General features: G+C 69.3%; 103 protein-coding genes and 1 pseudogene (2 of these 104 cut by a window edge). 55 read left to right on the top strand and 49 right to left on the bottom strand.

Annotated elements, in window-relative coordinates; translation table 11 throughout:
- From IT779_RS01045 to IT779_RS01035, 3 genes are all read left to right on the top strand, one after another.
- A protein-coding gene (locus IT779_RS01045; protein ID WP_196147219.1) for an MFS transporter crosses the window boundary here: on the top strand, positions 1 to 1,137 show its 3' portion. Its footprint begins 486 nt before the window's first position; 1,137 of the gene's 1,623 nt are visible here — the last part of the coding sequence; its start codon lies beyond the left edge, outside the window; the stop codon is at positions 1,135 to 1,137.
- Positions 1,138 to 1,207: 70 nt separating this feature from the next.
- Complete coding sequence (gene secG, locus IT779_RS01040) at positions 1,208 to 1,441, top strand: preprotein translocase subunit SecG (protein WP_196147218.1); 234 nt, start codon at positions 1,208 to 1,210, stop codon at positions 1,439 to 1,441.
- 105 nt (positions 1,442 to 1,546) lie between these two features.
- Positions 1,547 to 2,614, top strand: a complete 1,068-nt coding sequence (locus IT779_RS01035) for a LysR family transcriptional regulator (protein WP_232541342.1) — start codon at positions 1,547 to 1,549, stop codon at positions 2,612 to 2,614.
- Between the two features lie 13 nt (positions 2,615 to 2,627).
- Here the strand turns inward: IT779_RS01035 and IT779_RS01030 are convergent, their stop codons facing one another.
- Genes IT779_RS01030 through IT779_RS01010 form a run of 5 tightly spaced genes read right to left on the bottom strand, consistent with a single transcriptional unit; the run spans position 2,628 to position 7,843 of the window.
- On the bottom strand, positions 2,628 to 3,461 hold the full coding sequence (locus IT779_RS01030; protein ID WP_196147217.1) for a carbohydrate ABC transporter permease: 834 nt from the start codon (positions 3,459 to 3,461) through the stop codon (positions 2,628 to 2,630).
- Entirely contained in the window at positions 3,451 to 4,419 is a 969-nt protein-coding gene (locus tag IT779_RS01025; protein ID WP_196147216.1) for a carbohydrate ABC transporter permease, read from the bottom strand. The genes IT779_RS01030 and IT779_RS01025 overlap by 11 nt, the downstream gene beginning before the upstream one ends.
- A 5-nt stretch (positions 4,420 to 4,424) precedes the next feature.
- Positions 4,425 to 5,312, bottom strand: a complete 888-nt coding sequence (locus IT779_RS01020; RefSeq protein ID WP_232541341.1) for a metallophosphoesterase — start codon at positions 5,310 to 5,312, stop codon at positions 4,425 to 4,427.
- A complete protein-coding gene (locus tag IT779_RS01015) occupies positions 5,309 to 6,682 on the bottom strand; it encodes an ABC transporter substrate-binding protein (RefSeq protein ID WP_196147215.1) in 1,374 nt (457 codons plus the stop codon). Before IT779_RS01015 ends, IT779_RS01020 begins: the two co-directional genes overlap by 4 nt.
- A 39-nt stretch (positions 6,683 to 6,721) precedes the next feature.
- On the bottom strand, positions 6,722 to 7,843 hold the full coding sequence (locus IT779_RS01010; protein ID WP_196147214.1) for an ABC transporter ATP-binding protein: 1,122 nt from the start codon (positions 7,841 to 7,843) through the stop codon (positions 6,722 to 6,724).
- Positions 7,844 to 8,046: 203 nt separating this feature from the next.
- Here IT779_RS01010 and IT779_RS01005 point away from each other — a divergent pair, with 203 nt between their 5' ends.
- Together IT779_RS01005 and IT779_RS01000 are read left to right on the top strand one after the other, a co-directional pair.
- On the top strand, positions 8,047 to 8,748 hold the full coding sequence (locus tag IT779_RS01005; RefSeq protein ID WP_196147213.1) for a hypothetical protein: 702 nt from the start codon (positions 8,047 to 8,049) through the stop codon (positions 8,746 to 8,748).
- A gap of 540 nt (positions 8,749 to 9,288) precedes the next feature.
- A complete protein-coding gene (locus IT779_RS01000; protein WP_196147212.1) occupies positions 9,289 to 9,567 on the top strand; it encodes a YggT family protein in 279 nt (92 codons plus the stop codon).
- A gap of 22 nt (positions 9,568 to 9,589) precedes the next feature.
- On the opposite strand, the gene IT779_RS00995 is transcribed toward IT779_RS01000, so the two are convergent.
- Together IT779_RS00995 and IT779_RS00990 are read right to left on the bottom strand one after the other, a co-directional pair.
- Positions 9,590 to 9,898, bottom strand: a complete 309-nt coding sequence (locus IT779_RS00995; protein ID WP_196147211.1) for a putative quinol monooxygenase — start codon at positions 9,896 to 9,898, stop codon at positions 9,590 to 9,592.
- A 171-nt stretch (positions 9,899 to 10,069) separates the two neighbouring features.
- Complete coding sequence (locus IT779_RS00990; protein ID WP_196147210.1) at positions 10,070 to 10,918, bottom strand: SDR family NAD(P)-dependent oxidoreductase; 849 nt, start codon at positions 10,916 to 10,918, stop codon at positions 10,070 to 10,072.
- Positions 10,919 to 10,973: 55 nt separating this feature from the next.
- Here IT779_RS00990 and IT779_RS00985 point away from each other — a divergent pair, with 55 nt between their 5' ends.
- Entirely contained in the window at positions 10,974 to 11,981 is a 1,008-nt protein-coding gene (locus tag IT779_RS00985) for an alpha/beta hydrolase (RefSeq protein WP_332838598.1), read from the top strand.
- Here IT779_RS00985 and IT779_RS00980 read toward each other — a convergent pair.
- The 7 genes from IT779_RS00980 to tkt form a co-directional block, all read right to left on the bottom strand.
- A complete protein-coding gene (locus tag IT779_RS00980) occupies positions 11,951 to 12,430 on the bottom strand; it encodes an SRPBCC family protein (RefSeq protein WP_196147209.1) in 480 nt (159 codons plus the stop codon). The two genes, IT779_RS00985 and IT779_RS00980, sit on opposite strands and share 31 nt — an antisense overlap.
- 129 nt (positions 12,431 to 12,559) lie before the next feature.
- Positions 12,560 to 15,565: a thiamine pyrophosphate-dependent enzyme gene (locus IT779_RS37355; RefSeq protein WP_232541340.1), complete on the bottom strand. Its 3,006-nt coding sequence runs from the start codon at positions 15,563 to 15,565 to the stop codon at positions 12,560 to 12,562.
- A gap of 146 nt (positions 15,566 to 15,711) precedes the next feature.
- Entirely contained in the window at positions 15,712 to 16,464 is a 753-nt protein-coding gene (gene pgl, locus IT779_RS00965) for a 6-phosphogluconolactonase (protein ID WP_196147208.1), read from the bottom strand.
- Entirely contained in the window at positions 16,457 to 17,365 is a 909-nt protein-coding gene (gene opcA, locus IT779_RS00960) for a glucose-6-phosphate dehydrogenase assembly protein OpcA (RefSeq protein ID WP_196147732.1), read from the bottom strand. The genes pgl and opcA overlap by 8 nt, the downstream gene beginning before the upstream one ends.
- Positions 17,362 to 18,918, bottom strand: coding sequence for a glucose-6-phosphate dehydrogenase (zwf, locus tag IT779_RS00955; protein WP_196147207.1), 1,557 nt, complete (start codon positions 18,916 to 18,918; stop codon positions 17,362 to 17,364). Before zwf ends, opcA begins: the two co-directional genes overlap by 4 nt.
- 3 nt (positions 18,919 to 18,921) lie before the next feature.
- On the bottom strand, positions 18,922 to 20,058 hold the full coding sequence (gene tal / locus IT779_RS00950; protein WP_196147206.1) for a transaldolase: 1,137 nt from the start codon (positions 20,056 to 20,058) through the stop codon (positions 18,922 to 18,924).
- Positions 20,059 to 20,063: 5 nt separating this feature from the next.
- Entirely contained in the window at positions 20,064 to 22,205 is a 2,142-nt protein-coding gene (gene tkt, locus IT779_RS00945) for a transketolase (RefSeq protein WP_196147205.1), read from the bottom strand.
- 480 nt (positions 22,206 to 22,685) lie between these two features.
- Here tkt and IT779_RS00940 point away from each other — a divergent pair, with 480 nt between their 5' ends.
- A complete protein-coding gene (locus IT779_RS00940) occupies positions 22,686 to 23,579 on the top strand; it encodes a heme o synthase (RefSeq protein WP_232541394.1) in 894 nt (297 codons plus the stop codon).
- 96 nt (positions 23,580 to 23,675) lie between these two features.
- On the opposite strand, the gene IT779_RS00935 is transcribed toward IT779_RS00940, so the two are convergent.
- Positions 23,676 to 25,103, bottom strand: coding sequence for an FAD-dependent monooxygenase (locus IT779_RS00935; protein ID WP_196147203.1), 1,428 nt, complete (start codon positions 25,101 to 25,103; stop codon positions 23,676 to 23,678).
- 104 nt (positions 25,104 to 25,207) lie between these two features.
- On the opposite strand from IT779_RS00935, the gene IT779_RS00930 reads away from it, so the two are divergent.
- Positions 25,208 to 25,810: a TetR/AcrR family transcriptional regulator gene (locus tag IT779_RS00930; RefSeq protein WP_198428027.1), complete on the top strand. Its 603-nt coding sequence runs from the start codon at positions 25,208 to 25,210 to the stop codon at positions 25,808 to 25,810.
- Between the two features lie 153 nt (positions 25,811 to 25,963).
- Here the strand turns inward: IT779_RS00930 and IT779_RS00925 are convergent, their stop codons facing one another.
- The gene (locus tag IT779_RS00925) at positions 25,964 to 26,929 is read right to left on the bottom strand and encodes a quinone oxidoreductase family protein (protein ID WP_196147202.1); all 966 of its coding nucleotides are present in this window, start codon (positions 26,927 to 26,929) and stop codon (positions 25,964 to 25,966) included.
- 60 nt (positions 26,930 to 26,989) lie between these two features.
- On the opposite strand from IT779_RS00925, the gene IT779_RS00920 reads away from it, so the two are divergent.
- On the top strand, positions 26,990 to 27,343 hold the full coding sequence (locus IT779_RS00920; RefSeq protein ID WP_196147201.1) for a hypothetical protein: 354 nt from the start codon (positions 26,990 to 26,992) through the stop codon (positions 27,341 to 27,343).
- Positions 27,344 to 27,371: 28 nt separating this feature from the next.
- On the opposite strand, the gene IT779_RS00915 is transcribed toward IT779_RS00920, so the two are convergent.
- Entirely contained in the window at positions 27,372 to 27,602 is a 231-nt protein-coding gene (locus IT779_RS00915; protein ID WP_196147200.1) for a hypothetical protein, read from the bottom strand.
- 200 nt (positions 27,603 to 27,802) lie between these two features.
- On the opposite strand from IT779_RS00915, the gene IT779_RS00910 reads away from it, so the two are divergent.
- From IT779_RS00910 to IT779_RS00900, 3 genes are all read left to right on the top strand, one after another.
- Positions 27,803 to 28,297 (top strand): MarR family winged helix-turn-helix transcriptional regulator, encoded by a 495-nt coding sequence (locus tag IT779_RS00910; protein WP_196147199.1) that lies wholly within the window; start codon positions 27,803 to 27,805, stop codon positions 28,295 to 28,297.
- A complete protein-coding gene (locus IT779_RS00905) occupies positions 28,290 to 29,921 on the top strand; it encodes an MDR family MFS transporter (protein WP_408637708.1) in 1,632 nt (543 codons plus the stop codon). Before IT779_RS00910 ends, IT779_RS00905 begins: the two co-directional genes overlap by 8 nt.
- Before the next feature lie 211 nt (positions 29,922 to 30,132).
- Positions 30,133 to 30,843, top strand: a complete 711-nt coding sequence (locus IT779_RS00900) for a dienelactone hydrolase family protein (protein ID WP_196147198.1) — start codon at positions 30,133 to 30,135, stop codon at positions 30,841 to 30,843.
- Between the two features lie 45 nt (positions 30,844 to 30,888).
- Here the strand turns inward: IT779_RS00900 and IT779_RS00895 are convergent, their stop codons facing one another.
- From IT779_RS00895 to mptB, 4 genes and pseudogenes are all read right to left on the bottom strand, one after another.
- On the bottom strand, positions 30,889 to 31,863 hold the full coding sequence (locus tag IT779_RS00895; protein ID WP_196147197.1) for a COX15/CtaA family protein: 975 nt from the start codon (positions 31,861 to 31,863) through the stop codon (positions 30,889 to 30,891).
- A gap of 74 nt (positions 31,864 to 31,937) precedes the next feature.
- Complete coding sequence (locus IT779_RS00890; RefSeq protein ID WP_196147196.1) at positions 31,938 to 32,729, bottom strand: ABC transporter permease; 792 nt, start codon at positions 32,727 to 32,729, stop codon at positions 31,938 to 31,940.
- On the bottom strand, positions 32,726 to 33,658 hold the full coding sequence (locus IT779_RS00885; protein ID WP_196147195.1) for an ABC transporter ATP-binding protein: 933 nt from the start codon (positions 33,656 to 33,658) through the stop codon (positions 32,726 to 32,728). The genes IT779_RS00890 and IT779_RS00885 overlap by 4 nt, the downstream gene beginning before the upstream one ends.
- Before the next feature lie 345 nt (positions 33,659 to 34,003).
- A pseudogene (gene mptB, locus IT779_RS00880) lies at positions 34,004 to 35,800 on the bottom strand (polyprenol phosphomannose-dependent alpha 1,6 mannosyltransferase MptB); the annotation flags it as partial.
- Positions 35,801 to 36,085: 285 nt separating this feature from the next.
- Between mptB and IT779_RS00875 the strand changes: the two are divergent.
- The 9 genes from IT779_RS00875 (at position 36,086) to IT779_RS00835 (ending at position 44,005) form a co-directional block, all read left to right on the top strand.
- On the top strand, positions 36,086 to 36,949 hold the full coding sequence (locus IT779_RS00875; RefSeq protein ID WP_196147194.1) for a helix-turn-helix transcriptional regulator: 864 nt from the start codon (positions 36,086 to 36,088) through the stop codon (positions 36,947 to 36,949).
- On the top strand, positions 36,946 to 38,391 hold the full coding sequence (sufB, locus tag IT779_RS00870; protein WP_196147193.1) for a Fe-S cluster assembly protein SufB: 1,446 nt from the start codon (positions 36,946 to 36,948) through the stop codon (positions 38,389 to 38,391). Before IT779_RS00875 ends, sufB begins: the two co-directional genes overlap by 4 nt.
- Positions 38,391 to 39,599: a Fe-S cluster assembly protein SufD gene (gene sufD, locus IT779_RS00865; protein WP_408637707.1), complete on the top strand. Its 1,209-nt coding sequence runs from the start codon at positions 38,391 to 38,393 to the stop codon at positions 39,597 to 39,599. The genes sufB and sufD overlap by 1 nt, the downstream gene beginning before the upstream one ends.
- Before the next feature lie 38 nt (positions 39,600 to 39,637).
- Positions 39,638 to 40,414, top strand: a complete 777-nt coding sequence (gene sufC, locus IT779_RS00860; protein WP_196147192.1) for a Fe-S cluster assembly ATPase SufC — start codon at positions 39,638 to 39,640, stop codon at positions 40,412 to 40,414.
- 1 nt (position 40,415) lies between these two features.
- Positions 40,416 to 41,678 (top strand): cysteine desulfurase, encoded by a 1,263-nt coding sequence (locus tag IT779_RS00855; RefSeq protein ID WP_196147191.1) that lies wholly within the window; start codon positions 40,416 to 40,418, stop codon positions 41,676 to 41,678.
- Between the two features lie 3 nt (positions 41,679 to 41,681).
- The gene (gene sufU / locus IT779_RS00850) at positions 41,682 to 42,179 is read left to right on the top strand and encodes a Fe-S cluster assembly sulfur transfer protein SufU (RefSeq protein ID WP_196147190.1); all 498 of its coding nucleotides are present in this window, start codon (positions 41,682 to 41,684) and stop codon (positions 42,177 to 42,179) included.
- Positions 42,176 to 42,595 carry a metal-sulfur cluster assembly factor gene (locus tag IT779_RS00845; RefSeq protein ID WP_198428026.1) on the top strand — a complete coding sequence of 140 codons (420 nt, stop codon included), beginning with the start codon at positions 42,176 to 42,178 and terminating at the stop codon, positions 42,593 to 42,595. Before sufU ends, IT779_RS00845 begins: the two co-directional genes overlap by 4 nt.
- A gap of 67 nt (positions 42,596 to 42,662) precedes the next feature.
- Positions 42,663 to 43,085, top strand: a complete 423-nt coding sequence (locus IT779_RS00840) for a DUF4189 domain-containing protein (RefSeq protein WP_332838597.1) — start codon at positions 42,663 to 42,665, stop codon at positions 43,083 to 43,085.
- 413 nt (positions 43,086 to 43,498) lie between these two features.
- Positions 43,499 to 44,005 (top strand): GNAT family N-acetyltransferase, encoded by a 507-nt coding sequence (locus tag IT779_RS00835; protein WP_198428025.1) that lies wholly within the window; start codon positions 43,499 to 43,501, stop codon positions 44,003 to 44,005.
- 101 nt (positions 44,006 to 44,106) lie between these two features.
- Here IT779_RS00835 and ku read toward each other — a convergent pair whose 3' ends face one another.
- The 3 genes from ku to IT779_RS00820 all read right to left on the bottom strand — a co-directional run bounded on the left by ku (position 44,107) and on the right by IT779_RS00820 (position 47,269).
- Entirely contained in the window at positions 44,107 to 45,111 is a 1,005-nt protein-coding gene (gene ku / locus IT779_RS00830; RefSeq protein WP_196147189.1) for a non-homologous end joining protein Ku, read from the bottom strand.
- A 96-nt stretch (positions 45,112 to 45,207) separates the two neighbouring features.
- A complete protein-coding gene (locus tag IT779_RS00825) occupies positions 45,208 to 46,287 on the bottom strand; it encodes a lycopene cyclase family protein (protein ID WP_332838596.1) in 1,080 nt (359 codons plus the stop codon).
- Between the two features lie 217 nt (positions 46,288 to 46,504).
- Positions 46,505 to 47,269, bottom strand: a complete 765-nt coding sequence (locus tag IT779_RS00820; RefSeq protein WP_196147188.1) for an SDR family oxidoreductase — start codon at positions 47,267 to 47,269, stop codon at positions 46,505 to 46,507.
- A 224-nt stretch (positions 47,270 to 47,493) separates the two neighbouring features.
- Here IT779_RS00820 and IT779_RS00815 point away from each other — a divergent pair, with 224 nt between their 5' ends.
- Both IT779_RS00815 and IT779_RS37350 read left to right on the top strand, forming a co-directional pair.
- Entirely contained in the window at positions 47,494 to 49,125 is a 1,632-nt protein-coding gene (locus tag IT779_RS00815; protein ID WP_196147187.1) for an ABC-F family ATP-binding cassette domain-containing protein, read from the top strand.
- An 83-nt stretch (positions 49,126 to 49,208) separates the two neighbouring features.
- On the top strand, positions 49,209 to 49,442 hold the full coding sequence (locus IT779_RS37350) for a helix-turn-helix domain-containing protein (RefSeq protein ID WP_232541338.1): 234 nt from the start codon (positions 49,209 to 49,211) through the stop codon (positions 49,440 to 49,442).
- Positions 49,443 to 49,470: 28 nt separating this feature from the next.
- Here the strand turns inward: IT779_RS37350 and IT779_RS00810 are convergent, their stop codons facing one another.
- The 3 genes from IT779_RS00810 to IT779_RS00800 form a co-directional block, all read right to left on the bottom strand.
- Positions 49,471 to 50,574, bottom strand: coding sequence for an ATP-grasp domain-containing protein (locus IT779_RS00810; protein WP_196147186.1), 1,104 nt, complete (start codon positions 50,572 to 50,574; stop codon positions 49,471 to 49,473).
- Complete coding sequence (locus IT779_RS00805) at positions 50,544 to 50,696, bottom strand: hypothetical protein (protein WP_196147185.1); 153 nt, start codon at positions 50,694 to 50,696, stop codon at positions 50,544 to 50,546. Before IT779_RS00805 ends, IT779_RS00810 begins: the two co-directional genes overlap by 31 nt.
- 188 nt (positions 50,697 to 50,884) lie before the next feature.
- A complete protein-coding gene (locus IT779_RS00800) occupies positions 50,885 to 51,067 on the bottom strand; it encodes a hypothetical protein (protein ID WP_196147184.1) in 183 nt (60 codons plus the stop codon).
- Positions 51,068 to 51,772: 705 nt separating this feature from the next.
- Here IT779_RS00800 and IT779_RS00795 point away from each other — a divergent pair.
- Positions 51,773 to 52,567, top strand: coding sequence for a hypothetical protein (locus IT779_RS00795; protein WP_196147183.1), 795 nt, complete (start codon positions 51,773 to 51,775; stop codon positions 52,565 to 52,567).
- A gap of 54 nt (positions 52,568 to 52,621) precedes the next feature.
- On the opposite strand, the gene IT779_RS00790 is transcribed toward IT779_RS00795, so the two are convergent.
- Both IT779_RS00790 and IT779_RS00785 read right to left on the bottom strand, forming a co-directional pair.
- A complete protein-coding gene (locus tag IT779_RS00790; RefSeq protein WP_196147182.1) occupies positions 52,622 to 53,194 on the bottom strand; it encodes a TetR/AcrR family transcriptional regulator in 573 nt (190 codons plus the stop codon).
- Between the two features lie 107 nt (positions 53,195 to 53,301).
- On the bottom strand, positions 53,302 to 56,118 hold the full coding sequence (locus tag IT779_RS00785) for an aconitate hydratase (RefSeq protein WP_196147181.1): 2,817 nt from the start codon (positions 56,116 to 56,118) through the stop codon (positions 53,302 to 53,304).
- Between the two features lie 385 nt (positions 56,119 to 56,503).
- Here IT779_RS00785 and IT779_RS00780 point away from each other — a divergent pair, with 385 nt between their 5' ends.
- The 8 genes from IT779_RS00780 to IT779_RS00745 all read left to right on the top strand — a co-directional run bounded on the left by IT779_RS00780 (position 56,504) and on the right by IT779_RS00745 (position 65,088).
- A complete protein-coding gene (locus IT779_RS00780) occupies positions 56,504 to 57,070 on the top strand; it encodes an Rv1476 family membrane protein (protein WP_196147180.1) in 567 nt (188 codons plus the stop codon).
- 277 nt (positions 57,071 to 57,347) lie between these two features.
- Positions 57,348 to 58,763 (top strand): NlpC/P60 family protein, encoded by a 1,416-nt coding sequence (locus IT779_RS00775; RefSeq protein ID WP_196147179.1) that lies wholly within the window; start codon positions 57,348 to 57,350, stop codon positions 58,761 to 58,763.
- Between the two features lie 429 nt (positions 58,764 to 59,192).
- Positions 59,193 to 60,356, top strand: coding sequence for a chaperone MoxR1 (gene moxR1, locus IT779_RS00770; RefSeq protein WP_232541337.1), 1,164 nt, complete (start codon positions 59,193 to 59,195; stop codon positions 60,354 to 60,356).
- 32 nt (positions 60,357 to 60,388) lie between these two features.
- Positions 60,389 to 61,339, top strand: coding sequence for a DUF58 domain-containing protein (locus tag IT779_RS00765; protein WP_196147178.1), 951 nt, complete (start codon positions 60,389 to 60,391; stop codon positions 61,337 to 61,339).
- Positions 61,336 to 62,337, top strand: coding sequence for a VWA domain-containing protein (locus IT779_RS00760; RefSeq protein ID WP_196147177.1), 1,002 nt, complete (start codon positions 61,336 to 61,338; stop codon positions 62,335 to 62,337). Before IT779_RS00765 ends, IT779_RS00760 begins: the two co-directional genes overlap by 4 nt.
- 84 nt (positions 62,338 to 62,421) lie before the next feature.
- Positions 62,422 to 63,144: a 3-oxoacyl-ACP reductase FabG1 gene (gene fabG1 / locus IT779_RS00755; RefSeq protein ID WP_196147176.1), complete on the top strand. Its 723-nt coding sequence runs from the start codon at positions 62,422 to 62,424 to the stop codon at positions 63,142 to 63,144.
- Positions 63,145 to 63,181: 37 nt separating this feature from the next.
- Positions 63,182 to 64,015 (top strand): NADH-dependent enoyl-ACP reductase InhA, encoded by an 834-nt coding sequence (inhA, locus tag IT779_RS00750; protein WP_196147175.1) that lies wholly within the window; start codon positions 63,182 to 63,184, stop codon positions 64,013 to 64,015.
- Between the two features lie 14 nt (positions 64,016 to 64,029).
- Positions 64,030 to 65,088, top strand: coding sequence for a ferrochelatase (locus IT779_RS00745; RefSeq protein ID WP_408637713.1), 1,059 nt, complete (start codon positions 64,030 to 64,032; stop codon positions 65,086 to 65,088).
- Positions 65,089 to 65,513: 425 nt separating this feature from the next.
- On the opposite strand, the gene IT779_RS00740 is transcribed toward IT779_RS00745, so the two are convergent.
- On the bottom strand, positions 65,514 to 66,887 hold the full coding sequence (locus IT779_RS00740; RefSeq protein WP_196147721.1) for an SPFH domain-containing protein: 1,374 nt from the start codon (positions 66,885 to 66,887) through the stop codon (positions 65,514 to 65,516).
- Positions 66,887 to 67,318 (bottom strand): NfeD family protein, encoded by a 432-nt coding sequence (locus tag IT779_RS00735; protein ID WP_196147174.1) that lies wholly within the window; start codon positions 67,316 to 67,318, stop codon positions 66,887 to 66,889. Before IT779_RS00735 ends, IT779_RS00740 begins: the two co-directional genes overlap by 1 nt.
- A gap of 234 nt (positions 67,319 to 67,552) precedes the next feature.
- On the opposite strand from IT779_RS00735, the gene IT779_RS00730 reads away from it, so the two are divergent.
- From IT779_RS00730 to IT779_RS00695, 8 genes are all read left to right on the top strand, one after another.
- A complete protein-coding gene (locus tag IT779_RS00730; protein ID WP_196147173.1) occupies positions 67,553 to 68,764 on the top strand; it encodes a DUF7373 family lipoprotein in 1,212 nt (403 codons plus the stop codon).
- A 57-nt stretch (positions 68,765 to 68,821) separates the two neighbouring features.
- Positions 68,822 to 69,652, top strand: coding sequence for a DUF3097 domain-containing protein (locus IT779_RS00725; RefSeq protein WP_196147172.1), 831 nt, complete (start codon positions 68,822 to 68,824; stop codon positions 69,650 to 69,652).
- Between the two features lie 138 nt (positions 69,653 to 69,790).
- On the top strand, positions 69,791 to 70,606 hold the full coding sequence (locus tag IT779_RS00720; RefSeq protein WP_196147171.1) for a hypothetical protein: 816 nt from the start codon (positions 69,791 to 69,793) through the stop codon (positions 70,604 to 70,606).
- Positions 70,607 to 70,823: 217 nt separating this feature from the next.
- Positions 70,824 to 72,110, top strand: a complete 1,287-nt coding sequence (locus tag IT779_RS00715) for an ABC transporter substrate-binding protein (RefSeq protein ID WP_196147170.1) — start codon at positions 70,824 to 70,826, stop codon at positions 72,108 to 72,110.
- The gene (locus IT779_RS00710; RefSeq protein ID WP_196147169.1) at positions 72,107 to 74,200 is read left to right on the top strand and encodes a carbohydrate ABC transporter permease; all 2,094 of its coding nucleotides are present in this window, start codon (positions 72,107 to 72,109) and stop codon (positions 74,198 to 74,200) included. The genes IT779_RS00715 and IT779_RS00710 overlap by 4 nt, the downstream gene beginning before the upstream one ends.
- The gene (locus IT779_RS00705; protein ID WP_196147168.1) at positions 74,197 to 76,092 is read left to right on the top strand and encodes a hypothetical protein; all 1,896 of its coding nucleotides are present in this window, start codon (positions 74,197 to 74,199) and stop codon (positions 76,090 to 76,092) included. The genes IT779_RS00710 and IT779_RS00705 overlap by 4 nt, the downstream gene beginning before the upstream one ends.
- A 231-nt stretch (positions 76,093 to 76,323) precedes the next feature.
- Entirely contained in the window at positions 76,324 to 77,244 is a 921-nt protein-coding gene (locus tag IT779_RS00700) for a CorA family divalent cation transporter (protein ID WP_196147167.1), read from the top strand.
- 113 nt (positions 77,245 to 77,357) lie between these two features.
- Positions 77,358 to 78,314 (top strand): S1C family serine protease, encoded by a 957-nt coding sequence (locus IT779_RS00695; protein WP_332838594.1) that lies wholly within the window; start codon positions 77,358 to 77,360, stop codon positions 78,312 to 78,314.
- A gap of 31 nt (positions 78,315 to 78,345) precedes the next feature.
- Here the strand turns inward: IT779_RS00695 and IT779_RS00690 are convergent, their stop codons facing one another.
- Together IT779_RS00690 and IT779_RS00685 are read right to left on the bottom strand one after the other, a co-directional pair.
- Positions 78,346 to 78,492 (bottom strand): DUF1059 domain-containing protein, encoded by a 147-nt coding sequence (locus tag IT779_RS00690; RefSeq protein WP_196147166.1) that lies wholly within the window; start codon positions 78,490 to 78,492, stop codon positions 78,346 to 78,348.
- 186 nt (positions 78,493 to 78,678) lie between these two features.
- Complete coding sequence (locus IT779_RS00685) at positions 78,679 to 79,230, bottom strand: hypothetical protein (protein WP_196147165.1); 552 nt, start codon at positions 79,228 to 79,230, stop codon at positions 78,679 to 78,681.
- Positions 79,231 to 79,840: 610 nt separating this feature from the next.
- Here IT779_RS00685 and IT779_RS00680 point away from each other — a divergent pair.
- On the top strand, positions 79,841 to 80,362 hold the full coding sequence (locus IT779_RS00680; protein ID WP_196147164.1) for a hypothetical protein: 522 nt from the start codon (positions 79,841 to 79,843) through the stop codon (positions 80,360 to 80,362).
- A gap of 27 nt (positions 80,363 to 80,389) precedes the next feature.
- Here the strand turns inward: IT779_RS00680 and IT779_RS00675 are convergent, their stop codons facing one another.
- Both IT779_RS00675 and IT779_RS00670 read right to left on the bottom strand, forming a co-directional pair.
- Positions 80,390 to 82,393, bottom strand: coding sequence for a TerD family protein (locus IT779_RS00675; RefSeq protein WP_198428082.1), 2,004 nt, complete (start codon positions 82,391 to 82,393; stop codon positions 80,390 to 80,392).
- 415 nt (positions 82,394 to 82,808) lie between these two features.
- A complete protein-coding gene (locus IT779_RS00670; protein WP_196147162.1) occupies positions 82,809 to 83,525 on the bottom strand; it encodes a TVP38/TMEM64 family protein in 717 nt (238 codons plus the stop codon).
- A 181-nt stretch (positions 83,526 to 83,706) separates the two neighbouring features.
- Between IT779_RS00670 and IT779_RS00665 the strand changes: the two genes are divergently transcribed.
- The 3 genes from IT779_RS00665 to meaB are packed head-to-tail and all read left to right on the top strand — an operon-like array spanning position 83,707 to position 88,867.
- Complete coding sequence (locus IT779_RS00665) at positions 83,707 to 85,563, top strand: methylmalonyl-CoA mutase family protein (RefSeq protein WP_196147161.1); 1,857 nt, start codon at positions 83,707 to 83,709, stop codon at positions 85,561 to 85,563.
- Entirely contained in the window at positions 85,563 to 87,827 is a 2,265-nt protein-coding gene (gene scpA, locus IT779_RS00660; protein ID WP_196147160.1) for a methylmalonyl-CoA mutase, read from the top strand. The genes IT779_RS00665 and scpA overlap by 1 nt, the downstream gene beginning before the upstream one ends.
- A complete protein-coding gene (gene meaB / locus IT779_RS00655; RefSeq protein WP_196147159.1) occupies positions 87,824 to 88,867 on the top strand; it encodes a methylmalonyl Co-A mutase-associated GTPase MeaB in 1,044 nt (347 codons plus the stop codon). Before scpA ends, meaB begins: the two co-directional genes overlap by 4 nt.
- A gap of 6 nt (positions 88,868 to 88,873) precedes the next feature.
- Here the strand turns inward: meaB and IT779_RS00650 are convergent, their stop codons facing one another.
- Positions 88,874 to 89,422 (bottom strand): TetR/AcrR family transcriptional regulator, encoded by a 549-nt coding sequence (locus IT779_RS00650; RefSeq protein ID WP_196147158.1) that lies wholly within the window; start codon positions 89,420 to 89,422, stop codon positions 88,874 to 88,876.
- Between the two features lie 80 nt (positions 89,423 to 89,502).
- Between IT779_RS00650 and IT779_RS00645 the strand changes: the two genes are divergently transcribed.
- Positions 89,503 to 90,723 carry a cytochrome P450 gene (locus tag IT779_RS00645; protein WP_196147157.1) on the top strand — a complete coding sequence of 407 codons (1,221 nt, stop codon included), beginning with the start codon at positions 89,503 to 89,505 and terminating at the stop codon, positions 90,721 to 90,723.
- Positions 90,724 to 90,876: 153 nt separating this feature from the next.
- On the opposite strand, the gene IT779_RS00640 is transcribed toward IT779_RS00645, so the two are convergent.
- From IT779_RS00640 to IT779_RS00595, 10 genes are all read right to left on the bottom strand, one after another.
- A complete protein-coding gene (locus IT779_RS00640) occupies positions 90,877 to 91,467 on the bottom strand; it encodes a DUF3558 domain-containing protein (RefSeq protein WP_232541336.1) in 591 nt (196 codons plus the stop codon).
- Complete coding sequence (locus tag IT779_RS00635) at positions 91,464 to 91,853, bottom strand: hypothetical protein (RefSeq protein ID WP_196147156.1); 390 nt, start codon at positions 91,851 to 91,853, stop codon at positions 91,464 to 91,466. The genes IT779_RS00640 and IT779_RS00635 overlap by 4 nt, the downstream gene beginning before the upstream one ends.
- Before the next feature lie 109 nt (positions 91,854 to 91,962).
- Positions 91,963 to 94,083: an MMPL family transporter gene (locus IT779_RS00630; RefSeq protein WP_332838593.1), complete on the bottom strand. Its 2,121-nt coding sequence runs from the start codon at positions 94,081 to 94,083 to the stop codon at positions 91,963 to 91,965.
- Positions 94,080 to 95,300 (bottom strand): peptide synthetase, encoded by a 1,221-nt coding sequence (locus tag IT779_RS00625; protein ID WP_196147155.1) that lies wholly within the window; start codon positions 95,298 to 95,300, stop codon positions 94,080 to 94,082. The genes IT779_RS00630 and IT779_RS00625 overlap by 4 nt, the downstream gene beginning before the upstream one ends.
- A 12-nt stretch (positions 95,301 to 95,312) precedes the next feature.
- Positions 95,313 to 96,356, bottom strand: coding sequence for an NAD-dependent epimerase/dehydratase family protein (locus IT779_RS00620; RefSeq protein WP_196147154.1), 1,044 nt, complete (start codon positions 96,354 to 96,356; stop codon positions 95,313 to 95,315).
- Positions 96,353 to 96,631 (bottom strand): hypothetical protein, encoded by a 279-nt coding sequence (locus IT779_RS00615; RefSeq protein WP_196147153.1) that lies wholly within the window; start codon positions 96,629 to 96,631, stop codon positions 96,353 to 96,355. Before IT779_RS00615 ends, IT779_RS00620 begins: the two co-directional genes overlap by 4 nt.
- Positions 96,628 to 98,397: a fatty acid CoA ligase family protein gene (locus IT779_RS00610; RefSeq protein ID WP_196147152.1), complete on the bottom strand. Its 1,770-nt coding sequence runs from the start codon at positions 98,395 to 98,397 to the stop codon at positions 96,628 to 96,630. Before IT779_RS00610 ends, IT779_RS00615 begins: the two co-directional genes overlap by 4 nt.
- Entirely contained in the window at positions 98,394 to 99,293 is a 900-nt protein-coding gene (locus IT779_RS00605; protein ID WP_196147151.1) for a hypothetical protein, read from the bottom strand. The genes IT779_RS00610 and IT779_RS00605 overlap by 4 nt, the downstream gene beginning before the upstream one ends.
- Before the next feature lie 11 nt (positions 99,294 to 99,304).
- A complete protein-coding gene (locus IT779_RS00600; protein ID WP_196147150.1) occupies positions 99,305 to 100,354 on the bottom strand; it encodes a 3-oxoacyl-ACP synthase III family protein in 1,050 nt (349 codons plus the stop codon).
- A 482-nt stretch (positions 100,355 to 100,836) separates the two neighbouring features.
- On the bottom strand, positions 100,837 to 101,505 hold the full coding sequence (locus tag IT779_RS00595) for a TetR/AcrR family transcriptional regulator (RefSeq protein WP_196147149.1): 669 nt from the start codon (positions 101,503 to 101,505) through the stop codon (positions 100,837 to 100,839).
- 111 nt (positions 101,506 to 101,616) lie between these two features.
- On the opposite strand from IT779_RS00595, the gene IT779_RS00590 reads away from it, so the two are divergent.
- From IT779_RS00590 to IT779_RS00575, 4 genes are read left to right on the top strand one after another with little or no spacing between them, the layout of a single operon-like run.
- The gene (locus tag IT779_RS00590; protein WP_196147148.1) at positions 101,617 to 102,492 is read left to right on the top strand and encodes a metal-dependent hydrolase; all 876 of its coding nucleotides are present in this window, start codon (positions 101,617 to 101,619) and stop codon (positions 102,490 to 102,492) included.
- A complete protein-coding gene (locus tag IT779_RS00585; protein ID WP_196147147.1) occupies positions 102,489 to 103,547 on the top strand; it encodes a PDR/VanB family oxidoreductase in 1,059 nt (352 codons plus the stop codon). Before IT779_RS00590 ends, IT779_RS00585 begins: the two co-directional genes overlap by 4 nt.
- 34 nt (positions 103,548 to 103,581) lie before the next feature.
- Positions 103,582 to 105,066 carry a flavin-containing monooxygenase gene (locus IT779_RS00580; protein WP_196147146.1) on the top strand — a complete coding sequence of 495 codons (1,485 nt, stop codon included), beginning with the start codon at positions 103,582 to 103,584 and terminating at the stop codon, positions 105,064 to 105,066.
- Entirely contained in the window at positions 105,063 to 106,022 is a 960-nt protein-coding gene (locus tag IT779_RS00575; RefSeq protein ID WP_196147145.1) for a short-chain dehydrogenase/reductase, read from the top strand. Before IT779_RS00580 ends, IT779_RS00575 begins: the two co-directional genes overlap by 4 nt.
- A gap of 275 nt (positions 106,023 to 106,297) precedes the next feature.
- Here IT779_RS00575 and IT779_RS00570 read toward each other — a convergent pair whose 3' ends face one another.
- Together IT779_RS00570 and IT779_RS00565 are read right to left on the bottom strand one after the other, a co-directional pair.
- Positions 106,298 to 107,470 carry a TetR/AcrR family transcriptional regulator gene (locus IT779_RS00570; protein WP_196147144.1) on the bottom strand — a complete coding sequence of 391 codons (1,173 nt, stop codon included), beginning with the start codon at positions 107,468 to 107,470 and terminating at the stop codon, positions 106,298 to 106,300.
- Positions 107,471 to 107,553: 83 nt separating this feature from the next.
- A complete protein-coding gene (locus IT779_RS00565) occupies positions 107,554 to 108,477 on the bottom strand; it encodes a TIGR03564 family F420-dependent LLM class oxidoreductase (RefSeq protein ID WP_196147143.1) in 924 nt (307 codons plus the stop codon).
- A gap of 197 nt (positions 108,478 to 108,674) precedes the next feature.
- Between IT779_RS00565 and IT779_RS00560 the strand changes: the two genes are divergently transcribed.
- A complete protein-coding gene (locus IT779_RS00560; protein ID WP_196147142.1) occupies positions 108,675 to 109,139 on the top strand; it encodes an SRPBCC family protein in 465 nt (154 codons plus the stop codon).
- A 102-nt stretch (positions 109,140 to 109,241) separates the two neighbouring features.
- Positions 109,242 to 110,024, top strand: a complete 783-nt coding sequence (locus IT779_RS00555) for a shikimate dehydrogenase family protein (RefSeq protein WP_196147141.1) — start codon at positions 109,242 to 109,244, stop codon at positions 110,022 to 110,024.
- A 127-nt stretch (positions 110,025 to 110,151) separates the two neighbouring features.
- Here IT779_RS00555 and IT779_RS00550 read toward each other — a convergent pair whose 3' ends face one another.
- The gene (locus IT779_RS00550) at positions 110,152 to 110,841 is read right to left on the bottom strand and encodes a TetR/AcrR family transcriptional regulator (RefSeq protein WP_196147140.1); all 690 of its coding nucleotides are present in this window, start codon (positions 110,839 to 110,841) and stop codon (positions 110,152 to 110,154) included.
- A gap of 150 nt (positions 110,842 to 110,991) precedes the next feature.
- Between IT779_RS00550 and IT779_RS00545 the strand changes: the two genes are divergently transcribed.
- The 4 genes from IT779_RS00545 to IT779_RS00530 form a co-directional block, all read left to right on the top strand.
- Positions 110,992 to 112,566, top strand: a complete 1,575-nt coding sequence (locus tag IT779_RS00545) for a succinic semialdehyde dehydrogenase (protein WP_196147139.1) — start codon at positions 110,992 to 110,994, stop codon at positions 112,564 to 112,566.
- A gap of 28 nt (positions 112,567 to 112,594) precedes the next feature.
- Positions 112,595 to 113,416 carry an SDR family NAD(P)-dependent oxidoreductase gene (locus IT779_RS00540; protein ID WP_196147138.1) on the top strand — a complete coding sequence of 274 codons (822 nt, stop codon included), beginning with the start codon at positions 112,595 to 112,597 and terminating at the stop codon, positions 113,414 to 113,416.
- 318 nt (positions 113,417 to 113,734) lie between these two features.
- Positions 113,735 to 114,046 carry a hypothetical protein gene (locus IT779_RS00535; RefSeq protein ID WP_196147137.1) on the top strand — a complete coding sequence of 104 codons (312 nt, stop codon included), beginning with the start codon at positions 113,735 to 113,737 and terminating at the stop codon, positions 114,044 to 114,046.
- 173 nt (positions 114,047 to 114,219) lie between these two features.
- Positions 114,220 to 115,343 carry the 5' end (the start) of a tetratricopeptide repeat protein gene (locus IT779_RS00530; RefSeq protein ID WP_198428023.1) on the top strand. Its footprint extends 2,605 nt past the window's final position, so only the first 1,124 of its 3,729 coding nucleotides appear in the window; it begins with the start codon at positions 114,220 to 114,222; its stop codon lies beyond the right edge, outside the window.

Here is a 115,343-nt window from a genome sequence, read left to right as displayed (position 1 = left end):
GTGGGGCCCGCGATCGCGGGGGTGCTGGTTTCGCTGTCGGGTCCGACGCTGGTGTTCGCGTTGAACGCGGTGTCTTTCGGCGGCATTGTCGCGGTCCTGATGTTCTGGCGTCGGCCTGCGACCGATCGCAATCTGCCTACCGAACGGCCGTTGGCCGCGTTGCAGGCGGGTACTCGGTTCATCCGTGCGGCGCCTGCGATCCGGCGGGTGTTGCTGCGCTCGATCCTGTTCATCGCGCCCGCGAGCGCGCTGTGGGCGCTGCTGCCGGTGATCGCGCGCGACGGGATCGGTCTGTCCGCCTCCGGGTACGGGGTGATGCTCGGCGCCCTCGGCCTCGGCGCGGTACTGGGCGCGGTGGCGCTGGCCAGGATCAGGGCCGCGTTGACGCCGACCCAGCGGCTGACCGTCGCCGCGCTGCTGTTCGGGCTCGCGACGGCGGGCTCGGCATTGCTGCACTCGCTGCCGCTGGTGTTGATCCTGCTGGTCGGCGCGGGTCTGGCGTGGTTGCTGGCGATGTCGACGATGAACGCGACCATGCAATTGCTGCTGCCCGCGTGGGTGCGTGCTCGCGGTCTTTCGGTCTACTTGCTGGTGTTCATGGGCGGGCAGGCGATCGGTTCGCTGGTGTGGGGCGTGGTCGCGGGTGCCGTCGGCACCGTGCACGCGCTGCTGACGGCGGCGGTGTTGCTGGCGTGCGGTGCGCTGAGCAGCGTTTGGCTGCCGATCCGCCACAATGCCGAGGAACTGGATCTGACGCCGTCGGCGTTCTGGCCGGAACCGCAGGTGGTGTTCGAACCCGATCCCGAGGACGGGCCGATCATGGTGTTGCGCGACTACGACGTGCCCGCCGAGAACACCGAGGAGTTCCTCGCGGCCATGGCCTTCGTGGGGCGGTCGAGGCAGCGTACCGGGGCCATGGAGTGGCGGATCTACCGCGATCTCGGTGTCGTCGACCGCTTCGTCGAGGCGTTCGTGGTGCGGTCGTGGGCCGAGCACATGCATCAACACCAGGTCCGGCTGACCGCACAGGATCAGGTGCGGGAGCGGGAAGTGGCGCGTTTCACCGTCGGCGCGGACCGGGTGACCCATCTGGTCGCCGTCGCGCCGAATCGCCCGTCCGGTCGTGGGCCGCGGTGATATCGGGGGAGGTGAGCGGGGGCGGGGGCCGTTTGGGTGATCGCGGGCCGTACCCCATAGACTGGGCGGCATGCGGATGTTCCTGGATATCCTCCTGATCATCACCAGCCTGCTGCTGGTGCTGTTGGTGCTGTTGCACCGCGCCAAGGGCGGAGGTCTGTCCAGCCTTTTCGGTGGCGGTGTGCAATCGAGTTTGTCGGGCTCCACCGTCGTGGAGAAGAATCTCGATCGCATCACGGTGTTCACCGGCGTGGTTTGGCTCATCGCCATTCTGGGTATCGGGCTCGAGATCAAATTCTCCTGATTTCCGGCAACCGCTCGGCCACCCAATCGGTCTCGCTCGTTACCGCTTGATTCATTCCCGGTTACGCGGCCGCATTACCGTGGCGAGTACCGGGAAGGAGTCGGTATGGAGCTCCGGCATTTGATTTCGTTCCTCGCGCTCGCGGAGGAACTACATTTCGGTCGCGCCGCACAGCGACTACATCTCACCCAGCCCAGTCTGAGCGCCCAACTCCAGAAACTCGAGCGGTCGCTCGATGTGCAACTGGTGGCGCGCAATTCGCACGAGGTGCGATTGACGGCGGCGGGGCGGGAATTCGAGAATCAGGCCAGAATGATCGTTGCCCAGATGGATCGGGCCGCCGAGGTCGCCAAGGCCGCGGCCGCGGGCCGGTCCGGGTCGCTCGACATCGGATACAACCTGCCCGCCAGCCGACATGTCCTGCCCGACGTGCTGGCCAGGATGGCCGCCGAGCATCCCGACGTCGTGGTCTCGCTGTGGGAGAAACGCACCGGTCCGCAGCTCGCGGCGCTGCGCGATGGCGCCCTCGACATCGGACTCGTGTACGGGCATCCCACCACCGCCGAATTCCGGTATCGCAAACTCCTCGAACGCGTTCCGCTGGTGGCGGTGGTCGGGCGCGGGCACCACTGGGCGGGCCGGTCAGGCGTTCGCTTCGCCGAACTCGCCGATCAGCGCTGTGTGCTGTTCGCCCGTGAGCAGTGTCCGGCCATGTACGACTCCATCTTCCGCGCCGCCGCCGACAACCGGATCAGCCTGGACGTGGCGCAGACCGCCGACGATCCGGGCGCGACCATGCACATGGTCTCCGTGCGCCCGTTCGTCGGCTTCGCCTCGCTGCCGCGCGCCAAGTCCATGCAGTTGGGCGGACCCGACAGCGCGGCGGTCGCGGTGAAACTCCTCGATCCGGTGCCGACGCTGGATCTGTTCGCGGTGTGGCGGACCGAGGAGACCAATCCCGCTGTCGAACTCTTCCTCGATTGCGTCGAGACGATGGACGGCGCACCGGCTACCGGTGCCGCGGTCGAACCGCGCATGGGCACCGCGGTCGAACCGCGCATGGGCACCGCGGTCGAACCGCGCATGGGCACCGCGGTCGAACCGCGCATGGGCACCGCGGTCGAACCGCGCATGAACACCGCGGTCGAACCGCGCATGAACACCGCGGTCTGAACGGTTCGACCGCTCACTTCAGTCCCGAGCGTACGAACGCGTTCACGATGTGCCGTTGCAGCAGCAGGTACATCACCAGCACCGGCAGGCAGGCCAGACCCGCCACCGCCATCATGGGACCCCACTGCTCGCCTTCGGCGCCCATGAAACTGCGCAGCCCGAGTTGCAGTACGCCGTTGGAGCGGCGCATCACCACGGCGGGCCAGAAGTATTCGTTCCACGAGTTGATGAACAGCAGGATGCCGAGGGCGGCCAGCGCGGGCCGCAGATTCGGCACGACCACCGTCCACAGGATCGACCACGAGGACCGGCCGTCGATCTTGGCGGCCGCGACGAGTTCCTTCGGGAAGGCCGACATGTGCTGGCGCAGCAGCAGCACCGCCAGCGCCGAGCACAGGGTCGGCAGTACGACGCCGATGAGCGTGTCGATGAGGCCGAGCTGATTGAGCAGCACGTAGTTCGGCAGCATGGTGACCTGGAACGGCACCAGCCAGATGCCGACGAACGCCAGGTAGAGCAGCCGCTGCAGCGGGAAGGTGTACATCGCGAAGGCGTAGGAGGCCAGCAGCGCGATGAGCAACTGCGCCGAGGCCGACAGGATCGCGACCAGGAAGGTGTTCAGGATCAGCTGGACCACGTCGACCTTGTGCGCGGCGTCGACGTAGTTGTCCACCGAGAGCGGCCACGGAATCGGCGAGAGCGACATCACGTCCGACGGCCTGCGCAGCGAGGTCGCGAAGAGCCAGTAGATCGGGAAGACGCACAGCAGCGCCGTGCCCGCGAGCAGCAGGTGACTGGAGAATCCGCGCAGCCGGTCGGCCGTCGCGCGCCATCGCTCAATCGTCATGGAAGGACAGCCTTTCCGACAGCCACACCAGGGCGCCCGCGATCACGCCGAAGCCGACGAACAGCAGCACGCCCGCGGCGGCGCTGAGTCCGGCGTCGAAGCTGTGGAACGCGTAGTCCCAGAGCAGGTAGTAGATGTTCGTCGTGGCCTGCGCCGGACCGCCCTGGGTCATCGAGTCGATGATGGGGAAGGTCAGGGTCGGGGTGAGCAGGACCGTGGTGAGCACCAGGAACAGCAGGGTGGGGGAGAGCATCGGCAGGGTGATCCAGCGCCGGATCTGCCCCGGCGACGCGCCGTCGACGCGGGCCGCCTCGTCGTAGTCGGGGCTGATGCCCGCCAGGCCCGCCCACACCACGAGCACCGCGAAGCCGAGCAGCTGCCAGCCGGTGATGACGATGATGACGCCCTGGGCGGTGTCCACGTCGTAGACCCAGTTGCGGTCCGAGCCGAGCACCTGCCCGACGACACCGCCGCCGGGATGCAGCAGCCAGCGCCAGACCGCGCCCGCGGCCACCGGCGCGACCAGGAACGGCGCGAAGATGAAGGCCTGGTAGACGGTGCGGGCGCGCGGATGCACCCGGCGTCCGGCGAGCGCGAGCGCCACCGGCAGCGCCACCGTGAACGGCAGCAGGCCGCCGATGAGCACGCCGGTGCGCCCGAGGGAGTCCCAGAACGACGGAAGATCCAGCAGCCGTTCGTAATTGGCCGTGCCGACCGGTTTCATCGGCATACTCGGCAGCAGATTCCACGAGTATGTGGACAGTTCGAAGGCTTGGAACAGCGGGCGATAGGTCCAGATGATCACCATCGCCAGCGCGGGGGACAGATAGAGGTAGGGCGCGAGCCCGCGCAGGACGCGCCGCAGCACGACGCGTCCGCGCGCGGTGGCCGCGGGCAGATCCGGCGCCGCGCCGACGCCGAGGACGGCGTCGGCGGGCGGGTGTTCGACGACGAACATCGCCACTACCGCCGCTCGGCCAGCGCGGCGAGCTGGTCGAGGACGTCCCGCAGGGCTCGGTTGTAGACGGGTGCTGCGGGCGTGAGGTCGACCGCGGCGGCGATCATGCCCTCGTCGAGCACCTCGATCCGGGAGAAACCGAATCCGGCGAAACCGCGGTGGCGGTCCGAGGGCGGGAAGGTGTCGGTGCGGAACGACATCGGCGTGCCGAGCCACACCGGGACACCCGCGAGGGCGGAGGCTCCGGTGAGGTGGTTGTGCCCGCACAGGATCATCCCGACATCCGAACCCGCGAGCACCTCGGCCAATCGCCGCGGCTGCTCGAGCCGCAGCATGTTCGAACTCGGCATGGGGGAGCGGACCGGCGGATGGTGCAGCGCGAGCAGCGTGCCGCGCGGTGCGGGGACACGCAACTGCTCGGCCAGCCACTCCAGTTGATCCGGTGCGAGGCGACCGTGGTGGTGGTGCGGAATCGTGGAGTCGAGCGCGATGATCCGCAGTCCGGCGACCTCGACGACACTGTCGAGCGGGGCCGCCGGATCCACGTCGCGATCGAGCAGTTCGGCCCCGAAGGCGACCCGCTCGTCGTGATTGCCCATGACGTAGACGACTTCGGCACCCAGCGTCGCGGCAACGGGCTCGACCGCCGCCCGCAGTCTTCGATAAGCCTCGGGGGCGCCGTTGTCGGCGAGGTCGCCGGTCAGCACCATGGCGTCGACGCCTCGCCCGGAGTCGGCGATATGGTCGAGCGCCTCGAGTAGATGCGCGTGCGTGTCGACCACGCCGTGCACCAGCTCGCCTTCGGACCTGAGGTGGGTGTCGGTCAGCTGGATGACCGTGAGCCCGTCTGCGGGGTCGTGTTCGGTCATCGCGCCGTTGCCGCGGGCGCTCATGCGGCCGGGAGGAGTTTGCGGCCCTGATCCTGCGCGGCGGTCAGGGTGGACTTGGGGTCCTTGCCCTGGAAGACGACCGCTTCGACGGCGTCCATCATGCCGTCACGGATCTGCAGGTAATTGGTGCCGGGCATGGAGATCCACGGCTCCATGTTGCCCAGCTGCGCGACGTTCGGCTCGAACAGCGGGTTCTTCTTCGCCCAGTCCTGCAGTCCGCTGGGATCGGAGAGCAGACCGGTGCGCAGCGGCAGGTAGCCGATGCCCTGGGAGATCTTCATGTAGGCCTCCTCGCTGGTGAGGTACTTGATCAGTTCCCACGACGCGCGCTGCTTGGCGGGATCGTTGGACAGGATGTAGAGCGAAGCGCCGGAGTTGGTCGGCACGGTCGGCTTGCTGCCGTAGCTCGGCATCGGAGCCGAACGCAGGTCCCATTTGCCTTCGGCGCCCTTGACGAAGTTGCCCTGGATGGCGCTGGTCTCGAGGATCATGCCGATCTCACCGCGGCCGAACGCCTCGTAGCCCTGCTTCTGCTGCAGCACCGGCATGCCGCCGGTACGCACCAGGTCCTGCGCCTGCCTGGCCACCTCGACCGCGGGGTCCTCGGCGTAGGTGAGCTTGGTACGGTCCTCGGAGATCACCCGGCCGCCGTTGGAGCGGACCATCGACTGGAAGCACCAGTCCTTGGCGGTCTTGGTCAGGCAGTCGACGTAGATGCCGCCCTTGCCGGTCTTGCCGTTGATCGCCGCGGCCGCCTCGGCGACCTGCTGCCAGGTCTTGGGCGGGTTGGCCGGGTCGAGTCCGGCCTCGGTGAACAGGGTCGCGTTGAAGTACAGCACCGGGGTCGAGAACACGAACGGCACGCCGTAGGTCTGGCCGTTCCAGTCGGCCAGGGTGCGGGCGCGCGGGGCGAAGGCGTGCTTGGCCCCGTCGAAGTTCTTCTGCACCGCGTCCTTGCCGACCAGCCCGTCCAGCGACTTGGCCTGCAGCGAGTTGATGGTGAAGTCCAGATCGCTGAAGCCGAGCTGGGCGACGTCCGGCGGGGCGCCCGCGACCATCTGGTTCTGGATGCTCGAGATGGTGTCGGTGGCCGGGTTCGGGCTGTTGCCCTGCGGCTTCTGGGCGGTCACCTTGATATTCGGGTGCTTGGTCTGGAAGTCGGTGATGAGCGCGTTGAAGGTGTCTGTCCACGCGCCCGCGAGACCGTAGTTGTAGGACTCGAACACGATCGAGACCTGTTGGTCCTTGCCGAGTTCGGGGATGGTCGCGGTGGGCGCCGCTGATTCGTTCGCGGTACTGCCCAATCCGCCACAGGCGCTGACCGCGAGTGCGGTGCTCAGCGCGAGGCATACGGCGGCCAATGTGCGTTTCACGGGTCTGGCTCCTGAGGTGATGTGATACCTGGGTTGGCTTCAGGCGACCGGGAGTTCGGTGCGCGCTGTCATCGGGTCCGGCACGTCGGCCTGCCACGTCAGGCGTTGCCCGGATTCAGGATGGAACAGGTGCAGGTCGGCGGGGCCGACGCTCAGCGCGAGCTGTCCGCCCGCGACGACGCCCGCGGGTCGCGGGACGCGCGCCGAGACCTGCCGGTCGCCGACGGTGAGGTGGACGACCTCCTCGCTGCCGAGGTTCTCGACCATGGTCACCTGTCCGCGCACCGCGCCGACGCCGGTGGTCGGGCGCAGCCGCTCGGGGCGGAAGCCCACCGTCACCGGGGTGTCGTCGCAGGTGTCGGCGATGCCGAGCGGGGCGTCGAGTCCGTCGGCGAGCACGCGCAGTTCGCCGCCGCGCGCGACCACCGTCGCGGGCAGCAGATTCATCGGCGGTGCGCCGAGGAAGGCCGCGACGAACGTGGTGCGCGGGGTGTCGTACAGCTCGGTCGGCGCGCCGACCTGCTCGATCTGCCCGTCGTTGAGCAGGGCGATGCGGGTCGCCATGGTCATGGCCTCGACTTGGTCGTGGGTGACGTAGAGGAAAGTCGAGCCGAGCCTGCGGTGCAGTGCGATCAGTTCCGCGCGGGTCGCGCTGCGCAGTCTGGCGTCCAGATTCGACAGCGGCTCGTCCATGAGGAAGGCGCCGGGATCGCGAACCATGGCCCGCGCCAACGCGACTCGCTGCCGCTGGCCGCCGGACAGGGCCGAGGGCCGCCGGTCGAGCAGCGGGGTCAGCGCGAGCGTCGCGGCGACCTCGGCGACGCGTTCGGCGATCTTCGCGCGCGGCACCCGCCGCGACTTGAGCGGGAAGCCGATATTGCGCGCCACCGTGAGATGTGGGTACAGCGCGTAACTTTGGAAGACCATCGCCAGATCTCGTTGCTGCGGAGCGACATCGGTGATGTCGCGTCCGTCGAGCAGCAGCCGACCCGAGGTCGGCGCCTCCAGTCCCGCGATCATCCGCAGCAGCGTGGATTTGCCGCAGCCGCTCGGTCCGAGCAACACCATGAATTCGCCGTCGGCGATGTCGAGATTCACCTCGCGCACCGCGTCGGTGGCGCCGAATCGTTTGGAAACCGCCTCGATTTGCAGCCGGGCCACCCCGGATCTCCTTCGCTCGGTCCGCCGTATTGACATCGGTCAGTCTCGGCCTGGCCGGACATCGCGCGTGCGTTCGATAGGCAACACCGATCGCGCGAATCGAGAGGTTCGACAACGACGGCGGACGGTGTCGCGATCGATGACGGTGTTGTCGCGACAAGCACCCGGGTAGCGCCCGGTTTTCAGAGATGAGGACAAACCAGATGAAGGTCAAGCTGACCGCAACCGCCGCGTTACTGATCGCGGCACTCGGCATCGCGACCGGTAGCGCGGCCGCGGCCCCGGAGCCCGAGGCCGTCGGGTTCTCCGCCACGGCAGGCGATCGGTCGACCGTGATCACCACCGACGCGGGCTCGATGGCCGTCGAGGACGGCGTCTTCAAGATCAAGTCCGGCGACACCATCGTCGCGGGCACCGAATTGGCTTTCCGGCTCGATGAATTCGTCTTCCCGATCGCCGCGGACATCGACGGCCGCACCGCGACCCTCACCCCGCAGCTCGCGCTCGACAAGGCCGTTTACAAGCCGGTCGCGCTGCCCTACGAGGACCAGGCCCCGTGGAAGACCGAATACGAGCGTGAGCAGGCTGCCTGGAGCCGTCTGACCAGCACCATCGCCGCGGGCGCCACCATCGGCACCCTGATCGGCGGCATCGCGGGCGCGGGTCTCGGCTGTGTCCTCGGCGGTATCGTCGGCGCGACTGTCGCCTCGGCGACGCTGGTCGGCCTGTTCGGACCGTTCATTCCCGCCGCCGCGCTCGGCTGCGTGGGCGGCATGGCCGCAGTCGGCTTCCTCGGCACGATCATCGGCCAGATCTTCGTGACCGGTCCGGTCGCCATCGCCGCCGCGATTCAGTATTTCTCCACCATCAACCAGCCGGCTCCGAAGCCCGCGCCCGCGAAGTAATTTCGCACGCACCGCGGGGTAGCGCGTCGGGGGTGGTTCGTCGCGAGACGGACCACCCCCGGTCGGGTTCCGAACATCGCCGACGCGAGTCGGTGCGAGCGGGACCGATGGCAGGCGCAGCGGTCCATCGGAAGGGACGCCGTGAGCTCGTCGAGGTGAGCACCGGACCGCTGCGCCCTGTTCCGTTGTCGTGGACGCGCTGCCCGAGTTCGCCGTGGTGGCCGCGGCTGAACGCACCGGGGGTGAGGTTGTTCAGAGTGCTCGGGAAAGCTCCTCGTCCCGGTGACGTTCCAGCGCGTCGGCGGCGACGTAGATGTGTCGTGTCCGACGGGGGTTCCGATTCGGATGGAACCTGGTCGAGTGTACGAAACCGGTCGGTCGGTGTGGTGTGGTTTGCGGAAAAAGGGGATAGGCGCTCGGGTGCCGGATTTGTCCGATCCTTAGAGTCGACTGAGAACCCTACCGCGTGGACACTCGCGTGCGCCGGGCGACGTTGGTATTCGTAGAACGGCCGGTCGGCCGACATCGAAGGAGTTGGTCATGAGCCTCATCGGGACGGTGCTCGGCTACGCCCTGACGCTGTTCATCGTGATAATGATCGCCCGCATGATCCTGGACTGGGTGGTGCTGCTCGGCAGGACCACGACGCCGTGGGTGCTGCGGGCCCGTGACCTCGCCACACGGGCCACCGAACCGGTGATCGCGCCGGTGCGCAAGGTGCTGCCGCCGGTGCGGGCGGGCGGATTGGCGATCGACCTCGCGTTCACGATCGTTTTCATCGTGGCGCTGGTGCTGCGCGGGATCGCGTTCAGTCTCTGACGCGCCGGGGTGTGCGCGACGATCAGGCGAGCACACCCTTGGCCGCCAGCGGTTCGCCGACGATGAGTTCGGCGCCCGCGATGAGATCGCCGAGCACCGGGGTGGCCGCTGCCATGGCCGCGCTGTCGCGGTGCGCGGTGAACGCGGCGTCGTCGGCGTAGATCTCCGAGATCCAGAACAGTTCGGGATCGTCCTTGGAACGGTTCAGGACGTACAGCAGCGTGCCCGGCTCCCTGGCGACCTGCTCGAATACCGGGCCGAAGGCGGCGACGAGTTCGTCGGCTCGACCTTGTTTCGCTTTGACCCGAGAGACCAAGGCTACCTGCGGCATTCACGCGCTCCTTCGAAAGGTGCGAATGGGATATCGGACGCGCGATGCCGTTCGCTGCGACATCGCGCGGTCAGACTAGCACCGGGGCACGAATACCTCGCTCTGCCCCGTGGATCCGATGAACGCCGTGGATTGTTCCGTGGTGCACGGAGTTTCGGTGCGGCCGCCGGGTCAGTCGTTGCGCGGCACCCGACCGTCGACATCGGTGAACCCGTAAGCGTCGGCGAGATCCGCTACGCGCCAAGAATTTCCGGTGCGCTCCCGGCGCGCGGGATCGGTGGCGAGGGCGACCACGGCCCGGCCCGGGAAGTGCGGACTCTCGGCCGCGTCGAGGTCGAAGCTGCCCTCGCCGGGCAGCGTGACCATCCGGCGGCCGTCCGCGTCTGCCGGAACCATCTGGAGCAGTTCGGTGTTCACGATCCCCGGCCACAGCGAGACCACGGTGACATCGCTGTCGGTGAGGTCGCGCGCCAGATCGGCGGTGAGCCGGTCCAGCGCGCACTTGGCGACCCCGTACACCGCGTTGTGCATATAGCGTTCGGCGCCGGGGGAGGAGATGTTGACGATCAGTCCGCCCGATTCGATCAGCAGCGGCGCCGCGAACACCGCGGCGGCGTAGTGCGAGCGGACGCCGACGTCGAAGGTCTCGTCCCAGGCGGTCGGCGGCACCGCCCAGAACGGTTTGCCCAGCCAGCGCGCGGCGGCGGGCGCGTTGTAGACATTGTTGACCAGGACGTCGAGGCGGCCGTATTCGTCGCGCACCCGCTGGAACAGTCGCGCGACGGCGTCGTCGTCGCGGTGATCGCAGACGAAGGGCACGCCGACGCCGCCGAGTTCATCGATCCGCGCGGCGGTCGCGTGCACGGTTCCCGGCAGCCTGCCGGTGGTGGCCGAGCGGCCCGTCACGAAGACGGTGGCGCCCGCCGCGCCCAATTCCAGTGCGATGCCCTTTCCGATTCCGCGGCTCGCGCCCGTCACGACGGCCACGCTGCCGCCAAGTTCTCGAGGTATTCCGCTCACGACTCGGGGACATTACCGTGAAACAGGAACATGTTCTAAAGAATGGGAGGCCTCGGTGGAAACGCGGCATCGTTTCGTGGCGACCAACGGTATTCGGATGCACATCACCGAACGCGGCGCGGGCTATCCCGTGATCTTCTGCCACGGCTTTCCACACACCGGCTACATCTGGCACCGCCAACTGGCCGCCGTCGCGGCCGCCGGCTACCACGCCATCGCGCCCGACCTGCGCGGATACGGTCGCACCGGACCCAAGGACGGACCCGACGCCTACACCAATCTCGCCGTACTCGCGGACCTGCTCGGCCTGCTCGACGATATCGGCGCCGAACAGGCGGTATTCGTCGGCCTCGATTTCGGGGCCGCGCTGGTCTGGGAAGCGAGCCTGCGCGCACCCGAACGTGTCGCGGGCGTGATCGTGCTCAACAATCCGTACGCGCCTCGGCCGCCGCGCGCGCCGACTCAACTGTGGGCCGAGGCGGCCCGACGGCACTTCCTGCACATGGACTATTTCCAGAAGACCGGACCCGCCGATGCCGAACTCGGCGCGAACCCGCGCGAATTCCTGGCCCGGGTGTACTACGCGCTCAGCGGTGACTATCACTATCTCGACACGTGGCGGTACCCGGCCGAAGGCACCGGATACCTCGATGTGCTGCCCGACGCGCCCGCGCTGCCGTGGAGTTGGCTCAGCGTCGAAGAACTCGATGTGCTGGCGCGGGAATTCGACCGCACCGGGTTCAGTGGCGGGCTCGGCTGGTATCGGGCGTTGGATCGCAACTGGGAGCTCACCGCCGAATACGCGGACGCGAAAGTGGGTGTGCCCGCCTACTTCGTCTACGGCGAACGCGACACCGATATGGAAGGGTTCAGCGGGCGTGATCCGCTGGGTGTGCTGCGGGCCAACTCCACCGACCTGCGTGCGGTGACCGAGATCGCGGGTGCGGGACATCTCTTGCAGTTGGAGCGCACCGAACAGGTCGACGGGCTGATCGTGGAGTATCTGCGTGATCTCGTGCCCGGCGGTGCGGGTCAGCGGTATTCGGCTGCCAGTTCCGGGTAGTCGGACCAGCGGGGCAGATCTCGGTAATCGAGGTAGGCGTCGAGGCGGTCGAGCAGGTATTGCCAGCGAGGGCCGATCGTGGTCGCCTTGGCGGGGGTGAGGTGTCTGCGTACCAGTTCGATGGTGGTGACTACGCCGATCCGGCTCAATCGCATCTCCAGTAGCGAGCCGTCGATGTGGAGGACCAGTTCTTGTGGCGCCGCGCAGTGGTCGACACGGATCGCGATCGGGGCTGTCGTCGGGCCGTCCAGCAGGTCTATCGACAGGTTGCCGTGTGCGCCGGTGATTTTGCCGAGCCAGCGGGTCAGTTGGGTACGGTCGGTGCAGGCCGACCAGACGTCGAGGATCGGTTGGCGGTAGGAGCGTTGGTAGTGCAGGCTCACGTGGGTCGGGGTGGGCTGGTTGTCGTGTTCGGGGCGGACTTCGCCCAGCGTCGAGGTTGTTGTCACGGTTGCCTTTCGCTGTGGTGGGCGGGAGTCGCTTCTGCGGCTGGTGAGCCAGTGGTGCGTGGGGACGGGAGGTGTGGATCGCAGGCATGCTTCTTCGCAATGGATTTGCGTTGATGAGCCCCGGTGGGGTCAGGAGCCGTTCTCTACTGTATTTCCGCGGCGGCGGCGGCCGAATCCGAATCGCCGGGGGCGCTGGGTGGGGGATTCGGAGGTGGCCTCGACGGGGTGGGGGCGTGGGGAGGTTTTCAGGAGGGTGCGGGCCGCGGTTTCGATCATGGGCTCGGTCAGTAGTACGGATTCGGCGGCCGGGCCGAGGGGGACGAAGCTGTCCGTGCTGGTGACGCGGGCTGTCGCGCCGTTGAATCCGGCGTCCGTCAGTGCCGCGAGTATGGAATCGGAGACCGCGCCTCCGTGTCTGGTCTCGTCGGCTATCAGGACGCGGCCGGTGGCTCGGGCGTGGTCGAGCAGGTCTTCGACCGGGAGTGGCGCCAGCCATCGGAGGTCGAGGACGCGCACACCGACACCATCGCGGCCGAGGCGGTCGGCTACGCGCAGGCTCATCGGGACGCTGTTGGCGAAGCAGACCAATGTGAGGTCCTCGCCGTCGCCGTATGCCCGTGCGCGGCCTATCTCGACGTGCGCGGATGGGTCCGGCGGGGCCGCCCATGCGCCGTCGCCGTGGGTCAGGTCGCGGGTGTGGTAGAGGGCGATCGGTTCCAGGAAGATGCACACCCGGCCGTCCACGCGGGCGGCGGATACGCAGGTGCGCAGCATGGCGGCGGCGTCGTCGGCGCGGGAAGGGGCTGCGAGGATCACGCCGGGGATGTCGCGTAGGGCCGCTACGGAGTTGTCGTTGTGGAAGTGGCCGCCGAAACCCTTCTGGTAGGCCAAGCCCGCGACCCGCACCACCATCGGGTTGCGGTAGCGGCCCTGCGAGAAGTACTGGAGGGTTGCCGCTTCGCCACGGATCTGGTCGATCGCGTTGTGTATGTATGCCAGGTACTGGATTTCCGGAATCGGGACGAATCCGGCCAAGCCCGCGCCCAGCGCCGTGCCGAGGATGCTCTGCTCGTCCAGCAGGGTGTCGAACACGCGCCGTGATCCGAAGCGCTTGCGCAATCCCTTGGTGACGCCGTAGACGCCGCCTTTGCGGCCGACGTCCTCGCCGAAGACCAGGATGTCGCGATCACGGGCGAGCAGTTCGCCCAGCGTGTGATTGATCGCCTGCGCCATGGTCATGGCCTCGGGGCGGGCCGGATCCCCGGTCGTGCCCTCCGGGGTGTCGCTTTTCGCAGCGGCGGAATGGTTCGCCGAGGTGGCCTCGATCTCGGCCACGCCTCCGTTCGCTCCCGTTCCCTCCGTGTGTGGCGTGGTGTGCGTCTGCCCGGTACCGATCTCTGCCGCGAGGCTGTCCGCGGGAGTCGAGCTGTCGACCGGCGTCGCGCCGCCTCCCGGCGCGGTCCTGCCCGCGGGGGCGGCTTTGTGCTCGGCGTCGGTGCCGTTCGGGGGAACGGACGTGGAGGCGCTCTTGGCGGTACGGTCCGTGGGAGCGAGGTTGTCGACCGGTGTGGCGCTGCTCGTCGAACCGGTTCCGTTCGCTGGGGTGCCTCGGTGCTCGGCTCCGATGTCGTTCGTCGGAACCGAGTTGCTCGGGGGTACGCCTGCGTCTGCCGGAACCGAGCTCTCCTCCGGCCCGGCATCGTCCCGACGGCTAGCGCCCTGCTTCGGGAGCGTGGTGTCTTCCGGACGGCTCACTGTGTCCCGGCTCGCGCCGTTCGTGGACACCGTCGAGCCGGGTTTCTCGGAAGGCTCTGTCTGGCGATCGGATTCGGCACCCGGGCGCGGGATCCGAGGTGCGGCCGACGGTCCTTCGGTCGAGTCCTCGGCGTCGCGTGCGGTATGCGCGGCGGATGTCGTCGCGGCCGCCGCGTCGGATTCGGAATTCGCGCCGGACTTTTCCGCCTCGGGGAGTGTTTCGGTCGGCGAAAGTGGGCCTGTGCGAAGCGCATCCGCGCGTACGCGGTCGGGGTGGGATGGTGCGAGCGGGGCGGTGACCGCCGCGGCGGAGTCGAGGGTGGGTTCCTCGAGTACCGCCAAGGTTGTTTCGTTGACCGCGCGGGCGATTTCGTCGTAGCGGTCGGTGACCGCTTCCACCGTGCGCACCCCGGAGGTGATCAGGAGGCGGGCCGTCGCCAGCACGGGATCGCGGGTCAGGTCGGCGGCGATCCGGGCGGGTGTGCGGTACGCCGATTCGACGTCGGAGCCCGCGTGTCCGAACAGTCGGACCGTGCGCAGCCGGAGGAAGGCGGGGCGGCGGTGGGTGCGGACCCAGTCGGCGGCGGCGGCCGCGGTGGACATGGCGTCGAGCGCGTCGCAGCCGTCGGCCTCGAAATAGCGCAGGCCGGGGCGGCTGCCGTAGGCGGACTCGATCCAGCCCGCGGGGGTGGGGACGCTGATCCCTATGCCGTTGTCCTCACAGACGAACAACACCGGCATCGCCACACCCTGGTAGGCGGTGTGCACGGCGGCGTTGATCGCCCCCGCGGCCGTCGAATGGTTGGCCGAGGCGTCGCCGAAACTGCACAGCACCACCGAATCCGCGGGCCATGGGTTCGAGATCGACTGTCGCGCAGCGCGTTCCAGACTGAAGGCGAGTCCGACGGCGCGCGGCAGGTGGGAGGCGACCGTCGAGGTCAGCGGGATCACGTTCGCCGGTCCGCTGCCGAAAACCTTGTGTCTGCCACCGGATATCGGATCGCTCGCCGCGGCGACCACGCCGAGCAGGACATCGCGGATCGGATCGAGGTCCGGCACGCGCCGGGCGCGGTGCACGAAGAACGCGCCCGAACGGTAGTGCAGCAGTGCGGGATCGGTGGTGCGCAGTGCGAACGACAGCGCGGCATTGCCCTCGTGGCCGGAGGATCCGATGCTGTAGTAGCCGCGTCGCGTCGCGCCGAGTCGCCGCGCCGACAGATCCAGGTGCCTGCTCGTGACCTGCGCTTCGAACAGGTCGAGCAGCGCGGCTGTCGACACGCCGGGGGCGAGATCGTGGTCGGGTTCGCGGGGAATGCTATCGGTGAGCGCGGCGATCGCGGTGTGCCAACGCCGATTGATATCGGCCGCCCGATCGGTCATCGCGGACCCGTTGGCGTGCGCTGGGCGAACGACCCGTGTGGTGTGGCGCCGGGCGGCTGCCCGCTCCCGGTGATTTCCTGACGGCGATGACGGCGCGAGCCGAACACGCTGGTCGGCAACCGACCCTCCTGATCCGAAGTAGTGCGCTAACGCAGGCCCGCGGCCGCGTCCTGATCGAGCAGCCAAGTGGTCGACTCGGCGCCGACGGCGCCCGCCGCCGGAATATCCACCGCCGCAGCGCCGTTCAGCGCGGCCGCGACAGCTTCCGCCTTGGCTGCGCCGCCCACCACCAATACCACGTGTCGGGAGCGGCGCACGGCGGGCAAGGTCAAGGTGACCCGCACCGGCGGCGGTTTGGGGGAATTCGTGACCGCGACGACCAGTTCGTGTTCCTCGCGCACCGCGTCGGTGTCGGGGAACAGCGAATTCACGTGCCCCTCACCGCCCATGCCGAGCAGATGCAGGTCGAAGCCGCCGGTCGTGGCGAGATGGGCGTGCACCGCCGCCGAATACTCCGCGGCGGCCTCGATCGGATCCGGATATTCCCCATCCGAGGCGGCCACGGCGTGCACCCGCGCCGGATCGACGGGGACGTGGTCGAGCAACGCGGTGCGCGCCTGCAATTCGTTGCGCTCCGGATCACCCGAGGGCACGAAACGTTCGTCGCCCCAGAAGATGTCGAGCTTCGACCAGTCGATGTCGCCGGGGCTCTTGCGCACCAGCTCCAGCAGGCCGATGCCGGTGCCGCCGCCTGTCAGCACCACCGAGGCCGTACCGCGGGTCGCCTGGGCAGCGACCACGACCGCGACGAAGCGCGCCGCGGCGGCCGCGACCAGTGCCTCGGTGTCGGGGTGCACCTCGACGGTGTCGTCGCGCTCGACCGGCGTGTGCTCACTCATAGGTCACCCTCTCGATTCCGGCGAGCGCCTCGGCGTAGATCTCGTCGGCGTCGAGGCGGCGCAGCTCCTCGGCCAGGCAGTCGCGGGTTTCTCTGCGCGCCAGCGCGATCCGCTGATCCGGGTCGCCGGTGCGGGTCAGCGTCGCGGTGCGTCCGGTCTGCGGCCGCTCGATCGCGACCGACACCGACGGGCGGTGCAGGCGCACCACGAGGGCTCCGGAACGCCTGCGGACCGGGCAGTCCAAGCGTGCGGCCAACCAGCCCGCCAGCATGTCGAGCGCCGGTTCGTTGCGCAGTCCGGACACCGTCACCGATTCGATCGGCTCGAACGGCGGCTCGTCCATGGCGGCGGTCAGCAGCGCCCGCCAGTAGGTGATCCGGCTCCACGCCAGATCGGTGTCGCCGGGGGCGTAGAAGTCGCGGCGCTTCTTGATGGTGGCCTGCGGGTCGGCGGCGAAGGTGGCGTCGGTGATGCGTCGGGTCGCCAGGCGGCCCACCGAATCCTTGGACGGGAACTCCGGCGCCCCGCGCGGCCACCACGCCACCACCGGCGTGTCCGGCAGCAGGAACGGGATCACGACGCTGCTCTCGTGATTGATGAGTTCGCCCTGCAGACGCAGCACGATCACCTCGGCCGCGCCCGCGTCGCCGCCGACGCGGATCTGAGCGTCGAGTTTGGTGGCCACCTCGCGGTCGCCGCGCGCCAGGACGACGACGCGACAGGGATGTTCGCGGCTGGCGTCGTTGGCCGCGTCGATGGCGTCCTCGGCCTCGGAGCTGTCCAGCGTGCACACCACCAAGGTCAACACCCGGCCCATGGTGATGACGCCGTTGCTCTCGCGCAGTTGCAGCAGACGTTTGGTGACCGCGCCGGTGGTGGTGTCTGGCATGTCGACGATCACGGGCGCCGCCATTCCCGGCCGGTGCGCTCGAGCATCTCGTCGGCCGAGGCCGGACCCCAGGTCCCGGCCTCGTACGCTTGCGGCCTGCCCTCGCCCGCCCAGTGCGTGAGCACCGGATCCAGGATGCTCCAGGACAATTCGACCTCCGCGTTGACCGGGAACAGGGACGGCTCCCCGAGCAGCATGTCCAGGATCAGACGTTCGTATGCCTCGGGGGAGGATTCGGTGAACGATTCGCCGTAGCTGAAGTCCATATTGACATCGCGCACTTCCATACTCGACCCCGGCACCTTCGACCCGAATCGCATGGTGATGCCCTCGTCCGGCTGCACCCGGATGACCAGCGCGTTCTCGCCGAGCTCCTCGGTCATGGTCTGGTCGAAGGGCAGGTGCGGCGCGCGCTTGAACACCACCGCGATCTCGGTGACCCTGCGGCCCAACCGTTTTCCGGTGCGCAGGTAGAACGGGACGCCCGCCCAGCGCCTGGTGTCGACCTCGAGGGTGATCGCCGCGTAGGTCTCGGTGGTCGACTCCGGGTCGAAACCTTCCTCGTCCAGCAGACCGACGACGTGTTCGCCGCCCTGCCAGCCCTCGGCGTACTGCCCGCGCGCGGAGGTCTCGTCCAGCGGCTCGACCAGTTTGGTGGCTGAGAGGACCTTGATCTTCTCCGCCTGCAGCTGCTTGGGCTGGAAGCTGATCGGCTCTTCCATCGCGGTGAGCGCCAGCAGTTGCAGCAGATGGTTCTGGATGACGTCGCGCGCGGCGCCGATGCCGTCGTAATAGCCTGCGCGTCCGCCCAATCCGATGTCCTCAGCCATGGTGATCTGCACGTGGTCGACGTAGTTGGCGTTCCAGATCGGATCGAACAGCTGGTTGGCGAAGCGCAGCGCGAGCAGGTTCTGCACCGTCTCCTTGCCGAGGTAGTGGTCGATGCGGAAGACGGTTTCCTCCGGGAACACCCTATTGACCAGGGCGTTCAACTCGACCGCGCTCTCCAGGTCGTGGCCGAACGGCTTCTCGATGACCACCCGCCGCCACGGCACCCGACCGAGGGCGTCGGTGGTATCCGGTTGCGCCAGTTTGTGTTCGGAGAGCTGGTCGAGCACCACCGGGAACATGTCCGGCGGAATCGACAGGTAGAAGGCGTGATTGCCGCCGGTGCCGCGTTCCTTGTCCAGGGCCGCGAGGGTTTCGGCCAAGCGGTCGAAGGCCGCGTCGTCGTCGAAACTGCCCTGCACGAAGCGGATGCCCTCGGCCAGGTGATCCCAGACCTCCTGGCGAAAGGGGGTGCGCGCGTGGGCCTTCACGGCATCGAGCACGACCTTCGCGAAATCCTCGTCGGCGTAGTCGCGGCGAGCGAATCCGACCAGGCCGAAACCGGGGGGTAGTAGCCCCCGGTTGGCCAGATCGTAGATGGCGGGCATCAGTTTCTTACGGGATAGATCACCGGTGACGCCGAAGATCACCAAACCGCACGGCCCCGCGATGTGCGGGACGCGTTTGTCCCGCGCATCGCGCAGCGGGTTCCTCGAGACCTCTGCTGTGCCCGCCATCGGTCAGTTGCTTCCGCTCCCGGCCGCGCCCAATTCCTCGGCCGTCGCGGACAACAGCTCTTCCCACGACTTCTCGAACTTGTCGACGCCCTCGCTCTCGAGGACCGCGAACACGTCGTCGAGGTCGATGCCCGCGGCCGCCAGCTGATCGAAGACCGCCTGCGATTCGGCAGCGGTGCCGCTCAGGGTGTCGCCGCGAACCTCGCCGTGGTCGGCCACGGCCTCGAGGGTCTTCTCCGGCAGGGTGTTGACGGTGTTCGTCGCGACCAGCTCGGTGACGTACATGGTGTCGGAGTAGTCGGGGTTCTTCACACCCGTCGACGCCCACAGCGGCCGTTGCCGGTTCGCGCCCGACGAGGCGAGATTGTCGTAGGTCGAGGTGTGCGCGCCGCCGTCGAACACGTCCTGGTATTCGGCGTAGGCGAGCCGGGCGTTGGCGACGCCCGCCTTACCGCGCAGCGCGAGCGCCTCGGGCGTGCCGATGGCCTCGAGCCGCTTGTCGATCTCGGTGTCGACCCTTGACACGAAGAACGAGGCAACCGAATGGATGCGGGCCGGGTCGTGGCCCGCGATCTTGGCCTTGCGGACGCCGTCGAGGTAGGCGCCCATGACCGAGCGGTAGCGGGGCACCGAGAAGATCAGCGTGACATTCACGCTGATGCCCTCGGCCAGGACCGCGGTGATGGCCGGGAGGCCCGCCTCGGTGGCCGGGATCTTGATGAACAGGTTGGGCCGGTCGACGATCTTCCACAGTTCCACCGCCTGCGCGACGGTCTTGTCGGCGTCGAAGGCGAGGCGCGGGTCGACCTCGATGGAGACGCGGCCGTCGACGCCGCCGGTGGCCTCGAAGACCGGCGCGAACACGTCGCAGGCGGCCCGCACGTCGTCGGTGGTGATGGTGCGCACCGCCGCGTCGGCGTCGGCGCCGAGTTCGGCGAGCTCCTTGACCTGCGCGTCGTAGGCGTGGCCCTGGCTCAGCGCGCCCTGGAAGATGGTCGGGTTGGTGGTGACGCCGACGACGCCCCTGGTGGCTATCAGTTCGGCGAGATTGCCGGACCGGATGCGGTCGCGCGACAGATCGTCGAGCCAGACCGAGACGCCCGCCGCGGAGAGCGAGGCGATATTGGGGTTCTGCGACATGGCACTTATCCCTTCACATTGTCGAGCGAGCGCTGCGCGGCCGCGACGACGGCGTCCGCGGTGATCCCGAACTCGCGGAACAGGGTCTTGAAATCGGCGGAGGCGCCGAAATGCTCGATCGACACGATCTCGCCCGCGTCACCGACGAAGCGGTACCACGGCATGCCGATACCCGCCTCGACGGAGACCCGAGCGCGGACCGTGGGGGGAAGCACCTCGTCCCGGTAAGCCTTGTCCTGCGCGTCGAACCACTCCACACACGGCATCGAGACCACGCGTGTTCCGATGCCGTGCTCCTCCAGCGTAATGCGGGCGGCGACGGCGAGCTGAAGCTCGGAACCGGTAGCGATCAGAATCACCCGCGGTGTGCCGGTGGACGCCTCGGCGAGCACGTAGCCGCCGCGCTTGACGCCCTCGTAGCTGGTGCCGTCGAACACCGGCAGGTCCTGGCGGGTGAGCGCGAGCGCCGAGGGGCCGTCCTGGTGCGGCGCGTCCGACGGCACGAAATGCGAGACCCGTTCGCTGGAATCGCGTTCCAGGATGGCGCGCCAGGCGTAGGCGGTCTCGTTGGCGTCGCCGGGGCGGACCACGTTCAAGCCGGGGATGGCGCGCAACGCGGCCAGGTGCTCGATCGGCTGGTGGGTCGGGCCGTCCTCGCCGAGACCGATGGAGTCGTGGGTCCAGACGTAGATGGCGGGCACCCGCATGAGCGCCGCGAGCCGCACCGCGGGCCGCATGTAGTCGGAGAACACCAGGAAGGTGCCGCCGTAGGGGCGGGTCGGGCCGTGCAGCGCGATGCCGTTGAGGATCGAGCCCATGGCGTGTTCGCGCACCCCGAAGTGCAGCGTGCGGCCGTACGGGTCGGCCTTCCACATGCCGGTCGAGATCGACTCGGGGCCGAAGCTCGGGACGTCGGGCATCGTGGTGTTGTTGGATTCGGCGAGGTCGGCCGAGCCGCCCCACAACTCGGGCAGCACCGGCGCGAGCGCGGCAAGCACCTTGCCCGACGCCTTGCGGGTGGAGGTGCCCTTCGGATCCACTTCGAACACCGGCAGTTTCGTCGTCCAGTCCGCGGGAAGGTCGCGCGCGAACAGCCGGTCGAACAGCGCCTTGTTGGCCGGATTGGCCTGCGCCCACGCGTCGAAGCCGTGCTGCCACTCGCGATGTGCCCGCTGTCCTCGGGTGATCACCTCGCGGGTGTGCGCGATGACCGCCGCGTCCACCTCGAAGTTCTGTTCCGGATCGAAGCCGAGCACCTTCTTGGTCGCGGCGACCTCGTCGGCGCCCAGCGCAGCGCCGTGCGCAGCGCCGGTGTTCATCTTGGTGGGGGCCGGGTAGCCGATGATGGTGCGCAGCACCAGAAGTGAGGGCTTGGCTGTCTCGGCCTTGGCCGCCGCGAGGGCCGCCTCGATCGCGACGACGTCCTCGCCGCCTTCCACGACCTGCACGTGCCAGTCGTAGGCGCGGTAGCGCGCCGCCACGTCCTCGGTGAAGGCGATGGTGGTGTCGTCCTCGATGGAGATCTTGTTGTCGTCGTAGATCACCACGAGGTTGCCCAACTGCTGGGTGCCCGCGAGCGAGGACGCCTCGGCGGTGACGCCCTCCTCCATGTCGCCGTCGGAGGCGATCACGTAGACGAAGTGGTCGAACGGGCTCGTGCCCGGCGCGGCGTCGGGATCGAACAGGCCGCGCTCGCGGCGCGCCGCCATCGCCATGCCGACCGCGGAGGCCAGACCCTGGCCGAGCGGGCCGGTGGTGATCTCGACGCCGTCGGTGTGGCGGTACTCGGGGTGGCCCGGCGTCAGCGAACCCCACTTGCGCAGGTTCCGCAGATCGTCGAGTTCCACGCCGAAACCGGCCAGGTAGAGCTGGATGTACTGGGTGATGCTCGAGTGCCCGCAGGACAGCACGAAACGGTCGCGCCCGACCCAGTGCGGATCGCTCGGGTCGTGCCGCATGACGCGCTGGTACAGCGAATAGGCCAGCGGCGCGAGGCTCATCGCGGTGCCGGGGTGACCGTTGCCCGCGTTCTGCACCGAATCGGCGGCGAGGACGCGGACGGTGTCGACGGCCTTGGTGTCCAGATCCGTCCAGTCGTCCGGGTGGTTCGGCTGAGTGAGGGCGCGGATGTCGTCTGTGACTGACACGACCGAGGTTCTCCTGACATTGATTCGTCGACGGCGGTGTGTGTAGCGGGCGGCTGAGTGCCGGATGTCTGCTCCCACCCTAGATGTGCCCGCTGAGCGGCGGCGCGGTAACCCGGCTTACCGTGAACCGTGTCGCGGTACGGCGGGGCCGGGTGTGGCCGAAGTAGGGGTCGCAAGTGTCGGATCGGTCACTATCCGGCGGCCCGATCCGCCGGATTCCGGTGCGGGCGGAAAGGGGCGAGGGGCGGCGGGCAGCGGGCGAGGGTCTACCATCCTCTGTAGTAGTAGCCGCGCTGTATCGGAATCCGCCGTATCGGCACGCCGTTGCCGAGCGCGCTGCTCGTTCCATTGCCGGATGCGGAGCACAGCGTGCGAGGAGAGACAGTGCGGATTGGGCAGAAGCCGGGTGGCGATGGCGCGCACGGCTCCTCCGCGACGGCGCTTGCCGAGCGATTCCAGGGTGATGGACTACCGTCGCGGCTGCTGCGCCGCACGCTGGCCTATATCGCGCTCACCAAGCCGAGGGTCATCGAACTGCTGCTGGTGGCCACCATTCCCACCATGCTGCTCGCCGACCGCGGCCACATCGACATCGGGCTGATCCTGGCCACCCTGTTCGGCGGGTGGATGGGCGCGGCCAGCGCGAACACCCTCAACTGCGTCGCCGACGCCGATATCGACAAGGTGATGAAGCGCACCGCCAAGCGCCCGCTCGCCAGGGATGCGGTGCCGACCTCGCACGCCGCCGTCTTCGGCATCGCGCTCGGCGTCGCCTCCTTCGCGTGGCTGTGGTGGCAGGCGAACCTGCTCAGCGGCGTGCTCGTGGTCGCCACCATCCTGTTCTACGTCTTCGTCTACACCCTCGGCCTCAAGCGCCGCACCTCGCAGAACGTGGTCTGGGGCGGCGCGGCAGGCTGCATGCCCGCCCTCGTCGGCTGGTCGGCGGTGACGGGGACCATCGGCTGGCCCGCCGTCGCCCTGTTCGGCGTCATCTTCTTCTGGACGCCGCCGCACACCTGGGCGCTGGCCATGCGCTACAAGGAGGACTACCGGGCGGCGGGCGTGCCCATGCTGCCGGTGGTTGCCACCGAACAGACCGTCACCAAGCAGATCGTGGTCTACACCTGGTTGACCGTGCTCACCACGCTGGCCCTGGCGCCCGCCACCGGTGTGGTCTACACCGCGGTGGCGCTGGTGGCGGGCGCCTGGTTCCTGCTCATGGCGCATCAGCTCTACGCGGGCGTGCGCCGGGGGGAGTCGGTGAAACCGCTGCGGTTGTTCCTGCAATCGAACAACTATCTGGCCGTGGTGTTCTGCGGTCTCGCGGTGGACTCCGTGCTCGGCTGGGATACGGTCGGCAGTTTCTTCGGATAGCTCGGACACCGAGGGCCGCCCGGTCTTCGTGCTCGGCGGTCGAGCGGGGTTCGGTTTCGGGCGGTGCTCGATTTCCGCGCTGTGTCGCCGTGGGGCTCAGTCGCGTCCGCCGATGTACCCGTCCGGTCGGACCCGCACAACAGTCCCGTCCTCGGCCGCGTACGCGCTGTGCGCATGGCCGTCGACATCGATCACGTGCGGGTCGGCGGTGCCGAGGCCCGGGCGGAGCACTCGGTAGACCCGTGCGTCGGACGCGGCGGGCAGCGCGGTGGTCGCGCCGAAGACCAGCGTTGTGGCGTGCGGTCCGCGGAACAGGTCGAACAACCGCACCGTTCGTCCGTCGGCGTCGCGCAGCGGCGCGTCCGGTGCGCGGTCACCCGCCACCAGCGGGCCGTGGTCGTCCGGTGCGCGGTAGCTGATGTCGAGCTGGCGGGTCTGCGGCCCGCGTTCCATGGCCGTCTCGTCGCCGTCGACCAGTTTGTCCAGCAGTTCGGTGCTGAGGCCGAGGACGCGGGCGGCGACGGTGCGGCGTTCGGATTCGTAGGTGTCGAGCACCGACTCGTCGCCGTGCAGCGCGGCCGCGAGTTTCCAGCCCAGGTTGTAGGCGTCCTGCACGCCGGTGTTCATGCCCTGTCCGCCGGTGGGCGGGTGCACGTGCGCCGCGTCGCCTGCCAGGAACGCTCGGCCTTCTCGGAACCGTTGCGCCAGGCGGATATTGGGACGCCAGCCGGTGACCCAGGACAGGTCGGTGAGCGTGAGTCCCGGCACGCCCGCGTAGCGATCGGCCATCGCCTGGAGGGTCTCCAGGCTGGGGTCGGTGTCCGCGTCGAGCCCGGCGGCGAACTGGAAGTGGCGGCCGCCGGGTAGCGGGGACAGGGCGAAACCTTCCATCGGGCGATCCTCGGACGCGGCGAACCAGTATCCGTATTCGTGGTCGAGCGCGTCGGCCCGCACGTCCCCGAGCAGCATGCGAATTGATTCGTCGGTGACGCCGTCGAAGGGGATGCCGAGCAGTTTGCGCACGGTGCTGCGGCCGCCGTCGGCGCCGACGAGGTAGTCGGCGGTGACGGTCTCGGTAGTGGCGCCGTGCGTGAGGGTCGCGGTGACGCCGTCGGCGTTCTTGCCGAGATCGGTCAGTGCCGTGCCGAGTTCGACGTGGACGCCGAATTCGGCCAGCCGGGTGCGCAGGATCGCCTCGGTGTCGGATTGCCCGAGGACCCACAGGTTCGGGTAGGGGGTGTCGGGGGTCGGCTCGACCGGGTCGGCCATGCGCCGTTCGGTGACGAACTGCCCGCCGAGGTGGACGCGCATGATCGGGGTGGGGATGCCTGCGGCCAGTACCGCGTCGAGTACGCCCAGATCGTCGAAGACCTCGAGGGTGCGCGGCTGGATGCTGTCGCCGCGCGATCCGGCGAAGTGCTCGTCGGTCTTGTCGATGATCCGCACCGCGATGTCGCGGCGGGCCAGTTCGATGGCGAGGGTCAGACCGGTCGGTCCCGCGCCCACTACGAGTACCTGTGTCATTTTCGGCTCCGAAGTCCTGTCGATATCAGGTGAATTCAGATTCAGTGAATCTATATTCAGTATTGGACTTGATAGGTTCTCCCGTCAAGAGGAGGTGGTCGGCGATGTCGATGAGCAGACAGGAACGGTCGGCGCAGACCGAGCGGGCGCTCAAGGACGCGGCCGTGCGGGTGTTCGCCGAACGCGGCTACCTCAACACCAAGATCACCGACATCACCGCGGCGGCGGGCCGCGCCGCCGGATCGTTCTACAACCACTTCGCGAGCAAGGAAGAACTGCTCCAATCGCTGATGGCCGACCTCGCGGCGGCGGGCGACGAGCGCGCGATCCACCCCGACCACAACCCGGATTTCAGCGACCCGACGGCGGTGCGCTACCACATCGCCGGTTACTGGACCTTCGCCCGCGCGCACGCCACGGTGTTGCGCGCGGTCGACCAGGCCGCGTCGGTCAACGAGGAATTCGCCCGGTACATGCAGGATTTCGGCGTCGAACAGCGGGCCGACATCGCCGACCACCTCGACGGTCTCGTGGCGCAGGGGCTACGGCTGCCGAGCACCGTTGACGGCAGTCTTGCCATGATGTTCCTCATGACGCAGGGCCTGCTGACGGCTGTAGAAGACGGGACGGTGCGACTCACCGACGAGGCGGCGATCGAAGGACTGACCCGCTTCGTATACCGCGGCCTCACCGGCCGTGACTACTGATATCGCGGCCACCGCGCGCCTCCTCGGACTGTTGAGCGCGGTGGTCGCGGCGCCTCGTACGCGGTCGACAGCGGGTGCACCAGTTGGATCTCCGACGGACCTGCGCGGTTCTGTCGGGCGAGGTGGACACGGCAGCCACGGCTCCACGCCGTGCTATGGCAGCAGCACCAGGGAGCCCGTGGTGGCGCGCGCCTCGAGATCGGTGTGCGCGCGTGCGGCTTCGGCGAGGGGATAGGTGGCCCCGACGCGCACGTGCAGTGCGCCCTTGGCCACGGCCGTCAGCACATCGCCCGCGCGCCACAGCAATTCGGCGCGATCGCGGGTGTAGTGGGCCAAGGTCGGTCTGGTGACGAACAGCGAGCCGAGACCGTTGAGGCGTTGCAGGTCGAAGGGCGGTACCGGTCCGCTGGCAGCGCCGAACAGGGCGAGGGTGCCGCGCACCCGCAGGGCGGAAAGGCTCGTCTCGAAGGTCGCCGCGCCGACGCCGTCGTAGACCGCGGCCACGCCCGCGCCGCCGGTGAGCGCGCGCACCCGCTCGGCCACCTCGTCGCCGTAGCGCAGCACTTCCGCCGCGCCCGCCGCGCGCGAGAGGTCCGCCTTCTCGTCGGTCGACACCGTGGTGAGCACGCGGATGCCGCGAGCGGCCGCCCACTGGGTCAGCAGTAGGCCGACCCCGCCCGCGCCCGCGTGCACCAGGATCGACTCGCCCGATTCGGGTTTGTAGACCGACTCGAGCAGATAGTGCGCGGTCATGCCCTGCAACAGCGCGGAGGCGGCGACCTCGGCCGCGACCGCGTCGGGCACCGCGACCGCGACCGCCGCGTCGACGGCGACCCGTTCGGCGTAGCCGCCGGTGGCGGCGGCCCAGGCGACCCGGTCGCCGACCGAGAATTCCGTCACATTCGCACCGACCGCGGCGACCACGCCCGTGCCCTCCGAGCCGGGAACATACGGCACCGCGGTGGGGTACCGCCCGGTGCGGACGTAGGTGTCGATGTAGTTGACGCCGATGGCCTCGACGTCCACGAGCAGCTGATCCGGTCCGGGGCAGGGGTCGGGAATCTCCGTGAGGACGAGCACCTCGGGACCGCCGTGTTCGGAAACCTGAATGGCGCGCACGGACTCCGTTCTACACCCACCGATCCCGACCGACGCCTACCCGCCGGTAGACTCGGCGGAATGAGCGTTGAAGCTGCCGCACCGGCCGAAGTCCGGCTCGCCTCCTCCGTGGTCGACTCGGTGCGTAATTTCGTCGCCGAACACGGCGGCTCGGCCACCGCGGTCCCGCAGCCGGTCGGCCGCGCGGGCGTGCGCGTCACCCTGGTCGGCGCCGACGGCATCCTCGGCGACCGGATGGTCGACGACATGCCCGCCGCGCGCAAGCTGATCGAGATGGTCGACGGCCTGAGCGAAGCCGACGAATGGGACCGCGAGCTGACCTCGGTGGTCACCCCGCGCAGCGGCCACTGGGCCAAGATGGCGGGATGGGTCGCGCGTCAGCGCCGATTCCCGAAAGCGCGCAACGAACGCTGATCCCGTGGGAGTTCCGGCGCGCGTGCGGTCAGCGGCTGCGGGCCGGGTCGAGTAGTTCGCCTATGCCCCAGTGCAGTACGCGTCCGGCGACCAGTAGGTATGCGCCGATGGCGAGGATGGTCAGGGCGGTGCCGTAATCGGCTGCCCAGCCGGGGATTCGGTCCGACTGGGTGACGCCCGCGAGGACCATGATGACTCCGAGCAGGATGGCCAGTGAGGCCAGCGGAGTCATGTCGGGCGGGGGTGGGCGGTTCGGCATCGGACGGCCTTCCTGCTTCGACGCGAGAGCGCGACCCGTCCGCCGCGTTCTCATTCATTGATCGCGATACGTCACCGATTCGTTATCGCGGGTTCCCCGATCGGGGTGACGGGAAACACTGTACCCAGATAGTTGATTACCGCAAGCAATCAGAATATAGTTGTGTTCTGCAAGTAAGTAATCTCGTGTGGGGAGTGGCCGTGGCCGTATCGCCCGATACCGCGCAGGAACTCATCGAGGAGCTCTACCTGATGGGGCGGGCGATGCGCGTCGTGCTGTCGCATCCGGAGCCGGAGCAACTGCTGCCCGGCGGCGTCGGAGTGCTCGGCGCCCTGGAGGCCAAGGGGCCGTGTCGACAGGTCGATCTCGCGGTCGACCTGTGCATCAGCCCCTCGGCGCTGAGCAGGCACGTCACCGAACTGGTCGCCGAAGGCTACGTCGACAGGCACGCCGATCCCGGTGACGGGCGCGCCAGTCTCGTCCATGTCACCGAGGACGGTCGCGAACTGCTGCGGCGAGTGCGCGCGGCGCGGGCGCGTGGCCTGCAAACCGCGCTCGCCGACTGGAGCGAAACCGACGCCGACCAGGCCTACGTCGCGCTCCGGCGACTCAGGAACGCCCTCACCGCGCACACACACCACAGCGCACCGGCACATCGATCCGATGCCCGACAGAATCAGGAAGTAGATGTCTAGTTCAGTCGAGGCGGTGACACCGCGTGATCCCTTCGCGATGAGCCACCGCGAAATTCTCGAAGCGATGACCGGGCTGCTGGCGGCGCTGTTCACCGCGCTGCTCAGCACCACGATCGTCGCCACGGCGCTGCCGACCATCATCGGCGATCTCCAGGGCTCCCAGACCGCCTACGCCTGGGTCATCACCACCGCCCTGCTCGCCAACGCGGCGTCGACCCCGATCTGGGGCAAATTCGCCGACCTGTTCAACAAGAAGACGCTGGTCCAGTCGGCCATCGTCATCTTCGTGATCGGCTCGATCATCGCGGGCTTCGCGCACACCGTGCCGCTGCTGCTGGTCGCGCGGGTCGTGCAAGGCATCGGCATGGGCGGGCTGACCGCGCTGGTCGTCGCCATCATCGGCTCGATCGTCGCGCCCCGTGAACGCGGCAGGTATTCCGGCTACATGGGCGCGGTGATGGCGGTGTCCATGTCCGGCGGCCCGATCCTCGGCGGCGTCATCGTCGACAGCCCGCTCGGCTGGCGCTGGTGCTTCTTCGTCTGCGTCCCGCTGGCGGTGATCGCGCTCGTGCTGTTGCAGCGCACCCTGCGCCTGCCCACCGAACGCAAGCCTGGCGTTTCCATCGACTGGCTCGGCGCCGCGCTGCTCACCGCGGGCGTCTCGATCCTGCTGATCTGGGTGTCCTTCGCGGGCAAAGCCGGTTACTACGACTGGATCTCGCGCGAGACCGCGCTCTACGTCGGCGCGGGTGTGCTGTTGCTGCTCGCGACGCTGTGGGTGGAGAGCCGGGCGAAGTCACCGATCATTCCGCTGCCGATCGTCACCGAGCGCACCACGGGACTGGCGATCATCGCCTCGATCGCGGTCGGCGTCGGCATGTTCGGCGCGACCACCTTCCTCGGCCAGTACTTCCAGACCGCGCGCGGCTACTCGCCGACCGTGGCCGGTGTGCTGACCATCCCGCTGGTCGCGGGCATGCTGATCGCCTCGGTCGGCTCGGGACAGCTCATCACCCGATTCGGCAAGTGGAAGCGATTCGTGGTCGCGGGCGGTGCGCTGATGGTCGTCGGATTCGCGCTGCTGTCGACCATCGACCACGCCACGAACCTGTGGTTGGTCGGCGGCTACATCACCGTCGTCGGACTCGGGGTCGGCATGATGATGCAGAATCTGGTGCTCGCCGTGCAGAACACCGTGAGCGTGCACAATATCGGCGCGGCCTCGAGCAGCGTGGCGTTCTTCCGCACCTTCGGCGGTGCGATCGGGGTCTCGGTGCTCGGCTCGGTGCTTGCCACGCGGGTCGGGGAACTGTCGGCGCAAGGGTTCGCGAAACTCGGTGTCCCGTCCGGCACGTCGGGCGGCGGCACTCTGGACCTCGGATCGCTGCCCGCGCCCATCGAGGCGATCGTGCGCGCCGCCTACGGTGACGCGACCGGCCGGATCTTCCTCATCGCGGCGGGCGCCACGGTCGTCGCCCTGATCGCGGCGACGCTGCTGCCGAATCATCCGTTGCGCCGCACCATCGATATCGATCCCGCACTCGATCCGATGCGTGCGGAGGACACCGATGCCGCCGTGCGCGCGGACGACGAGCGGAGCGAGGTCGGGGCAGGCGTTCGGTAAGCGCCGAACCATACAAAGCGATCGTCCGTCCCTTCAGGGGGCGGGCGGTCGTCGTTCCACGGCAGGTCGCATGGACGAACAAGGCGATGAACAAGGCCGTCACGCGAACGAACAGGACGGTCGCGCGCGTGACGGGCGCTCGCCGTGCGGCGGGAGCTGTCGTACCGCGTACAGTCCGAAGAGATCGCTGTCGGAACGGATCGGAGATTCGATGAGCAACCCCGCAGGCGCCGCGGACATCTCGACCATCGAGGTCGACGGCGGCCACCTCGCGATACCGGCGGGCGCAGGCCCGTTTCCGGGAGTCGTCGTCCTGCACGACGCCTTCGGACTCACCGGCGAATTGCGCCGCGTCTGCGACCATCTCGCGGCGAACGGCTACCTCGCCTTCGGCCCGCGACTCTACAAGCGCGGGTTGTGCGTGCAGCAGGTGTTCCGCGGTCTACTGCGTGACGAGGGACCGGTATTCGACCAGATCCAGCGCGCGCGGGAGACGTTGACGGCGCGGGCGGACTGCACGGGCCGCGTCGGTGTCATGGGGTTCTGCATGGGCGGGCGGTTCGCACTGGTGAGCGCCGGTCGCGGCATGTTCGACGTGGCCTCGGTCAACTACGGCATGCTGTTTCCCGGCAAGGAGGTCGACCACCTGCTGACCGACCCGTGCCCCGTGGTCGCCAGCTACGGCGACGCCGACCGCTACATTCCCGCCGCCGACATCGAACGGTATCGGGACGCGTTGCAACGCAAGAACGTTCCGGTCGACTTCCGCATCTACCCGAACACCTCGCACTCGTTCTTCCAGAACTACTCCGGGCCGAAGGGTCTGTTCATGAAGGTCGCGGGCACCCCCTACGATCCCGAGGTTTCCGCCGACGCTTGGCAACGCATCTTCGGCTTCTACGAGGAGCACCTGCGCGCTTGAGCCGTGGGTGCAGGGTCGATGCTGCCGTGGCGGACGGCGCGTGACTCAGGCGGCGGTCGTCGCGGTGGAGCGTGGGCGTGCGCTCACGAGCTCGCGGGTGCGCAACGACGCCCACAGTGCCGCGGTGGCGGCGGTACAGGCCGCGGCGCCCGCGACGTGGCAGACGACGAGGACCGCGGGGACGTCGGTGAAGTATTGGATCACGCCGATGAGAGCCTGCGCGCAGACGACGGCGAGTACCGCGAACAGGCGTCGGCGCACGGCGGGGGTGATGCCGACGGCGAACAGGCCGAAGGCGAGGCCGACGAGCAGGGCCAGGTAGCCGACCAGCAGTTGCGAATGCAGGTGGACGAGGGTGACGATCTCGACCTCCAGCCTGGCGACCGGCTTGTCGATGCTCTTGTCGCCCGCGTGCGGTCCCGCCGCGGTGACGAGTGTGCCCGCGACCAGCACCGCTGCCAGCGCGACGCCGCTGAGCGCGGTCAACCAGCGCAGCGGGGCCGGGGCCTGCACGGTGTCGATGCCCTCGTCGGGTTCGGACACCTTCGCGTAGAGCACGGTGGCCAGCCACACCATGAGCATGGAGGCCACGAGGTGCACGGCGACCGTCCACCACAGCAGTCCGGTGCGGACGGTGATGCCGCCGATCACCGCTTGCAGCACGGTGCCGCCGGGCATGAGCCACGCGTAGACGACGACCTCGCGGCGGCGGCGCGCCCGCACCACGGCGAGTACGACGAGACCGGCGCAGAGGCTGACGACGAAGGTCAGCATGCGGTTGCCGAATTCCACGGCCTGGTGCACGACCGCGACCTCGGAGACGCCGACCGGGGTGAAGCTGCCGGGAAAGCACTGCGGCCAGGTCGGGCAGCCGAGCCCGGAGGCGGTGACGCGCACGATCGACCCGGTGACCGCGATACCGGCCTGGGTGAGGATCACCGCGAGCGCGATCCAGCGCTGCACCCGGAGCGAGGGCAGCGGGAGTCGGTCGACCAGTACCGTGAACGCGCGATTCAGCACCCGACGATGGTAGCTCCCGCTGCCCGACGTCCCGCGGCCGGTCTACTACCAAGTGTCGTTGAACACGTCCCGGCTCAGTGGAACCGGAAGTACCGCACGCCGAGCGCCGCGCACACCGCACCCCACACTGTCAGCACGATCAGCCCGAACCAGTCCGCGCCGGTGTGCATCGCGTCCTCGAGCGTCACCGCAAGCGCGCCCGACGGGATCAGCCGGGCCGCGACATCCACCGCGGCGGGCAGATCGTCGGAGGCGAAGACGATGCTGGCGATGCCGAGCATGACGAACCAGAGGATATTGGCCAGCGCGAGCACGATCTCCGCCTTGAGCGTGCCGCCGAGCAGTAGGCCCATGGTCGCGAAGGTGAAGGTGCCCAGCGCGATCACCACCGCGCCGAGCAGCAGCCCGACCGCGTCGGGACGCCAGCCGAGCGCGACGCCGATCAGACCGAGGACGACCGCCTGCAGCACCACCACGATCAGCACCGCCGCGCTCTTGCCCGCGATCACGCCCCAGCGCGGCAGCGCCGTCGCGCCGAGGCGTTTGAGCGCGCCGTAGCGGCGATCGAAGCCGACGGCGATGGCCTGACCGGTGAAGGCCGTCGACATCACCGCCACCATCATCACCGCGGGCACGATCTTGTCGACCCTGGTGTCGCCCAGTTCCCCGAAGGGCAGCAGGGTGAGACCGACCAGCAGGGTGATCGGGATGAACATGGTCAGCAGCAGTTGTTCGCCGTTGCGCAGCAACAGGATCAGTTCGAGGCGGGTCTGCGCGGCCAGCATCGCGGGGCGCGAGGCCGGACGCGGATCGGGCGCGAAGGTGCCCGCGTCGAAACGATTGGCGCTCAGGTCGGCGTGTGTCATCCGCGCAGATCCCGTCCAGTGAGTTCGAGGAACACGTCCTCGAGGCGTCGTTGATCGATGCGGATGTCGGTGGCGAGCACATTGAGGCGCGCGCACCACGCGGTCACCGTCGCCAGCACCTGCGGATCGATCTCGCCCTCGACCAGATACGCGCCCGGTGTCGTCTCGCGCGGCGAGAACCCTTCGGGCAGCGCCGATTTCAACAGTTCGAGATCCAGTTTGGGTGGCGCGGTGAATCGCAGCTGGCCCGCGGCGCCGTGCGCGGTGACCTCGGCGGGGGTGCCTGCGGCCACGATCTGCCCGTGGTCGACGATGACGAGCTGGTCGGCGAGTTGCTCGGCCTCGTCCATCACGTGGGTGGTGAGCACCACCGTGACGCCGTCGCGGCGCAGCGCGTCGATGAGTTCCCAGACGATCAGCCTGGCCTGGGCGTCGAGTCCGGCGGTCGGCTCGTCGAGGAAGACGATCTCCGGCCGCCCGACCAGCGCGCACGCCAGCGCGAGGCGCTGTTGCTGGCCGCCCGACAGTCTGCGGTACGGGGTGCGCCGGTTGTCCTGGAGGCCGAGGGTCCGCAGCAGCCATTCCGGGTCGAGAGGCGCGGCCGAATAGGCGGCTACCAGCTCCAGCATCTCGCCCGCGCGCGCGCCGGGATAGGCGCCGCCGCCCTGCAACATGACGCCGATGCGGGAACGCAGCCGCTCCGAGTCGGCGATGGGGTCGAGGCCGAGTACCCGCACCGAACCCGCGTCGGGGGTGACGAAACCCTCGCACATCTCGACGGTGGTCGTCTTGCCCGCGCCGTTGGGGCCGAGCAGCGCGAGCACCTGCGCCCGTTCGACGTCGAAGGACAGGCCGTCGACCGCGACGGTCTCGCCGTAACGCTTGACGACGCCGTCGACGCGCACGGCGGGTACGGAGGCTGCGGTCACGATGTCACACCGTAAGCGGTGTGCCGATGTGAGCCGGCAGACACCCCTGCCCGATCATTCGCCGCGCGCGGTCGAGCGTGTCGCGGGCACAGCGGGTTCCGCGTCGGTCGCCGTCGATTCGGTCGCCGCGAGCGCGGTCGCCGCGCCCGCATCCGGCGAACCGAAGCCGGTCGTCGCGCTCGGATCGGTCGACCTGAAGCCGGATGCCGCGCTCGGATCGGCTGCCCCGAAACCGGTTGTCGCGCTTGCTTCGATCGACTCGAGGTCGTTCGTCGTGCGCGCTTCTGTCGCCCCGAAGCCGGACGTCGCGGTCGAATCGGTCACCAGGTGAGCGGACCTGTTCGAACCGGTTTCGGGCCGCTGGGCTGCCGCGTCCGGTCGGCCCGTCGACTCCGGGCGATCCTTCGTCGACGCGAACGGACCGGCGGCTTCGGCAGCGGCGCCGGATTCGTCGAGCCGCCACGGCAGCGATTTGCGGGTGGCCAGGATCATCAGCAGGCAGGTCAGGATGGTGATGGTGGCCGCGTAGATGAGCACGAACGGCGTGATCTCGCTGCCCGACGGCATCAGCAGCACGCTGACCACCGCCGAGGCCACCGTGGCGGGTACCCGGAACAGCGGCCGGTTCGCCCAGGCCGCCAGCGGCACGATGCCCCACAGCAGATACCAGGGCTGCACCACCGGGAACAGCAGCACGACCGCGCCGAACGCGAGGCCGAGCGCCCCGACCGGGTGCAGACGACCGCTCCAGGTCGCGATGAGCAGCCGCACCACGAGCAGTGTCGCGGCCGCGGCCGCGATGGGACGGGTGATGCTCAGCAGCGCGGTGGTGTGATCGCCGAGGCCGAGCAGCACGCCGCCGAATCCCGTGATCACCCCGAGCAGTGTCGGCAGCGACATCCAACTGCGCACCGCGTTGGCGGTGCCGAGAGTGCCGACCCAGCCGAAGCCGAGTCCGCTGCCGACGCAGATCGCCAGCGTGACGGTGGCGGTGACGGCGCCGAGTAGCAGCGCGGACGCGGTGATGCCCCGCCACTTGCCGCCCCATCGGCGGCTCAGCGCCATCCACACGAAGGCCAGCGCGAGCATCGAGGGGATCTTGACCATGGCCGAGAGCGCGAGCAGGGTCGCGCCGGTCAAGAACAGGGCCAGGGTTGGTCCGCGCAACGGGCCGGTGCGCGAGACGGCCGCCAGGCACAGTTCGAGGCCGACCAGCATCAGCCCGATCATCATGGCCTCGTTGTGCACCCCGGAGACCAGGTGGAAGATCACCAGCGGATTGGCCGCGCCGAGCCACAGCGCCGCCACGGGGGAGACCCGGCAGCGCTGGGCCAGCCGCGGCAGCGCCCATACCACGCAGGCCACGCCGATCAGCGCGAGCACCCGGTGCAGCAGCACGCCCGCCAGCATGTTCTCGCCGGTGAGCGCCGCGATGCCCTTGCCGAACCACAGCGAGAGCGGACCGTAGGGGGCGGGGGTGTTCTGCCAGATGTTCGGCACGCTGCGGGTGAGGACGTGGTCCTGTCCGAGTCCTTGTACCGGGCCGACGTCGTACGGGTCGAGTCCGCGCGCGGCGATCTCGCCCTGTGCGAGATAGGAGTACACGTCCTGGCTGAACATGGGCGGAGCCACCGACAGCGGGATGATCCACAGCAGCAGGGTGCGGTCGAGCTGTGAGCGGGTGAGCCTGCGGCCCTGACTGGAGCGCAGCCCGAGCGCGAAGCGTCCGAGCAGCAGCCACGCGAGCATGACCACGACGGTGCCGAGCATGGTGACCGCGAGTCCCGAGCTGTGCACCCGGGCGGGCAGGCCGATGATGGCCTTGCCGTAGGTCGGGTTCTGCAGCGTGGGCTGGGCGCCGAGGCCGAGCGCGCCGATCGCCATCATCACCGAGCCGGTCGCGCCGAGCAGGCGGACCCGGCGCAGTTGGGCGTTCTCCTTGGCGTCGAGTCCGCCCGCCTCGGGTTCGTTGGCGTGCAGCGCGTCGCTGACCGTGTGGTCGGGTGCGACGTCGAGGCCGACGACGCGTCTGCCGAAGGTGACGGCGGCGGCGAAGGACCTGCTCGCGCGCGGTGGGATCAGGGTATCGACGCGGGCGGGCCGGGTCTCGTCGTCACGTTCTCCGCCCGGTTCGCCTGACATCACCGGGCCAGCGTAGCCGATTCGGATACCCGTGCTTCGGCCCGGAATGTGACCGGGTGCACGGGTGTGAGCGGTCCGTGCGATCGACCGGTTGGGCGGTGCCGCCCGCGCCCGGCGTCCGCGCGAGATGTGCGGTGCGTCACTGTCTTCGCGCGCCTGTTTCCATGGCTCGCGCCGTTTCGCGCGGTCACGCGCGTGTGCCGCGGATATCGGCGTGCCGACGGGGCGGTTCCGGTCAGGGCACCCTTATTAGATTTAAGGAACTAATTCCGCCACACTGGTGTTGTGAAAACCGTGGGTTTGCGGAGTGACGACGAGCGGGCCGGTCGCAAGACCGGTGCGGCGTCCTCGCATGCGCCCGCCGCGGCCGAAGGTCAGACCAGGGCCGCCATCGTGCGACTGCTGCTGGAGCAGGGGCCGATCACCGCCACCGCCATCGGCGCGGAACTCGGCCTCGCGCCCGCCGGGGTGCGCCGCCACCTGGACGCGCTCATCGACTCCGGCCAGGCCAGGGCCGCCCGCTCGGCGCCGTGGCAGCAGAAGGGCCGAGGCAGGCCCGCCAAGCAGTATCAGCTCACGGCCAAGGGTCGTGGCAGGCTCGGGCACGCCTACGACGACCTGGCGGGCGCCGCGATCCGGCAGCTCGGCGAGATCGGCGGGGAACAGGCCATCACCGATTTCGCCAGGAAGCGCGCGCGTACCATCGTCGCGGGCATCGAGGCGGTCGAGGAACACAGCCCGGAACGCACCGAGGCCAAGGCCGAGGAGATCGCGGACGCGTTCACCGACGCCGGCTTCGCCGCCACCACCCGCAAGGTGGGCGCGGGCGTGCAGATCTGCCAGCACCACTGCCCGGTCGCGCACGTCGCCGAGGAGTTCCCGCAGTTGTGCGACGCGGAGCTGGAAGCGTTCCGCGAACTGCTCGGCACCCACGTGCAGCGGCTGGCGACCATCGCCAACGGCGACTGCGCGTGCACCACGCACGTGCCGCTGCTCGACCTGCCCGCGGTGCGCCGCGCGGGCCGGGCATCCGCGCCATCAGTACCACCGGCGTCCGCACCAGCGGCGTCCGGCCGAGAACATTCGACACCGACCGCCGCACAGCCCGCGGCGGGACGAACGAACGACTCCGGAAGGAGTGCCGAATGACGACCACCGCCGCCGCCATCGAACAGGGGCAGCCGCTCAGCCAGGAAGAGGCGATCGCTTCCCTGGGCAAATACGGTTACGGCTGGGCCGACTCCGATGTCGCGGGCGCGAGCGCGCAGCGAGGTCTGTCCGAGGCTGTCGTTCGCGACATCTCGGGGAAGAAGAGCGAGCCGGAGTGGATGCTCGAGCAGCGGCTCAAGGCGCTGCGCATCTTCGATCGCAAGCCCATGCCGAACTGGGGCTCCAACCTGGACGGCATCGACTTCGACAACATCAAGTACTTCGTGCGCTCCACCGAGAAGCAGGCCGCGTCCTGGGAGGAACTGCCCGAGGACATCAAGAACACCTACGACAAGCTCGGCATCCCCGAGGCGGAGAAGCAGCGCCTGGTGGCCGGTGTCGCCGCGCAGTACGAGTCCGAGGTCGTCTACCACCAGATCCGCGAGGACCTGGAGGCCCAAGGCGTGATCTTCCTCGACACCGACACCGGTCTGCGCGAGCACCCGGAGATCTTCCAGCGCTACTTCGGCTCGGTGATCCCCGCGGGCGACAACAAGTTCTCCGCGCTGAACACCGCCGTGTGGTCGGGCGGCTCCTTCATCTACGTGCCGCCCGGCGTGCACGTCGACATCCCGCTGCAGGCGTACTTCCGCATCAACACCGAGAACATGGGGCAGTTCGAGCGCACCCTGATCATCGTCGACGAGGACGCCTACGTGCACTACGTCGAGGGCTGCACCGCGCCGATCTACAAGTCCGACTCGCTGCACTCCGCGGTGGTCGAGATCATCGTGAAGAAGGGCGGGCGCTGCCGCTACACCACCATCCAGAACTGGTCGAACAACGTCTACAACCTGGTCACCAAGCGGGCCAAGGCGGAGGCGGGCGCGACCATGGAGTGGATCGACGGCAATATCGGCTCCAAGGTCACCATGAAGTACCCCGCGGTCTGGATGACCGGCGAGTACGCCAAGGGAGAGGTGCTCTCGGTGGCCTTCGCCGGTGAGGGCCAGCACCAGGACACCGGCGCGAAGATGCTGCACCTGGCGCCGCACACCTCGTCGACCATCGTGTCGAAGTCGGTGGCGCGCGGCGGCGGACGCGCCTCCTACCGCGGCCTGGTGCAGGTGAACAAGGGCGCGCACGGGTCGAAGTCGACGGTGAAGTGCGACGCGCTGCTCGTCGACACGGTCAGCCGCTCCGACACCTACCCCTACGTCGACATCCGCGAGGACGACGTGACCATGGGCCACGAGGCGACGGTCTCGAAGGTCTCCGAGGATCAGCTGTTCTACCTGATGAGCCGCGGCCTGACCGAGGACGAGGCGATGGCAATGGTGGTGCGCGGCTTCGTCGAGCCCATCGCCAAGGAACTGCCCATGGAATACGCGCTGGAACTGAACCGGCTCATCGAGCTGCAGATGGAAGGAGCCGTCGGCTGATGGCGACAGGAACGATCGGCGCCGTCGAGGGGGAGAACCCCGCGAAGCCGGTGATGAATCCGGGCGCGACGGCCGCGGTCAACAAGGGTGAGGTGTTCACCTCCTACGACGTCGACGCCTTCGAGGTGCCTTCGGGCCGCGACGAGGAGTGGCGGTTCACTCCGCTGCGCCGGTTGCGCGGCCTGCACGACGGCAGCGCGGTGCGCGACGGGTCGGCGCGGGTCGAGGTCGTCGCGCCGGAGTCCGTGCGCGTGGAGACCGTCGGGCGCGCCGACGAACGCCTCGGCGCGGCCGGTGTGCCCGCCGATCGTGTCGCGGCGCAGGCGTATTCGGGATTCGAGTCGGCGACCATCGTGTCGGTGGGCGCGGAAACCGAAGTGGCCGAACCGATCGCGGTCACCGTCACCGGTCCCGGCGCCGACCGCACCGCCTACGGGCATCTGCAGATCCGGCTCGGCAACTTCGCCGTCGCGACCGTGGTCGTCGACCTGCGCGGCAGCGGAACCTACGCCGAGAACGTGGAATTCGTACTCGGCGACAGCGCGAAGCTGACCGTGGTCGCGGTGCAGGACTGGGCCGACGACGCCGTGCACCTCACCGCCCACCACGCCCGGCTCGGGCGCGACGCCACGCTGCGCCACATCGCGGTCACCCTCGGCGGCGATCTGGTGCGGCTCACCGGCACCGTGAAATACGACGGCCCAGGCGGCGACGCCGAACTGCTCGGCCTGTACTTCGCCGACGCCGGACAGCATTTCGAACAGCGCCTGCTCGTCGACCACTCGCAGCCCAACTGCAAATCGAACGTGCTGTACAAGGGCGCGTTGCAGGGCGACCCGGACTCGCCGAAGGACGACGCCCGCACGGTGTGGGTCGGCGACGTGCTGATCCGGGCGGCCGCGGAGGGCACCGACACCTTCGAGGTCAACCGCAATCTCGTGCTCACCGATGGCGCGCGCGCCGACTCGGTGCCGAATCTCGAGATCGAGACCGGCGAGATCGCGGGCGCCGGACATGCCTCGGCGACCGGTCGTTTCGACGACGAGCAGTTGTTCTACCTGCGTGCGCGCGGTATCCCGGAGGACGCCGCCCGCAGGCTCGTCGTGCGCGGCTTCTTCCACGAGATCATCCAGAAGATCGCGGTGCCCGAGATCAGGCAGCGGCTCGAGGCGGCCATCGAGGCCGAACTCGCCGCCATCGGCGCCTGATCCGCGAACCCACACTCCCGCAAAGGAATTCCAATCCGATGACCACCCTGGAAATCAAGGACCTGCACGTCCAGGTCGCCAACCCGGACGAGTCCGGCGCGCCCATCAAGATTCTCAACGGCGTCGACCTCACGGTGAAATCCGGTGAGACGCACGCCATCATGGGCCCCAACGGCTCCGGCAAGTCGACCCTGTCCTACGCCATCGCCGGTCACCCCAAGTACACGGTGACGCAGGGCTCGATCACCCTCGACGGCGAGGACGTTCTCGCCATGTCGGTGGACGAGCGGGCGCGCGCGGGTCTGTTCCTGGCCATGCAGTACCCCGTCGAGGTGCCGGGGGTCTCGGTGTCGAACTTCCTGCGCACCGCGGCCACCGCGGTCCGCGGCGAGGCGCCGAAGCTGCGCACCTGGGTCAAGGAGGTGAAGGAGTCGATGAGCGAACTCGAGATCGACGCCGCCTTCGCCGAGCGCAGCGTGAACGAGGGTTTCTCCGGCGGTGAGAAGAAGCGCCACGAGATCCTGCAACTGGGTCTGCTGCAGCCGAAGATCGCCATCCTCGACGAGACCGACTCGGGTCTGGACGTGGACGCGCTGCGCATCGTCTCCGAGGGCGTGAACCGCTACCGCGAGCGCGAGAACGGCGGCGTGCTGCTCATCACCCACTACACCCGCATCCTGCGCTACATCCAGCCGCAGTTCGTGCACGTCTTCGTCGGTGGGCGCATCGTCGCCGAGGGCGGCCCCGAACTCGCCGAGGAACTCGACGCGAACGGCTACGTCCGCTTCACACAGACAGCTACCGCGGGAGCCTGACATGACAGCAGCGCCAGTCACAGGCCGCACCGTCGACGTGGCTCGGATCCGGGCCGACTTCCCCATCCTGAGCCGCACGGTCCGGGACGGGAAACCGTTGGTGTACCTGGATTCCGGCGCGACCTCGCAGCGCCCGACCGAGGTGCTCGAGGCCGAGCGGGCATTCCTGGTCACCAGCAATTCCGCGGTGCACCGCGGCGCGCATCAGCTCGCCGAGGAAGCCACCGACGCCTACGAGGACGCGCGCGCGATCATCGGCCGTTTCGTCGGGGTCGAGTCCGACGAGATCGTGTTCACCAAGAACGCGACCGAATCGCTGAACCTGGTCACCTACTCCTTCGCCGACGACCGCTTCCCGCACCACCTCGGTCCGGGCGACGAGATCGTCATCACCGAGTTGGAGCACCACGCGAATCTCGTGCCGTGGCAGGAACTCGCGCGGCGTACCGGCGCGACCCTGAAGTGGTACGGCGTCACCGACGACGGGCGGATCGACCTCGACTCGCTGGAGCTGACCGAGGCCACCAAGGTGGTGGCGTTCACGCACCAGTCGAACGTCACCGGCGCCATCGCCCCGGTGGCCGAACTCGTGCGCCGCGCCAAGGCGGTCGGCGCGCTGGTCGTGCTCGACGCCTGCCAGTCGGTGCCGCACATGCCGGTGAACTTCCGCGAACTCGGCGTCGACTACGCCGCGTTCTCCGGGCACAAGATGCTCGGGCCGTCCGGTGTCGGCGTGCTGTTCGGCCGCGGGGAACTGCTCGAGCGGACCCCGCCGTTCATCACCGGCGGCTCCATGATCGAGACCGTGTTCATGGACCACAGCACCTACGCCCCGCCGCCGCAGCGGTTCGAGGCGGGCGTGCCGATGACCTCCCAGGTCATCGGATTGGGCGCGGCCGTGCGCTATCTCGACGCCATCGGCATGGACGCGGTGGCCGCGCACGAGCACACGCTCACCGCCGCCGCGCTGGCGGGGCTGAGCGAAGTGCCCGGCGTGCGGATCATCGGCCCCGCCGAGAACGTGGATCGCGGCGGCGCGGTGTCGTTCCTGGTCGACGGCATCCACGCCCACGACGTCGGTCAGATCCTCGACGACCAGGGCGTCGCGATCCGGGTCGGCCACCACTGCGCCTGGCCGCTGCATCGCCGCTTCGGCATCGCGGCGACGGCGCGCGCCTCCTTCGCGGTCTACAACACGCTCGACGAGGTCGACGCGCTCGTGGCGGCCGTGCGGAAGGCGCAGGACTTCTTCGGAGTTGCATAAGACATGCGCATGGAGCAGATGTACCAGGAAGTGATCCTGGACCACTACAAGCATCCCCATCATCGCGGGCTGCGGGAACCGTTCGGCGCCGAAGTGCACCACGTGAACCCGACCTGCGGTGACGAGGTCACCTTGCGCGTGCACATCGGCGAGGACGGCGACGTGGCCGATGTGTCCTACGACGGGCAGGGCTGTTCGATCAGCCAGGCCGCGACCTCGATCCTGGCCGACCAGGTGATCGGGCTCTCGGTGCCGCAGGCGCTGAAGGTGGTCGACTCCTACAACGAGATGATCTCCAGCCGCGGCACCGTGGAAGGCGACGAGGACGTGATCGGCGACGGCATCGCGCTGGCGGGGGTGTCGAAATATCCGGCCCGCGTCAAATGCGCGCTGCTCGGCTGGATGGCGTTCAAGGACGCGGTGGTGCGGATCACCGCGAACGGGCAGGATGCTGGGCGGGACGGCAATCCGACTATCGGCACGAATGGGGCGACAGCATGAGCGAGACCGAGGCCACCGTCGCTGTGGCGAATACCGAGGCGGCGACTCTCGAGGCGGCGACTACAGAAGCGGCGGCCGAGCCGGTCGAACTCTCGGCCGAGCAGCTCAAACACGTCGAGGACATCGAGGAGGCCATGCGCGACGTGGTCGACCCCGAACTCGGCATCAACGTGGTCGATCTCGGGCTGGTGTACGGCATCAAGGTCGAGAACGAGATCGCCAAACTGGATATGACGCTGACCTCGGCGGCCTGCCCGTTGACCGACGTCATCGAGGATCAGTCGCGCAACGCGCTGGTGCGCAGCGGCCTGGTCGAGGATCTGGAGATCACCTGGGTCTGGATTCCGCCGTGGGGTCCCGACAAGATCACCGAGGACGGCCGCGAGCAGCTGCGCGCGCTCGGATTCACCGTCTAGTCACGAGCCCGCTTGCCGCTCAGGCGAATTGCTGGACAATTCGCGATGGCCGGCCCAAAATCCTCTCGTGTCTGTGTTGCGCAAGGGGGCCGTCGCGGTCGCCATCACATCGATCGCCGCGGTCGGTGTCGGTTCCGGGGCGGCCCACGCCGCGGGCAAGTACTACGGGACGCTCGCGGTGTCCCGGTCGACGGGCAAGGTGGTCGCCGCGGTCGACCACACCAGCCGGGTCACCGCCGACGCCGCCGCGATTCGTGAATGCGCCGTCTACGACTGCGAATTGGTGCAGCGGTTCGTGGGCGGTTGCGCCGCTGTCGCACGCGGGGCCGACGGGCGCTACGCCTGGGCGGCGGGGGCTACCCGCACCGAGGCCGAACAGACCGCCGTCGCCGCGCTCGGCGATTCCGCGCCGCCGTTCCCCGATCTCGGTAGCGCGCAACCGCGTCCGGCCGATATCGCGGTCTCGGCGTGCACCGCGAACGCTCGGTAACCGGTCGGGGCGTAGCCGTCGTGGTGCGGCGTCGTTCTCGGGAAGCGGGATCGAGCGCGACGCGGTAGTCGGCGGTGGAAATCCGCGCGGACGGATGTCGCGGAACCATTGCTCACGATGTATCTCGGGATCGACGCGCGTGGTCCACGGAGTCGATCCGACGTGTTGCCGTCGTGGTGTGGCGGGGTCCGCCCGCGGGTAACCGTCTCGTATCGGCAGTCGGTACGGTGGCTGGCGGGGACCGCGCGTTCCGAGATCAGCGGATCGCGGGTCGCCCGACGCGTCGCGATGGAGACGACGCGCCATCGGATAGCCTGCGGTGTGCCGAATCGGTGTGGGAGGTGATCGGGAAGTTGTCGAGCTCTCGGTGTATCCGGTTGCCGGATCGTGACTTCATTGCCGATCATGGTCACGTGTTGCTGTCGGACGGGGTGATCTCGCTGCGGCCGATCGCGGTGGCCGACGCGCGGACCTATGCCGAGGCCGACGCCGGGACCGGGGTCGACTGGTTGACCGGAGCCGATACACGGCCCGCCGGTCTCGCGGCGCATTTCGAACGCTGCGCGGTCGACTGGGACACCGGTGGGCCCGCGCGGGTCTTCGCGGTCACGGCCCATGCCGACGGCTCCGTGGTCGGCGCCCTCGGCGTGCACGCCGAACAGCCCTATCTCGCGGCCGGACAGGCCGCACTCGCCTACGGGCTCGCGCCAGAATGGCGGCGACCGCCCTCGGCGATCCGCGCCGTCGTGCTCGCGTGCCGATTCCTGGCCGCCGCCGACCTCGCCGACGAAGCGGTGCTGCGGGTCGACCCCGCCGACGCGGCGGCGGTGGTGGTCGCGCGCCGAGCGGGTTTCCATTTCTTCCGCACCAGTGACGAGCCCGAAGAGGGTCGCCTCGACTGGTACTACCAGGCCGTCTGAACGCCGCGTTCCCGAAGAATCCGTATGGTCGTCCCGGGATTTTCGAGTGGACGGGCGCTCGACGCTGACCGGCGCCGCTCGGGTTCGAGTTCCACGTCGGGTCAGGCGCCTTTGCGTGCCGCGGTCTTCTTGACGGCTTTCTTCGCGGGTTTCGCGCTGCTCGCGGTCTTCGCGGCGGATTTCGTCGCCTTCGCCGCTGTCGCCTTGGTGGCCGCGGATTTCGACGCGGTGGATTTCGAGGCGGTGGATTTCGATGCGGCGGCCTTTTTCGCCTGCGTCTTCTTCGCGGCGGGCGCCGACTCGTCCGCGGCGCCCGCGGAGCGGCGTCCGCTGGCCTCCAGGCTGCGTTGCAGCGCGGCGACCAGGTCGACGACCTCGGCGTCCATCTCTGCGGGTGCGGCCTCCTCGTGGCGCACCACCGCGCCGGTGCCGCTCGCGATCGCCTCGTCCAGGATCTTCTTCAGCTCGGTCTGGTATTCGTCGGTGTAGAGGTCGGGCTCGAAATCGTCGGACATGGACTCGACCAGCGTCTCGGCCATGGTGAGTTCCTGCGGGCGCGGATCGGACACGTCGTCCAGCGACTCGAAATCCACCGCGCGCACCTCGTCGGGCCACAGCAGGGTCTGCAACAGCAGCACGCCGTCGCGTACCCGCAACGCCGCGAGCCGCGTCTTCTGGCGCAGCGTGAAATGGACGAGCGCGGTGCGGTCGATGCGTTCCAGGGTCGCCGCGAGCAGGACGTACGCCTTGGGGGTGGTGGAATCCGGTTCGAGGAAATAGCTCTTGTCGAACAGAATCGGGTCGATCTGGTCGGACGGCACGAATTGCAGCACCGGAATCTCGTGCTTCTCCGCCACCGGGAGTTTCGCGAAATCCTCGTCGGTCAGGACGACCTTGTCGCCCTCCGGGGATTCGTAGGCTTTGTCGATATCGGCGTACTGCACCGATTTCCCGCACACCGTGCACACCCGGTCGTATTTTATGCGACCGCCGTCGGCCGCGTGGACCTGGTGGAACCGGATGTCGTGGTCCTCGGTGGCCGTGTACACCTTGACCGGGACGTTGACCAGCCCGAACGCAATCGAGCCCTTCCAAATAGCTCGCATTCCTCCATCATGGCCGACCGAATGGGAATCCGCGAGCAATACCGTGGCGACGGCGGTGTCGTGCGGTTCGCCGGAAATGCGCGGGCCGCGCGCCGTTCAGTCCAGGACAGCGAGCCCGAGGGACGCGGAGACGACCGCGCGGCGAAGTCGGGGCGGCAATTCGGCGAACAACGCGCGCATGGCGCCCGCGGTGCCGCGCGGGTCGGCGCGTCCGCTGAGATAGGCGCGTTGCCGCCGGGCCGGGAGGGTGAAGAACGCCTCGAAGAAATCGGGGACATCGGCGGGCGGCAGTGCCAGCAAGGCCCGCAGTCCCGCCGCGCGCAACGCGGCGACCGCGCGAATGCCCGCCGTCGCCGCCCGCGCACCCGACGCGACCGGATCGGCCGCGCCGAGCGCGGCGGCCACGCTGTAACCCGTTGCCGGATGGGTGAATCCGCCCGCCGCGCCGAACCGGTCCCGACCGACCCGGCCGCCGTGCACCGGGAATCGCACCCGCTCCACGGTCTCGTCGCCGTCGAGTGCTATTCCGCGCGAACGCAATCGACACAGTAATCGGGTGCGCAAGGTCGCGGTGTCGAGTGCGGGACGACCGACCAGACAGGTCTCCTCGAGCAGGATCCGCCCGCCGCCGACCGGCACCGCGTACAGGAACGACGGCGGGGCAACGGATTCCGCGCCGTTGTCGGCGCGCCAGTCCATGAACGCCGGTTCGAGGCCGCGGGCGCGCGATGAGTCGACGACGAGTCCGTAGGCGGTCTGTTCGGCGCGTGCGGGGGAGCGGGTCAGGCCGCGGGCGTCGATCACCCGCGCCGCGGTCACCGTCGCGCCCGACGCGCAGGTCACCGTGTGCCCGTCCAGTGTCACCGCGCGATCGGCGCGAATCTCGGCGGCATCGACGGACAAGGCGGCGCGCAGCCGTTCGGAGTCGAGTACGGCGTAGGTGCGGTCGACGACATGACGCCCGCGCGCCCACGCGACAGGTCGCTCGACGGTCGCGGCCACCGCGGCGGTATCGAGCCAATCGGGCAGTTCGTCCGCCCACAGGGCATAGGTGGCCGTCCAGCGGCGGTCCGGCGCGGGATCGATCAGGGTCACCGAGAGCCCGCGCTCCAGACAACGATGGGCGAGCGCACGGCCCGCGGGCCCCGCGCCGCAGATCGCGATGTCGGCACTCACCGGCGGTTCCGGCGCGCGGCTGTGCTCGACGTGGCAGGCGCGAACAGCCGCCGAGGGCGGGCAGGTCGCGCCACCGCGGTGGTTCGTCGTTCGCCGGGGCGATCGTCGGTCGGTGTGTGCTTGCCCGGTCGCCGCCCGCGGTGCGCCGGAGGGGCGGTGTATCCGGTGCGGTCGGCGGTGGGCGCTCGGCGCGCGAGGGGACGCACCGCGCTCCGGGTCAGAGGCCGCCGGTGGCCAGAAGGCCGCCGTCGACTCGTACGGTCTCGCCGGTGATCCAGTCCGCTTCCGGTGAAGCGAGGAAGACGATCAGGCGGGCCACGTCCTCGGGGGAGCCGAGGCGCTTCATGGGGTAGATCGAGGCGGCTTTCTCTTCGTCGGCGGAGTACAGGGCGTCGGCGAATTTCGTCTTCACCACGCCGGGGGCGACGGCGTTGACCCGGATGGTCGGCCCGAGCTGCCAGGCCAGTTCCTCGGTGAGCCGGATGAGCGCGGCTTTGGAGGCGCCGTACGCCCCGATGACGCCGGTGGAACGGATACCAGCGACGCTGGCGACGTTGACCACCGCGCCGCCGTGGTCGCGCATCCAGGCGCGGTAGGCGGCCTGCAGGTAGCCGAGGGCGGCGACCACGTTGACGTCGAAGATCTTGCGCACGGCGTCCAGGTCGGCGTCCATGAGCGCGCCGAAGACGGGGTTGATGCCGGTGTTGTTGATCAGGATGTCGAGCGAGCCGAATTCGGCGATCACGCGGTCCACCGCGGCGGCCCGGCTCTCGGCGTCACCGGAATTGCCCGCCAGCGCTACGACCTGCCCCCGGTGTCCAAGCGCCCGCAGTTCCTCGGCTGCTTCCTCGAGCGGCCCGGGCTTGCGCGCGGTGATCAGGACGTTCGCGCCGCGGCTCAGCAGTTCGGCGGCGACCGCCTTGCCGATGCCCCGGCTCGCACCACTGACCAGTGCGCTGCGGCCCAACAGATCCGTAGTCATACATCGGCACGCTACTTCAGCCGATGGAAGGCGCGAAAGCACATCGCCCGGTGATCGGGTGCTACGTGGCGGGTCGCCAGGAAGGTAATGGATGTCACATGCGCCCGCCGGGGTTCGCCGGGTGGGCCTGACGGCGGGTAAAATCAGTGGTTCGTGTGCGCATCGCGCCCATAGCATCGAGAACACCCCGTCCGAGCACTGCCGTATTCGTGAGGAGCCCGTCTGTGATCACCGCGACCGACCTGGAGGTCCGGGCCGGCGTCCGCACTCTCCTGTCGGCCCCCGGACCAGCGCTGCGGGTGCAGTCGGGCGACCGTATCGGACTGGTCGGTCGCAACGGCGCGGGCAAGACCACCACCCTGCGGATACTCGCGGGCGAGGGCGAGCCCTACGCGGGAAAGATCGTGCGCTCCACCGAGATCGGCTACCTCCCGCAGGACCCGCGCGAGGGCGATCTCGATGTGCTCGGCCGCGATCGGGTGCTGTCCGCCCGCGGGCTCGACACGCTCATCCGTGACATGGAGAAGCAGCAGGCCCTGATGGCCGAGGTGGCCGACGACGGCGAGCGCGAGAAGGCGATCCGCCGCTACGGCAGGCTGGAGGAGCGGTTCTCGGCGCTCGGCGGATACGTCGCCGAGAGCGAGGCGTCACGCATCTGCCACAGCCTCGGCCTGCCCGACCGGGTGCTCGGCCAGGCGTTGCGCACCCTGTCCGGCGGCCAGCGCCGCCGAATCGAGCTGGCGCGCATCCTGTTCTCCGCCTCGGACGGCAGCGGCGGCCGCTCGGACCGCATCCTGCTGCTCGACGAGCCGACCAACCACCTCGACGCCGACTCCATCACCTGGCTGCGCGGTTTCCTGCAGAGCCACGACGGCGGCCTGATCGTGATCAGCCACGATGTGGAACTGCTCGAAGCCGTGGTCAACAAGGTGTGGTTCCTCGACGCGGTGCGCGGCGAGGCCGACGTCTACAACATGGGCTGGAAGAAATATCTCGACGCCCGCGCCACCGACGAGCAGCGCCGGGTCCGCGAGCGCGCGAACGCGGAGAAGAAGGCGAGCGCGCTGAAGGCGCAGGCCGCCAAGCTCGGCGCGAAGGCCACCAAAGCCACCGCGGCGCAGAACATGGCCAAGCGCGCCGACCGCCTGCTGGCCGAACTCGACGACGTGCGGGTGGCCGACCGGGTGGCAAGGATCAAGTTCCCGGAGCCCGCACCCTGCGGCAAGACCCCGCTGATGGCCGAGAACCTGACCAAACTCTACGGTTCGCTGGAGATCTTCACCGGCGTGAACCTGGCCATCGACCGCGGTAGTCGCGTGGTGATCCTCGGCCTCAACGGCGCGGGCAAGACGACGCTGCTGCGGTTGCTCGCGGGCGTCGAACAGCCGACGGCGGGCGGGCTGGTGGCCGGGCACGGGCTCCAGGTGGGCTATTTCGCGCAGGAGCACGACACCCTCGACGATCACGCCACGGTGTGGGAGAACATCCGCCACGCCGCCCCCGACGCGGGTGAGCAGGATCTGCGCGGACTGCTCGGCGCGTTCATGTTCTCGGGTCCGCAGCTCGACCAGCCCGCGGGCACCCTGTCCGGTGGTGAGAAGACCCGTCTCGCGCTGGCCGGTCTGGTGTCCTCGGCGGCCAATGTGCTGCTGCTCGACGAGCCGACCAACAATCTCGATCCGATCTCGCGCGAACAGGTGCTCGACGCGCTGCGCACCTACGCGGGCGCGGTGGTGTTGGTGACCCATGATCCGGGCGCGGCGGAGGCATTGTCGCCCGAGCGCGTCATTTTACTTCCGGACGGCACCGAGGATCATTGGTCCGCCGAATATCTGGAACTTATTCAGCTCGCGTGATTCTCATCACACGCACCCGTTGATCACGGCCCCTCGAGAACCTAGCCTGGATAGACGCGCTGCTCGGCGACTCGGAGGAAGCCATGAGCGACAGGCCCACACAAGGCAAGGCCACATTGGGTAAGGGCACCCGCGTCACGGGAAAATCACGTGACCGCCTACAGTCCCAGTTGAAGAAGCAATACGAGGCGGGCGCAAGCATTCGCTCGCTGGCACGATCGACGGGCCGCTCGTACGGTTTCATCCACAATGTGCTGGTGGAATCGCATGTCCAACTACGCAGTCGAGGCGGCGCCAATCGTCGCAAGACCCAATAGGCGCACGGGGCAACCGGCACAGTCGAATTCACGGCGGCCACCCGGAGCCGGTGAGCTGATCACCGGCCACCGTGCCGTCGCCGCGGACGAGTAGGTTGCCCACACTGCGCGAGAGCGGCAGACCGGTCTCCCGCTCCAGGTGTGCGAAGTGTCCACGCGGGTCGACCTCGCGGAAGTAGTACTCCCCGTCCAGGCCGAGCCGCAGACTCAGCACGCCGAAACTCAGTCCGAGCGCGCCCATCAAGGTGGACAGTGACTTGCTCACCGAGGCGGGCAGTTTGTCGGGCCGGTAGGAGTTCGGCGGGTCGAGCCGCACCGTCCATTCGATGCCGTCCACCCAGACCACACGAAGATCGCAGCGCGGTGGGATGTGGTCCTGGAGGGCGATCGGCGCGGACTCGGAGACGGTGAGTCGGTCGGGGTCGGCGAAGCCGCCTGCGATGGTGGAGCCGGCGAAGTCGCTTGCGGTGCCGGAGCCGGCGAAGTCGGCAGGAGTGACAGAGCCGGCGAAGTCGGCGGGAGTGACACGGTCGGCGAAGTCGGCGGGAGTGACACGGTCGGCGAAGTCGGCAGGAGTGACACGGTCGGCGAAGTCGGCAGAAGTGCCGGAGCCGGCGAAGTCGGCAGAAGTGGGGCCGGCGAAGTCGGCAGCGGTGCCGGACCGGTAAACCACGGGGCCGGGCCGGGATTCGACGAAATCCCGCGCGTCGTCCGCGTCGTTGGTGATCAGTGTCTCCGGCACCGCGCACCCGGCTCGCTGCGCCGTCTCGAGCTGCACGATCGCGCGCGCAGCGAAGCTGTCGGCGGCGGGATCGTTGATCCAGACGGCCGGAATCGACCACAGCAGCCCTTCGAGAAAGCTGTCGCATTCGGCGCCACGGCCGCGGTGCCCGCTCGCGGGGACCCGCCACCAGACCGAGCGCACCCCGTCGAGTCCGGCGAGGTGTGAGACGGTGCGCGCGGTGCCGAACCGGTGCAGCCGGAAACTGCCGCGTTCGCGCGGGAAATCGCGCAGGTCGAGGTGGATCGCGGTGACCGCGTGGTCCGCTCGCAGCGTCGCGGTCATCGCGGCGACGTGCGGATCGTCGGATTCGGTGACGATCAGTACCGAGCCGGGTAGTCGCGCCGCCATGGGCCGATCCGTTCGGTCGCGATGGATGCCGCGGTCGAGGCGGCGGGCGTCGCGGGACGGTACGTCGCGTCGACCATGGTGGGCACTCCGATCTGCTCGGGATTTGCCATGATCACGAGCATGTACCGAATCATAGCGTGCGGCATGGTCGGTTCGGTTGGGTTCCGGCATTTCGCCCGATTCGGCGGCCAGTCCGATTATGCTCGTGTGTAAAGAGTTTCGATATATGATCGGGTGGCCGCGCCTCCCGTGCGGTGTCCGCGTCTCGGTCCCGTCTGATGCTTGCCAGATAATCGCGACGGTGGACCGCTCAACGACTTTCGAGACCGGAGAACGCGGCCGTCCGATGGCCGCTCGGCACCGAGAGCACCGGATCGACCGCCACCGTGGTCATCGCCCTGACCTGCCCGGCGCTGGGTGTCGGGATTTCGGCCGCGAGGGTTGCGACGGGCAGTTCGCCTTTAGCCGACGGCGCCGGTGATGAGTCGATCAATGGAATCCTGTTCGCCGGGGAATGGAATCCTGTTCGCCGGGGTCGGGCGGGACTCTCGACCTCCGGCCCGGTGGACGCGGATCGTCGCGCGGTGCCGACGCGTACGCCCCGCTCTCGACGTCGAGGCGATGCGATCATCGGCGACCGAGCAGGCCGACGGCGGTCGGCATGCGGCGAGGGTGCGCGGTGATCCCGTCCGAGGAGTAGCGCGCGGCGAGTTCGACGTCTGCGCGGCACTCCATCGCGCGCCCTTCGAACCGAATCCTTCCGCGACGGGTGACCCGCTCGTGCCCGCGCGCTCGAGGACGAACCGGCGACCCCGATGCGCGCCGCGTCACGCTCGCGCGGTAAGAGATGAGGTGTCGACCGTGCCGGCTCGAATCGCCGCACCGGTACGCCGCGCCTTCGACGCGCCGGCGACCGTCACGCAATTCGGTCGCGCCCACCGCAGTCGGGGCATGCTGGTCGACGCGGCGTGGTCCCCGCGCACAATGCGAATGTCGAACGCGTGCTCGCGATCCGCGGACCCACGGACCGCCGCGAATTCGACCGCATCGTACGAGTACCGCCCGCGAGCGCGAGACCCGATCCGGCTGTCACCGTGCCTGGAAACAGGTAGTCGCTACGCGCGCGCAACCCCTCCAGGGTGCCGCACCCTGACAGTACGGCGTCGCGTCGGGCGGCGTTGGCAGAGGGGAGGATTCGATGATCGACATCATCACACTGCGCGGTACCGGCGAGCCGCGCAACTCCGACGGCAAGCCTGCGGGCATGCTGCGCGATGTCACGAAATTGCTGGATCCGATGCGGTTCACGGCATTCGAGCCGAACTGGCCCGCGTCGGTTGGGCCTACCCCCGACCTGTGGGGGCCGTCGTTGGACACCTCGGTCCGCAAGGGGGTGGCCGCGGGCGTCAAGGCGATCCAGGATTCGCCGAATGTGTGCGCGCTGTTGAGCTATTCGCTCGGCAGCATCTGTGCGAGCAAGATCCTGGAGGGGGTGCGCGCGGGGACCTACACCAATACGGACGGCTCACCGCTGGAGATCGCGTTCGCGGTGTCGATCGCCGACCCGCTGCGCAAGGCGGGCGACTCCGTCGGGAACCTGTGCCCGCCGACGACCTTCGGCCTGCACGGACAGCACGGTCCGTGGCCCGAGGACATCCCGACGCGGGCCTACGCCAATCCCGGCGACGTCATCACCGCCGCGCCCGCGAATTCGCCGCTGCGCATCATCGATGTGGGGATCTCGCCGTTCTCGTTCGTCGAGGGCGCGCGCATCGGCAATGTGGGGCCGTTGATCTTCGCCGAACTGCTGCGCTTCCTCATGAGCGACCCGGCGGCGAACCTGAACCGCTACACCCAGGCGGTGCAGGGCGTCATCGGATATCTCACGCCGTGGCCGGACGGGCAGCACGTGCGGTACTCGGGCCACGACATGCCGGGCACCGACGTGCTGTGGACCACCCACGCGGCGGAGTACATCAACGACACCTTCTGAGCACATCCGCGACGGCGGCGCCGGAATCCGGCGCCGCCGTTTCGAGCGCGCGGCTCACTCCTTGCGCCGCACCGACGCCTCGACGAGATCCAGTACCGCGGAGAGGTTCTCGTTGGTGTGCCCGGACGCGATCCGGGCGATGAGGCCGTCCAGCACCAGATCCAGGTAGCCGAGCAGCACATCGGTCGGCACGTCGTCGCGCAGGGCGCCCGCGGCCTTGCGCCGTTCCAGCCTGGCCAGCGTGGCCGCGGTCAGTTCGGCCGAGCGCTGGGTCCAGCTCGCGCGGAATTCGGGATCGGTGCGTAGTCGCCGCGCGATCTCCAAACGTGTTCCGAGCCAGTTGAACTGCTCAGGATGGGTGAGCATGTCGCGCATCACCTGCACGATGCCCTGATTGGCCGCGACATCGGCCATGCGCTCGGCGTCCTCCTGCGCCAACGCGAGGAACAGCGCGTCCTTGTCGCGGAAGTGATGGAAGATGGCGCCGCGGGACAACCCGATCGCCTCCTCCAGACGGCGGACGGTCGCTCCGTCGTAACCGAATTCGGCGAAGCAGGCCCGCGCCCCTTCGAGAATCTGGCTGCGACGTGCGGCGAGATGATCTTCACTGACCTTGCCAAATCCCAACTCCGCGTGGTTTGGGGGGGTGGCCCGCCCCCCGGGGCGTTCGGGGGCGCGCACCTCGATACACGACTGCTCGGATCATCCCCGCCGCGCGGGGAGCGGCGAAACCATCAGCCGCGAATCATGTTCCGCAGCACGTACTGGAGGATGCCGCCGTTGCGGTAGTAGTCCGCCTCACCGGGGGTGTCGATGCGGACCACGGCGTCGAAGGTGATCTTCTCGCCGCTGTCCTTGGTCGCGGTGACCTTCAGGGTCTTCGGCGTGACACCCTCGTTCAGCTTGGTGACGCCCTCGATGTCGAAGACCTCGGTGCCGTCGAGCTTCAGCGAGGCGGCCGACTCGCCCGCCGGGAACTGCAGCGGGATGACGCCCATGCCGATGAGGTTCGAGCGGTGGATGCGCTCGAAGGATTCGGTGATGACCGCCTTCACGCCGAGCAGGCGGGTGCCCTTGGCCGCCCAGTCGCGCGAGGAGCCCGACCCGTACTCCTTGCCGCCGAGCACGACCAGCGGGATGCCCGCGGCCTGGTAGTTCTGCGAGGCGTCGTAGATGAACGCCTGCGGTGCGCCGTCCTGGGTGAAGTCGCGGGTGTAGCCGCCCGAGACGTCGTCGAGGAGCTGGTTGCGCAGCCGGATGTTGGCGAAGGTGCCGCGGATCATCACCTCGTGGTTGCCGCGCCGCGAGCCGAGGGAGTTGTAGTCCTTGCGCTGCACGCCGTGCGAGTCCAGGTACTGCGCGGCGGGAGTGCCGGGCTTGATGGGGCCCGCCGGGCTGATGTGGTCGGTGGTGACCGAGTCGCCGAGCAGTGCGAGCACGCGCGCGCCCGTGATGTCCTCGACCGGCGCGGGCTCGAGCTCCATGCCGTCGAAGTAGGGGGCCTTGCGCACGTAGGTGGAGTTCGGGTCCCAGGCGAAGGTGTCGCCCTCGGGGGTCTCCAGGTTGCGCCAGCGCTCGTCGCCCTCGAAGACGGTGGCGTAGGACTTGGTGAACATGTCGCGGCTGATCGCCGACTTGATGGTGTCGTCGATCTCCTGCGCCGACGGCCAGATGTCCTTCAGGAAGACCGAATTGCCGTCGGTGTCCTTGCCGAGCGCGTCGACCTCGAAGTCGAAGTCCATGCTGCCCGCGAGCGCGTAGGCGATGACCAGCGGCGGCGAGGCCAGGTAGTTCATCTTGACGTCGGGGGAGATGCGGCCCTCGAAGTTGCGGTTGCCCGAGAGCACCGCGGTGACCGAGAGGTCGTTGTCGTTGACCGCCTTGGAGATCTCCTCCGGCAGCGGACCGGTGTTGCCGATGCAGGTGGTGCAGCCGTAGCCGCCGACGAAGAAGCCGAGCTTCTCCAGGTACGGCCACAGACCGGCCTTCTCGTAGTAGTCGGAGACGACCTGCGAGCCCGGCGCCATGTTGGTCTTCACCCACGGCTTGGAGGACAGACCCTTCTCGACCGCGTTGCGCGCCAGCAGGGCCGCGCCGATCATGACCGAGGGGTTGGAGGTGTTGGTGCACGAGGTGATGCCCGCGACCACGACGGCGCCGTGGTCGAGCACGAAGTCGCCGCGCTCGGGATCGGAGACCTGGATCGGCTTGGACGGGCGCCCGACGCTGCCGTTGGCGGCCGACGGCAGCACCGCGTCGTCCTCGGCGAAGGAGAGCACGGCCGGATCGGAGGCCGGGAAGGACTCCTCGATGGCCTCGTCCAGGTGCGTGTGCGGGGTGTCGGCGGCCGGGCCGGACTCCGCGTCGTTCGTGTAGTTGTGGATGTCCTTGCGGAACGCGGTCTTGCTGTCGGACAGCAGGATCCGGTCCTGGGGGCGCTTGGGCCCCGCGATGGAGGGGACGACGGTGCTCAGGTCGAGCTCGAGGTACTCCGAGTACGCGGGCTCGGATTCGGCGTCGTGCCACAGACCCTGCTCCTTGGCGTACGCCTCGACGAGCGCGAGCTGCTCGTCGCTGCGGCCGGTGAGGCGCAGGTAGTTGATGGTCTCGGCGTCGATCGGGAAGATCGCCGCGGTGGAGCCGAATTCGGGGCTCATATTGCCGAGGGTGGCGCGGTTCGCGAGCGGGACCTCGGCGACGCCGCGGCCGTAGAACTCGACGAACTTGCCGACCACGCCGTGCTTGCGCAGCATGTCGGTGACGGTGAGCACCACGTCGGTGGCGGTGACGCCGGGCTGGATCTCGCCGGTCAGCTTGAAGCCGACCACGCGCGGGATCAGCATGGAGACCGGCTGGCCGAGCATGGCGGCCTCGGCCTCGATGCCGCCGACGCCCCAGCCGAGCACCCCGAGGCCGTTGACCATGGTGGTGTGCGAGTCGGTGCCGACGCAGGTGTCGGGGTAGGCCTGCCCGTTGCGGACCATGACGGTGGGCGCCAGGTATTCGATGTTGACCTGGTGCACGATGCCGACGCCGGGCGGAACGACCTTGAAGTCGTCGAAGGCGCCCTGGCCCCAGCGCAGGAACTGGTAGCGCTCGCCGTTGCGCTCGTATTCGAGGTCGACATTGCGCTCGAGCGCGTCGGCGCGGCCGAATACGTCGAGGATGACCGAGTGGTCGATGACCATGTCGGCGGGGGAGAGCGGGTTGACCTTGTTCGGGTCGCCGCCGAGGGTGGTGACGGCCTCGCGCATGGTGGCGAGGTCGACCACGCAGGGCACGCCGGTGAAGTCCTGCATGATCACGCGGGCGGGCGTGAACTGGATCTCGGTGTCGGGTTCGGCGTTCGGGTCCCAGTTCGCGATGGCGCGGATGTGGTCGGCGGTGATGTTCGCGCCGTCCTCGGTGCGCAGTAGGTTCTCCGCGAGCACCTTGAGCGCGTAGGGGAGTTTCTCGGTGCCCGGCACGGCCGAGAGTCGGAAGATCTCGTAGGAGTTGCTTCCGACCTCGAGGGTGCCCTTGGCGCCGAAAGTATCGATACTTGTCGTCACGTCAGCTCCACTCGTCTGTGAGGGTTGTCCACCGGCGGGGCTGTGCCGGTGGCTGGGTGGTGTCGAGCGACCCGTGCGGGGCCGCGACGGGGGTCCTGGGAGGGGCTCCCGCGCCGTCGAGCGCCGGTTCCTCGCTCCGCAACCCTAACAGTACGCTTGTCCTAAGAAGTGCGCGGGGGCCGGTCGGCGTGGCGTCGTCCGCCGCCCCGGTGGCGTGTCGCGTACTGTGCTCTCGAGCGAACGCGGCGGCCGGACTCGGATCCGGCGCCGCGATCCCGAAGGGGTGGTGGCGAGCCACCCGTGTCGGACCGGGACAATGCTCACCACGCAGTGATGGATGCCCGTCGCCTCGCACGCCGATGCGGCTCGACAGACCGGATGGAAGATGGCCCCCTCGCACACGTCGGTTTTCACCCCCATGGCGGCGGAACTGCCGCCAGGCATCTCGGACAGCGGCCTGCGGACGATCCTGGTCGACGTGGCCGACAACCACGTCGCCGCCCCGAAGGGCAAGGATCAGGCGGGACTCGAGGCCGTCGTCGCCGACGCGCGATCGCACGGGATCCCGCTCAGCATCGTGGTGATTCCCGGCAATCCAGGCCACGACTCCAATCTACGTGACCTCGCCACCGAGGTCGGCAAGCGCGAGCACGGCACCGTCTTGGTGCTCAGCGACGACTGGGTCGGCACCTACAGCGATTCCATCAGCCGGGTCACCCTCGAATGGGCCGAGGACTACGCCAAGGGCAGGCAGGGCGAGTCGGTCGAGTCGGCGCGCGTGTTCGTCGACCATCTCGCGGAGCCGGAGTCGGTGTCGTGGACGGCCATCACCTCGGTGATCGTGGTCGGCACCGTGCTCGCGGTCGGCGGCCTGCACTGGGTGAAGGTGCGGCGCGCGAGAGCCGAGGCGGCCGATGTCGTCGGCGCGAGCGCGGCGCGGGCCGTCGACTGAGTTCCGGTCTTCGCGAACCGCCCTTTTCATAACGACCGGTTCGGTTTTGCCGGTGTCCGCCTCTCACGTATCTGGCTAATTGCTGGCAACGTGCAAATTACGCGCATGTGATTCTGTTGCCAGAGTTTTCTAGGTGTCGGATGTGTCGTACGGTTCTATTGGTTACCAATGGTGAATTTGTACTGACCAGGGCCATTTGTCGACCACTGGGCTCGATGGTTCGGCAGGGGCTCGTGAGGCTCTGCCGAATGAGGGCTGCGAAGTCCTTGGAGGTGCGATGCGCTGGTTCGCCGTGGGCTTTCGACACCCACTATCGATCGCCATAGGATTGCTGACGGCCGTGACACTGCTCGCCGGTGCCGGTGGAGTCGCCGCGGTGCCGCCCCCGCCGCCCAACCCGAGCGACGGCGCGATCGCCGACGCCGGTGCGCGGGTCGAGGCGAACGTCGGCACGGTCGGCGCGCTCATCAACCAGGTCGCCGACGTCGAGCAGCGGCTGCGCGAACTCGACGACGCGGTCGCGCTGCGCCGCGAGGAGGTCAACAAGGCGCTCGTCGACCTCCAGGACGCCCGCGACGCCGCCGACGCCGCCACCGAGGTCGTCGCCGAGACCGGGCGCGAACTCGACGCGGCGGGCGGTCGGGTCGCCGCCGCGCGCAAGGAGTTCGACGAATTCGCCACCGGCGCCTACACCCGGCCGACCTCCGGGTCGATGGTCACCTACCTGGCCACCAACAGCCCCGGCGGCGCCATCGACCGCGCCGAGATCCTGAGCCTGGTCACCAAGAACCAGCAGCGGGCCATGGACGGGCTGCGGCGCGCCCAGATCGAACAGGGCAACCGCAATTCCGACGCGCGCCAGGCGAAATCGGCCGCCGACGCCGCCGCGGCGCGGGCCGAGCAGATGAAGGGCGCGGCCGAGAACGCGATGGCCGCCGCGACCGCCGCGTTGAACGACCAGACCGTGCGGCGCGAGGACCTGCTGCGCGAGCGCGCGGCGGCCCAGCAGCAATTGGACGCCGCGCGTGCGCACGTCGAAGGCTTGCAGAACCAGCGCGACGCGTTCCTGGCCTGGGACGACCGGCGTCGCGCCGAGGAAGCGGCACTGCTGGCCGCCGCCCGCGCCGCGGCCGCCCGTGCCGCCGCCGATCAGGCCGCCCGCGAACGCGCCGCCCAACTCGGCGAAGGCAGACGACCGCACACCGACGTCCAGAACTCCACTCCGTCGCGCCGCGGCACGCCGCGACCGACCCGACCGTCGGTGACCGGGACCGCGGCCGTGGAAACCGTGGTGGACCGGGCGATGTCGCAACTCGGCGTGGTCTACGCCTGGGGCGGCGGCAACGCGGACGGCCCCACACTCGGCATCCGCGACGGCGGCGTCGCCGACAGCCACGGCGATTTCGGCAAGGTCGGCTTCGACTGTTCGGGGCTGATGATCTACGCCTTCGCGGGTATCGGCGTCGCGCTGCCGCACTACAGCGGCTACCAGTACAACGCGGGCACCAGGGTCCCCGTCGACGAGCGCGAACGCGGCGACATGCTGTTCTGGGGTCCCAACGGAAGCCAGCACGTCGCGCTGTATCTCGGCGACGGCACCATGGTCGAGGCGCCACAGTCGGGCGATGTCGTCAAGGTTTCGCCGGTGCGCGAGTCGGGCATCATGCCCTTCGCGGTCCGTCTCGCCGACTGAGCCCCCCGCGCTCCGCCTGCGCGCGTTCGGCGACCGGAACGCCAGGCGCGGTCCACGTCGCCGGCAGAGCGCCTTCTGCTGACGTCACAGACCGTGGTCGTGCTGTCCGCGGACGTGTGGTCTTCCGAAGTGGAGGTGTTCCGGCCGCGCGCGTTGGGCAACCTGCGTCGGGCAACCTGATCGCCATTGGCGGACCACCACAGGCTGAGCACCCGCGTGTCGACCCTGCCGCTTGCTGATGTTGCTACCCACCGAGGCGCGCCCTTCCGAAAGGTGCGCGTTCGGCAACCTGAGAATTCGCAGCGAGTGTCCTGCGGAATCCCGAGGAATCCGGTGCGAATTCGGCTCAGACCGGAGCCGGTTGCGGCACGTCCGGCGATTACCTGGAATAGTTGGGGCGGCACGCACAGGACCGAGGTGAAAGCGGGGATGTTGGTGACTTCGACGGATGGTGTGAGCGGGGCGAGCCTGGCGAAGGATGCGCCGGACCCCGCGGCCGGCCTCGAGCGTGACGTCCAGACCCTGGAGAAGGCGATCTACGAGGTCAAACGCGTGATCGTCGGTCAGGACCGCTTGGTCGAGCGATTGCTCGTCGGCGTGCTCGCGCGCGGCCACGTCCTGCTCGAGGGTGTGCCCGGTATCGCCAAGACGCTCGCGGTGGAGACCTTCGCCAAGGTGGTCGGCGGCAGCTTCTCCCGCGTCCAGTTCACCCCCGACCTGGTGCCGACCGACCTCATCGGTACGCGCATCTACCGCCAGGGCCGCGAGCAGTTCGACACCGAACTCGGTCCCGTCGTCGCGAATTTCGTACTCGCCGACGAGATCAACCGCGCGCCCGCGAAGGTGCAGTCGGCGCTGCTCGAGGTGATGGCCGAGCGGCACGTCTCCATCGGCGGCAAGACCTACCCGATGCCCGATCCGTTCCTGGTCATGGCGACCCAGAACCCGATCGAGAGCGAGGGCGTCTACCCGCTGCCCGAGGCCCAGCGCGACCGCTTCCTGTTCAAGGTCGTCGTCGACTACCCCTCGGTGGAGGAGGAGCGCGAGATCATCTACCGGATGGGCGTCACCCCGCCGGAGGCCAAGCCGATCCTCGATCCTTCCGAACTCATCCGGCTGCAGAAGGTCGCGGCCAACACCTTCGTGCACCACGCGCTGGTCGACTACGTCGTCCGGGTCATCGCGGCCACCCGCAAGCCGCTCGACTTCGGCATGCAGGACGTGGCGAACTGGATCTCCTACGGCGCGTCTCCGCGCGCCAGCCTCGGCATCATCGCCGCCGCCCGCGCGGTCGCGCTGATCCGCGGCCGCGACTACGTGGTCCCGCAGGACGTGGTCGAGGTCATCCCGGATGTGTTGCGCCACCGCCTCGTGCTGTCCTACGACGCGCTGGCCGACGAGATCTCGCCCGAGGACGTGATCAAGCGGGTGCTCCAGACGGTCGGCCTGCCGCAGGTCGCGCCGCAGGCGGTCGCGCCCAACGGCGCCGCCGCGCCCGCGCCCGGTGGTCAGCAGATCCCGCAGCCGCCCGCCCAGCCGCAGGCGCCCGTCGGTCAGATGGCACCGGCCGCCGTCAACAACCAGCCCAAGTGACGGCCGCACCGGATCCCGCTGCCCGAGCGCCGATGACCCAGCACGCACCGCCGTCCTTCCGCTCGGGTGAACTCACCGATCCGCGGCTCACGGCGGCGCTGAAGACCCTCGAACTCACCGTGCGCCGCCGCCTCGACGGCGTGCTGCACGGCGATCATCTCGGCCTGATCCCCGGTCCCGGTTCCGAACCCGGCGAGGCGCGCGCCTACCAGCCGGGCGACGACGTGCGCCAGATGGACTGGTCGGTCACCGCGCGCACCACGCACCCGCACGTGCGGCAGATGATCGCCGACCGCGAACTCGAGACGTGGATGGTCGTCGACCTCTCGGCCAGCCTCGATTTCGGTACCGCGTCCTGCCAGAAGCGCGATCTCGCGATCGCCGCCGCGGCCGCGATCACCCATCTCACCAGCGGCGGCGGCAATCGCATCGGCGCGGTGGTCGCCACAGGCGAACAGCTGGTGCGCATTCCGGCGCGCAGCGGTCGGGTGCACGCGCAGTCGTTGCTGCGTGGCATCGCCACCACACCGCACGCCCGCGACGGCGTGCGCGGCGACCTGCGCGGCGGCATCGAGTCGCTGCGCCGCCCGCAGCGCAAACGCGGTCTCGCCGTGATCATCAGCGACTTCCTCGGCGATATCGACTGGCAGCGTTCGCTGCGCGCCATCTCCGCGCGCCACGATCTGCTCGCGGTCGAGATCCTCGATCCGCGCGATCTGGAACTGCCCGATATGGGCGATGTGGTGCTGCACGATCCGGAGACCGGGCGGACCAGGGAATTCAGCGTGACGCCAACGCTGCGTGCGGATTTCGCGGCTGCCGCCAAGAGACATCGCGCCCAGGTCGAGCAGGCGCTGCGCAGCTGCGGCGCGCCGGTGCTGACCTTGCAGACCGATCGGGACTGGATCGCGGACGTGGTCCGTTTCGTCGCCACCCGGCGCCACGCGTTCGGCGCCCCGAGCGGACAGGCACCGCGCCAGTGAGTATTTCGCATTTCACCGCGCTGATCTGGCTCGCCTTCCTCGTCGTCGTCGCGCTCATCGCACTCGGCTACGTGCTCGTGCAGCGCGGCAGGCACAAGCACATGCTGCGGTTCAGCAATATGGAATTGCTGGAGAAGGTCGCGCCGTCGCGCCCGAGCCCGCTGCGCCACGTGCCGATCGCGCTCATGCTGGTCGGGCTCGTGCTGCTCACCATCGCCGCGGCCGGGCCGACCTCGGTGCAGAAGGTGCCGCGCAACCGGGCCACGGTCATGCTCGTCATGGACGTCTCGCTGTCGATGGAGGCCACCGACGTCGCGCCGAGCCGCATCCAGGTCGCCAAGAAGGCGGGCAAGGAGTTCGTCGACGGCCTGCCGACCGGGCTGAACATCGGCTTCGTCACCTTCGCGGGCACCGCGTCGGTGATGGTGTCGCCGACGACCAACCACGAATCGGTCAAGGCGGCCATCGACAACGTCAAACTCGCCGAGCGCACCGCCACCGGTGAGGGCATCCTCACCGCGTTGCAGGCCATCGAGACCCTGGCCTCGGTGCTCGGTGGCGGGCAGGAGCCGCCGCCCGCGCGCATCGTGCTGATGTCGGACGGCAAGCAGACCGTGCCCTCCTTCGACGACGTGGACAATCCGCGCCACGAATTCGTCGCGGCCCGTCTCGCCAAGACCAAGAACGTGCCGATCTCGACCATCTCCTTCGGCACTTCGTGGGGTTCGGTGGAGATTCCGCGCGAGGACGGCTCGTCGGAGAAGGTTCCGGTCGCGGTCGACGACGACGCCATGCGCGAACTCGCCAGACTCAGCGGCGGCGACTTCTACACCGCCGCCTCGGCCCAGGAGCTGACCAAGGTCTACGACACCCTCGAGGAACAGATCGGATTCGAGCTGACCAGGGGCGATGCGAGCAGGCCGTGGTTGCTGCTCGGCATGCTGCTGGTCGCGGCGGGCATCGTCACCGGATTGCTGTACCGGCAGCGCCTGCCGTGATCGGCGCGCCGCGCGCAGGTCGTATGCGCGCGCTCGGTGGGGCAGCGCTAGGTCTCGATTCGGTGACGGGGTAGGTTGATCGCCATGTCCAACATCACATCTCGGTCGGTACTGGTCACCGGCGGTAATCGCGGCATCGGACTCGCTGTCGCGCGGCGTCTGCTCGCCGACGGTCACAAGGTGGCCGTCACCCATCGCGGATCGGGCGCGCCGGAAGGCATGCTCGGCGTGAAGTGCGATGTGACCGACACCGATTCGGTGGACGCGGCGTTCGCCGAGGTGGAGCAGAAGCAGGGCGCGGTCGAGGTGCTGGTCGCCAACGCGGGCATCGTCGACAACACGTTGCTCATGCGGATGAGCGAGGACCAGTTCAGCCGGGTCATCGACGCCAACCTCACCGGCGCGTGGCGCTGTGCCAAACGCGCCAACCGGGCCATGCTGCGCGCGAAGTTCGGCCGGATCGTCTTCCTCGGCTCGGTCGTCGGCCTCAAGGGCGGGCCGGGCCAGGTCAACTACGCCGCGTCCAAGGCGGGCCTGGTCGGCATGGCGCGTGCGATCACCATGGAGATCGGTTCGCGCAACATCACCGCCAACGTGGTGGCGCCTGGACTGATCGACACCGACATGACCCGCGAGGACATGACCGACGAGATGCGCGATCTCGTCCTCAAGTACGGCATTCCCGCGCAGCGGATGGGGCAGCCCGAGGATGTCGCGGGCGCGATCAGCTTCCTCGTCTCCGACGACGCCGGCTACATCACCGGCGCGGTCATCCCCGTCGACGGCGGCATGGGCATGGGCCACTGACGTCCCCGATTCACCTACACAGGAGAACTACAGACTCATGGGCGGATTGCTCGAGGGCAAGACCATCCTGATCACCGGCATCATCACCGATGCCTCGATCGCGTTCCACGCCGCCGCGGTGGCGCAGGAACAGGGTGCACGCGTCATCATCACCGGTTTCGACCGGCTGCGGCTGATCGACCGGATCGCGCAGCGGCTGCCGAAGGAGGTGCCGCCCGCGATCGAACTCGACGCGACCAACGAGGAGCACCTCGCCACCCTCGCCGACCGGGTGCGCGAGGTCGCGCCCGACGGCGTCGACGGCGTGCTGCACTCCATCGCGTTCGCGCCGCGCACCCTCATGGGCCCGGACGCCAAGCCGTTCCTCGACGGGCCCGGTCCCGATGCCGCGAAGGCGTTCGAGATCTCGGCGTGGAGCTACGCCGCGCTGGCCCGCGCCGTGCTGCCCGTGATGAACGCGGGCGGTTCCATCGTCGGCATGGACTTCGATCCGCGCACGTCGATGCCGTACTACAACTGGATGGGCGTGGCCAAGGCGGCGCTGGAATCGGTGAACCGCTACGTCGCGCGCGAGGTCGGCGCGGCCAAGAAGGTGCGGTCCAACCTCATCGCCGCCGGTCCGATCAAGACGCTGGCCGCCAAGGCGATCGCGGGCACCGCGACCGACGACGCCGCGAAGATGAACCAGCTCAACACCTACTGGGACGGCGCGTCCCCGATCGGCTGGGACGTCGACGACCCGACGGTGGTCGCCCGGTCGATCTGCGCCCTGCTCTCGGATTGGCTGCCGGGCACCACGGGGTCGATCATCTACGTCGACGGCGGCGCCAGCCACAACACGTGGCTGCCGGAGGATCTGCCGACGGCCTGATGGGCGACATGGCGATGAGCGGTGACTTCGACGCGCTGCTGGTCCTGTCCTTCGGCGGGCCGGAGCGGCCCGAGGACGTGATGCCGTTCCTGGAGAACGTCACCAGGGGGCGCGGGGTGCCGCGCGAACGCCTCGAGGAGGTCGCGCGGCACTACCTGCACTTCGGTGGCGTGTCCCCGATCAACGAACTCAACCGCGACATCATCGCCGCGGTCGAGGGCGAGTTGGCCGCCACCGGACTCGAGATGCCGGTGTATTTCGGCAACCGCAACTGGCATCCGATGGTGGCGGACACCGTCGCGCGCATGGCCGCCGACGGTGTGCGGTCCGCGCTGGTGTTCCCGACCTCGGCGTGGGGCGGCTATTCGGGCTGCCTGCAATACCACGAGGACATCGCAAGGGCGCGTGCGGCATTCGGCGACGGAGCGCCGGAACTGGTGAAACTGCGACAGTATTTCGACCATCCGCTGTTCGTCGAGGCGGTCACCGACGCGATTCGGGAAGCGCTGGAACGGATTCCGCCGCACCGGCGGGCCGAGGCGCGGCTGGTGTTCACGGCGCATTCGATTCCCGTCGCGGCCGATATCGCCGCGGGCCCGCCCGACGGCGGCGGCAGGCTCTACAGCCGCCAGGTCGCCGACGCGGCTCGATTGTGCGCCGACGCGGCGGGTTTCGCCGATTTCGACGTGGTGTGGCAGTCGCGGTCCGGCCCGCCGCAGGTGCCGTGGCTCGAGCCCGATATCGTCGACCACCTGGAGAATCTGTCCGGCAAGGGCGTCGAGGCCGTTGTGGTGTGCCCGGTCGGATTCGTCTCCGATCACCTCGAGGTGATCTGGGATCTGGACAACGAGGCGCAGGCCAAGGCAGCCGAGCTCGGCATGTCCTTCGCGCGCACGGCCACCGCGGGCGCCGATCCGCGTTTCGCCCGGCTGGTGGTGGAGTTGATCGGCGAACATCTCGAGGACGGTGCGCCGCGGCGGCTCGGTTCGGTGCCCGGCTACGGGTGCACCCGTGACGGCGCGCCCTGTGTCGTCGGGTGCTGCGCCGTCCGTAGACCCGCCGCATCGTCGTAATCCGCTCGCACGGTAGCCATTCGGTGCCGGAACAGCTCGCGCAGCGCCTTGGTCCGGGCGGTCCGTGAAGGAAGTTCTCTGAGCGGGTCCGCGAAAGGGGTCCGGGCGGTTCGTGTAGGAGTCCCCGAGCGGCTCGTGGGTATACAGGCGGCCCGTGGGTGGAGTTCCAGGGCGGAGTCCGGGGGCTCGCGGAGGTGCGCCCGTGCACGGCTGGTGAGCGGGCACGCTCTGTCAGGTTCGTTCAGGCCGTGAGTCACGGTGTGCGGTTGCGGGTTTCGAGGTGTGGGCGGGTTGTCGGGTCGTGCTCCGTTCCGCGTGGCTCGCGGGCGGACCGGGGTCGCGGATGGTGTCGTGCACTACCGATTCCGCGCCGACAGCCCCGCGCCTCGGTGGGGACAGCGCCGAGGCGCGTGGCTGCTCTCAGGTCAGCGCCGCGGTGGCTGCGGCGGTTCCCATGTGTTGCCGTACCGCTCGTCGCGACCGTGCTGGGGCTGCTGTTCCCACTGGCCTGGCTGCCGTTGCTCGCGGCCGTGTTGGGGCTGTTCCCACTGGCCTGCGTGCGGCTGTTCGTTGGGGTGCTGCGGCGGCGGCGCGGACAGATCCGGTCGCGGCGCCGGGAATTGTTGCGTCGCACCGGGAATGGCGGTCGGTTGGCTCTGGTGCGGCCCGGGAACGGCGGGCGGCCCGCCGGGATGCGGTGCGGGGGTGGGCCCTTCGACCGGGGTGCGCGCGGTGGCCTCGGCCGCGCGCACCGCGCGTTCGATGGTCGGATCGGGCGCGGTGTCGAACCAGTCGGCGACATCGGAATCGTCGTCGACCGCTATGGCGTCGTCAGCGGGCGGCTCGTAGCGGAACACGCCGTCCTCGCCCTTGGTCCCGAACGCCTTCGCGAAACCCTCGAGCGCCTTGCCGAAATCGCTCGGCACCAGCCACATCTTGTTGGCGTCGCCGCGCGCCACCATCGGCAGCGTCTGCATGTACTGGTAGGCGAGCAGTTCCGGGGTCGGCTTGCCCGATTTGATCGCGGCGAAGACCTTCTCGATCGCCTTGGCCTCACCTTGGGCTTGCAGGAACGCGGCGGCGCGCTCACCCTGGGCGCGCAGGATGCGGCTCTGCCGTTCACCTTCGGCCGACAGGATCGAGGACTGCTTGGCGCCCTCGGCGGACAGGATCTGCGCCTGCTTGGCGCCTTCGGCGGTCTTGATCTGGGATTCGCGCTGGCCTTCGGCGGTGAGGATCATGGCCCGCTTCTCGCGGTCGGCCTTCATCTGCTTCTCCATCGACTCCTGGATCGACGGCGGCGGGTCGATGGACTTGAGCTCGACGCGCGCCACCCGCAGCCCCCAGCGTCCGGTGGCCTCGTCGAGCACCCCGCGCAGCTGGCTGTTGATCTGGTCGCGGGAGGTCAGCGTCTCCTCCAGCGTCATGCCGCCGACCACGTTGCGCAGGGTGGTGACGGTGAGCTGTTCGACGGCCGCGATGTAGTCGCTGATCTCGTAGACCGCCGCCTGCGGGCTGGTGACCTGGAAGTAGACCACCGAGTCGATCTGCAGCGTGAGGTTGTCCTGGGTGATCACCGGCTGCGGCGGGAAGGACACGACCCGCTCGCGCAGGTCGACCTTGGCGCGGATGTGATCGGCGAAGGGCACGAGGAGGGTGAGTTGTCCCGAGGCGGTGCGCGAATATCGGCCGAGCCGTTCGATCACGGCGGCTTCGGCCTGCGGTACCAGGGCGATCGACTTGACCACCACTACCGCGACCAGCAAGACGAGCACGATGGCGACGATGAGTACGCCCATTACGGTCCCTTCCATACGACGGCGGTAGCGCCGTCGATCTTCATGACATACACCGTTGCCCCCGGTTCGTAGACTTCGGTCGGGTCGATCGGGCGCGCGGTCCACACCTCGCCGCCCAACTTCACCAGCCCCGCGTGGGCGGCGACCTCTTCCAGGACCAGCGCCGACTTGCCCGGCAGCGCATCGATATTGGTCAGTGTCGGCGGCGGGCTGCCGAAGCGCCTGCGCAGCAGTGGGCGCACACCGAGCAGCAGCACCGCCGAGATGACGGCGAACACCACCGCGTCGGCCGCGATCGACGTGTCGGCGACGGCGCTGACACCGGCGGTGCCCAGCGCCGCGATGCCGAGCATCAGCAGCGTGAGGTCACCGGTGAGGACTTCGGCCGCCGCGAGCAGTATTCCCGCGACGAACCAGACGATGGGGCCCACAGCACTCACTGTAGTTCGCCCCGCGCACTCGTCGGCGCGTCGATCGTGTGACGGTCGGCGGGGCGCGCGACCTCGCCCGGGCGCGCTCGTAGGTCTCGCTCGCATCACGAATCGCGGAGCGAGTCCGCCGTGTCGGCTGTCGCGGTTGCGCCACCCCGGCGCGCCGCGATGAGGGAGTAGGGCGCGCGAGTCGTCGCGCCGCCGCGACTCCATACACACGAGGGATATGCCGAGATGGTTCGACGATCACGCATCACGCTGCTTGCCGCCGGGGTGGCACTGGCGGGGCTGGTGAGCGCCTGCGGTGTGCAGGGCGCCGCCGTTCCCGGCGAACCGGATGTCCGTACCCTCGAGGTCGGGCCGTACCCGGTCGACCGGCACAGCTACGACCAGGACCCGCACGGCAAGGGCGCGCTGCTCGAAGGGATCAGGATGGCCGATGCCGTCGCGCCGGTCGTCAGCATCGATCCGGTGCTGAATGTCGGCGTCGACGCGGGTGTGGTGGCCACCAGCGACCAGGCGGTCGACGGATACCTCGCGACCGTGGCCAAACCGGTGCTCGACAAGCACAATATGGTGGTCGCCTACCGGGCCATGGGCGCCGATCTGCCGTTCGAGCCGTTCCAGACCGAACCGGTGGAACCGAGCCCGGACACCGTCGTGCTGCAGCTGCTCATGCGCTTCCCGGGCGCCGCCGTGGCCGCGCAGGCCGCCCGCGACCTGGAGGAATCCGATTTCCAGGTCGCGCCGGACCAGAACCGCCGGGTGCGCCATCCCGATTATCCCGCCGCGATGATCCACTGGCGGCCCGGCGTGGCGAATATGGGGACCTTCGTCGCCGTCGGCGAATTCGTGCTCTTCGTGTTCGTCGCGCGTCCGAGCGCCGACGAGAAGGATCTGCTGGCCTGGACCGGCAACGCCCTGCGGGTGGCGATTCCGGCGGCCCAGTCGTTCCAGCCGACGCCGATGGACAAGTTGAACACGCTGCGCGTCGACCCGGACGGTCTGCTGGCGCGGGTCGCCGTGCAGGACCGGGACCGCGAACTGGACACCGACCACTTCAGCGTGCATCCGCCCGCCACCCTGGTCCACATGGACTCCAACCAGGCCTCGCTGCGGCGCACCATCGAACAGAACGGCCTTGACCAGGTGGCGGTGATCGACAACAGCTGGGTGCTGCGCGTGCGCGACCCGTCCAAGGCGCCCGCGCTGGCCGCCGATCTCATCGCGGGCGCGGGGGAGGAGTTCGACCCGGTCGCCGCGCCGAACGACGTGCCCGGCGCGACCTGCCAGCATCTGAACAAGCGCGGCAATGTCGATCGGCAGTACCGCTACCAGTGCTTCGTCACCTACAAGCGCTATGTCGCCGTGGTCGCGGGCGACAGCGAAGCCGATATCCGCCAGCGGGTGGCCGCGCAGTACGCGCTGCTGGCCAACAGCATGTGAGCGCCGGGCCGCCGGTCCCGGCGGCCCGATCGCGTGCCGCGATGCTAGTTTCGGGCGGTGAGCGGGCGAGACGACTACGGTGACATCTTCTCCGGACATGCCAGGGCCGCCAAGCGCGCGGCGCCGACGGTCGCCGCCGAACCCGATCTCGTGGTCGAGGACGCCGCGAGCGGATTCTGCGGTGCGGTGGTCGGTTTCGACCGCGGCTACGACGGCGAGTTCGTGAAACTCGAGGACGCACGCGGCGCGGTGCGGCTGTTCGCGATGCGCGAGGCCGCCTTCCTGATCGACGGCGCGCCGGTCACCTTGGTGCGGCCCGCCGCAGCCGCCCCGGAGCGTTCGACGCGTTCGGCGTCGGGTTCGACGCGGGTGCATGGGTTGCGCGCCCGCGTCGCGCGATCGAGCCGGATCTGGGTCGAGGGCGTGCACGACGCCGCCCTTGTCGAACGGGTGTGGGGCCACGACCTGCGGGTCGAAGGCGTGGTGGTGGAACATCTCGAGGGGCTGGACAATCTGGCCGCGCGGCTCACCGAATTCGGTCCAGGCCCCGGCAGTCGGGTCGGTGTGCTGGTCGACCACCTGGTGACCGGATCGAAGGAGACGCATCTCACCACCGGACTCGGACCACACGTGCTGGTCACCGGGCATCCGTTCATCGACGTGTGGCAGGCGGTGCGCCCGGCGGCGGTCGGCATCGCGGCGTGGCCCGAGGTGCCGCGCGGGGAGGACTGGAAGACCGGCGTCTGCCGTCGGCTCGGCTGGGGAACGCCGCAGCAGGGCTGGCGGCGGGTCTACGAGTCCGTCGAAACCTTCCGCGACCTCGAGGCGCCGCTCATCGGCGCGGTGGAGCGGCTCATCGACTTCGTCACCGAACCGGCCGAGCCGTAGCGGCATTCGCGGCGCGGGCCGCGCGCGCGGGGGACGGATTCCGGTGCGGCGGCAACGGCGTCCCGGAACGATCCGCAGCTCACCAGGGTTGTCCCACAGTCGCCCGCCACCGCGACACAGCCATTATGCTCGATGATTATGTGCTCCCCCAGTGCCACGCTGACGGTGTGGGCCGGCTCCTGGCTGGCCGGTAACAGCGCGCCCGACGACGTGTTGGAGGCGCTACAGGCGTGGGCGCCCCGGCACACCATCGCCGCGGGCGATCCGGCCACCGGCGCTCGATCCGACCTGCCGTGGACCTCGCGCGAGACTGCGGCGGGCAGCGGAATGATGGCGCTGCTCAAGGTCATTCGGGAAGCCATGGCCCATTCCGAGGCCACGCTGCGGCTGGTGCTCCCGGTGCCGGGAGACGTGCGCGGCCTTCCGGTCGGCACGGTCTTCGCCGCCGACGCGGTGGAGACGGGCGAGGGATTGCTGATCGGCGTGCCAGGCGCCGACGGCACCGGCCTGATCCCGCTGTGGACCGACGACGACACGGTGCAGTGGACCCTCTACAGCGTCCCCGTGCCGTCCGATCCCGGACCCGACATGGCATTGGGCGAAGCCGAATACACGATGCGCGAGGCGGTGCGCGATGCCGCCGACGCGCTGATGCAACTGCACACCACCGGTGTCGGCGCGGTGGACTCGGATCCGAGGGAACTGATCGAGGCTCAACTCGCCGACTACTCGCGCCACGACTATCCCGATTCGATTCCGTTGCGCGCCAGACGCATACTCGACACCGCCGATCACGTCGCCGCCATTCTGACGGTCGCGCAGCGGGAACCGGCGTCCTCGCCGACCTCGGCCAGCGCGATCGGCGCGCAGGAGACGCTGCTGCGCCCGCTGTGGGATGCGATCCGCGCGGCACGGCTGGTCGCCGTGCACGCGTCCGCGCGCGGAAGCCGCTGAAACACCACTGTTTCGCGGATTGTCGCTGTCTCGAACCGTTTCGCGGCTTCCGTCGGTCCACCGCGGTGATCGCGGCGCACCGCGGTGATCGCGCGAACCCACCGGAATCGGGGGCATGCGGTCGGAGGCGAATCGCAGCGCTCGCGCGCGCGTCGGGGTGATAATCGATCCCACTGTCACAGAACGACATCGGGGGACGATGGGAACGCGCAGGTCGATGCTCCGCGCCGGGGCCCTGCTACCGCTGCTGGCCGCCTGCACACCGGACCTGCTCGCGGGCGCGAACAACGTGCGCATCGGAGTCTCCTGGAGCGGCACCGAATTGGACGCCTTCCGCGCCGTGCTCGCCGAACTGCAGCCGACGCCGGGACTGGAAGTGGTGCCGTTGGGCGACGATATCGACACCGCGTTCACCGCGGCGGGCCGCTCGGCGCCGGATATCGTGATGTTGCCGCAGGCCGGTCGGGTGCGCGAACTCGTCGAGCGCAAGCGGCTGCGACCGCTGGCGGCGAGTCTGTGGCCCACCGGGGACCGGTACGGCGGTGGTGACCGGTCGCCGTACGCGCCGTACTGGGAACGGCTGCTGTTCCAAGGCGGCACGCTCTACGGCATACCGTTCAAGGCGTCCACCAAATCCATGGTCTGGTACGACCGTGACGCGGTGCGCCGCCTCGGATTGGGCGATCCCGCCGCGTGGACGATCGGCGAGTGGATCGAGCACACCCGCGAACTCGCGGGCGGTCCGACGCGGATGCTGGCGCTGGCCGCCGCCGACGGTTGGGTGCTCACCGACCTGTTCGAGAACATGCTGCTCGGCGAAGCACCCGAGGATTACCTCGCGCTGACCGCGACCACCGAGCGACGGAACTGGGAGCTGGACTCGGTGCGCGCGGCGCTCGGCCACCTCGGCGCGCTGTGGAGTGTGCCCTCCGCGCTGCCCGGCGGCATCGGGCACGCGCTGACCAGGCAGTTCCCCGACGCCGTTCGCGAAGTGTTCGACCGTGGCGCCGCCGCCGTCGTCGTCATGCCCGATTTCGCCGAGCCGGTCGTGCGACGCTGTTTGACGCACACCGGCCGTCCGCCCGACAGCGTCGGCGCCACGTGGTTTCCCCGTGTGCGCCCGGACAAGCCGCCGCCGCGCATCGTCGGCGGTGATGTGGCTGTGGTGTCCGCGCAGGCGGGCTCCGCCGCGACGGAGGTGGTGGCCGCGCTGGCCGCGCCGCAAGCGCCCGTGCCGTGGATCGACCGCTACGGTGGTTTCCTCGGCCCGAATCGTCAGACCTCGGCGGACTATTCGACGATCTTGGAGCCGGTGGCCGCGCGGGTGCGGACCCACGAATACTTCGACCTGTCCGACCGGATCGGCGCGGTCGGCGGCCGCGAGGGCCTGTGGCGGGTGCTCGTCGAATTCCTCAAGGAGGTCGGCGACGGCGCCGGACCCGTCGAACCCGCGATCGACCGCGCGGTGCGTGCGCTGAACGAATTCGAGAGCGGGCGGCGATGAATCGGTCGTCGCAGATCGAGACCAATGGGCTGCACCTGGAATTGGCGCTGCGGCCGATGCGCGGCGCGCCGGTGCCGGGTGGCCACTCACAGCGATGGACGAGCAAGCTGTGGCCGGTGCCCGCGGTGGTGCTGATGACGGTGTTGCTCGTCGTCCCTTCGGGGTTCACGGTCAGTTTCGCGGTGGCGACTCAGCCGCAGGTGCCGCTGTGGTGCGCGCTCGGGGTCGCGGGGGTGGTCTGCGCGGTGCCGCTGCTGCGTACCGGGCGCGGGGCGGGCTCCGGCAGGCGCGGGCGCTCCTGGTCGCGGTCGGCTGCCACCGCCGTGCGCGGGGCCTTGTGGTTCTTGTGGGCCGTCGTGGTGATGAACGGCAGGCGCGGGAGCGTGTGGTTCCGGTGGGCCGCGGTCGCGATGGTGCGGCGTCTCGGCGGATACCCGTGGGCGTGGCGGGTCGCCGTCGTGGTGTGGTTGGTCGCCGTCGCGGTGTGGCGGACTGCCGTCGCGGTGCGCGGGAGCGTGTGGTTTCTGTGGGTCGTCGTCACGCTGAACCTGCGGCGAGCGGGTGCGCTGGCGTGTGGGCTGCTCGTGGCGGTCGCCGTGGTGCGGCTCGTCCGGGAACTCACCTTCGCGGGCGCGGCGCCCTACGCATACACGCTGGTCATGGTGCTGCTGTCGGCGCTGTTGTGCGCCGCCGCGTTGACGGTCGCCTGGCATGCGAGACACCGCTGGTGGATGTGGCTGCCGGTGATCGCGCCCTGTGCGGTGGCGGCGCTGGTGTCGGGCGTCGCGTTCCGGCTGATCTTCCAGCGTTCGGCGGATCTCTTCGGTTTCGGCGGTGCGTGGTCGCAATGGCTGTGGTTCCTGCTGCTGCCCTTCGCCGCGTTCCTGTGGACCTGGTTCGGTTTCGTGACGGCATTGCTGCGAGACGGCATCAGGGCCGTCGAGGCGGATGCGGCGCGCGCGCGTTACCTGTCGCAGGCGTCCGGCCTGCGGTTCGTGCGACGTCTGCTGACCCAACTGCGCCCGGTCGTGCTCGTGGTCGGGCTGGTGATCGGGGTCGCGGCCGCGCGGATGTTCGACGTGATCCTCATCGGCGTGCCGTGGTCGCTGCAGGAGTGGAACGAGAGCGCGACCGTGCACTGGTGGCGGCTGGCAGGCGATCCCGCGCTCGGCGCGGGCCCCGCCGCCGCGTACGCGCTGCCGCTGACGGCGATGGTCGGCGTGGTCGCCTGGTGGTTGCAGACCGGCGCGGGCGAACACCGGATGGCGCCGGTGCGCGGGGTCACCTCCGAACCGCGCTCGATTCGGAAGCGGCCCGGCCCGGTGCGGCTGCTCGGCGCGGCGGTGGTCATCGCGATCTTCTGGGCGCCGGTCGCGGTGCTGGTCGTCGCGGCCGTGTACGGACCCTACGGATTCCGCTGGGACGCCGTCACCGGGCTGTGGAACGACGAGGTGCTGTGGCACGCGCTCCTGTCCACCGCGTGGGTGGCTGGTCTGACCACCGTGCTTGTGGTGACGGCGGCAGTCCCCGCCGCGCACCGGCTCGCTGCGGGACGCCCCGACCGCCGCCGCACCCGCGTGGCCGTGGTGTGCTTGGTGGTCCTCGCGGTGCTTCCGGTGCAGACCTACCTCGGGCCGATCGTGCGAGTGGTCGAGAAATGGGGCCTGTCCGGGACGCAGGCCCCGCTGATTCTCGTGCACACCGCCGCCGGATTGCCCATCGCGATCCTGGTGCTGCGCGCGGCACTGCTCGCCCCGCCGGGCAGCCCGGCCGCGACCGAATTGCACGGGCCCGCCGGTCACGCCGCCACCGTGCGCCGAGTCATCAGTGCCGCGTGGCCCGCGTTGGGTGCGGTGGCGGTGCTGGAACTGGTCCAGGTGTGGAACGACTTCTGCGTCGGACTGCTCGTCGGCGGCGCGGGCGGCAGTCCGTGGTCGCTGCTGCTGTGGGGCCAGGCGCGCCAGTTCGAGGAGAACGCGTCGCGGTTGGCCGCGGGGTCGCTGGTGTCGGCGGTGATCCCGGTGGTGCTGGTACTGCTGACCTGGCGGCGCTGGCTGGTGCCCGGACTCACCGGCGGTGCGCTGCGATGACCGCGACATCGGGGACCGAACCCGGCAATCCGCGCGAGGTGGTCACGCCGCGCGCGACGCTGTGGCGCGGCATCGTCGGATCGGCGCCCGTGGTCTCCTCCGCACTGGCCCTCGAACTCGGACGCGAACTGGCGATCAATTCCTTCGGCGACACCGAGGCCGTCAAGACGCTCGCGACGACGCTGCGTTCGCTCGCGGTCGCGATCGTGGTCGGCGCCGTGCTGTTCACCTGTTACCGCTGGTACGCGCGCAGGCGCGACGGCGCGCGCATGGCGGAGCAGATGGAGATGCTGCTCGACCTCGACCAGCCGGGGCGCGAGGTCGATGGGATCACCGAACCCGGTCCGCCGTCCGCCCCGATCGTGGTCGGCGAGCTGGACGACCAACTCCCGCGACGCCGAACGAACGACCGGGGATACGAGGCCGCGATCCTGCGCGCGCTACCGCCGCGTCGGTACGACAGCGCCGCCCTGCTCGCGGTGCTTACCGTCATCGTGGAGACACCGTCGCGGCTGCCGGGCCCCGACGCCGGAGATGCCGCAGTCCCGGACGTCGCGGACCGGTATGCCGCTGCCTGGAGCGAGGATTCGTCGCGATCGGGCAGTGCCACCGAACTGCTCGCGCTGCTGTGCGAACGCGGTGTGCTGACACTGCGCGGTGCGCAGCGCTACGTCCTGACCCGAGTGCCCGCGATGCCGGACGATTCGATGGTTCGCGACAGACCGGTGTGGGACGCGGCGATGTACGCGTTGCTCCGCTATCACGCCGATCGGGCGGCCGCATGGGCGGTCGCGCTGGACTACGTCGAGTACGCGGGGGCGGCCCGCCGATGGTTCGCTGCGGCCGAGCGGGATCTGCGCGCACTGCTGCTCGGATGTTGCCCGCCCCGACCGGGCGACCCGCAGCCGCCAGGAACGAGCACGGTGCCCGCCTCGGCACTGCCGGAGCTGGTGCGCATAGTGGACGCACTCGAGATCTACTACGTGGCGTCCGGCGACGGCGCTTCGGCGCGATTCCCCGAATTGTGTGGCCGCGTCGCCGCCATCGAGGGGATGGATCAGCTTGTGCTGCACCATGATTTGTTGCGGATACGCGCCGATGTCGACAATGCCGAGCGCATGTCGCGGCGCTATCGCCCGCTGCGCTGGTCGACGGGGACGGTGGCGCGCGGGCGGCACGACAGTGCGCTGCACGCGCTGGCCGAGTTGCGGTCGCGCCCCGCGTCGTCGCCGGACCGGGCGGATGTCGCCGAGCAGCTGGCGAATATCGCCGAGAAGTTCGAGAAAGTGTGGTGGCTGCTGCCGCGCGCGGATGTGAGCGGGGAGATCTGCACGCTGATCAACCTGGCCGTGGTCGAACTGCGTCGCGGTCGTCTCGATGCCGCGCGTGACCGTCTCGAGCTGGTCTTCACCCGTACCGAGGGCGGACGCGAACCGGGTGGGCGCGCGCACGCCCACGAGATCACCGGCGCGCTGCACTGGACGCGCGGCGAACCGGCGCGCGCACTGCGCAGTTGGCAGGCGGCGCTGACCGGCTATCGGGCGCTGCACGATCGGCGCGCGATCGGACGCTGTCTGCGCCACCTCGGTTCGGCGCTGGTGGTCGAGCCCGGATACGGCGGACTCGTGGTCGAGCCGCCCGCGCCATCGCGGGAGCACGAATCCGGTCGGCTGCGCCTGCACCACGTCTGGCAGGAGGCGAGCGGATGGCTTGCCACCGCCGCGACGTCGAGCCCGCTCGATCCGACGACCGGCCACGACGCGGTGGACTATCTCCGGCTGGTACGACGGTTCCTGGCCGCGATGTCGATATCGACCGTGACAGCGGTACCACCGCTGCGTGAGCTCAGATCGTGGCCGATTCCGGTGGTCGATCCCGACCTGCGAACCTGATTGGCACCCCCGAACGTCCGAATTCCGCCGACATCCTGAGAGGACAGGGTGGTTTCCGCCGCAAACGCCGTGCCGCGATTGACGCGGGCGCGTGCTGGTTTCTAATGTGGGACCGCGCAATTCGAGCGTGACCACTTCCGCGCGCTCTCCCGAACGACCATCCGAGTCTGGAGTTCACGCCATGGCAAGACTGTGCACGCGGTCGGCCCGACCACGAGGTGGCGGGTAGCGGTGCGCTCCTCGATCGTCGTCCCGCCCGCCGAGCATTTCGATACCGAGGTACTCGGCAAGCATTGGATACCGCTGTCGGTCACCGATTCCGAGACCGCGGCGGAGTTGCGTGCGCGACTCGGCGTCGACTTCGCGGGCGTCGCCGGGCGCGGTGAGATCGACGATTTCGTCTATCTGCCGGTCGTGGTGAACTACCGGCGCGGCGAGGTCTTCGAATGCGAGACCATCGTCTTCGCCCTCGGCGACGAGTTCGTGGTCACGTTGCAACCCGCCGAACCGTTCGAGCCCTTCGACGCGGCGATCGTGAAGATGGGGCGCCAACCCCTGCTCACCGCATCCGCGCGCGGTGTCATGTACGCGCTGCTGTGGTCGCTCAATCAGGAGTCCGACCGGCTCGTGCGTGCCGTGAGCGAGGCGCTCGCGCAACTGCGCGGCGAGATCGACGCCGCGGTGCAGCGCCGCGGCTTCGGCGTCGCCGAAGTGCGGGTGGCGCTGTCCGGGATGACCGCGATCGAGAGCGACCTGTCCCGGATCAGGGAGACCTTGCGACAGGTGGCGCGCGCGGCCCGTCACCTGCGCGGCGACATCGGGTTGCGGGCGCTGGAACTCGCCGCCCCGATGGAGGGCCTGCTCGCCGACGTCGACTGTGTCACCGAGCACGCCCGACTCGAGCACGACAGGGTGCGCTACACCTTGGAGTCGGTGCGGACCCTGCTCGATATCGAGCGCAACCGCGTGGTCAAGGTGTCGACCACCGTCACCACCGTCTTCCTGGGCCCCGTCCTGCTCCTCGCTCTCTACGTCGTGCATTCCGGCGGCATGCCGGAGTGGGAGTACGGCGTGCTCGTCGCCTCGCTGATCGCGGTCGCCGCGGTGGTGTGCGGACTGGTCCATCTGACCCGCGGGGGTGGATCGCGCTGAGTCGGCCCGGCGCGGCCGCCGTGGACATTCGACGCGGCCGTTCACGTCGAATTCATCTGCGCCCCTCGTGAATACGGCGTGTCCCCGCGCGCGCGGCGGCATGCTGGTAGGTGGTGCTCTCGCCGGTGTGGGCGGGCGGAATGGTGGTCAATGTGGACGACGCCGCGATGGATGATTTCTCGCGCACGGTGATCGGTGTCAGCGAAACGGTTTCCCCTCGGGTCGCGCTGGTGCGGACTCGAAGTAGCGGCGGATCGGCGGTGGTCTGCGCCGACGACGGCGACCTGCTGACCAACGCGCACGTGGTCGGCGCGGACGACGGCGGCACGGTCACCTTCGCCGACGGCACGGAATCCCGGTTCGAGGTGGTCGGCGTCGACCCGCTCTCCGATCTCGCGGTGTTGCGGGCGCGGGGCGGCTCGCCCGGCGCGGTCGCGCTCGGCGACGCCGAGACCCTTGTGGTCGGGCAGCTCGTGGTGGCGGTGGGCAGTCCGCTGGGATTGGCGGGTTCGGTCACGGCAGGCGTGGTGAGCGCGCTCGGGCACGCCGTCCCGGTGTCCTCCCGGCGCGCCGGGCGGGTGATCGAGGACGTGATCCAGACCGATGCCGCGTCGGTGCCCGGTCATTCCGGCGGTGCGCTGTGCGATTCGCGGGCGCGGGTGGTCGGCATCAATACCGCGGTGGCCGGATTCGGTCTCGGCCTGGCGATTCCGATCAATTCGACGACCCGTCGCATCATCGACGCGCTGCGCGCGGACGGTGCGATCCGGCGAGCCTATCTCGGGCTGGTATGCGTGCCCGCGCCGCTGTCCGCCGCCGTCGCGGCCCGGGTCGGGCGCACCGGCGGTGTGCGGGTGATCGACGTGGTGCGCGGCAGTCCCGCCGAGACGGCCGGGCTGCGCCGCGGCGATCTCGTGATCGCCTTCGGGGACGCCGATGTCCACGACGCCCGAGCCGTACAGCGCGGGCTGTTCGCCGAGGCCATCGACAGGCCGCTGACGGTGGCCGTGCTGCGCCGGGACGTCGTGGTCGACATCGTCGCGGTACCGATCGAGCTGGTACCGCACTGAGCGGCGGTCGCGCGGGTGCGCGCGACTCCGGTCAGTACGCGATGAACAGGATTTCCTCGCGGGAGTAGTCGTGGCCGGGATGCTTCTCGGCCAGGTGTGCCTTGGTCTTGGCCACCAGGTCGTCCTCGTCGGTGCCGACGATGGATTCTCCGCAGGGGCAGTTCAGGTTCCGCTTCATGGGCCGGGTCCTTCCTCGGGGATTACGCGGCCCGGCCGTGCGTACCCGTCGGCTCCGATCACGGACGGCGGGATGACACGAACGAGCGCTCGGTCATCGTAGCCGGCTCGGGTGAACGCACGAAAGTCCCCCCGCCCGCGACACCGCAGGCGCCCGAATTCGGACACCTGCGGTGACCTGCGGTGATTACGGCGTCGAGAAGCCGATGAGCGCGCCGATACCCGCGCCGATCGGCACGGTGACCAGTGCGCCGACGCCACCGAGGAAGAACCCGATGACGGCGCCGATGCCCCCGCCGATGAGTGCGCCGATGCCCGCGTTGTACTGCTTGCGGGCCAGGGTGTCGGCGGCCTCGTCGATGGCCTGCGCGGTGGGCGCCGACCCGGTCTGCGGCGTGAGCGTGAGGGTGCGGCCGTCGGCGCCGATCCGCGGCGTGAGCGCGACCGCGCCGTTCGCCGCGCGCAGGCCGAGCGGCACGGTGGCCACGACGGCGCCCGAGGCGTCGGTGAGCGCGACCGCGCCCTCGGACTGCGTGAAGCGGCCCGAGTCGACGGTGGTGGTGATGCCCTTGCCATCGGCAGTGGGCGCGACCGCGTAGGCGACACCGTGGTCGACCCCGCGCACGGCGAATCCGTTGTCGGCGCCGGGCTGTGCCGCCGCGACCCCCGCGGTGACGCCCGTGATGCCCGTTGCGCCGACCGCGAGTAGCGCGGTGGCGGCGAATTTCCTGGCTTTCATAGCTTTTCCCCAATTCCGTCGGCTTCGAGTGCGCCGACACTTCCCCTGACGGCCGGATCTCGGCAGACACCATTCTCACCCAGCCGTCGGTTCCGACGGTCGATTTTGGGCGACATCACACCGGCGCCGCTTATACCTCGAACCGCGCTCGCGCAGAACGGCATTGGCGGGACAGGCGGTCCTCGGGCGAGGAATATTCGTCGCGTGCGGGTTCGCTGCTCGGATGCCGGTGATCGCCGCGGGATGGTGGTGTCTCGGCGTATTCGCCTGTGCTGCCGCGTTCTTGCAGCGTGTTCGATCGAGATGGGGTGTCGCGCGGTGATTTCCGCTCGCCCGTCGTGGGGGCGCATCGGTTTGCCGAGTCGCTGTCGTAGCGGCGGGTCCGAGGGTGTCACCGCGAGGATCTCGAGGCGAGGTCGGCGCTCGCCGTGCGCGCGCTTGTGATACCGGGCACAGGTGCGCCACGCCGTCGGAACCGATCCCGATCGGTCCCTCCCGCAACCCGCCGGTGCAGGCGCGCCGTGCTTGGGGCGCAGCGGTATTCGCGGGCTTGTACGGTTCATGGTGAACCGGCGCGGGATCGGTCATCGAGTACGAAGGGAATGCCGGGATGTCGGAAGCGTCCATCGAGGTGCTGCTTGACGACTTCGAAACCAAGGAGAACTGGAACATCACAGGTCCGGATGCGGACCGCACCCACATCACGACCTTCGCCGAGGGTGCGCCGAGCAAGACCCCCGGCGTCTACGCCGACGGCGCGGCGGGCGCCGACCACCGCGCCGTCGCACTGCTCGTCCGCGAGGCCGCCGCGGATCTCGAGATCGAGCTCGCGCCGAGCGCGGGCAAATCCTTCGACATCCCGGGCAGGCTGGAGGCGCTGCGCCTGTGGATCCGCTCGCCGCACGCCTCCGTCGACGTATTCGCCCGCGTCGGTGCGGGCGCCGACGCGCGCGAACTGCCGATGGGGCGGCTTGCCGCGAGCGGCGAATGGCGGCGCGCGGGCCACGAACTCGCCGAGTCGCTGACCGATGCCACCGTGGTCGGCCTGCGCATCCGCCTCACCGAGGTGATCAAGCGGGCGGGTGAGGTCATGATCCTGCTCGACGACCTCACCGCACGTACCGCCCGCTGATCCGGCGCCGCGCGGACGGGTCGGCGCTCAGGCGCCGTCGCCGTCCGCGCCGTCGATCTGCTCCTGCCGGGGCGCGGCGGGCACCCAACCGCGCAGCGGTTGCACCACCGTGCCGTAGAAGGAGTCGACCGCCGCGGTCACGCTGGTGATGAAACTCGCCGCGGTACCGGAACGCCGCGCCCCCATCGCGAAGGCGCGCTCCAGCGAGAACGACACGATCGCGCCCGCGCGCCCGTCGGTCAGCGACTTCGGATTCCCGCGCACGGTGGACAGCAGTTCGCAACTGACATTGCCGCGCTCCGAGAACACCGCCTCCACCTGGACCTCACCGGGCGCATCCGGCAGTTGCCGCAGCAGCCAGGACACCCGACGACTCGGCGTGCCCTCGTCGGGTGCGTCGAGCGCGATGCGGCAGCGGACCCGGTTGGTGCGCAGATCCGCCGCCACGATCAGATCGCCCGCGGTCTCGGGAATGCGCAGCACCGCCTCGAAGACGCCGTCGGCGGCGAGCCGTTCGGCGACGGCGGCGTTGCGCGCCGCGGGGTCGGACTGGTGGCGGCGCGGCAGCACGTGTTTGACCGTGACGCCGAGTTCGGCGGTGAGCCGCAGCGCGAGATGGCGCGACAGCGACACCCAGCGCCCCGCGACCGCGGCGGCCTTCTGATCGCCCGCGCGCAGCGTCCCCGTGGTCACCGCGTCCCTTACCGCGACCCAGTGCCTGCCCATATCGATGAGTTCGGTGGCGCCGGAACGCGGATGCTCGAGGTAGCGCAGGAATTCGCCCGCGATCCAGGCTTGCAGGTCGTCCTCGATGCCGCCGTGCGCGAGCAGCATGCGCACCTCGTGGGTCACCTCGGCCCAGGACAGATGTCGCAGCGCGACCTTGGCGAGTTTGCGGCGGTCGACCTCGACCGGCAGTTCGCCCGCGCCCGCGGGGACGTCGTTGGACAGGCTGATCACCGCGTCGTACTTCTTCCTGCGGGCCACGTCCAGATAGCTCTCTAGCTGATCGCGGCGCAGTTTGCCCGCGCCGGTCTTGACCTCGAGCAGACCGGTCCACACCCGCGCGCCGCGCACCACCTTCAGCACCGCGTCGGGCACCACCGTGCCGTCGCCGCGTTCGTAGCGCACCTCGACATAACCTTCGAACGCGCCCGCGGGCGCACCCATCCGCGCGCACAGGGCGCGGGCCAGCGGCCGCACGACCTGCATGGTGGCGATCAGCGCCGAGGTGGCGCGCTGTTCCTGCTCCTCGCCCGCCCCGACGCCGAAGACCGAGAACAGGCGCGCGGGCTGCCAGCTGTCCACCTCGGCGAGCCGGAATTCGACGGGTTTGGCCTTGCGCGCCACCCGCTTGGCGGTGCGAACCCCCTTGCCGCGCTCGGGTGCGGGCGCGCGTTCCGGCGTTTCGGCCGCGGGTGCGGCTGCCCGCACCGCGGGGGCCTCGATCTCGAGCGCCTCGACCGCTTCGCTCTCGACCGCATCGGCGGAGGCGGAGGCGGCCTCGGCCTCCTCGTCGACCTGGACGCCGAAATCCGTGGCGAGTCCGGCCAGTCCGGAATCCCATCCCTGCCCGACCGCCCTGACCTTCCAGGCGCCGCCGCGACGGTAGATCTCGCCGAAGACGAAGGCCGATTCGGCGCCCGCGTCGGCGGTGACGTACTCGGCCAGCAGATAACCGGCCGCGTCGACCACGCGGAAGGTGAGTTTGCCGAGTCCGCCGAAGGTGCCCGCGCCGAGACTGCCCGCCAGCGCGATCGTGTCGACGTCGGCCGCCACGGCGGGCAGGTCGATGGAGATCCTGGCCTGCGCGCCGTCCTCGGTGGCTCCGGTGCCGAGAAAGCGCACCGCGCCGTCCGGCGATTCGGGCTGGTTGTAGAAGACGAAGTCGGCGTCGGAGCGCACCTTCGCGTCCGCGCCGAGCAGCAGCGCCGACGCGTCGACCTCGATATCGGATTCCGTCCAGCCGAGTACGACGTCGATGCGTGGCGTGTCGTCGGGCAGCGGCGCGTTCTGTCCTTTGGACAGCATCGGAGGGGTCACGGGCGATTCCCATCTACGGTTCGGCGCGGGCGCGTGGCGGATATTCCGGTCGGATGGTTCGAATATCGCGCACCGCGGCGGCGCAATCTCGGCGGCGTTCGGATAGTTCGGTCCGAAGAGTATGCCCGTTACACCGATCGCCACCGATAGCGGGAATATGTCGAGACAGTGCGGGTCCTCCAAAAAACCTTGTGCACCAATGCTTTTAGGAACTCAAGGCAAAGGGGGCATCGAATTCGAAACCCTATTGTTATTTTTTGTGGAAACAGTCCGAGTCGCGGTGTCATTCATTCGATATACATTTTGGATACCGATTGGTCTATTTTCGAAATGGCATCCGCGGAATCGCGCAGGCCGACCGTGCGGGATTTCCGTGCGGTCGGGGATGTGGCGGCGATTCCGTTCAGAGACGGTCGACGGCGCGTGCGGGGGTCACGCTCTCGCTCGCCGACGATTCGTCCGCCGCCGCGGCGGCCTGCTGTGCGTCGGTCCAGCGCGCGTCGACCACGAGACCGACCAGTCCGACCGTGATGCAGCACAGCGAGATCGCGAGCATGGCCGGATGGGTGCCGCCGGTTAGTGCGTCGGCGAGGATCACGGTCGCGACCGTGCCCGGCAGCGAACCGGCCAGGGAAGCGATCAGATAGGGCCAGAAGCGCACCGACGACAGACCGCAGCAGTAGTTGACGATCGAGAACGGTGCGAAGGAGATCAGGCGCAGCGAACCGACCGCGAGCCAGCCGCGTCGCTCCAGTCGCTCGTCGATGGCGCGCACCGCGGGATGCCGCAGATGCGAGGCGACCCGATCGCGGTCGATGGCGCGCACCAGCAACAGTGCCAGTGCGGCCGCGGCGGTGGTCGCGGCGAGGGCGACGACGCTACCGAGAATCGGGCCGAACAGGATGCCGCAACTGATGGTGAGCACGGTGCGCGGAATGGGCGCGGTGGCCGCAAGGGTGTAGACGCCGAAGAAGACGATCGGTAGCCACGGGCCGACCGAATCCGCCCAGTCCTGGATCTGGCGCGGACTCGGCAGGGGTAGCAGCACCGCCGCGACGAAAACGATGCCGACGCCGAGAAGTAGCGCGACGATACGCCAGTTGCGGATGAGCCGGGTCACGCGCGTCAGGTTACCGGTTGGTATTGGCTGCCGACGTCAACCATCATCCGCGCTGCCGCTAGCATCAGAGGAAACGAGACGAATACTCGTTAACTGAAGTGCTCGCTGAGCTGGGCGAACGCTGTGGTTTGCGGGAAGCGTGCGGAACGGCGCGCCCGGCTCGAGTGGAAGAGGGAAAGCAGTGCCGATTGCTTCAGATCCGGCCTCGGCGCCGGTGCCTGAGTACGCCGCTTGGCGTAAAGGAGTGGCCGGCGTGCTGGCGAAGGCCCGTCGGGTCGATATCGCCGAACTGCCGGAGGAACCGGAGCACCTACTCGCGGAGACGACCTACGACGGTCTGACCGTGGCTCCCCTGTACACCCGACGCGACGAGTTGCCCGAGCAACCACTGCCCGGCGCGTTCCCGTTCGTCCGCGGCAGGGACGCCACCCGCGACGTGCACCGCGGCTGGTACGTGACGGCCCCCGTCACCGCCGCCGACGGCGCCGCGGCCAACCGGGAGATCCTGGCGGGGCTCGAGAACGGGCACAGCGCCGTATGGCTCACCGTCGGCGACGGCGCCCTCCCGCCCGCGCAGCTGCCCGCCGCGCTGACCGGTCTCTTCTTCGAACTCGCACCGCTGACCCTGAGCGCTGGGGTCTCGGCCGCCGAAGCCGCCGAAGCGGTATACGGCGTGCTCGACGGATATTCGGCGCCCGATCGGTCCGCGATCGCCGTCGCCCTCGGCGCCGCACCGCTGACCAGCCGCTTCGCCGGACGCGCCGACATCGATCTGCCCGGCGCGCTCGCACTGGCCGACGCCGCCATCGCCCGCCCGGAGACGGTGCGCGCGATCACCGTGGACGGCACCGTCTTCCACGACGCGGGCGCCTCCGACGCGCAGGAACTCGGCGCCGCGGTGGCCGCCGGACTCGAATACCTGCGCGCCCTCGCGGACGGACGTGACATCGCCGACGTGCTCGGCCAGGTCGAATTCCGCTTCGCCGCCACCGACGACCAGTTCGCGACCATCGCCAAATTCCGCGCGGCCCGCCAACTCTGGGCCAGGGTCGCGCAGGTGTGCGGCGCGCCCGACTTCGGCGACGCGCCCCAGCACGCGGTGACCTCGGCGGCGATGATGACCCAGCGCGACCCGTGGGTGAACATGTTGCGCACCACGCTCGCGGCCTTCGGCGCGGGCGTCGGCGGCGCGGACACCGTCACCGTGCTGCCCTTCGACGTCGCGCTGCCCGCGGGCGAACTCGGCGTGTCGAAGTCCTTCGCCGACCGCATGGCCCGCAACACCCAGCTGCTGCTGCTCGAGGAATCGCGTCTGGGCCACGTGCGCGACCCGGGAGCCGGTTCCTGGTACGTGGAGGAACTCACCTCGGCGCTCGCGGGCACCGCGTGGACCTTCATGCGCGAACTCGAGGCCGAGGGCGGCTACACCGCCGCACTCGAATCCGGGCTGCTCGCCGCGCGGATCGAGGAGACAAGGGCGGCGCGCGACGCCGACGTCGCGCATCGCCGTTTCGCGGTCACCGGCGTCAACGAATTCCCGAATCTGGCCGAGAAGCCGCTGTCGGAGGCGGCCCGCGCGGCAGGCCTGACGACCCGCTACGGCGCGGCCTTCGAGGCGCTGCGCGACCGCTCCGACGCCTACCTCGCCGAGCGGGGGAGCAGGCCGAAGGCGCTGCTGGTGCCGCTGGGCACGGTGGCCGAACACAATGTGCGGGTCACCTTCATCGCGAACCTGCTTGCCTCCGGCGGAATCGAAGCGGTGAATCCGGGACCGCTCACCGCCGAAGGGATCGCCGCCGCCGTCACCGAGGCGGGCGCCTCGATCGCGGTGCTGTGCGGTTCGGACAAGCGCTACGGCGCCGAAGCGGGCGCGGCCGTCGCCGCGCTGCGGGCGGCGGGCATCGAGACGGTACTGCTGGCGGGCGCCGCCGCGGCCGTCGCCGAGTCGGCCGGGACACAGCGCCCGGACGGATATCTCGCCGCGAAGATCGACGCGGTCGCGGCGCTGTCGGACCTGCTGGAGAAGGTGGGAGCCTGATGACCACGCGCGAAGTCGACCATGTGATCGGCAGTTTCGCCGAGGTGCCGCTGCACGAGCGGGCACCGGAACCGGCCGCGGTGGACGCCGCGGGCAAGGCGGCCTTCGTCGCCGAGGCTGCCGCCGCCACCAATTACGCTCCCGAGCAACTGATCTGGGTCACACCCGAGGGCATCGACGTGCCGCCGGTGTTCACCGAGGCCGATCGCGACGCCGTGGTCGCGCAGGGCTATCCGCTCGACAGCGTGCCGGGTGTCGCGCCGTTCCTGCGCGGCCCGTACCCGACCATGTACGTGAACCAGCCGTGGACCATCCGCCAGTACGCGGGCTTCTCCACCGCCGCCGACTCCAACGCCTTCTACCGCCGCAATCTGCAGGCGGGCCAGAAGGGTCTTTCGGTCGCCTTCGACCTGGCCACGCACCGCGGTTACGACTCCGACCATCCCCGCGTCCAGGGCGACGTCGGCATGGCAGGCGTGGCGATCGACTCCATCCTCGACATGCGCCAGCTCTTCGATCACATTCCGCTGGACCAGGTCTCGGTGTCGATGACCATGAACGGCGCGGTGCTGCCGATCCTCGCGCTCTACGTGGTGGCCGCCGAGGAGCAGGGCGTCGCGCCCGAACAGCTGGCCGGAACCATTCAGAACGACATTCTGAAAGAGTTCATGGTCCGCAACACCTACATCTACCCGCCCAAGCCCTCCATGCGGATCATCTCCGACATCTTCGCCTACACCAGTGCGAAGATGCCGAAGTTCAACTCGATCTCCATCTCCGGCTACCACATCCAGGAAGCGGGCGCGACCGCCGACCTCGAGCTCGCCTACACCCTCGCCGACGGCGTGGAGTACATCCGCGCGGGCATCGACGCGGGCATGGAGGTCGACAAGTTCGCGCCGCGCCTGTCGTTCTTCTGGGCGATCGGCATGAACTTCTTCATGGAGGTCGCGAAACTGCGGGCGGGACGGCTGCTCTGGAGCGAACTCGTCGCGGGGTTCAACCCCAAGAGCGCGAAATCGCTGTCGCTGCGCACCCATTCGCAGACCTCGGGCTGGTCGCTGACCGCGCAGGACGCCTACAACAATGTGGCGCGGACCTGCATCGAGGCGATGGCCGCCACCCAGGGCCACACCCAGTCGCTGCACACCAACGCACTCGACGAAGCGCTGGCGCTGCCCACCGACTTCTCCGCGCGCATCGCCCGCAACACCCAGCTGCTCATCCAGCAGGAGTCCAACACCACCCGGCCGATCGACCCGTGGGGCGGCTCCTACTACGTCGAATGGCTCACCCACCAGCTCGCCGATCGCGCCCGCGCGCACATCGCCGAGGTGGAAGCGCACGGCGGCATGGCCCAGGCCATCGGCGAGGGCATCCCGAAGCTGCGCATCGAGGAGGCCGCGGCCCGCACCCAGGCGCGCATCGACACCGGGCAGCAGCCGGTGATCGGCGTCAACAAGTACCAGGTCGAAGAGGATCAGCAGGTCGAGGTCCTCAAGGTCGAGAACTCACGGGTGCGCGCCGAGCAGATCGAGAAGCTGCGACGGCTGCGCGAGGACCGCGACCCGGCCGAGGTCGAGCGCGCGCTGCGCGAATTGACCCGCGCCGCGGCCTCTTCCGAGGGCGGCATGGGCAACAACCTGCTCGCCCTCGCCATCGACGCCGCGCGCGCCAAGGCCACCGTCGGTGAGATCTCCGACGCACTCGAGAAGGTCTACGGCAGGCATCAGGCCGAGATCCGTACCCTGTCGGGTGTGTACCGCGACGAGGCAGGCAAGGTCACCAACATCACCGCCGCGAGCGGGCTGGTCGAGGAGTTCGCCGAGGCCGAAGGCCGCCGTCCGCGCATTCTCGTCGCCAAGATGGGCCAGGACGGACACGACCGAGGCCAGAAGGTGATCGCAACGGCCTTCGCCGATCTCGGCTTCGACGTCGACGTGGGCCCGCTGTTCCAGACCCCCGAAGAGGTGGCGCGGCAGGCGGCCGACAACGACGTGCACGTCGTCGGCGTGTCCTCGCTGGCGGCGGGCCACCTCACGCTGGTGCCCGCCTTGCGGCAGGCACTGGCCGATGTCGGGCGTCCCGACATCATGGTCATCGTCGGCGGCGTCATCCCGCCCGGTGACTTCGACGAGCTGTACGCGGCGGGCGCGGCGGCGATCTTCCCGCCCGGCACCGTGATCGCCGACGCGGCGATCGACCTGCTGAACAAGCTCGCCGCCGCACTCGGCCACGGCAGCGAAGCCGCCGCCGCCGAATGAGCGAGGCAGGTTCGGCCGCCCCGCAACGGGCGGCCACGCGGCGCGCCATCGATGTCGACGCGCTCGCCGCGGCGGTCCGGTCCGGTGACCGGGCCGCCTTGGCCCGCGCGATCACCCTGGTCGAGTCGACCAGGGCCGACCATCGCGATCTCGCGCAGCGGCTGTTGCTGGAACTCACACCGCAGCAAGGTGATTCGGCGACGGTCTCGGTGTCGAACCGGGTCGGGATCACCGGCGTCCCCGGTGTCGGCAAGTCCACCTTCATCGACGCGCTCGGCATGCACCTGATCGCCGCCGGGCACCGGGTCGCGGTGCTGGCCGTCGACCCGTCCTCGACCCGCACCGGCGGGTCGATCCTCGGCGACAAGACCCGGATGGCCAGGCTGTCGCTGGAACCGGACGCTTTCATCCGGCCCTCGCCGACGGCGGGCACCCTCGGCGGCGTCGCCAAGGCGACCCGCGAGACCATCGTGCTGCTCGAGGCCGCTGGCTACGACGTGATCCTGGTGGAGACCGTCGGCGTCGGGCAGTCCGAGGTCACCGTCGCCAATATGGTCGACGTGTTCTGCTTCCTGACGCTGGCCCGCACCGGAGACCAGTTGCAGGGCATCAAGAAAGGCGTGCTCGAACTCGCCGACCTGGTCGCGGTCAACAAGGCCGACGGCAGGCACGAGATCGAGGCCAAGGCCGCCGCGCGGGAACTCGCGGGCGCGCTGCGCCTGATCCACCCGCACGACGCGCTGTGGCGTCCGCCGGTGCTCACCATGAGCGGTCTGGAGGGCCTCGGCCTCGACACGTTCTGGGATACCGTGCTCGAACACCGCAGGGTGCTCACCGACGCGGGCGAATTCGACGAGAAGCGCCGTCGCCAGCAGGTCGACTGGACCTGGACCATGGTCAACGACCAACTGCTGCGCAGGCTGGCGGAGAATCCCCGGGTGCGGTCGCTGCGCGCGGGGGTCGAGGCGCAGGTGCGCGATGGCAGCCTCACCGCGGCGCTGGCGGCGGAGCGGATTCTCGAGGCGTTCGACGGTTCCTGACCGGCTTCACGCCCCGTCGACCGGGTGGATCCCGGCGGCGTGGCGTAGCTGCGCGAGGAAGGTGTCCTTGTCGTCGCCGCCGATCAGGTAGTGCGACACCGCGAGTCGCACGATGGTCGCCGACTTGACCTCGATGTCGTCGCCTTCGAGCAGTTTGCCGATGAACCGGCGCATGATCGGCAGCACCCGCGCCACCTCGTCGAGGACGTAGTCGGGTTCGACCTCGACCAAGCGGCTCAGCGAGTAGGTGCCTTGGGCTTGTAGGCGGACGATGTAGTTGAGCACCGCGTCCAGTCGCGCCTGACCTGTCAAGCCCTCTGTCGCCGCGTCGAGCGCGGCCACGATCTTCGCCTGCTCATAGCCGGCGAAAGCGGCAAGCAGGCTCTCCTTGGAGGAGAAGAACCTATACAGCGTGGGCCGGGAGATTTTCGCGGCGGTTGCCACATCGGACAGATTGAGTTTGCTGCGCCCCTTGCGAGCGAGCACTTCGTGGGTCGCGTCCAGAATCCGGGCGCGCGTCGAGGTGTCGGATTGCGCCTCGTGTCCTGTTCTCACTTTACAACCTTTACGAATTCTGTAACTTCTGTAATGCCGACTGACCGGCCGGCGCCGCTGCCAGCAGTGAAGAGATACCGATGACCCACACCATCACCTCCGACGACGCTATCGAGTTCGACCCGTATTCGGAGACCTTCTTCGCCGACCCCTACCCGATCTACCGGCGCCTGCGCGACGAACAGCCCGTCTACCACAACCCGACCTACGGATTCTGGGCGCTGTCGCGCTACCACGACGTGACACCCGGCATGAAGGACTTCCAGACCTACTCCTCGGCCCGAGGGGTGACCCTCGACATGGTCCTCGACCCGAACCCGCCGCGGACGACCATGCCCATGATCATCATGATGGACCCGCCCGCCCACACCCGCATGCGCAAACTGGTCAGCAAGGTGTTCACCCCGCGCGCCATCTCCGAACTCGAGACGATGGTCCACGACATCGTCCACGACTTCCTCGGGCGGGTGGACCCGAACGAATTCGACCTGTTCGCCGACTTCTCCACGCTGTTCCCGATCGAGGTCATCACCACCATGCTCGGCGTCGCGCCCGAATACCGACAGCAACTGCGTCAATGGCACGCCGCACCGATGGAACGATCCGAAGGCGGAGGGCCGACACCGGAGGCGCGACAAGCGGTAGAGGCCACCGTTCGGTTCTATCATCAGCTCATCGCCGAGCGTCGTGCGCGTCCTGGCGAGGACATGATCTCGCGGCTGATCCAGGTCGAGGTCGAACGCGAGGACGGCGCCGTCACCGCGCTCACCGATCACGAGATCCTCGGCTTCGCCTCACTTCTCGCGGGCGCGGGCGCGGAGACCGTGGCCAAGCTCATGGCGAGCGCCGCGGTGGTCTTCGCCGACCACCCCGACCAGTGGCGCGCGCTGCGCGAGGACCGCGCCAAGGTGCCCAACGCCTTCGAGGAACTGCTGCGCTACGAAGGACCGGTGCAGTACGACCTGCGCTACACCATGCGCGAGGTTCACCTGCACGACCGGACCATCCCCGCCGGCAGCGCCGTCCTGATGTTGCTGGCCTCGGCCAATCGCGACGAACGCGCGTTCCGCGACGCCGACCGCTTCGACATCACCCGGCCCTTCGGCGGGCACAACCTCGGTTTCGGATACGGGATCCACAGTTGCCTCGGTGCCGCGCTCGCCCGCCTGGAAGGGCGCGTCGCGCTCAACGCGCTGCTCGATTTCATGCCCGAATTCGAAGTGGATCGCGCTGGTTTGACGCGGTCGCGCGAGACCAGCGTCGCGGGGTGGGCGTCGGTGCCGGTGCGGGTGCGCCGGTAGGCCGTTCGGCGACGGCCCGCCGTCCCTGCGGACTGTGCGATCGGGCGGACTGTGTGCCGAGCTTTCCAACTGTCTCGACCGGCGCGGCGGGAGCTATGTGACTACGACCTCGGCCACTCCGGTGACATCGAAGGCGGTGGCCCGTCGCGCAGTTCAGCTCCCCGAGGGCAGCAGCGGCACAACGGCTTCGGCGATCTCGGTGACGTTGTCACACGGGGACAGTTTGCGCGGGTGCGCTCCGCGCGGGTCGTCGACGAGGATGTAGAGGGAGCCGGAAGCCATCTCGACATTGATCGTGCAGCCGCCGGGGACATCCGGACGGGCCTGATAGCGCAAAGCCCTTCGTCCCTGGACGGTGGTGGCGAGGGCGGCGGGGAACTTCTCGCGGACCTGCGCGAGTGTGCCGTTGGTGGTCTGGACCCGGAAGGTGTACGCGCTCGCGGTGGCGAATACGCAGCCCTTCCAGGTGGACGGCCCTTCGGTGTCCTGCCGAGGTTGCGGCGCACGGCCGTTCCATTGATGCTCGGCCAGGAACTGCGATGTGATCGAGGTGCACGGATCGAATGCCGCGGTCCCGCTCGCGCCGCCGGAGCTCGACGTGGCCGCAGCGCTCGTCGCGGACGTGGCGGGCGCGGAGGTGGCCGTCGGAGTTGCGTTGCCGTCCTCGCCGCAGGCGGCGAGGGACGACACCGCCGCGAGAACCCCCGCCGACATGGCGATTCCGGCCAGACGCGCCCGGTTCATACCCGGATCTCCCGGAGTCGACGCGCGAAGTTCTCGTCGGTGCGCTCGTAGGTCTCGCGGATCGTGGCGAACAGCGACTGCAACTGCTGGGTGGCCGCGATGTACTCGCCGAAGGTGTCGTAGGCGTTGTTGGGGCCGCCGAATGCCTTCTCCCGGAAGAACGTCACCAGTTCCAGTGCGGACCACAGGCGCGGGTTCGTCTCGCCGAGTCCCCACACCGATCGCTCCCCGAGCGCTCTGGCATCGTTCTGCGCCAGGGACAATTCGAGGATCAGATCCTGGCATGCCTTGTCGATGTCGACGAACACCTGCGGTTCCATACGGACCCGCAGCGCCCCCGACTTCGCGTCCTCGACGAACGCCCCGAACAGGGTCTCCTCGGCCATCCGGTCGCCCCCCTTCCACTAGTAGCGCTTGCCCATTGAGACGCACCCGCCCTGACTCCGGTTCCATCGAATCACAGATGTGTCCGGATATGTCGCGGGAGGCGGTGTCTCAGCGCGGGGCCGGGGCGGTCTCGGCGGTCTCGCGTTCGGGGGACGCGATGGCGGTGCGGCGGACCGGTTTCCACCAGTTCGCCGGGCCCATGAGCTGGACCAGGGCGGGTACGAGCAGCATGCGGACCAGGGTGGCGTCGACCACGAGGGCGACGATCATGCCGAGACCGAGGAATCGCATGGGGGTGAGCGGTGACAGGGTGAAGGCGCCGGTGACGAGGACGAGCAGGATCGCGGCGGCGGTGATGACGCGGGCGGTGCGCACGGTGCCGAGCCGGACGGCTTCGGCGGTGTCGGCGCCCGCGTCGTGGGCTTCGACCATGCGCGAGAGCAGGAACACCTCGTAGTCGGTGGACAGTCCGAAGACCACGGCGACGATGAGCACGAGCATGCCCGCCGCGATCGGGCCCGCGCTCACGCCGAGCGCGCCCGCCAGGTGGCCGTCGGAGAAGATCCAGGTGAGCACGCCGAAGGTCGCGGCGAGGCTGAGGAAGGCCATGGCGACGGCCTTGAGCGGCAGGACGATGGAGCGGAACGCCGCGGACAGCAGCAGGACGGTCGCGGTCACCATGGTCAGGATCATGAGCGGCATCCGGTCCACGATGGAGTCCACGCTGTCCAGGGTCGCCGCGGTGTCGCCGCCGACGGCGATGGCGGTTCCCTCGGGCGGGTCGAGCGCCCGGATGTCGCGCACGATCCGCCCCGCGGCTTCGCTGCGGTCGGTGGCGCTGAGGAAGGCGTGCAGGACGACGATGTCGTCGGCGCGCCCCACCTGCACGACCTCGTCCACGCCTGCGACGGCGCCGACGGCGTCGAGGGTCCTGGCGAGGGCGGCGGCCTGCGGCGGCGTGCCGTCCTCGCCGCGCAGCACCGCGGTGACCCCGCTGCTCGCGGCGGGGAAGTCGGTGGTGAGCCGCTCCACGGTCTGCCGCATGGGATTGTCGGCGGGCAGCGCACGGTGGTCGATGTCGCCGAGCCGGATGCCGAGCAGCGGAGTGGCCAGCGCGAGCAGTATCGCGGCGACCGCGACGGTGACGATGCCTGGGCGGCGCAGCACGGCCGTCACCACGCGATCCCAGAAGCGTTCGGTGCCCGTCGATGTCCGCGCGCGTCCGATGCGCGCACCGAACAGCACGAGCAGGGCGGGCAGCACCGTCAGCGACAGCAGCGCCGCCAGCGCCACCGCGACCACCGCGCCGAAGCCGAGGGAACGCAGCACCGCCTGCGGATAGACGTAAGTGCCCGCGAACGCGCAGATCAGCAGCAGCGCGGAGAACGCGACGGTGCGGCCCGCGCTGAACATGGTCCTGGTGACCGCCGCGGGCACGTCGCCGCTCGCCCGGTACTCCTCGCGGAATCGGTTGACCAGGAACAGCCCGTAGTCGATCGCCATGCCGAGTCCGAGCAGGGAGGCGATATTGACCGCGAAGGTGCTGACCGAGGTGAATTCGGTGAGCAGCCGCAACGCGCCGAGCGCGCCGAGCACCGCGAGCGCGCCGACCGCGACGGGCAGCGCGGCCGCGGCGATGCCGCCGAACACCACGACGAGCACGATCAGGGTCAGCGGCAGCGAAATCGATTCGGCCCGAACCAGATCGTGCTGGGACTGGCGGGTGATCTCGGTGGATACCGCGCTGTAGCCGGAGAATTCGGTGTCGACGCCGGGGACGCGCAGCGCGGCTTCGAGCGGAGGGTAGGCGGCGATGCGCTGATCGGCGTCACCCGCGGCGAAGACGGCGGCGACGGCCGTGCGTCCGTCTGGAGAGCGCAGGTAGCGATCACGCAGGGGGCCGCTGTTCCAATAGGTTTCGACGGGTCGTTGCAGCAGCGCCGGATCGACGCGGGCGACGGCTTCGGCGACGCGCGGGCCGATGTCTTCGAGCGTGGCGCCGTCGGGGGCGGTGTAGAGAGCGACGACGTCGGGCGTCTGCGCGCCGAAATACTTTTCGACGAGCCGGTCCACATCGGCCGACTCGCTGTGCGGGTCGGTGAAGCCTGCCGCGCTGACCCGTTCGGTGACATCGGCGCCGAACAGCCCGAGCAGCAGCATGATTCCGGTGACGACGGCGAGGACGATCCCGGGCCGGGTGACGACCGCGCGGGCGAGGACGGCCGTCACGGGCCGTCCGTTCCGCGACCGACCGAGGATGCCGTCGCCTCGTGTCGCGCGGCGTCCTGCTCCAATTCCGCGGCGATCAGGTCGAGCAGCGAGTCGAGTCGCGCTCGCACGCCATCGCCGTTGCGCACCGACACCCCGAGTTCGGTGCGGCCACCGGATTCGAGCACCGTGAACAGCAGCGGCATGGCGACGCTGTGCTGCGGAAGCATGAATATCGAGGTGGGCCGGAATTCGGGGCAGGCGAGTTCGTCGAGGTCGAAACGCCCCATGTGGGAGACGGTGGCCGAGGCCAGATTCCGTCCGAACCGCGCACCGAGTCCGTTGAGCGCGCGCAACAGCACGCGATTGGCCGATTCGGGAATGTCGGTGAGCCTGGTGGCCGCCATCTGGTTCAGTTCGTGCCGCCCGCGCAGCCCCGATTTCATCTGCTCCTTGACCGCCACCCAGTCCAGGCCCGGCGGGATGTCGAGGAACAGCGGCAGCGCGAGATTCGCGGTCGAGCGCAGCGCCGGATCGTGGCGGCGCAGGTCGACCGGGATCATGACGCGCGTGGTACCCGCCGTGCGCGCGGCGAGCAGCGCCGAGATCTTGGCCACCGGATTGCTGACGGTCGCGTCGACGGTCCGGCGCCGCAGCAGATGCCGCGGCGCGCCCGTCCGCTGCCGACCCGCGCCGACCGCGCTGCGGAAGCGGGGGACCATGAGCGCGGGCAGGCCCGGTGCGCCGAGGCGGCGCACCAGTTCCCGATCCGCCACCGGATCGGGATGTCCAACGGGGTCGTGCCCGCGCAGCACCCGGAAGATGTCGCGCATCCACAGCACCATGCCCATGCCGTCCATGACGCCGTGGAAGACCCGCAGCACCACGGTGACCGGATCGCCGGTGAGCAGCATGACCTCGACGGTGGTGTCCGGTTCGAGAGGGGCGGTGATGATCGGATCGGCCTCGAGGTCGATTCGGCTCAGCGTATGGCCTTGCACAACAATCACTCTCGGTGCGCGGCCACTGTCGACCCAGTGCGCGCCCGAGCGCACGAGCCGCGCGCCGGGGGAGGCGGCGGAGGCGACCTCGACCGCGTGCCGCAGCCGCGCCGGATCGAGCGCGCCGTCGCCCGGCAGCGCCAACTGCATGAGGAACGGCGGCGCGACCTGCCGCATCGGGTGGTACATGCGTTCGGTCGGCGATATCGCGCGCCGAAAAACGGTGTCGTTGCCCATATCTGCCTCCGGTCAGCGCAGGTTCTTCGTGAGTTCGACGATCCCGCCCTGATCGGCCAGCCACCTCAGGAACTCGGCGAGTCCGGTGGCCCGGTCGATGATCGGCCGGTAGCCGAAATCCCGTGTGGCAGCCGAGGTGTCGTAGGTGGCGCTGCGAGTCATCAGTGCGACGGCGTAGCGCGACAGCGGCGGCGACCACCGGACGGCGACGGCCGGGATACGCCACACCGCCTCGACCACGGCGACGACGGCGGCCAGCACCCGCGGATCGGGTCGCCGGGTCGGCGGCGGGTAGCCGAGGTCGGCGGCGACCTGCGCGAGGAACCGCCACACGTCGGTGCGTTCGGCGTCGGCGACGAAATACGCCTTGCCGCCAACGGATTCCGACGCCGCCGCCTGCACGCAGGCGTCCACGATATTGTCCACGTGGCACAGCGACGCGTAGATGTCGCGCCCGTAGGACAGGTCGGGCAGGCTGCCCGCCGCGGTCCGGCCGAGCAGCCGCACGATCGGCCCCGACCGGTCGCCCGCACCCCAGATGGCGCGCGGACGCAGAGCGCAGGTGGTGAATTCGGGGGAGTTCGCGGCCAGCACCGCGCGTTCGGCCTCGGCCTTGGTCCGCGAGTACAGGTTCAGGTAGCGGCGCGGATAGGGCAGCGACTCGTCCACGTCGAGCAGGTCGCCGCCGTCTCGGTCCATCAGCGCGCTGGGACTGGAGATGAAGACGAAGCGCCGCGCGCCGTGCTCGCGCGCCGAGGACAGCAGTCGCGCGGTGGCGTCCACGTTCTCCCGCTGGAACTGCGCCTTCGTCCCGCGCTCGTCCACCCGCGCGGCCGAATGGAACACCGCCTCGACCCCGCGGGTCGCCGCGACCAGCGACTCCGGGTCGCCGAGATCGCCGTAGACGGGCCGGACCCGCTCGCGGGCGCCGCCGAGGTCGGACAGGTCGCTGGTCGGCCGCACCAGCACCGATACGTCGTAGGCCCCCTCGGCGACCAGCCGACGCACCAGCGCGCCGCCCAGGAACCCGGAGGCGCCGGTGACCAGGACCTTCATCCTCGGACCTCCTCGGTCGCCCAGTACGTCAGGCCGAATATCTGGGTGAGCACGGCGATTTCGAACGCGGTGCGATCCGATCCGCGCCCGGCCCGCAGCGCGGCCGGAATCTGGGCGGCGTGCACCACGATGCTGAGGAACAGATCCGCCCACCACAGCACGCGCGGCAGTCGGGCCAGCGGTGCGCGGCCCGCCGCGGCGGCGAGCGCACCCGCACCGAGATACAGCCAGCCGAGCACCGGAATCGCGCGCAGCGCGACAACCCGCGCGGTCATCGGGCCCCGCCCCCGAGTCGGCGCTCGGCCCACCGCGCGAGCTGTTCGCGCCCGATCTTGGCGTTGTGCCGGATGTCGACCGGGAATCCGGGGTGCACGAGGAAATCCGTGATCCCCGAGGTCAGCGGGTACTGCGCACCGCGGGTCCGCAGTCGCGGCAGGGTCGCGTGCGCATCGGCGTCGGGGTCGAGTTCCACGCACAGGACCGGCCGCTGCGCATCGCGCGGCCCGACACCGACCAGCGCGGTGCGCGCGACGCCGGGCACCGGATTGAAGATCTGCTCCACCTGCACCGTGAACATCGGCCCGGCCGCGGTGCGCACGCGCTGACTCTTACGCCCGCAGAACCAGATCCGCTCCCGCTCGTCGATCCACGCGAGATCACCGGTGCGGTGCCAGACGACCGTGCCGTCCACGATCTTGCCCGCCGCGTCGGCGCCGGCGGGCCAGAAGTAGTGGGTGCTCACATTGGGACCGGAGACCACGAGTTCACCGATGCCACGGGTACTTTCGAGATCACCGCGGGCGCGTACCGAGTCCCAGGTCGGCAGCGGATCGTCGGTGATCGGCACCAAACGGGCCCGCACCCGGTCGGCGGTGCGCCCGATGCAGGTGCCCTCGCCGTGGTGAGCGCGTTCGGCGAGGCCCGCGAACAGTTCGCGGGACTCGATGGTCGACACCGGAAGCGCCTCGGTGGCGCCGTATCCGGCGAAGATCTCGACATCGTCGGCGAGCTGCTCGCGCAGCCCGGCGACGCACCAGTCGGGCACCGGCGCGCCGCCGGAATAGATGCTGCGCAGCGTCTTCAGCTCGTCGGGCCGCCGTTCCAGTCGGCGCAGCAGCGGGATCAGCAGGGCGGGGGAGGCGAACATGGTCCGCACCCCGAATCGGTTCACCGCGTCGATCACGTGCGCCGGATCGGTCGAGCCGACCTTGCTCGGAATCAGCGGCGGCAGTACGCACCTCGACCCGAGCAGCAGATCCAGGATGCCGACCAGCGGCAGCGTGATCAGCGAGGTGTCGGGCGGCACGTGGCCGCGCGCCGCGTCGACCTGCTCGACCATGGCGGCCAGATTGCCGTGAGTCAGCGCCACGGCCTTGGCCGGACCCGTACTGCCGGTGGTGAATCCGATGACCAAGGTATCCGCGTCGGAGCCCGGCGCGCGATCGGGCGGCGGCGCCGAGGGGGTTCGCCCCCAGTCCACGAGCCGGTCGCCGCCCCAGAACCAGCGCCTGCCCACCGTGACCCGCACGCGCACCCCGTCGAACCCGCGTCGCCACAGCACCCGCAGCGCGTGCGCCTGCGGAATCCCGATGAACGCCTCGGCGCGCACCGCCCGCAGGCAGCGCAGCATCTTGCGCACGCCCATGCCGGGATCGATGACCACCGGGACCGCCCCGATCTTCACCAGCCCGAACAGGATGGCGTAGAGCTCGGGACTCGGTAGCACCAGCACGATGGTGCGGGTCCCCGCGCCGACGCCCGCCGCGGCGAGCCGCTCGGCCACGGTGTCGGACCACGCGTCGAGTTCACGGTAGGTGACGTGGTGGTATTCGGGCATCCCGTCGGAATCGGCGCCGACCGGGTGGATCACCGCCTCCCGATCCGGTTCCGCGCGCGCGATGTCGCGGAACCGGTCGACGGGCCGCCAGTAGCCCGCGGCGACGGGGCGCCCATGGGGTGCGGCGACGGGGCGCCCATGGGGTGCGGCGACGGGGCGCCCATGGGGTGCGGCGACGGGGCGCCCATGGGGTGCGGCGCTCACGCGGAACCTTCGCTCGGCAGGCGATACAGCGCCGCGGCGGCCGACGGCCCGGCGCCCGCCGCGACGAACAATACCCGGTCGAACCCGGTGAGCGTGCCTGCGGTGACCGCGCGGTGGTAGGCCAGCGGCAGCGCGGCGGTGTGCGGATCACCCTCGGGCAGTTCGTGATCGCGCACCGCGTCCTGGTCGAGACCGAGCGCGTCGGCGAGCAGTTTCGGGAACTGCGGTGTCGGCGTCGACGCGATGAGCGCCACCCCGGTCAGGTCCCCGAGTTCGGCCACGGCGGCGCGGGCGGCGTCGAGCGCGACCTCGAGCAGGCGCTGTTCGAAGTCCGGTGCACGCACCACGGTCATGAGCCCGCGCCCGACCGCGCCCATGGTCGCGGTGTCCACATAGGCCTCGACGACCGGCGTACCCGCGCCCGATGCGGTGTGCACGGCGCCGAAGCCCGCATCATCGGCGCGCGCCAGCAGCAGCGCGGCGCCAACGGTGGCGTAGGGGAATTCGGCGGTGGCGGTGGCGGTGGTGAGCGAGGGATGGGTGTCGCCGCTCACCACGAGAACGTGCTCGGCGCTACCGGTGTCCAGGATGGCGGTGGCGACCTGGACAGCGTTGAGCACTCCGACCGCGCCGTTCAGCAGATCGAAGGAGAAGGTGCGCGGATCGTGCTCGGCGTATTCCAGGCCGATGCCCGCCGCCTTCTGGATGAGCGCGGCGACCGCGGGCTCGACGGTGTTGTGGTCGCGGTAGATGCCCGCGTTGATCAGGACGCCGACCCGCTCGGACCCGATTCCGGCCTTCTCCAGACTCTTTCGCGCGGCGCGCGCGCTGTTCTCGACGATGCTCGCGGTGTCGCTCGCGCGACTGATCCCGGTGGCGACGATACGAACGCCCATGGCGGAAACCCCTAAACCTTCAGCGTGGAGATGGTGGTCGAGACGAAGCCGGTGACGATGCCCGACGCGGCGGGAATCATCAGCAGTTTCGAACCCGACGGCAGCTTCTGCTGTTCGAGCTGGTCGTGCAGGACGATGAAATGCGACGTGGTCGAGGTGTTCCCGTACTTCTCGATGACCCGAAGGTCCGGCGGCATCGGCGCCTGGAATTCGCGTTCGCAGATGGCGTTCATCCACGGGATCGCCGCCGCGCCGAACTGGTGGTGGATGACGTAGTCGAAGTTCTCGTCGGAGAAGCTGCGGCCGCGCGCGGCGAGGTAGGAACGCTGCGCGTTGGTGCCGAGCAGGAAGCGGTCCTCGTTGTGCATGCGCCGGTTGTCGGTGTAGAGCGCGATGCCGTTGGACCTGCCGCTCGGCATGCCGAGGCACAGGTTCGAATACTCGGCGGCGGTGAGCATTTCGATGTAGTGGATGCGATCGCCCTCGTCCTCGGATTCGTCGAGGACGACCGCGGCCGCCGAGTCGCCCACCGACAGCGACGCGAATTGCAGGTCGTACTTCTCGGAGATCTCCGACACCGCGGTGTCGGAGATCGGGGTGATGGCCTCACCGCTGACCACGAGTCCGTTGCGGACCGCGCCGGAGCGGATCATGCGGTCGAGAAGATATGTGCCGGTGAGCATTCCGGCGCACGCGTTGGAGACGTCGAAGGTGATGGCCTTGCCCGCGCCGAGTTCGCGGGCGATGCCGGAGGCGAAGGACGGCTCCATGTACATGCGCGTGCCGTGCTTGCTGCGCGTGATGGAGGCCGAGATGATCACGTCGAGGTCGCCTGCGTCATAGCGTGACCTGGACAGACAGTCCCGCGCGGCGTTCACCGCGAGGACGAAGGAATCCTCGTAGCTGTCCGGCCTCGTGTCGTGGACGCGGCGTTCCACGACGCCGGTGATCTTCTCCAGATCGAAGGACGGAGCCTGCGCGAGGCGCGACAGCAACTCCTTGGTTGTGACCACGGTCGAGGGGAGATAGGCACCGATGGATTCGAAACGTGAATGCGACACGTCAGCTCCTGGATTCGCTCTCGGATTTGGTTCCGGATCGCCGCTGATCGTCGGTGGAACGGGACATTACCCGAGAGTAACTATGAATGTGCAAGTGCTATTCGCTGTTCCGGGGCGCGCGAAGCCGCTCTGGGAAGATGTATGTTTCGTGAAGTATCACTAATTAGTTCACGCTAGGCAATAGCTGTCGAGCATGGCCGACGCTCGGGTGTGGCCATGGCGTTTCGGGTCGCGCGCGGGCATTCTCCGGCGTCACTTCGGGGGTGTAGCTAATAGATAGCGAACCATCTGCTCACATGACGCCCTGGGTAAACGGTGAGACCGTGGCGGTGCTGCTTGTGAGTCAGTTCACTGGATGCGCGGTGATCGTGGAAGCCGTGATTCGGGCGAAACGGCCACTGTCAAGGATCAAGGGCGCGAGTAGAATTCGTCGTATCGAATGCCTCGCACCGCGGCTCGCGATCCGAAAACCGCCAGATCGTTCAGGATTCGGTGTCGCCGGGTGTCGAGCGGACCAGCGCGATGCCGATCAGCAGCCGAGCGGCGTGCTCGTCGAATCGCTCGCGCGGCACCGGAATCGAGCCGTCGAGCCACGGCCGGTACAGGTAGGCCAGTGAACCGAAGATGGCGTTGGCGTTGAGCACGCTGTCGAGGTGATCCGGCGTCGGCTGCCGGTAGTCGCCCGCGCCGATCGTCAGAGCGATGGGGGCGGTGAACAATTCGATGAGTTCGTCGGCGCGGGCGGTGAGCGCCGGAGTGGCCTGGGATTCCACGAACATGATCCGGCCGCGGCGGCGGTCCTCGATCAGGTAGTCGGTGAAGGCGGCGACGCAGTGCCGGAACATGGCGTCGCGGTCGACGGGTGCGGTGGTCAGCGCGTCGAGCAGTCGGTCGCGGGCCGCGAGTACCACCGTTTCGAGGACGGTGGCCAGTAGCGCGTCGAGGTTGGGGAAGCTCTCGTAGAAATAGCGCTCGGTGAGCCCGGCCTGGCGGCAGATGCCGCGCATGGAGATCTCGGCCGCGCCGACGGTGCCCATGAGTTCGACGCCCGCGCCGATCAGCTGTTCGCGGCGGGCGGTGATGCGCTGCGCGGGGGCGAGCCCGCGCCAGCGACGCATGCCCGGCGGGGTTGCGTCCGAATCGGCGACCATGCCCCGATCCTCTCATATCGAGAAGTTGACATCAGCTGATGTTGACATCACTTGATTTCATCTTTAGATTCGCGGTATCCGGTTTCAGCGACGAGACGTGAGGACCACGCGATGGTTTCCGCACCGTATGCCGATCAGGCGCACGCCATCCACGCCCGTGATGTCGACTTCGACTTCGACTCGGTGCCCATGCACTACATACCGGGCGAGGTCATGGCCACCCACATCATCAACGTGATGCACCTGGTCCTGCCCGAGGGCGAGCGCGCGATGGCGCGGGCATTGGCCGAGGCATTGCCGCTGATCGCCGACGAACGCCTCGCCGAAGAGGTCCGCGGCTTCATCGGGCAGGAGTCCATGCACGCGAACTCCCACGAACTGGCGCGCAGGCAACTCGAGCGGATCGGGCTCGACGTCGGTCCCATGGTCGAAGCCATGAGCTGGCTCACCGACCGGCTGCTCGGCGACCACGGGCTCACCGGCCGCGCCCGACACGCCTGGCTCTGCGAGCGGCTCGCCCTGTTCGCGGGCATGGAGCACTACACGGCGGTGATCGGCGAGTGGCTGCTCACCAACGACAAGCTCGAGGCCGCGGGCATGCACCCGGCGATGCTGGACCTGATCCGCTGGCACGGCGCCGAAGAGGTGGAACACCGCAGCGTGGTCTACGACGCCTACATGTACGTCGACGGCAGCTACGCCCGCAAGGCCAGGCAGGCGCTGATCGCGAGCGTCGGGCTGCTCGCGCTGTTCGTCGCCTCCGGCGGCTACCTGTTCCACCGCGACCCCGAACCCGACAAGGGCCGGTGGTGGCCGCTGCAACTGGCCGGCGCGTCGGTGCGCGGCGTGGTCCCCAGTTTCACGACCTTCTTCACCGAGATCCCGCGCTACCTGCGCCCCGGATTCCACCCATCCCAGCTGGGACCGATGGACAACGCGCTGCGCTATCTGGCCAAGTCGCCCGCCGCGCGAGGGGAGCAGGCGTGAGCGCGGACTACCGCCCCGGCGCCGGAATCCGCCTGCTCGCCTCCGCCGTCGACGCCTACAAACTGGTCTTCGTCGAGACCGCCGCCGCGCGGGTGCTCTCGCGCCCGCGACCGGTGCGCCGCGCGGGCTACGAACGCACGGTGGTGATCGACCGGATCGAGCCGGAAGCCGAGGGCGTCGTCAGCCTCACCCTGCGTGATCCGGCCTGGGCTCCGCTGCCGAGCTGGCGGCCCGGTGCGCACCTCGATCTCTTCCTGCCCTCGGGGCGGCAGCGTCAGTACTCGCTCGACGGCGATCCCGCCGATCGCGCCCGCTACCGGATCTCGGTGCGGCGCATCGACAACGGCGGCGGCGGATCCCGCGAAGTGCACGACGCGCTGCGCGTGGGGGACCGGCTCCGTATTCGCGGACCGCGCAACGCCTTCCCGTTCATCCGCGCCGAGTCCTACGTATTCGTCGCGGGCGGCATCGGCATCACACCGATCCTGCCGATGGTGGTCGAAGCCGCGCGCTCCGGAGTTCCCTGGCGGCTGGTGTATGTCGGACGCTCCCGGGCGAGCATGCCGTTCCTGACCACCCTCGACGGCCTGCGCGGCGGTGAACTCGTGATCCGCCCCGACGACGAACACGGCCCGGCCGAGCCCGCCGATCTGCTGCAGCGGGCGCCCGCGAACACCGCGGTCTATGTCTGCGGCCCACCGGATCTCATGGACGCGGCCGCCCGCCGCCTGCGCGCCATCGACCCGTCCGCCGCGCTCTACACCGAACGCTTCTCCCCGCCGCCGGTGCGCGACGGCACGGAATTCGACATCCGCCTGCACCGCACCGGACGCACCGTCCGCGTCGGCGCCCGCGAATCGGCGCTGGCCGCCATCCGCCGGGAACTGCCCGGCGTCGCCTACTCGTGTCAGCAGGGATTCTGCGGAACCTGCAGGACCCGGGTCGTCGACGGCGCGGTCGAGCACCGCGACCGGTCGCTGAGCGAGGACGAACGGGCCGATTCGATGCTGACCTGCGTCTCGCGTGCGCGCGGCGACCTCACCCTCGACCTGTAGTCGGTGCCGTCCGCGCCGGAAAGGACTGGCCGACATGGCCGTTGACATTCCCACCCACACCGCCGTTGCCGTGATCGGCGCCGGAATCGCGGGCATCGGGCTCGCCGTGAAACTCCGCGAGGCCGGATTCGAGGATTTCGTGATCCTGGAACGCGCCGAGGATCTCGGCGGCACCTGGCTGGTGAACACCTATCCCGGCGCGGCCTGCGACGTGCCGTCGCACCTGTACTCCTACTCCTTCGCCCCGAATCCGGACTGGTCGCGCACCTATGGCACGCAGCCGGAGATCCTCGCCTATCTGCGCGCGGTGGCCGAAAAGCACGGAGTGCGCGCGCACATGCGTTTCGGCGCCGACCTGGAAGCCGCGCGCTGGGTGGAGTCGGAGCGTCACTGGCGACTGCGCACAAGTCGCGGTGAACTCACCGCGGACGTGCTGATCTCCGCGGTCGGCCCGTTCAGCGAGGCCCAGATCCCGGCGCTGAAGGGGCGCGAGAACTTCGCGGGCGCCCAATTCCATTCGCTGCACTGGGATCACGACCACGACCTGACCGGCGAACGGGTCGCGGTGATCGGCACCGGCGCCTCGGCCGTCCAGTTCATTCCCGAGATCCAGCCGCGGGTCCGCGCGTTGACGGTGTTCCAGCGTTCCGCGCCGTGGATCGTCTCGCGACTGGATCGCACCACCTCCGGCGCCGAGCGCGCCCTCCTGCGCCGTGTACCGGTGCTCGGCAAAGCGATTCGCGGCGCGTTCTATGCGGGCATCGAAGGCTTCGGGCTGGTCGGATTCGTGGACAAGCGCTTCCGGCACCCCTACGAGGCGCTGTCGAAACTGCAACTGCGGCGCCAGGTCCGCGATCCGGAGCTCCGGCGCAAACTGACCCCCGACTACGTGATCGGGTGTAAGCGCGCGATCTTCTCCGACGCCTACTTCCCGGCGCTCACCCAACGCAATGTCGAGGTGGTGACCTCCGGCATCGCCGAGATCCGCCCGCGCTCGATCGTGACCGACGACGGCGTGGAACACCCGGTCGACACCATTATCTGGGGCACCGGATTCGGCGTGCCCGCAGGGGTTTTCGATCGCGTGTACGGGACGGACGGCCGGTCCGTCGCCGAGCACTACCGAAGCCGACCCAGCAGCTACCTGGGCGCCGCCGTCGCCGGTTTCCCCAACTTCTTCTGCACCCTCGGCCCCTTCGGCGCGGCCGGAAACCAGTCCGCGATCTACATGATCGAAGCGCAGCTGCAATACATCGTCGACGCCTTGAAGACCATGCGCGACAAAGAGTTCGGCCGCGTCGAGGTCAAGGTCGAGGTGCAGCGAGCTTTCCTCGACGAGGTCGCCGAACGCAGCCGCGACACCGCGTGGCTCACCGGCGGCTGCCGCAGCTACTACCAGACCCCCGACGGCCACAACGCGGGCCTGTATCCGAACTGGAGTTTCGAATACCGGCGTCGCACCCGGCGTTTCGACGCCGAATCCTACGAACTCGACACCCGTGAAACGAGTGCGCGATGAACCTCGCCGATCTGCCTTCACTGCGCGAACTGCTCCCCGCGCTACCCGCTGCGTTTCGCGGGGCGGACACCCTCGACCCGCGCGGCAAGGTCGTGCTGATCACCGGCGCGGGGGCGGGCATCGGACGCGCGCTCGCCGAGGACATGTCGGCGCGCGGCGCATCGGTGGCCGTCCTCGACATCGACGGGTCCGCAGCCACGGCGACCGCGAACACCTTGGGCGAGAACGCCTTCGCGATACCCGCCGACGTCGCCGACCGCGCCGCCATGCGCGAAGCCGTCGCACGCGTGCATGCCCGATTCGGCCGAATCGACGTCGTCGTCGCCAACGCGGGCGTTGTCCCCGAACCCGCCACCATCGCCACCATGGACCCCGCCGAATTCGATCGCGTCGTCGCCGTCAACCTCGTCGGCGTCTTCAACACCGTCCACCCGGCCCTACCCCACGTCATCGACGCGGGCGGCCACGTGGTCGTGGTCTCCTCGGCCGCCGCCTTCGCCCCCGGCATGGCAGGCTCGCCCTACATGACCACCAAGGCCGCCGTCGAACAGTTCGGCCGCGCACTGCGCGTGGAACTGGCCGCGGTGGGCGCGACCGCGGGCGTCGCCTACTTCGGCATCGTCGACACCGCCATGACCCACGGCACCCTCGACGACGACGAACTGGGCCGTGCGGTAGGCCGATTGCTCCCATGGCCCCTGAACCGCCGCATCACCGCGCGCGAAGCCGCCGCATCGGTGGCCGAAGGCATCGTGCGGCGCGCCCCGCGCACCATCGCCCCCGCCCAGTGGGAGCCCTACGCCCTGCTCCGCGGCGCCATCAACGTCGTCCTCGACGACCGCCTCACCCGCGACCCCGCCGTCCGCGAGGTGATCCACCGCGTCGAAGCCCGCGTCCGCGCCGCGCGAGCGGCGGATCAGCCCCGCGAGCACGGCAGCCAACGCGCCAGAGGGTAGCCCCTCGAAGGCGTGGCTGAGCTGTGCGGTATCGCCCGAGGGCGCTGCGAACGACCGTGCGGTGGTCTCGCACCGCACAGCGGACGGTCCGGAGGCCGCTTCATGGGCGCGGTCGGTCCGAGGTCTCTTCACGCGCGGACGGTCCGGTTCCGGCGCGAACACCGGCGGTGGTTCCGGCGAGGTCTCTTCACGCGCGCGGACGGTCCGTCGCGGGCGATGACGCCCGCCGCGCCGAATGGGAGGTCTCTTCACGCGCGCGGACGGTCCGGACGCGGTCAGGGCGTGCTATCGGTGGGGGTGAGAGTGTGCGCCGCGGCGAGGCCGATCGTGACGGCGTGTTCGGTCGTGCCGGTGTCGCCGACAGCGCAGGCGTTGAGCGCTCCGATGATCCCGAGGCAGGTCGTGCGGAGGTCGGGGCGTGCCCGCGCCGGGTCGATCAGCCGCGCGGTGTCGATCCAGATCTTGACGAGGGCATCTTGGATGGCCGCCATGTCGCGGCGTTCGCGGGGTGGCAGCGAACGGGCTTCGTGGATGTAGACGTGCACGAGGTCGCGGTTGTCGCAGGCGACGGCGGTGTAGGCGCGGATGAGGTGCGCCAGAGTGTCGGCGGGGGTGCGGGCGGGTTCGGTCAGCGCGGCGGACGCCGAGGCGATGAAGCGGTCGCCGGTGCGGCGGAACGCGGTGACGAGCAGGTCGTCCTTGCCGCGGAAGTGACGGTAGATCGCGGCTCCGCTCATGCCGACCTCGGCGCCGATGTCATCGATCCCGACGTTGGGGAAGCCGTGGCGGCGGAACAGCCGCGCCGCCGCGCGCAGCGTCGCTTCGCGTCGGGCGTCGAGGTCGGAGGACGGCGACGCCGCGGAATCGTCCGCGCGAGTTCCGACGTCCGCGAGTTCGACTGCGGTGATCGCCCTGATGAGTTCCAGCGCAAGGTGTTTCACCCGTGCGGGCGGCTTCCGGCCGAGGGTGCCCGCGAGCACGCCCAGCGCCGCCGTCACCAGGTATCGCGCCGCGTCGTCGGCGATTTCGCCGCGCTCGTGACGCAGCGCGTTCGCCCATATTCGCCGGAATCGGTCGAACTGCGGCGAGGTCGCGTCGTCGGGCAGGTAGCGCGCTTCGCGCAGGGTATTGGCCGCCGCGATCGGGTCACGCGCGGTGCGGCTCACCACCGCGCGGGCTATCGAGTCCGGATCGGCGTCCGGCCCGAGATCGGTCACGGCCCGCAGATAGACGTGGGCGCATCGGTCGATCACCGCGACGAACAGGTCGTGTTTGTCGCCGAAGTACCGGTAGATCCCCGACGGCGTCAGTCCCGCACCCTTGGCGACTTCGGCCAGGGTCACGTGTGCGGCGCCCGCCTGCGCGAACATCACCGCGGCGGTGTCGAGGACGGTGTCGTGGCGGGCGCGTCCTTTCGCCGAGGCGATCGTGGGCGGGCTCGGTGGCATCGCCCGATCCTATGTCGGGGCGCGGTCTCGGCTTCGGACTCGCGACCTGTCAGCCCGAAACCCTGGGACAGAGGCATTTCCGGTCATTTCCGGTCTCGGAGGTCGGCCGCCGCGGAGGTGAGGAAAGCTGTGGTGCGGTCGATGGACTCGGCTCCGCCGAGGATGCGCGCACAGAATTCGGTGACACCGGCCGCCGCCAGGTCGGCCATTGCTTCCCGCAGGCGGTCCTCGGTGCCGACGAGTGCGATGTCCGCGGGTTCGTCGACGCCTTCCTCGTCCAGTAACGCCCGGTAGGACGGGACATCCGCATAAGCGGAGAGGAACTCGCGCGCCGAAGCACGCCCCGCCCGTTCGTCGTCGGTGACGCAGATCGGCAGGCAGGCGATGACCCGGGGGGCCGGTCGCCGGGCGGTGTCGGCGGCGGCGCTGACGGCCGGAACTATCCGCCGACCCAGTGTGCGCGCACCCGCCAGCCAGGTGATCGTGCCGTCGGCGAGCTCGCCCGCGGTCGCCACCATGCGCGGTCCCAGTCCGGCCAGCACGATCCGCGGCGGCGCGACATCGGGCAGTTCGAGAGGTTTCGCGGTCCTGGCGGTGAGCATGTCGGTGTCGACATCGACGACCTCCCCGCTGGTCGCGGCCCGCAGCGCCGTCAGATACGCGCGCATGCGCGTGACCGAGCGCCGGTAGTCCAGCCCCCACACGCCTTCGACGATGAAGCGATGCGAGGCCCCGACGCCGAGGGTGAGACGGCCGTCGACCGCCGCCGCGGCGGTCATCGCCGAGATCGCCATCGAGAGCGGATGAACCGGATGGGTCGGCAACACCGCGGTGCCGAGTCGGATCCGCGAGGTCCGCGTGCCCGCGAGGGTCAAGGCGAGCAACGCATCCCACCCGAAGATCTGCGGCGCCCACACACCATCGAAACCCGCGTCCTCGCACCCGGCGATATCGCGGACGAACTCGTCGAGTGTGCCGCGAGGAAAGACGAACCGACTCATCTGCATCCGCCGATGATGTACGAACAATCTAGTTAACGCAACTTCATTTCTGAGTATGAAATACTATAACTAGCTGCATGAATAGAACAGGTGTAATGGGTAGAACTAGTGCGATCAAACTATAGTTGCCGCATCACGTTCGGTCGTTGGTGTGCGCTTCGACACGCTGTCGGTGCGGCGAAGGGAGAGTTACTGTCGGCGGTATGGATGGGAACTCGGTCAGCGTGGAGCGAGTCATCGAGGCTGCTGCCCCCGAGATCTTCGCGCTGCTCGCCGATACCGGCAGGCACGCCGAATTCGACGGCTCGGGAACCGTGGGAGGCGAGCGATCGAGGTCGCGGCTTCTGACACTGGGCTCGTCGTTCACGATGGCGATGCGCGGTCGCAGGGAAACGCTGTTCGTTCCCTACCGCACCACGAGCACCGTCATCGAGTTCGTGCAGGACCGGCTCATCGCGTGGCAGACCTACGGTCCGGCCAGGTTGATCGGTGGTCGGATCTGGAGGTACGAGCTGATGCCGAACGAGAACGGAACCCTGGTGCGCGAAACGTGGGATATCGCCCAGGAGAAGTTCCGGTCTGTCGTCATCGGCAAGTCACTGCCCCGGCAAACCGAAGAGGGCATGCGCGTCACCCTAGACAGAATCGCGACGCGCCTGAGTCCGTGACCCAACGGGTCGAGTGGTGAACGGGGCCGGTTGCGCAGCGGGGTCCGACTGTCGTTGGCGAATGTGGTGAGATCAGCTGTGATCAGTGGACGGACACGGTTGTTGGCGATTCTGGGTGACCCGATCGCGCAAGCTACGACTCCCGCGTTGATCAACGCGGCGTTGGCGCGTGCGGGCATCGATGCGACGCTGGTGCCGATGCGTGTCCCAGCGGGTGAGCTGGCTCCGGTGCTGGATGGTTTGCGGAAGGTCGGGAACTTTCGTGGCGCGGTGATCACCATGCCGCACAAGCGTGCGGTGATGTCGTTGCTGGACGGCGCGGAACCGGCCGCGGCGCGAACAGGCGCGTGCAATGTCGTGCGTTGCCGCCAGGACGGCGGTCTGGTCGGTGACATGCTCGATGGTGAGGCGATGGTCGCGGCGTTGCTCGGAGCGGGGCATCGAGTCGAGGGCAGCTCGGTCGTGGTGTTCGGTGCGGGAGGGGCGGCCGCCGGGATCGCGTCGGCTGTCCTCGACCACGGCGCGCGGAACCTGATTCTGCGCAACCGCACTCGCGAGAACGCGAGTCGATTGCGTGAACTGCTGATGTCGAGCTTTCCTGCCGCCGAGATCTCGGTCGCCGAGTCCGAGCGACTCGACCACGGCCCTGTCGACATCGCGATCAACGCCACCTCGATGGGGATGAACAGAGACGATCGGATGCCTTTCGACCTGGCATCCTTCGACCGCACGACGGTGATCGCCGACGTCGTCAACAAGCCGGACACCACGCTGCTCACGACCGCGGGCGCCCTCGGCTTCCGCCGCGTCGACGGAACGATGATGCTGTCCGCGCAGATCGACCTGATGATCGCGCACATGCTCGCCGACGACTCCGAAACCTGAATCCGGATACCGGCCTTCCGGGCGGACGGCGGAGTCGACGCCGATATCGACTGTCCGCCCGTGGATCTCGGCGGCGAGTCGAACAGCGCGGGGCTGATGGACCCGATGTCGGCGCGCGCCGCCTCGGCTAGTCGTCGCCCGGTGGCGGGAACAGACCGGGCACCTCGAGCGCGTATTCGACGTCGGCGCGGGTGCCGAGGGTGGTGAGCAGTACCCGGATCATGGTGAGTCGGGCCGCGGCCACCGTCTCGGGATCGGGTTGGGCGCCGGGGCCTGCCTCGGCGGAGATGCGATAGACCACGTATTCGCAGACGTGCAGCGCGGCGTCGAGGTCGAGTGGGCTCGGGACGGGGCGGCCCAGTTCGGTGAACGTGCCGCGCACGGCGGCGCGGATGTCGTCGAAGGCGGCTTCGCGGTAGGCCGAGACCGGCGAGGCCGGGTCGTGCAGTTCGGCGAAGAGGGGACGCAGCATCGGCCCGTGGCCGCGCGCCCAGTCCAGGTAGGCGTCGATGAGCGCGATGCCGAGTTCTACCGGTTCGTCGGTGCCGGTCAACGCCGAGGTGATGCCGCCGACCAGTCCGGCGTTGGACGCGGTGAGTACCGCGTGCAGCGGTTCGACCGCGTTCGCGAAATACCGGTAGAAGGTGGGCCGCGCGAGTCCGGCTTCTTCGATGATCTGCGCGACGCTGAGTCCGCGCGAGCCCACGCGGGTGAAGACCCTCGCGGTGGCGCCGACGATCCTGGCCCTGACCTCTTCGGCCTGTTCGGGTGTCTGCGGCGGCCTGCCGCGCCGCGCACCCGTGTCAGTGGACGACATGGTGATTCCTCACATCGGCGTGCGTCGCGATTTCGTGGGGCACACCGGTGAGCTTGACACGGTTCCCGGCGGCGGTATTAATCTAACACTAATGTTCAATTAATAGCCGACGCATTCCGCCGCATCCGAATCCGAGGAGAGGGCCGACCCATGACGACCGCCGCCCGACAGGCCACCGAACCCGCACCGCTGCCATCGGCGCTGGTGGAACGCCTGCTCGACCATGCCGTCGCGGGCGATGCGCCGCCGGTGGCGATCTTCGCCCCGGCCACGGGCGCGAAGATCGCCGACCTCCCGCAGTCCTCGACCGCCGATATCGACCGCGCCTTCGCCACCGCGCGCGAAGCCCAGCGGGAATGGGCCGAGCGATCGGTGGGCGAGCGCACCGCCGTACTGCGCGACCTGCACGACATCGTGCTCACCGAACAGCGCGCGATCCTCGACATCGTGCAGATCGAGACCGGCAAATCCCGCGCCCACGCCTTCGACGAGGTCGGCGACGTCGCGGTCAACGCCAGGTACTACGCCTCGATCGCGCACAGGTTGCTCGCGGACCGCGCCGCTCGCGGGGTGCTGCCGGTGCTCACCAAAGTCGAAGTGCGGCACCGGCCCAAGGGCGTGGTCGCGGTCATCTCCCCGTGGAACTACCCGCTCGCGCTGGCGGTCTCCGACGCGCTGCCCGCGCTGGTGGCGGGCAACGCGGTGATCTCGCGCCCCGACAACCAGACCGCGCTCACCGCCCTGTGGGCGATCGATGCCGCCGTCCGCGCCGGCCTGCCGCGCGGACTCTGGCAAGCCGTGCTCGGCCGCGGCTCGGTGATCGGCGGCGAGGTCATCGGCCGCGCCGACTATGTCGACTACACCGGTTCCAGCGCCACCGGCCGCACCATCGCGCAACAGGCGGGCGCACGGCTGATCGGCTGTTCCCTGGAACTCGGCGGCAAGAATCCGCTGCTCGTGCTGGCCGACGCCGATGTCTCGCGGGCCGCGCGCATCGCGATCAGGGCCTGTTTCGCCTCCGCGGGCCAACTCTGCGAATCCATGGAACGCGTCTACGTCCACGACAGCGTGTACGACCGTTTCGTCGCCGAATTCGTCGACCACGTCCGCGCCATCGAGCTCGGCGCGGATCTCGACTACTCCGCCGACATGGGCTCGCTGACCTTCCCCCGCCAACTCGACACCGTGCGCGCGCACGTGGACGACGCCGTCGCCAAGGGCGCCACCGTGCTGGCCGGTGGCCGCGCGCGCCCCGATCTCGGCCCCTACTTCTACGAGCCGACCGTGCTCGCCGACGTGCGCCCCGACATGACCGTCCACCGCGAGGAGACCTTCGGCCCGGTCGTGTCGATCTACCGCGTCGGTAGCGACGAGGAGGCCATCGCCGCCGCCAACGACACCGCCTACGGCCTCAACGCCAGCGTGTGGACCAAGGACGCGCGCCGCGGCCGCGAGGTCGCCGCCCGGATCAACGCCGGTTCGGTCAACGTGAACGAGGGCTTCATCGCCGCGTGGGGCAGCGCCGACGCGCCGTCGGGCGGCCTCGGCATCTCCGGCACCGGACGCAGGCACGGTCCGGAGGGCCTGCTCAAGTACACCGACACCCAGACCATCGCCGTGCAGCGCGTGCTGCCGATCGCGCCGCTGCCCGGCATGTCCGAGGAACTGTGGGCCAAGACGATGACCGCCTATTTCACCGTGATGAAGACGCTGCGCCTGAAATGACGCGCCGGAACCGAGGAGTGGGACAGCGATGAGGATCGAGACGGTCGCCGGTAAGACGGTCCTGGTCACCGGGGCCGCCATGGGACTGGGCAAACTGTTCGCCGAACGAGCCGTGCGCGAGGGGGCGGCGGCGGTGGTGCTGTGGGATATCGATGCGGCCGCGCTGCGGGAAACCGCCGCGGAACTCGGCGACCGGGTGCACCAGCTGGTGGTCGACGTGTCCGACCGCGCGGCCGTCGCCGAGGCGGCGGCCGCGGTGCGCGCCGAGCTCGGCGATATCGACATCCTGGTCAACAACGCGGGCATCGTGCGCGGCAACACCTACTTCTGGGAAACCGAGAACCGCGCCGACATCGACAAGACCATGGCGATCAACGCCCTCGCGCCCATGTACGTCACGCTGGAGTTCCTGCCCGCGATGGTGCGCGGAACCGGCCAGGCGCGTGTACTCACCATCGCCTCGTCGGCGGGCTTGGTCGCCAACCCGCGCATGAGCGTCTACGCGGCCTCCAAATGGGCCGCCATCGGCTGGTCGGATTCGGTGCGCATCGAACTCGAGCAGGCAGGCCACGAGCACGTGAAAGTGACCACTGTCTGCCCCACCTACATCGATACCGGCATGTTCGACGGCGCCAAAGGTTTTCTGTTCACCCCGATCCTGCGCCGGGACGCGGTGGTCGACACCGCGTGGAAGCAGATGAAGGCGGGCGCCCCGCTCGTGGTCCTGCCGTGGACCTCCCGGCTGAACAAGGCGCTGTCCGGCCTGCTCCCGATCGCGATACGCGACCGATTCCTCGACGCCGTCGGCGTCTACCACTCGATGGACGAGTTCACCGGTCGCACCCGCTGAATCGACCCGGCCGGGTAATACCTTGGTATTATCGACCCACAATGCAATACGAGTGGTGGTATGGAGCCGGCGAACATCTCGACCGGGCCGGTATCGAAGCATGGGAGGTCATGGAGGTCCTGTACTCGCCGCGGCGTCGTCCGCGGCCGGCGCGCACACCCGAAGGACTCCCGGTCCTCACGGTGTGGGGCAGGACCGACGAGGGACGCCCGGTGGTGGTGCTGCTGCGCAGGACCGGCCAGGAGACCCTGGAGATCGTCATGGCCGCCCCCATGCGACCACACCAATTGCGTGAGCACGAGAAATGGGAGGTCGGCGGTGAAAGATCCACGTGCGAGCGAGGACCCGGGCACGATCCTGGACTCGCTGACCTATGACGACACGTCGGCGGCCCCTCCGCTGCCGCCGACGAGCGTCGAGATCGAACACGCCATGACGGTGGTGCGCTCACTGAAGATGTCACCGGAGATGGACCGACGCGTCAAGGAAGCCGCCGCGGCCCACTGCGTCACCCAATCCATGCTGATCCGGCAGTACATCGAAATGGGCTTGGCCGCGGAACAACCCGAACGAATGATCCCCCTCTCCGACGCCATCCGCGTGCTGTCGAACCTGCGCCCCTCGGCGTAGTCGTTCGGTACACGTCGATCGAGCCGGGTTGTGCCTGCGTGCATCCGTGACGACCGTCCTCGGTGACGCGGCCCGTGGCCATGTAACGACCTCCGCCGCACACGACTCGGGTATCGAGGGTGCGGATGTGTGAGCGGTGTCGGGCGGGACGGTTGTGACGGAGGGGAAAGACGGTGACGTCGGATTCGGTGATCGAGTTGGTCGAGCGCGGTGTCGGCGCGGACGGGGTGTTCGAGGTCGGCGTGGTGTTCTCCGACAGCGGCGTCGAATGCGCGGTGACGGTCACCGATCCCGCGTCGCAGGCCGATGAGCGGTTGTTGGCGTGGTACTTCGAACGGCATCCGCGCTCGCCGCTCCTGGATGGTGATCGGCGTCGCGCGGCGGTGCGGACCTTGCGTGAATACGGGCAGACGTTGTTCTCGCAGGTTTTCGGTGGTGCGGCGGGCGCCGGGTACCGGGCGGTGCGGGAACGGGATTTCGTCGGGTGCCGGATCGAGGTGGTGGGGGGTGCGGGATTTCATCGGTTGCACTGGGAGGCGTTGTTCGATCCGGGGTCCGATGTGCCGTTGGCGGTGCGGGTTCCGATCACCCGGCGGGTGGCACAGCATTCCGTTCGGTCGGGGATGCCGCGGCCGTGGCCGACTTTGAACATTCTCGTGGTGATCGCCCGGCCGAACGGCGTGCGGGATGTCGGGTATCGCACGATTTCGCGCCCCTTGGTGGCCGCGTTGCGGGAAGCGTCGCTGCCGGTTCGGGTGGAGATGGTGCGTCCCGGCACCTGGGAGGGTTTGCGGGGGCATCTGAATGCCGTCCGTGCGGAGCGTGGTTCGGGCTGGTATCACCTGGTGCATTTCGACGTTCACGGCGCGTTCACCGACCCGGCCGCGGTGCGGGCCGGTGGGCGGGCGGGCGGACTACCGTCCGCCGCGGGTGATCCGACGACGTCGCGAGGCAAGGAGGGATACCTGTTCTTCGAAACCGACGTCACCGGTAGATCGGACCCGCGTTCGGCCGACGAGGTGGCGAAGTTGCTTGGTGCGCACGGGGTGCCGATGGCGGTGGTGAACGCGTGTCAGTCGGCGATGCAGGACGGCAGTGAAGCGGCGCTGGCCCAGCGGTTGGCGGAGACGGGTGTGCCGTTGGTGGTGGGGATGGCGTATGCGGTGACGGTCGCCGCGGCGGCATTGGCGATGCCCGCGCTGTACGGACAACTCGTGCGCGGTGTCGAGCCGGAGGAAGCGTTGCGGCAGATGCGGCGGCGGCTTTTCGAGTCTCCCGACCGGCAAGGATTCTTCGA

The sequence above is a fragment of the Nocardia bovistercoris genome, from assembly GCF_015674855.1.
In the GTDB taxonomy this organism is placed as follows: Bacteria; Actinomycetota; Actinomycetes; order Mycobacteriales; family Mycobacteriaceae; genus Nocardia; species Nocardia bovistercoris.
The sequence above is the reverse complement of the archived record's forward strand: the minus strand, read 5'-3'. Positions and strand labels throughout refer to the sequence as shown.

Bases quoted from the DNA above. Each gene is read 5' to 3' on its own strand.
- IT779_RS00715 (WP_196147170.1), top strand. From the start codon at position 70,824: ATGCTCCGCGCCGGGGCCCTGCTACCGCTGCTGGCCGCCTGCACACCG.
- moxR1 (WP_232541337.1), top strand. From the start codon at position 59,193: ATGTTGGTGACTTCGACGGATGGTGTGAGCGGGGCGAGCCTGGCGAAG.
- IT779_RS00720 (WP_196147171.1), top strand. From the start codon at position 69,791: ATGTGCTCCCCCAGTGCCACGCTGACGGTGTGGGCCGGCTCCTGGCTG.
- inhA (WP_196147175.1), top strand. From the start codon at position 63,182: ATGGGCGGATTGCTCGAGGGCAAGACCATCCTGATCACCGGCATCATC.
- IT779_RS00545 (WP_196147139.1), top strand. From the start codon at position 110,992: ATGACGACCGCCGCCCGACAGGCCACCGAACCCGCACCGCTGCCATCG.
- tal (WP_196147206.1), bottom strand. From the start codon at position 20,058: ATGTCGCAGAACCCCAATATCGCCTCGCTCTCCGCGGCGGGCGTCTCG.
- IT779_RS37355 (WP_232541340.1), bottom strand. From the start codon at position 15,565: ATGACCGATCGGGCGGCCGATATCAATCGGCGTTGGCACACCGCGATC.
- IT779_RS00740 (WP_196147721.1), bottom strand. From the start codon at position 66,887: ATGGGCGTACTCATCGTCGCCATCGTGCTCGTCTTGCTGGTCGCGGTA.
- IT779_RS00775 (WP_196147179.1), top strand. From the start codon at position 57,348: ATGCGCTGGTTCGCCGTGGGCTTTCGACACCCACTATCGATCGCCATA.
- sufD (WP_408637707.1), top strand. From the start codon at position 38,391: ATGGCGACAGGAACGATCGGCGCCGTCGAGGGGGAGAACCCCGCGAAG.
- IT779_RS00935 (WP_196147203.1), bottom strand. From the start codon at position 25,103: ATGACACAGGTACTCGTAGTGGGCGCGGGACCGACCGGTCTGACCCTC.
- IT779_RS01020 (WP_232541341.1), bottom strand. From the start codon at position 5,312: ATGAGCGCCCGCGGCAACGGCGCGATGACCGAACACGACCCCGCAGAC.
- ku (WP_196147189.1), bottom strand. From the start codon at position 45,111: ATGCGAGCTATTTGGAAGGGCTCGATTGCGTTCGGGCTGGTCAACGTC.
- IT779_RS00595 (WP_196147149.1), bottom strand. From the start codon at position 101,505: ATGGTCGCCGATTCGGACGCAACCCCGCCGGGCATGCGTCGCTGGCGC.
- IT779_RS00915 (WP_196147200.1), bottom strand. From the start codon at position 27,602: ATGCCGAACCGCCCACCCCCGCCCGACATGACTCCGCTGGCCTCACTG.
- IT779_RS00645 (WP_196147157.1), top strand. From the start codon at position 89,503: ATGACCCACACCATCACCTCCGACGACGCTATCGAGTTCGACCCGTAT.
- IT779_RS00690 (WP_196147166.1), bottom strand. From the start codon at position 78,492: ATGAAGCGGAACCTGAACTGCCCCTGCGGAGAATCCATCGTCGGCACC.
- IT779_RS01030 (WP_196147217.1), bottom strand. From the start codon at position 3,461: ATGACGATTGAGCGATGGCGCGCGACGGCCGACCGGCTGCGCGGATTC.
- IT779_RS01035 (WP_232541342.1), top strand. From the start codon at position 1,547: ATGGAGCTCCGGCATTTGATTTCGTTCCTCGCGCTCGCGGAGGAACTA.
- IT779_RS01005 (WP_196147213.1), top strand. From the start codon at position 8,047: ATGAAGGTCAAGCTGACCGCAACCGCCGCGTTACTGATCGCGGCACTC.
- IT779_RS00620 (WP_196147154.1), bottom strand. From the start codon at position 96,356: ATGAAGGTCCTGGTCACCGGCGCCTCCGGGTTCCTGGGCGGCGCGCTG.
- IT779_RS00705 (WP_196147168.1), top strand. From the start codon at position 74,197: ATGACCGCGACATCGGGGACCGAACCCGGCAATCCGCGCGAGGTGGTC.
- IT779_RS00710 (WP_196147169.1), top strand. From the start codon at position 72,107: ATGAATCGGTCGTCGCAGATCGAGACCAATGGGCTGCACCTGGAATTG.
- meaB (WP_196147159.1), top strand. From the start codon at position 87,824: ATGAGCGAGGCAGGTTCGGCCGCCCCGCAACGGGCGGCCACGCGGCGC.
- IT779_RS00590 (WP_196147148.1), top strand. From the start codon at position 101,617: ATGGTTTCCGCACCGTATGCCGATCAGGCGCACGCCATCCACGCCCGT.
- IT779_RS00565 (WP_196147143.1), bottom strand. From the start codon at position 108,477: ATGCAGATGAGTCGGTTCGTCTTTCCTCGCGGCACACTCGACGAGTTC.
- IT779_RS00730 (WP_196147173.1), top strand. From the start codon at position 67,553: ATGGTTCGACGATCACGCATCACGCTGCTTGCCGCCGGGGTGGCACTG.
- IT779_RS00560 (WP_196147142.1), top strand. From the start codon at position 108,675: ATGGATGGGAACTCGGTCAGCGTGGAGCGAGTCATCGAGGCTGCTGCC.
- IT779_RS00780 (WP_196147180.1), top strand. From the start codon at position 56,504: ATGGCCCCCTCGCACACGTCGGTTTTCACCCCCATGGCGGCGGAACTG.
- IT779_RS00625 (WP_196147155.1), bottom strand. From the start codon at position 95,300: ATGGGCAACGACACCGTTTTTCGGCGCGCGATATCGCCGACCGAACGC.
- IT779_RS00995 (WP_196147211.1), bottom strand. From the start codon at position 9,898: ATGCCGCAGGTAGCCTTGGTCTCTCGGGTCAAAGCGAAACAAGGTCGA.
- pgl (WP_196147208.1), bottom strand. From the start codon at position 16,464: ATGAGTGAGCACACGCCGGTCGAGCGCGACGACACCGTCGAGGTGCAC.
- IT779_RS00675 (WP_198428082.1), bottom strand. From the start codon at position 82,393: ATGCTGTCCAAAGGACAGAACGCGCCGCTGCCCGACGACACGCCACGC.
- IT779_RS00605 (WP_196147151.1), bottom strand. From the start codon at position 99,293: ATGGGCGTTCGTATCGTCGCCACCGGGATCAGTCGCGCGAGCGACACC.
- IT779_RS00640 (WP_232541336.1), bottom strand. From the start codon at position 91,467: ATGAACCGGGCGCGTCTGGCCGGAATCGCCATGTCGGCGGGGGTTCTC.
- zwf (WP_196147207.1), bottom strand. From the start codon at position 18,918: ATGGCGGGCACAGCAGAGGTCTCGAGGAACCCGCTGCGCGATGCGCGG.
- IT779_RS00615 (WP_196147153.1), bottom strand. From the start codon at position 96,631: ATGACCGCGCGGGTTGTCGCGCTGCGCGCGATTCCGGTGCTCGGCTGG.
- IT779_RS00635 (WP_196147156.1), bottom strand. From the start codon at position 91,853: ATGGCCGAGGAGACCCTGTTCGGGGCGTTCGTCGAGGACGCGAAGTCG.
- IT779_RS01000 (WP_196147212.1), top strand. From the start codon at position 9,289: ATGAGCCTCATCGGGACGGTGCTCGGCTACGCCCTGACGCTGTTCATC.
- sufC (WP_196147192.1), top strand. From the start codon at position 39,638: ATGACCACCCTGGAAATCAAGGACCTGCACGTCCAGGTCGCCAACCCG.
- IT779_RS00890 (WP_196147196.1), bottom strand. From the start codon at position 32,729: ATGACACACGCCGACCTGAGCGCCAATCGTTTCGACGCGGGCACCTTC.
- IT779_RS00855 (WP_196147191.1), top strand. From the start codon at position 40,416: ATGACAGCAGCGCCAGTCACAGGCCGCACCGTCGACGTGGCTCGGATC.
- IT779_RS00575 (WP_196147145.1), top strand. From the start codon at position 105,063: ATGAACCTCGCCGATCTGCCTTCACTGCGCGAACTGCTCCCCGCGCTA.
- fabG1 (WP_196147176.1), top strand. From the start codon at position 62,422: ATGTCCAACATCACATCTCGGTCGGTACTGGTCACCGGCGGTAATCGC.
- IT779_RS00680 (WP_196147164.1), top strand. From the start codon at position 79,841: ATGTCGGAAGCGTCCATCGAGGTGCTGCTTGACGACTTCGAAACCAAG.
- IT779_RS00845 (WP_198428026.1), top strand. From the start codon at position 42,176: ATGAGCGAGACCGAGGCCACCGTCGCTGTGGCGAATACCGAGGCGGCG.
- IT779_RS00805 (WP_196147185.1), bottom strand. From the start codon at position 50,696: ATGCTCGTGATCATGGCAAATCCCGAGCAGATCGGAGTGCCCACCATG.
- IT779_RS01025 (WP_196147216.1), bottom strand. From the start codon at position 4,419: ATGTTCGTCGTCGAACACCCGCCCGCCGACGCCGTCCTCGGCGTCGGC.
- IT779_RS00540 (WP_196147138.1), top strand. From the start codon at position 112,595: ATGAGGATCGAGACGGTCGCCGGTAAGACGGTCCTGGTCACCGGGGCC.
- IT779_RS37350 (WP_232541338.1), top strand. From the start codon at position 49,209: ATGAGCGACAGGCCCACACAAGGCAAGGCCACATTGGGTAAGGGCACC.
- IT779_RS00580 (WP_196147146.1), top strand. From the start codon at position 103,582: ATGGCCGTTGACATTCCCACCCACACCGCCGTTGCCGTGATCGGCGCC.
- IT779_RS00685 (WP_196147165.1), bottom strand. From the start codon at position 79,230: ATGAAAGCCAGGAAATTCGCCGCCACCGCGCTACTCGCGGTCGGCGCA.
- IT779_RS00570 (WP_196147144.1), bottom strand. From the start codon at position 107,470: ATGCCACCGAGCCCGCCCACGATCGCCTCGGCGAAAGGACGCGCCCGC.
- IT779_RS00795 (WP_196147183.1), top strand. From the start codon at position 51,773: ATGATCGACATCATCACACTGCGCGGTACCGGCGAGCCGCGCAACTCC.
- IT779_RS00920 (WP_196147201.1), top strand. From the start codon at position 26,990: ATGAGCGTTGAAGCTGCCGCACCGGCCGAAGTCCGGCTCGCCTCCTCC.
- scpA (WP_196147160.1), top strand. From the start codon at position 85,563: ATGACCACGCGCGAAGTCGACCATGTGATCGGCAGTTTCGCCGAGGTG.
- IT779_RS00905 (WP_408637708.1), top strand. From the start codon at position 28,290: ATGTCTAGTTCAGTCGAGGCGGTGACACCGCGTGATCCCTTCGCGATG.
- IT779_RS00930 (WP_198428027.1), top strand. From the start codon at position 25,208: ATGTCGATGAGCAGACAGGAACGGTCGGCGCAGACCGAGCGGGCGCTC.
- IT779_RS00550 (WP_196147140.1), bottom strand. From the start codon at position 110,841: ATGTCGTCCACTGACACGGGTGCGCGGCGCGGCAGGCCGCCGCAGACA.
- IT779_RS00745 (WP_408637713.1), top strand. From the start codon at position 64,030: ATGAGCGGTGACTTCGACGCGCTGCTGGTCCTGTCCTTCGGCGGGCCG.
- IT779_RS00900 (WP_196147198.1), top strand. From the start codon at position 30,133: ATGAGCAACCCCGCAGGCGCCGCGGACATCTCGACCATCGAGGTCGAC.
- sufB (WP_196147193.1), top strand. From the start codon at position 36,946: ATGACGACCACCGCCGCCGCCATCGAACAGGGGCAGCCGCTCAGCCAG.
- IT779_RS00765 (WP_196147178.1), top strand. From the start codon at position 60,389: ATGACCCAGCACGCACCGCCGTCCTTCCGCTCGGGTGAACTCACCGAT.
- IT779_RS00820 (WP_196147188.1), bottom strand. From the start codon at position 47,269: ATGACTACGGATCTGTTGGGCCGCAGCGCACTGGTCAGTGGTGCGAGC.
- secG (WP_196147218.1), top strand. From the start codon at position 1,208: ATGCGGATGTTCCTGGATATCCTCCTGATCATCACCAGCCTGCTGCTG.
- IT779_RS00810 (WP_196147186.1), bottom strand. From the start codon at position 50,574: ATGGCGGCGCGACTACCCGGCTCGGTACTGATCGTCACCGAATCCGAC.
- sufU (WP_196147190.1), top strand. From the start codon at position 41,682: ATGCGCATGGAGCAGATGTACCAGGAAGTGATCCTGGACCACTACAAG.